The 115,343-nt window shown below is 40.8% G+C and carries 113 protein-coding genes and 2 tRNA genes (1 of these 115 running past the window's edge); 67 read left to right on the top strand and 48 right to left on the bottom strand.

The features are described from left to right. The 3 genes in view from BC659_RS15420 to BC659_RS15410 are tightly spaced (at most 23 nt apart) and all read right to left on the bottom strand, a layout consistent with a single transcriptional unit that may run on beyond the window. On the bottom strand, window positions 1-1,022 hold the start of the coding sequence (locus BC659_RS15420) for an efflux RND transporter permease subunit (protein ID WP_133475707.1). Its footprint begins 2,176 nt before the window's first position; only the first 1,022 of its 3,198 coding nucleotides appear in the window; the start codon lies at window positions 1,020-1,022; the stop codon falls past the left edge of the window. Window positions 1,023-1,045: 23 nt separating this feature from the next. Continuing rightward, window positions 1,046-2,158 carry an efflux RND transporter periplasmic adaptor subunit gene (locus BC659_RS15415; protein ID WP_133475706.1) on the bottom strand — a complete coding sequence of 371 codons (1,113 nt, stop codon included), beginning with the start codon at window positions 2,156-2,158 and terminating at the stop codon, window positions 1,046-1,048. Window positions 2,159-2,181: 23 nt separating this feature from the next. After that, entirely contained in the window at window positions 2,182-3,519 is a 1,338-nt protein-coding gene (locus BC659_RS15410; protein ID WP_133475705.1) for a TolC family protein, read from the bottom strand. 238 nt (window positions 3,520-3,757) lie between these two features. Between BC659_RS15410 and ltaE the strand changes: the two genes are divergently transcribed. The 3 genes from ltaE to BC659_RS15395 are packed head-to-tail and all read left to right on the top strand — an operon-like array spanning window position 3,758 to window position 6,973. After that, window positions 3,758-4,771: a low-specificity L-threonine aldolase gene (gene ltaE, locus BC659_RS15405; RefSeq protein WP_133475704.1), complete on the top strand. Its 1,014-nt coding sequence runs from the start codon at window positions 3,758-3,760 to the stop codon at window positions 4,769-4,771. A gap of 52 nt (window positions 4,772-4,823) precedes the next feature. Next, window positions 4,824-6,482: a glucose-6-phosphate isomerase gene (gene pgi, locus BC659_RS15400; protein WP_133475703.1), complete on the top strand. Its 1,659-nt coding sequence runs from the start codon at window positions 4,824-4,826 to the stop codon at window positions 6,480-6,482. A 2-nt stretch (window positions 6,483-6,484) separates the two neighbouring features. Further along, the gene (locus BC659_RS15395) at window positions 6,485-6,973 is read left to right on the top strand and encodes a GNAT family N-acetyltransferase (protein WP_133475702.1); all 489 of its coding nucleotides are present in this window, start codon (window positions 6,485-6,487) and stop codon (window positions 6,971-6,973) included. Between the two features lie 139 nt (window positions 6,974-7,112). On the opposite strand, the gene BC659_RS15390 is transcribed toward BC659_RS15395, so the two are convergent. Beyond that, window positions 7,113-7,562: a DUF3276 family protein gene (locus tag BC659_RS15390; RefSeq protein ID WP_133475701.1), complete on the bottom strand. Its 450-nt coding sequence runs from the start codon at window positions 7,560-7,562 to the stop codon at window positions 7,113-7,115. 148 nt (window positions 7,563-7,710) lie between these two features. Then, window positions 7,711-9,555: an ABC transporter ATP-binding protein gene (locus tag BC659_RS15385; RefSeq protein WP_133475700.1), complete on the bottom strand. Its 1,845-nt coding sequence runs from the start codon at window positions 9,553-9,555 to the stop codon at window positions 7,711-7,713. Between the two features lie 170 nt (window positions 9,556-9,725). Between BC659_RS15385 and BC659_RS15380 the strand changes: the two genes are divergently transcribed. The 3 genes from BC659_RS15380 (at window position 9,726) to secDF (ending at window position 13,919) form a co-directional block, all read left to right on the top strand. After that, window positions 9,726-10,052 (top strand): hypothetical protein, encoded by a 327-nt coding sequence (locus tag BC659_RS15380; protein ID WP_133475699.1) that lies wholly within the window; start codon window positions 9,726-9,728, stop codon window positions 10,050-10,052. 131 nt (window positions 10,053-10,183) lie between these two features. Further along, window positions 10,184-10,657: an FKBP-type peptidyl-prolyl cis-trans isomerase gene (locus BC659_RS15375; protein ID WP_133475698.1), complete on the top strand. Its 474-nt coding sequence runs from the start codon at window positions 10,184-10,186 to the stop codon at window positions 10,655-10,657. 187 nt (window positions 10,658-10,844) lie between these two features. After that, window positions 10,845-13,919, top strand: a complete 3,075-nt coding sequence (gene secDF / locus BC659_RS15370) for a protein translocase subunit SecDF (protein WP_133475697.1) — start codon at window positions 10,845-10,847, stop codon at window positions 13,917-13,919. 141 nt (window positions 13,920-14,060) lie between these two features. Here secDF and BC659_RS15365 read toward each other — a convergent pair whose 3' ends face one another. Next, on the bottom strand, window positions 14,061-14,405 hold the full coding sequence (locus tag BC659_RS15365) for a HesB/IscA family protein (RefSeq protein WP_133475696.1): 345 nt from the start codon (window positions 14,403-14,405) through the stop codon (window positions 14,061-14,063). Between the two features lie 147 nt (window positions 14,406-14,552). Between BC659_RS15365 and BC659_RS15360 the strand changes: the two genes are divergently transcribed. From BC659_RS15360 to BC659_RS15350, 3 genes are all read left to right on the top strand, one after another. Further along, window positions 14,553-15,056: a DUF7935 family protein gene (locus BC659_RS15360; protein WP_133475695.1), complete on the top strand. Its 504-nt coding sequence runs from the start codon at window positions 14,553-14,555 to the stop codon at window positions 15,054-15,056. An 86-nt stretch (window positions 15,057-15,142) separates the two neighbouring features. Next, window positions 15,143-16,696, top strand: a complete 1,554-nt coding sequence (locus BC659_RS15355) for an acyl-CoA mutase large subunit family protein (RefSeq protein WP_133475694.1) — start codon at window positions 15,143-15,145, stop codon at window positions 16,694-16,696. Between the two features lie 8 nt (window positions 16,697-16,704). After that, window positions 16,705-17,268 carry a GNAT family N-acetyltransferase gene (locus BC659_RS15350; RefSeq protein ID WP_133475693.1) on the top strand — a complete coding sequence of 188 codons (564 nt, stop codon included), beginning with the start codon at window positions 16,705-16,707 and terminating at the stop codon, window positions 17,266-17,268. 87 nt (window positions 17,269-17,355) lie between these two features. Here BC659_RS15350 and BC659_RS16970 read toward each other — a convergent pair whose 3' ends face one another. Beyond that, window positions 17,356-17,772, bottom strand: coding sequence for a YqaE/Pmp3 family membrane protein (locus tag BC659_RS16970; protein ID WP_211340802.1), 417 nt, complete (start codon window positions 17,770-17,772; stop codon window positions 17,356-17,358). 113 nt (window positions 17,773-17,885) lie between these two features. On the opposite strand from BC659_RS16970, the gene BC659_RS15340 reads away from it, so the two are divergent. Continuing rightward, window positions 17,886-19,178, top strand: a complete 1,293-nt coding sequence (locus tag BC659_RS15340; protein ID WP_133475692.1) for an amidohydrolase — start codon at window positions 17,886-17,888, stop codon at window positions 19,176-19,178. A gap of 71 nt (window positions 19,179-19,249) precedes the next feature. Here BC659_RS15340 and BC659_RS15335 read toward each other — a convergent pair whose 3' ends face one another. From BC659_RS15335 to hutI, 3 genes are all read right to left on the bottom strand, one after another. Continuing rightward, the gene (locus BC659_RS15335; RefSeq protein WP_133475691.1) at window positions 19,250-19,909 is read right to left on the bottom strand and encodes a YggS family pyridoxal phosphate-dependent enzyme; all 660 of its coding nucleotides are present in this window, start codon (window positions 19,907-19,909) and stop codon (window positions 19,250-19,252) included. A 241-nt stretch (window positions 19,910-20,150) separates the two neighbouring features. Then, the gene (locus tag BC659_RS15330) at window positions 20,151-21,212 is read right to left on the bottom strand and encodes a formimidoylglutamase (RefSeq protein WP_246027161.1); all 1,062 of its coding nucleotides are present in this window, start codon (window positions 21,210-21,212) and stop codon (window positions 20,151-20,153) included. An 87-nt stretch (window positions 21,213-21,299) separates the two neighbouring features. Then, the gene (gene hutI, locus BC659_RS15325; protein ID WP_133475690.1) at window positions 21,300-22,538 is read right to left on the bottom strand and encodes an imidazolonepropionase; all 1,239 of its coding nucleotides are present in this window, start codon (window positions 22,536-22,538) and stop codon (window positions 21,300-21,302) included. A gap of 133 nt (window positions 22,539-22,671) precedes the next feature. Between hutI and BC659_RS15320 the strand changes: the two genes are divergently transcribed. The 4 genes from BC659_RS15320 (at window position 22,672) to BC659_RS15305 (ending at window position 26,759) form a co-directional block, all read left to right on the top strand. Next, entirely contained in the window at window positions 22,672-23,364 is a 693-nt protein-coding gene (locus tag BC659_RS15320) for a DUF3291 domain-containing protein (RefSeq protein ID WP_133475689.1), read from the top strand. A gap of 154 nt (window positions 23,365-23,518) precedes the next feature. Next, window positions 23,519-24,949 (top strand): arginine deiminase family protein, encoded by a 1,431-nt coding sequence (locus BC659_RS15315; RefSeq protein WP_133475688.1) that lies wholly within the window; start codon window positions 23,519-23,521, stop codon window positions 24,947-24,949. Window positions 24,950-25,119: 170 nt separating this feature from the next. Next, entirely contained in the window at window positions 25,120-26,040 is a 921-nt protein-coding gene (gene ctlX / locus BC659_RS15310) for a citrulline utilization hydrolase CtlX (protein WP_246027160.1), read from the top strand. A 2-nt stretch (window positions 26,041-26,042) separates the two neighbouring features. Next, the gene (locus BC659_RS15305) at window positions 26,043-26,759 is read left to right on the top strand and encodes a hypothetical protein (RefSeq protein ID WP_133475687.1); all 717 of its coding nucleotides are present in this window, start codon (window positions 26,043-26,045) and stop codon (window positions 26,757-26,759) included. Window positions 26,760-26,819: 60 nt separating this feature from the next. Here the strand turns inward: BC659_RS15305 and BC659_RS15300 are convergent, their stop codons facing one another. From BC659_RS15300 to BC659_RS15285, 4 genes are all read right to left on the bottom strand, one after another. Further along, window positions 26,820-29,276 (bottom strand): TonB-dependent receptor, encoded by a 2,457-nt coding sequence (locus tag BC659_RS15300; protein ID WP_133475686.1) that lies wholly within the window; start codon window positions 29,274-29,276, stop codon window positions 26,820-26,822. Between the two features lie 173 nt (window positions 29,277-29,449). Beyond that, a complete protein-coding gene (locus tag BC659_RS15295) occupies window positions 29,450-29,779 on the bottom strand; it encodes a DUF6122 family protein (protein ID WP_133475685.1) in 330 nt (109 codons plus the stop codon). A 55-nt stretch (window positions 29,780-29,834) separates the two neighbouring features. Continuing rightward, on the bottom strand, window positions 29,835-31,127 hold the full coding sequence (locus tag BC659_RS15290; RefSeq protein WP_133475684.1) for a type II toxin-antitoxin system HipA family toxin: 1,293 nt from the start codon (window positions 31,125-31,127) through the stop codon (window positions 29,835-29,837). Further along, a complete protein-coding gene (locus tag BC659_RS15285; RefSeq protein WP_211340801.1) occupies window positions 31,127-31,447 on the bottom strand; it encodes a helix-turn-helix domain-containing protein in 321 nt (106 codons plus the stop codon). Before BC659_RS15285 ends, BC659_RS15290 begins: the two co-directional genes overlap by 1 nt. A gap of 358 nt (window positions 31,448-31,805) precedes the next feature. Here BC659_RS15285 and BC659_RS15280 point away from each other — a divergent pair. The 16 genes from BC659_RS15280 to BC659_RS15205 all read left to right on the top strand — a co-directional run bounded on the left by BC659_RS15280 (window position 31,806) and on the right by BC659_RS15205 (window position 41,695). Then, window positions 31,806-31,890 (top strand) — tRNA-Ser (locus BC659_RS15280). Window positions 31,891-31,950: 60 nt separating this feature from the next. Then, the gene (locus tag BC659_RS15275) at window positions 31,951-32,217 is read left to right on the top strand and encodes a hypothetical protein (protein WP_133475682.1); all 267 of its coding nucleotides are present in this window, start codon (window positions 31,951-31,953) and stop codon (window positions 32,215-32,217) included. A 149-nt stretch (window positions 32,218-32,366) separates the two neighbouring features. Continuing rightward, complete coding sequence (locus tag BC659_RS17160; protein ID WP_133475681.1) at window positions 32,367-32,603, top strand: GIY-YIG nuclease family protein; 237 nt, start codon at window positions 32,367-32,369, stop codon at window positions 32,601-32,603. A 175-nt stretch (window positions 32,604-32,778) separates the two neighbouring features. Continuing rightward, the gene (locus BC659_RS15265; RefSeq protein ID WP_133475680.1) at window positions 32,779-33,381 is read left to right on the top strand and encodes a TetR/AcrR family transcriptional regulator; all 603 of its coding nucleotides are present in this window, start codon (window positions 32,779-32,781) and stop codon (window positions 33,379-33,381) included. A gap of 41 nt (window positions 33,382-33,422) precedes the next feature. After that, on the top strand, window positions 33,423-33,920 hold the full coding sequence (locus tag BC659_RS15260) for a DinB family protein (protein WP_133475679.1): 498 nt from the start codon (window positions 33,423-33,425) through the stop codon (window positions 33,918-33,920). Between the two features lie 52 nt (window positions 33,921-33,972). Beyond that, complete coding sequence (locus BC659_RS15255; RefSeq protein ID WP_133475678.1) at window positions 33,973-34,458, top strand: acyl-CoA thioesterase; 486 nt, start codon at window positions 33,973-33,975, stop codon at window positions 34,456-34,458. Then, window positions 34,455-35,000 carry a YbhB/YbcL family Raf kinase inhibitor-like protein gene (locus BC659_RS15250; protein WP_133475677.1) on the top strand — a complete coding sequence of 182 codons (546 nt, stop codon included), beginning with the start codon at window positions 34,455-34,457 and terminating at the stop codon, window positions 34,998-35,000. Before BC659_RS15255 ends, BC659_RS15250 begins: the two co-directional genes overlap by 4 nt. Before the next feature lie 19 nt (window positions 35,001-35,019). Further along, window positions 35,020-35,772, top strand: a complete 753-nt coding sequence (locus BC659_RS15245) for an MBL fold metallo-hydrolase (protein ID WP_133475676.1) — start codon at window positions 35,020-35,022, stop codon at window positions 35,770-35,772. Between the two features lie 43 nt (window positions 35,773-35,815). Next, complete coding sequence (locus BC659_RS15240; protein WP_133475675.1) at window positions 35,816-36,514, top strand: aspartate/glutamate racemase family protein; 699 nt, start codon at window positions 35,816-35,818, stop codon at window positions 36,512-36,514. Between the two features lie 11 nt (window positions 36,515-36,525). Continuing rightward, window positions 36,526-37,995, top strand: a complete 1,470-nt coding sequence (locus BC659_RS15235) for an APC family permease (protein WP_211340800.1) — start codon at window positions 36,526-36,528, stop codon at window positions 37,993-37,995. Between the two features lie 10 nt (window positions 37,996-38,005). After that, window positions 38,006-38,527, top strand: coding sequence for an N-acetyltransferase (locus BC659_RS15230; protein WP_133475674.1), 522 nt, complete (start codon window positions 38,006-38,008; stop codon window positions 38,525-38,527). A 1-nt stretch (window position 38,528) separates the two neighbouring features. Beyond that, the gene (locus BC659_RS15225) at window positions 38,529-38,984 is read left to right on the top strand and encodes a DinB family protein (RefSeq protein ID WP_133475673.1); all 456 of its coding nucleotides are present in this window, start codon (window positions 38,529-38,531) and stop codon (window positions 38,982-38,984) included. A 1-nt stretch (window position 38,985) separates the two neighbouring features. After that, a complete protein-coding gene (locus tag BC659_RS15220) occupies window positions 38,986-39,570 on the top strand; it encodes a GNAT family N-acetyltransferase (RefSeq protein WP_133475672.1) in 585 nt (194 codons plus the stop codon). 4 nt (window positions 39,571-39,574) lie between these two features. After that, on the top strand, window positions 39,575-40,003 hold the full coding sequence (locus tag BC659_RS15215) for a hypothetical protein (protein ID WP_133475671.1): 429 nt from the start codon (window positions 39,575-39,577) through the stop codon (window positions 40,001-40,003). A 10-nt stretch (window positions 40,004-40,013) separates the two neighbouring features. After that, window positions 40,014-40,943 carry a ketopantoate reductase family protein gene (locus BC659_RS15210; RefSeq protein WP_133475670.1) on the top strand — a complete coding sequence of 310 codons (930 nt, stop codon included), beginning with the start codon at window positions 40,014-40,016 and terminating at the stop codon, window positions 40,941-40,943. A gap of 257 nt (window positions 40,944-41,200) precedes the next feature. Then, a complete protein-coding gene (locus BC659_RS15205; protein WP_133475669.1) occupies window positions 41,201-41,695 on the top strand; it encodes a hypothetical protein in 495 nt (164 codons plus the stop codon). A gap of 62 nt (window positions 41,696-41,757) precedes the next feature. Here the strand turns inward: BC659_RS15205 and BC659_RS15200 are convergent, their stop codons facing one another. Then, on the bottom strand, window positions 41,758-43,869 hold the full coding sequence (locus BC659_RS15200; RefSeq protein ID WP_133475668.1) for an endonuclease MutS2: 2,112 nt from the start codon (window positions 43,867-43,869) through the stop codon (window positions 41,758-41,760). Between the two features lie 187 nt (window positions 43,870-44,056). On the opposite strand from BC659_RS15200, the gene msrA reads away from it, so the two are divergent. Further along, on the top strand, window positions 44,057-44,710 hold the full coding sequence (gene msrA / locus BC659_RS15195; RefSeq protein WP_133475667.1) for a peptide-methionine (S)-S-oxide reductase MsrA: 654 nt from the start codon (window positions 44,057-44,059) through the stop codon (window positions 44,708-44,710). A 99-nt stretch (window positions 44,711-44,809) separates the two neighbouring features. On the opposite strand, the gene BC659_RS15190 is transcribed toward msrA, so the two are convergent. Next, complete coding sequence (locus tag BC659_RS15190) at window positions 44,810-46,474, bottom strand: ABC transporter substrate-binding protein (RefSeq protein WP_133475666.1); 1,665 nt, start codon at window positions 46,472-46,474, stop codon at window positions 44,810-44,812. Window positions 46,475-46,576: 102 nt separating this feature from the next. Between BC659_RS15190 and BC659_RS15185 the strand changes: the two genes are divergently transcribed. Beyond that, a complete protein-coding gene (locus BC659_RS15185; protein ID WP_133475665.1) occupies window positions 46,577-48,076 on the top strand; it encodes an oligosaccharide flippase family protein in 1,500 nt (499 codons plus the stop codon). Window positions 48,077-48,172: 96 nt separating this feature from the next. Here the strand turns inward: BC659_RS15185 and BC659_RS15180 are convergent, their stop codons facing one another. Beyond that, the gene (locus BC659_RS15180; protein WP_133475664.1) at window positions 48,173-48,925 is read right to left on the bottom strand and encodes a L,D-transpeptidase family protein; all 753 of its coding nucleotides are present in this window, start codon (window positions 48,923-48,925) and stop codon (window positions 48,173-48,175) included. A 394-nt stretch (window positions 48,926-49,319) separates the two neighbouring features. After that, window positions 49,320-50,450 carry a 4-hydroxyphenylpyruvate dioxygenase gene (gene hppD, locus BC659_RS15175; RefSeq protein WP_211340799.1) on the bottom strand — a complete coding sequence of 377 codons (1,131 nt, stop codon included), beginning with the start codon at window positions 50,448-50,450 and terminating at the stop codon, window positions 49,320-49,322. Window positions 50,451-50,703: 253 nt separating this feature from the next. Between hppD and BC659_RS15170 the strand changes: the two genes are divergently transcribed. Genes BC659_RS15170 through BC659_RS15160 form a run of 3 tightly spaced genes read left to right on the top strand, consistent with a single transcriptional unit; the run spans window position 50,704 to window position 53,362 of the window. Then, the gene (locus BC659_RS15170) at window positions 50,704-51,771 is read left to right on the top strand and encodes an eCIS core domain-containing protein (RefSeq protein WP_133475663.1); all 1,068 of its coding nucleotides are present in this window, start codon (window positions 50,704-50,706) and stop codon (window positions 51,769-51,771) included. A 27-nt stretch (window positions 51,772-51,798) separates the two neighbouring features. Then, a complete protein-coding gene (locus tag BC659_RS15165) occupies window positions 51,799-52,185 on the top strand; it encodes a hypothetical protein (RefSeq protein WP_133475662.1) in 387 nt (128 codons plus the stop codon). Between the two features lie 58 nt (window positions 52,186-52,243). Beyond that, complete coding sequence (locus BC659_RS15160; protein ID WP_133475661.1) at window positions 52,244-53,362, top strand: 5-(carboxyamino)imidazole ribonucleotide synthase; 1,119 nt, start codon at window positions 52,244-52,246, stop codon at window positions 53,360-53,362. Window positions 53,363-53,453: 91 nt separating this feature from the next. Here the strand turns inward: BC659_RS15160 and BC659_RS15155 are convergent, their stop codons facing one another. Continuing rightward, window positions 53,454-54,401, bottom strand: coding sequence for a DUF3078 domain-containing protein (locus BC659_RS15155; protein WP_133475660.1), 948 nt, complete (start codon window positions 54,399-54,401; stop codon window positions 53,454-53,456). Window positions 54,402-54,525: 124 nt separating this feature from the next. On the opposite strand from BC659_RS15155, the gene miaB reads away from it, so the two are divergent. From miaB to BC659_RS15110, 9 genes are all read left to right on the top strand, one after another. Beyond that, window positions 54,526-55,953, top strand: a complete 1,428-nt coding sequence (gene miaB / locus BC659_RS15150; protein ID WP_133475659.1) for a tRNA (N6-isopentenyl adenosine(37)-C2)-methylthiotransferase MiaB — start codon at window positions 54,526-54,528, stop codon at window positions 55,951-55,953. 132 nt (window positions 55,954-56,085) lie between these two features. Next, the gene (locus BC659_RS15145; protein WP_133475658.1) at window positions 56,086-57,357 is read left to right on the top strand and encodes a sigma-54 interaction domain-containing protein; all 1,272 of its coding nucleotides are present in this window, start codon (window positions 56,086-56,088) and stop codon (window positions 57,355-57,357) included. Between the two features lie 7 nt (window positions 57,358-57,364). Beyond that, the gene (locus BC659_RS15140; protein ID WP_246027159.1) at window positions 57,365-57,892 is read left to right on the top strand and encodes an LptE family protein; all 528 of its coding nucleotides are present in this window, start codon (window positions 57,365-57,367) and stop codon (window positions 57,890-57,892) included. Between the two features lie 43 nt (window positions 57,893-57,935). Further along, window positions 57,936-58,817: a hypothetical protein gene (locus BC659_RS15135; RefSeq protein ID WP_133475657.1), complete on the top strand. Its 882-nt coding sequence runs from the start codon at window positions 57,936-57,938 to the stop codon at window positions 58,815-58,817. A gap of 1 nt (window position 58,818) precedes the next feature. Further along, window positions 58,819-59,166: a preprotein translocase subunit SecG gene (secG, locus tag BC659_RS15130; protein ID WP_133475656.1), complete on the top strand. Its 348-nt coding sequence runs from the start codon at window positions 58,819-58,821 to the stop codon at window positions 59,164-59,166. A gap of 67 nt (window positions 59,167-59,233) precedes the next feature. Next, window positions 59,234-60,259, top strand: a complete 1,026-nt coding sequence (gene mltG / locus BC659_RS15125) for an endolytic transglycosylase MltG (RefSeq protein WP_133475655.1) — start codon at window positions 59,234-59,236, stop codon at window positions 60,257-60,259. 9 nt (window positions 60,260-60,268) lie between these two features. After that, window positions 60,269-61,240, top strand: a complete 972-nt coding sequence (locus BC659_RS15120) for a YihY/virulence factor BrkB family protein (protein WP_162847451.1) — start codon at window positions 60,269-60,271, stop codon at window positions 61,238-61,240. Between the two features lie 83 nt (window positions 61,241-61,323). After that, entirely contained in the window at window positions 61,324-61,917 is a 594-nt protein-coding gene (locus BC659_RS15115) for a thioredoxin family protein (RefSeq protein WP_133475653.1), read from the top strand. A 102-nt stretch (window positions 61,918-62,019) separates the two neighbouring features. After that, entirely contained in the window at window positions 62,020-62,205 is a 186-nt protein-coding gene (locus BC659_RS15110) for a hypothetical protein (protein WP_133475652.1), read from the top strand. Between the two features lies 1 nt (window position 62,206). On the opposite strand, the gene BC659_RS15105 is transcribed toward BC659_RS15110, so the two are convergent. From BC659_RS15105 to BC659_RS15065, 10 genes are all read right to left on the bottom strand, one after another. Continuing rightward, on the bottom strand, window positions 62,207-62,695 hold the full coding sequence (locus tag BC659_RS15105) for a TlpA disulfide reductase family protein (protein WP_133475651.1): 489 nt from the start codon (window positions 62,693-62,695) through the stop codon (window positions 62,207-62,209). A gap of 67 nt (window positions 62,696-62,762) precedes the next feature. Next, window positions 62,763-63,353 carry a TrmH family RNA methyltransferase gene (locus BC659_RS15100; protein WP_133475650.1) on the bottom strand — a complete coding sequence of 197 codons (591 nt, stop codon included), beginning with the start codon at window positions 63,351-63,353 and terminating at the stop codon, window positions 62,763-62,765. Between the two features lie 116 nt (window positions 63,354-63,469). Continuing rightward, on the bottom strand, window positions 63,470-63,919 hold the full coding sequence (locus tag BC659_RS15095; RefSeq protein ID WP_133475649.1) for a hypothetical protein: 450 nt from the start codon (window positions 63,917-63,919) through the stop codon (window positions 63,470-63,472). Between the two features lie 189 nt (window positions 63,920-64,108). Then, a complete protein-coding gene (locus tag BC659_RS15090; protein WP_133475648.1) occupies window positions 64,109-65,122 on the bottom strand; it encodes a dipeptide epimerase in 1,014 nt (337 codons plus the stop codon). 123 nt (window positions 65,123-65,245) lie between these two features. Then, the gene (locus BC659_RS15085; protein ID WP_246027158.1) at window positions 65,246-68,101 is read right to left on the bottom strand and encodes a 4-alpha-glucanotransferase; all 2,856 of its coding nucleotides are present in this window, start codon (window positions 68,099-68,101) and stop codon (window positions 65,246-65,248) included. A gap of 83 nt (window positions 68,102-68,184) precedes the next feature. Beyond that, window positions 68,185-69,789: a GMC family oxidoreductase gene (locus BC659_RS15080; RefSeq protein ID WP_133475647.1), complete on the bottom strand. Its 1,605-nt coding sequence runs from the start codon at window positions 69,787-69,789 to the stop codon at window positions 68,185-68,187. 110 nt (window positions 69,790-69,899) lie between these two features. Further along, window positions 69,900-70,562 carry an ATP-binding cassette domain-containing protein gene (locus tag BC659_RS15075; protein ID WP_133475646.1) on the bottom strand — a complete coding sequence of 221 codons (663 nt, stop codon included), beginning with the start codon at window positions 70,560-70,562 and terminating at the stop codon, window positions 69,900-69,902. Beyond that, window positions 70,559-70,798, bottom strand: a complete 240-nt coding sequence (locus BC659_RS16890) for a hypothetical protein (RefSeq protein ID WP_162847450.1) — start codon at window positions 70,796-70,798, stop codon at window positions 70,559-70,561. Before BC659_RS16890 ends, BC659_RS15075 begins: the two co-directional genes overlap by 4 nt. A 176-nt stretch (window positions 70,799-70,974) precedes the next feature. Then, window positions 70,975-72,105 carry a PepSY-associated TM helix domain-containing protein gene (locus tag BC659_RS15070; protein WP_133475645.1) on the bottom strand — a complete coding sequence of 377 codons (1,131 nt, stop codon included), beginning with the start codon at window positions 72,103-72,105 and terminating at the stop codon, window positions 70,975-70,977. Between the two features lie 4 nt (window positions 72,106-72,109). Next, on the bottom strand, window positions 72,110-74,497 hold the full coding sequence (locus tag BC659_RS15065) for a TonB-dependent receptor (protein ID WP_133475644.1): 2,388 nt from the start codon (window positions 74,495-74,497) through the stop codon (window positions 72,110-72,112). A gap of 303 nt (window positions 74,498-74,800) precedes the next feature. Between BC659_RS15065 and BC659_RS15060 the strand changes: the two genes are divergently transcribed. The 4 genes from BC659_RS15060 to BC659_RS15045 all read left to right on the top strand — a co-directional run bounded on the left by BC659_RS15060 (window position 74,801) and on the right by BC659_RS15045 (window position 78,597). After that, complete coding sequence (locus tag BC659_RS15060) at window positions 74,801-76,432, top strand: acyl-CoA carboxylase subunit beta (protein ID WP_133475643.1); 1,632 nt, start codon at window positions 74,801-74,803, stop codon at window positions 76,430-76,432. Between the two features lie 91 nt (window positions 76,433-76,523). After that, complete coding sequence (locus BC659_RS15055) at window positions 76,524-77,312, top strand: PhzF family phenazine biosynthesis protein (protein WP_133475642.1); 789 nt, start codon at window positions 76,524-76,526, stop codon at window positions 77,310-77,312. Next, entirely contained in the window at window positions 77,309-77,794 is a 486-nt protein-coding gene (rnhA, locus tag BC659_RS15050) for a ribonuclease HI (RefSeq protein ID WP_133475641.1), read from the top strand. Before BC659_RS15055 ends, rnhA begins: the two co-directional genes overlap by 4 nt. A gap of 155 nt (window positions 77,795-77,949) precedes the next feature. Continuing rightward, window positions 77,950-78,597: a Dph6-related ATP pyrophosphatase gene (locus BC659_RS15045; RefSeq protein ID WP_133475640.1), complete on the top strand. Its 648-nt coding sequence runs from the start codon at window positions 77,950-77,952 to the stop codon at window positions 78,595-78,597. A gap of 54 nt (window positions 78,598-78,651) precedes the next feature. On the opposite strand, the gene BC659_RS15040 is transcribed toward BC659_RS15045, so the two are convergent. Beyond that, window positions 78,652-79,218 carry a DUF6580 family putative transport protein gene (locus tag BC659_RS15040; RefSeq protein WP_133475639.1) on the bottom strand — a complete coding sequence of 189 codons (567 nt, stop codon included), beginning with the start codon at window positions 79,216-79,218 and terminating at the stop codon, window positions 78,652-78,654. A 50-nt stretch (window positions 79,219-79,268) separates the two neighbouring features. Beyond that, on the bottom strand, window positions 79,269-80,522 hold the full coding sequence (gene manA, locus BC659_RS15035; RefSeq protein ID WP_133475638.1) for a mannose-6-phosphate isomerase, class I: 1,254 nt from the start codon (window positions 80,520-80,522) through the stop codon (window positions 79,269-79,271). Between the two features lie 61 nt (window positions 80,523-80,583). On the opposite strand from manA, the gene BC659_RS15030 reads away from it, so the two are divergent. Both BC659_RS15030 and ygiD read left to right on the top strand, forming a co-directional pair. Next, window positions 80,584-80,943, top strand: coding sequence for a YraN family protein (locus BC659_RS15030; protein WP_133475637.1), 360 nt, complete (start codon window positions 80,584-80,586; stop codon window positions 80,941-80,943). Window positions 80,944-81,006: 63 nt separating this feature from the next. Next, on the top strand, window positions 81,007-81,825 hold the full coding sequence (gene ygiD / locus BC659_RS15025) for a 4,5-DOPA-extradiol-dioxygenase (RefSeq protein WP_246027157.1): 819 nt from the start codon (window positions 81,007-81,009) through the stop codon (window positions 81,823-81,825). A 4-nt stretch (window positions 81,826-81,829) separates the two neighbouring features. Here the strand turns inward: ygiD and BC659_RS15020 are convergent, their stop codons facing one another. Beyond that, the gene (locus BC659_RS15020) at window positions 81,830-82,330 is read right to left on the bottom strand and encodes a YkgJ family cysteine cluster protein (RefSeq protein ID WP_162847449.1); all 501 of its coding nucleotides are present in this window, start codon (window positions 82,328-82,330) and stop codon (window positions 81,830-81,832) included. Between the two features lie 393 nt (window positions 82,331-82,723). Between BC659_RS15020 and xerD the strand changes: the two genes are divergently transcribed. Beyond that, window positions 82,724-83,626, top strand: a complete 903-nt coding sequence (gene xerD / locus BC659_RS15015; protein ID WP_133475635.1) for a site-specific tyrosine recombinase XerD — start codon at window positions 82,724-82,726, stop codon at window positions 83,624-83,626. 39 nt (window positions 83,627-83,665) lie between these two features. Here the strand turns inward: xerD and BC659_RS15010 are convergent, their stop codons facing one another. Next, on the bottom strand, window positions 83,666-85,651 hold the full coding sequence (locus BC659_RS15010; protein ID WP_133475634.1) for a vWA domain-containing protein: 1,986 nt from the start codon (window positions 85,649-85,651) through the stop codon (window positions 83,666-83,668). A gap of 63 nt (window positions 85,652-85,714) precedes the next feature. Between BC659_RS15010 and BC659_RS15005 the strand changes: the two genes are divergently transcribed. The 3 genes from BC659_RS15005 (at window position 85,715) to BC659_RS14995 (ending at window position 88,528) form a co-directional block, all read left to right on the top strand. Next, the gene (locus BC659_RS15005) at window positions 85,715-86,299 is read left to right on the top strand and encodes an RNA polymerase sigma factor (RefSeq protein WP_246027156.1); all 585 of its coding nucleotides are present in this window, start codon (window positions 85,715-85,717) and stop codon (window positions 86,297-86,299) included. Next, entirely contained in the window at window positions 86,292-87,605 is a 1,314-nt protein-coding gene (locus tag BC659_RS15000) for a hypothetical protein (protein WP_133475633.1), read from the top strand. Before BC659_RS15005 ends, BC659_RS15000 begins: the two co-directional genes overlap by 8 nt. 74 nt (window positions 87,606-87,679) lie before the next feature. Further along, a complete protein-coding gene (locus BC659_RS14995; RefSeq protein ID WP_162847448.1) occupies window positions 87,680-88,528 on the top strand; it encodes a DUF2911 domain-containing protein in 849 nt (282 codons plus the stop codon). A gap of 121 nt (window positions 88,529-88,649) precedes the next feature. On the opposite strand, the gene BC659_RS14990 is transcribed toward BC659_RS14995, so the two are convergent. Further along, a complete protein-coding gene (locus BC659_RS14990; protein ID WP_133475631.1) occupies window positions 88,650-89,909 on the bottom strand; it encodes an aminotransferase class I/II-fold pyridoxal phosphate-dependent enzyme in 1,260 nt (419 codons plus the stop codon). A gap of 134 nt (window positions 89,910-90,043) precedes the next feature. Here BC659_RS14990 and pafA point away from each other — a divergent pair, with 134 nt between their 5' ends. Further along, window positions 90,044-91,690 (top strand): alkaline phosphatase PafA, encoded by a 1,647-nt coding sequence (pafA, locus tag BC659_RS14985; RefSeq protein ID WP_133475630.1) that lies wholly within the window; start codon window positions 90,044-90,046, stop codon window positions 91,688-91,690. Window positions 91,691-91,869: 179 nt separating this feature from the next. Here pafA and BC659_RS14980 read toward each other — a convergent pair whose 3' ends face one another. From BC659_RS14980 to BC659_RS14940, 9 genes are all read right to left on the bottom strand, one after another. Beyond that, window positions 91,870-93,114, bottom strand: coding sequence for a GAF domain-containing sensor histidine kinase (locus BC659_RS14980; RefSeq protein ID WP_133475629.1), 1,245 nt, complete (start codon window positions 93,112-93,114; stop codon window positions 91,870-91,872). A 21-nt stretch (window positions 93,115-93,135) separates the two neighbouring features. Continuing rightward, window positions 93,136-93,462, bottom strand: coding sequence for an antibiotic biosynthesis monooxygenase family protein (locus tag BC659_RS14975; RefSeq protein ID WP_133475628.1), 327 nt, complete (start codon window positions 93,460-93,462; stop codon window positions 93,136-93,138). After that, the gene (locus BC659_RS14970; protein ID WP_133475627.1) at window positions 93,459-93,818 is read right to left on the bottom strand and encodes a cupin domain-containing protein; all 360 of its coding nucleotides are present in this window, start codon (window positions 93,816-93,818) and stop codon (window positions 93,459-93,461) included. The genes BC659_RS14975 and BC659_RS14970 overlap by 4 nt, the downstream gene beginning before the upstream one ends. Next, a complete protein-coding gene (coaE, locus tag BC659_RS14965) occupies window positions 93,811-94,413 on the bottom strand; it encodes a dephospho-CoA kinase (RefSeq protein WP_133475626.1) in 603 nt (200 codons plus the stop codon). Before coaE ends, BC659_RS14970 begins: the two co-directional genes overlap by 8 nt. Before the next feature lie 70 nt (window positions 94,414-94,483). Beyond that, a complete protein-coding gene (gene yajC, locus BC659_RS14960; RefSeq protein ID WP_133475625.1) occupies window positions 94,484-94,819 on the bottom strand; it encodes a preprotein translocase subunit YajC in 336 nt (111 codons plus the stop codon). Between the two features lie 25 nt (window positions 94,820-94,844). Further along, entirely contained in the window at window positions 94,845-95,285 is a 441-nt protein-coding gene (locus tag BC659_RS14955; protein ID WP_133475624.1) for a DUF1573 domain-containing protein, read from the bottom strand. Between the two features lie 29 nt (window positions 95,286-95,314). Next, the gene (nusB, locus tag BC659_RS14950; protein WP_133475623.1) at window positions 95,315-96,238 is read right to left on the bottom strand and encodes a transcription antitermination factor NusB; all 924 of its coding nucleotides are present in this window, start codon (window positions 96,236-96,238) and stop codon (window positions 95,315-95,317) included. A 123-nt stretch (window positions 96,239-96,361) separates the two neighbouring features. Next, window positions 96,362-96,829 (bottom strand): group I truncated hemoglobin, encoded by a 468-nt coding sequence (locus BC659_RS14945; protein WP_133475622.1) that lies wholly within the window; start codon window positions 96,827-96,829, stop codon window positions 96,362-96,364. A gap of 36 nt (window positions 96,830-96,865) precedes the next feature. Further along, window positions 96,866-97,285, bottom strand: a complete 420-nt coding sequence (locus BC659_RS14940; RefSeq protein ID WP_133475621.1) for a hypothetical protein — start codon at window positions 97,283-97,285, stop codon at window positions 96,866-96,868. 268 nt (window positions 97,286-97,553) lie between these two features. On the opposite strand from BC659_RS14940, the gene BC659_RS14935 reads away from it, so the two are divergent. Next, window positions 97,554-97,835, top strand: a complete 282-nt coding sequence (locus BC659_RS14935) for a co-chaperone GroES (protein WP_133475620.1) — start codon at window positions 97,554-97,556, stop codon at window positions 97,833-97,835. Between the two features lie 123 nt (window positions 97,836-97,958). After that, window positions 97,959-99,593 carry a chaperonin GroEL gene (gene groL, locus BC659_RS14930; protein ID WP_133475619.1) on the top strand — a complete coding sequence of 545 codons (1,635 nt, stop codon included), beginning with the start codon at window positions 97,959-97,961 and terminating at the stop codon, window positions 99,591-99,593. Between the two features lie 142 nt (window positions 99,594-99,735). On the opposite strand, the gene BC659_RS14925 is transcribed toward groL, so the two are convergent. The 3 genes from BC659_RS14925 to BC659_RS14915 are packed head-to-tail and all read right to left on the bottom strand — an operon-like array spanning window position 99,736 to window position 102,046. Next, window positions 99,736-100,422, bottom strand: a complete 687-nt coding sequence (locus BC659_RS14925; RefSeq protein WP_133475618.1) for a lysoplasmalogenase family protein — start codon at window positions 100,420-100,422, stop codon at window positions 99,736-99,738. Window positions 100,423-100,476: 54 nt separating this feature from the next. Continuing rightward, window positions 100,477-101,154: a lysoplasmalogenase gene (locus BC659_RS14920; protein WP_133475617.1), complete on the bottom strand. Its 678-nt coding sequence runs from the start codon at window positions 101,152-101,154 to the stop codon at window positions 100,477-100,479. Then, on the bottom strand, window positions 101,147-102,046 hold the full coding sequence (locus BC659_RS14915) for an SDR family oxidoreductase (protein ID WP_133475616.1): 900 nt from the start codon (window positions 102,044-102,046) through the stop codon (window positions 101,147-101,149). Before BC659_RS14915 ends, BC659_RS14920 begins: the two co-directional genes overlap by 8 nt. Window positions 102,047-102,156: 110 nt before the next feature. Here BC659_RS14915 and pfkA point away from each other — a divergent pair, with 110 nt between their 5' ends. From pfkA to BC659_RS14890, 5 genes are all read left to right on the top strand, one after another. Next, window positions 102,157-103,173, top strand: a complete 1,017-nt coding sequence (gene pfkA / locus BC659_RS14910; protein WP_246027155.1) for a 6-phosphofructokinase — start codon at window positions 102,157-102,159, stop codon at window positions 103,171-103,173. 58 nt (window positions 103,174-103,231) lie between these two features. Next, complete coding sequence (pyk, locus tag BC659_RS14905) at window positions 103,232-104,722, top strand: pyruvate kinase (protein WP_133475615.1); 1,491 nt, start codon at window positions 103,232-103,234, stop codon at window positions 104,720-104,722. Window positions 104,723-104,810: 88 nt separating this feature from the next. Further along, a complete protein-coding gene (locus tag BC659_RS14900; RefSeq protein WP_133475614.1) occupies window positions 104,811-106,661 on the top strand; it encodes a CocE/NonD family hydrolase in 1,851 nt (616 codons plus the stop codon). A gap of 151 nt (window positions 106,662-106,812) precedes the next feature. After that, window positions 106,813-108,720 (top strand): glucosamine-6-phosphate deaminase, encoded by a 1,908-nt coding sequence (nagB, locus tag BC659_RS14895; protein ID WP_133475613.1) that lies wholly within the window; start codon window positions 106,813-106,815, stop codon window positions 108,718-108,720. 63 nt (window positions 108,721-108,783) lie between these two features. Next, on the top strand, window positions 108,784-109,431 hold the full coding sequence (locus tag BC659_RS14890) for a phosphatase PAP2-related protein (protein WP_133475612.1): 648 nt from the start codon (window positions 108,784-108,786) through the stop codon (window positions 109,429-109,431). On the opposite strand, the gene BC659_RS14885 is transcribed toward BC659_RS14890, so the two are convergent. After that, a complete protein-coding gene (locus BC659_RS14885; protein WP_211340798.1) occupies window positions 109,428-110,570 on the bottom strand; it encodes a BamA/TamA family outer membrane protein in 1,143 nt (380 codons plus the stop codon). The two genes, BC659_RS14890 and BC659_RS14885, sit on opposite strands and share 4 nt — an antisense overlap. A gap of 98 nt (window positions 110,571-110,668) precedes the next feature. Between BC659_RS14885 and BC659_RS14880 the strand changes: the two genes are divergently transcribed. From BC659_RS14880 to BC659_RS14860, 5 genes are all read left to right on the top strand, one after another. Next, window positions 110,669-111,481 carry a phytanoyl-CoA dioxygenase family protein gene (locus tag BC659_RS14880; protein ID WP_133475611.1) on the top strand — a complete coding sequence of 271 codons (813 nt, stop codon included), beginning with the start codon at window positions 110,669-110,671 and terminating at the stop codon, window positions 111,479-111,481. A 66-nt stretch (window positions 111,482-111,547) separates the two neighbouring features. Then, window positions 111,548-112,327 carry an SDR family NAD(P)-dependent oxidoreductase gene (locus BC659_RS14875; RefSeq protein WP_133475610.1) on the top strand — a complete coding sequence of 260 codons (780 nt, stop codon included), beginning with the start codon at window positions 111,548-111,550 and terminating at the stop codon, window positions 112,325-112,327. 71 nt (window positions 112,328-112,398) lie between these two features. After that, window positions 112,399-112,472: transfer RNA gene (locus BC659_RS14870), tRNA-Arg, on the top strand. A 126-nt stretch (window positions 112,473-112,598) separates the two neighbouring features. Next, window positions 112,599-112,847, top strand: coding sequence for a GIY-YIG nuclease family protein (locus BC659_RS14865; RefSeq protein ID WP_133475609.1), 249 nt, complete (start codon window positions 112,599-112,601; stop codon window positions 112,845-112,847). Between the two features lie 205 nt (window positions 112,848-113,052). Continuing rightward, window positions 113,053-113,301 (top strand): GIY-YIG nuclease family protein, encoded by a 249-nt coding sequence (locus tag BC659_RS14860; RefSeq protein WP_133475609.1) that lies wholly within the window; start codon window positions 113,053-113,055, stop codon window positions 113,299-113,301. Window positions 113,302-113,521: 220 nt separating this feature from the next. Here BC659_RS14860 and BC659_RS14855 read toward each other — a convergent pair whose 3' ends face one another. Beyond that, window positions 113,522-115,237: a M28 family peptidase gene (locus BC659_RS14855; protein WP_162847447.1), complete on the bottom strand. Its 1,716-nt coding sequence runs from the start codon at window positions 115,235-115,237 to the stop codon at window positions 113,522-113,524. Window positions 115,238-115,343: the final 106 nt, after the last annotated feature.

Raw genomic sequence — 115,343 nt, 5'->3', positions numbered from 1 at the left:
TCACTGATAGATACTTTTACTACTGAAGCTGTTTCAAGCGGCATCAGATAATCAATATCTTTAGGAAAGGTTTTGCGCAAATTCTCGAGGGCGCCCACAACACCATTATAGGTATCTAGCGCATTGGCGCCCGGTGCCTGATAAATAAGAATAAACGCACAGGGTTTACCATTTACAAATGCATTGGTTCCGTAATCAAATTTCCCAAGCTCCACACGTGCCACATCTTTCAGGTAAACAATGCTTCCTGTGGCTGTTTGTGTTTTAACGATGATTTTTTCAAACTGTTCTTTGGTATTGATCCTGCTATTGGTGAGTACATTGTATTCAAATACCTGTGAACCCGGTTGAGGATTACCACCAATGGTACCAGCTGCAATCTGGAGATTCTGTTCGGTAAGCGCTGCATTGATATCGGCAGTGGTAAGCGAAAGCGCAGCCAGTTTCTGCGGATCCAACCAGATGCGCATACCAAAATCATCTGCCCTCGCCACAATGTCTCCCACTCCTTTTACTCGCAGTAAAGCATCTTTCAGGTAGAGGTTGGCATAGTTTCCCAGAAACAAAGCATCATGGGTACCATTGGGTGAGTACAATGCCAGCGCAATCATAATGCTGGGATTTCTTTTTCTGGTAGTGAGCCCCAATCTTTTTACCGCATCAGGCAAAGTAGGTTCTGCCACTGCCACACGGTTTTGTACATCCAGTGTAGCGAGATCTATATTGGTACCTACTTCAAACGTTACAGTTATACTACTCTGGCCGCTACCGGTACTGTTACTGTTGATAAAAGTCATACCAGGCGTTCCATTCACCTGCGATTCTATGGCTGTGGTGGTAGTTTGTTCAACCGTTTGTGCATCTGCTCCAAAATAGTTTCCACTGATAGCTACCGTTGGCGGGGTAATATCCGGATACTGTGCAACAGGCAGGTTACTGAGAGAAATCAGTCCAACCAGTACAATCACAATCGACACGACTATAGCAGTAACCGGTCTTTTTATAAATATATCTGCGATCATTTTTTTGTTTTTATAAACGTACTTTATTGTTTACCGGCTACTGAAATCTTAGCACCCTCTCTCAGGTTCTGCACACCTTCTACTGCAATCCTCTCTCCTGCTGATAAACCTTCCTTCACAATAATATTTTGTCCGATCTGTCTGCTCAATTTCAGTTTTCGCTGGTTTACCGTATTGCTATCTGTAACCACATATGCAAAAAATTCACCCAGTTGTTCGGTAACCGCCTTGTAAGGAATCATGACAGCAGCTGAATTCGGCTTATTCAATACCCTTACCAGGGTCGTCATGCCGGGTTTCAATACATCTTTCTGGTTGGTAAAACTGAGTCTTGTTTTAATGGTTCCGGTTTGAGGATTCACAGCCCTGTCGATCAGACTTATTTTTCCAGGATAAGGGTAGATATCTGTTCCAAATGCAAGTGTGAATACAGAATCTTTTTCTTCTTGCTGTTGTAATTGTGTAAAGCGATAAAGATCCTGCTGGTTTACTTCAAAGTCAACGGCAATCGGATCACTGGTCGAGATCGTATTCAGGATGGTTTGTCCGGCCACCACTGCTGTACCTTCTTTTACCTGTGAAATACCAATGGTTCCTGAAAAGGGTGCATAAATAGTAGCAAAATTCACATTGCTCTTTACCACATTCAGGGCAGCTTTGGCAGCTTCTACCTGTTTCCTGGCTGCCGCAAGGGCCGCATCTGCATAATCAACCTGTTGTTTGGCTATGGCATCATTTTTATCCAGTTCATGATATCGGTCTGCATCTTTTTGTGCCTTTACAAGATTTGTTTCCTGTAACTGCAGATTGGCCTGCGCCTGCTGATAATTTGCGTTATATACCTGCGCATCTATGGTATATAATTTTTGTCCTTTCTGTACAGACTGCCCATCTCTGAAAAAAATACCGGTAATATAACCACTCACCTGCGCCCTGAGATCTGTCTGGTTTAAGGCTACTACTGTACCCGGATATTCATCATGGTACACTGCTTTGGTCTGATCTACCGTATCTATCGTTACAGTTACAGCAGCTGGCGCGGCTGGAGCCGCAGCCGTTTGTGGTTGATCTTTACAGGCAGCTAATAAGGCTATAGCTGTAATGAACCCTAAGGAAACTTGTTTATTGGAAAACATACTATGGATTTGAATAAAATGAATTAATAGTTGATCTGACCCAATGCTCTTTTTACATCCACTTTACTGGCCAATAAAAGATACAATGCATTGTAATAATTAATCTGGGAGGTTCGTAAATCGGTTTCAGCAGTAATAACTTCGAGATAGGTTTTTACACCTGCCTTATACTGAAGATCAATGACACCGTATACTTCTTTCGCAAGTGCCAGATTTTCTTTTAGTGCGATATAGTTGTTGTAATAACTTTTATAGGCCGATAACGCCTGCACATATTGGGTATTTACGGTTTGTTTGAGTTGAAGAATATCGAGTGCATTTCTTTTGATCTGCCAGTTTACCTGATCAATATTGGCTTTTCGTTTACCGCCCTGGGTAATAGGAAATGAAAGTGTTAGTGCCGCAAAAGAACTGGGGAAATTATTGCTGTATAATTTTCCGAATTGGTTATTCAGGTAATTAAAATTATAAGCACCATTCACACTTACCTGTGGCAGGAAAGCCCATTTTTCATATTGAAGGCTTGCATTGAGTAATTTTTGCTGTGTCTGTAAAAAACTAAATTCTGGTCTTTTGCTGGCATCGGGTTGTTGAAGCGTATCCAATTCAGTTTCTTTTTCCAGCAGCAGACTATCAAAGCTGATATGCAAAGCCATACTGTCAGGATAACCCATGATATTTTTAAGATAACTCATTTTGGCATCCAGTACCGATTGATTGGAGGCTCTTGCAGCTTTGGTATTATTCAGTAATATGGTAGCTCTTTTATAATCTGTTTTATCTGCAATACCTGCCTGATATTGATTCGTAGCTACTTTCAGACTGTTCTGTATGCGTATGATATTTTCATCGGCAACCTTTATCTGCTGTATAGTGGCGAGTACATCATAAAACGCCTTTGAAACATTCGCCACTACTTCAACCTTATTAATACCTGTATTTTGTTTTGCCTGGGTTCTTACATCTTCTTTGGTTCTGTTGGCAAGTAACACATCGCGGTTAAAGATATTCTGAGAAACAGCAAACTGCGCATTGGAAGTATTATTAACACCCAGTCTGATAGGATTACCTCCAATGATATTGGTAGGTACCTGAAAATTATGCTGCAGGCTATAATTAAAATTCAGTTGTGGGTACCACGCAGATAATTTATTGCGGAGGGTAGTTTCTACGATCTGTTCATCAATCACCGACTGTTTCAAAGAGGGCTGGTGTTGTAACGCATATTGAATCACCTGATCGAGTGATGCATTATGCAAAACAATATTTCCCTGATCGGTTTGCGACAGACCGGAAATACTTGTGATGAGGCTTACAAAAAACAAACATCCCCTGATGACGGGGCGAATTAATAGTGTCATAGTCTTCTCTTTTCTCTTTTTCGCTTTTAAGAAATGGCGATATGGCAAACAGCAGTAATTATTAGGAGCAGGGAGTACAGTTCCTTATACAAAAGATATGAATTTTGTATAATGGGGCGGTAAAGTTAAAGAGGAAAAAATCATAGTTGCAACATTATTTTGTCATTTCTGTTGTATTTTGATGAGCGGAACAATGATTTTTATCTGACTCTTACTAAGACCTTATCTTTGAACCCCTATGATTGATTTCCGGAGCGACACAGTTACCAGACCAACACCTGGTATGTTACAAGCCATGTTTGCGGCCCCTGTTGGTGATGATGTTTTTGGAGAAGATCCAACAGTGAACCATCTAGAACAATTATCCGCTTCTCTTTTTGGTAAAGAAGCTGCTTTGTTTTGTCCGAGCGGTACCATGACCAATCAGATCGCTATCAAATGCCATACACAACCTGGTGATGAAGTGATCTGTGATCATTTATCGCATATATACCAATATGAAGGTGGTGGCATTGCTTTTAATTCGGGTTGTTCCGTGAGATTGTTACAGGGTGACCGTGGCAGGATAACAGCAGCACAGGTAGCAGCTGCCATTAACCCCGATGATGTGCACAAACCGGCAACTACATTAGTATCGCTTGAAAATACCGCTAACAGAGGAGGAGGAAGTTGCTACCATTTTGCTGATATAGAAGCAATTAAACAGGTATGCCTCAAAAATAATTTAAAACTACACCTGGATGGTGCCCGTTTATTTAATGCACTCGTTGCCAAAAACGAAACCTGCCGACAGTATGGAGATGTCTTTGACACAATTTCCATTTGTCTGAGCAAAGGCTTGGGGGCCCCTGTGGGAAGCGTACTGGTGGGTCCGGCTGATTTTATTAAAAAAGCAAAACGTTATCGTAAAGTATTTGGCGGTGGCATGCGACAGGCTGGTTATATAGCAGCTGCGGGTTTATATGCACTCGAGCACCAGATAGCAAGACTACAGGAAGACCATAATCATGCACAAATATTGGTTACCGCATTGCAGGAAAAAGATTTTGTAGGTGAAATCCTGCCTGTTGAAACCAATATCATTATTTTTGAGGTGAAGGGACGCTTTACCGCCCCCGATCTGGTGACCCATCTCCAACGATCCAATATCCTTGCCATAGCCATATCTCCCACCCAGATCAGGCTCGTGGTGCATTTGGATATTACGCCTGCTAAAATTCAGGATACACTAAATGTTTTGAAAGCCCTTTAGAACGGTTGCAGATAAGTCAGGATTAAAAGAAATAAAAAGAGCAAGCAAGCCAATGTTACCTAAGATCAACCCTACGAATACCCAGGCATGGTTCCTGTTACAGAAGCATTACGAAGAGGAAATGAACCGCAGACATATGCGTGATCTGTTTGCAGCAGACGCAGACAGGTTCAAAAAATTCTCTCTTCGTATCGGTGATATTCTTTTCGACTATTCTAAAAATATCATCAACCAGAAGACTTTACAGCTTTTGCTGCAATTAGCGGAAGACTGTAAACTAAAAGATGCTATTCATGAGATGTTTGCCGGTATTAAAATCAATGAAACCGAGCAGCGTTCTGTTTTACATACAGCCCTTCGTAATTTTTCCGATACACCGATACTGGTAGACGGAAAAGATATCATGCCACATGTACAAAGGGTGCAGGCACATATGAAAGATTTCTGCGAAGAAGTTCACAGCGGTAAACACAAGGGCTATACCGGAAAGAAAATAAGATTTATCGTGAACATTGGCATCGGCGGCAGCGACCTTGGGCCGGTAATGGTTACCGAATCTTTAAAACCCTTCTGGAAAAAAGGAATCGAAACATTTTTTATCAGTAACATCGATGGTACCCATATCAGTGAGGTACTGAAACTGGTTCGTCCGGAAGAGACCTTGTTCCTGATTGCCTCGAAAACATTCACCACCCAGGAAACCATGACCAATGCGCATACAGCACGTCAATGGTTCCTTGAAAAAGCAATCGACGAGAAGCATATTGCTAAACATTTTGTGGCTTTGAGCACCAATGAAAAGGAAGTGACAGGTTTTGGTATTGATAAGAAGAATATGTTTGAGTTCTGGGATTGGGTTGGTGGTCGTTATTCTTTGTGGAGTGCCATCGGATTATCAATTGCGTTAACCATTGGCTACGACAATTTTGAGCAATTGCTCAAAGGCGCTTCCGTGGCAGATGAACATTTCAGAAAAGAAAAATTTGATAAAAATATTCCGGTTCTCATGGCTTTACTGGGTATCTGGTACACCAATTTCTTTGGGGCTCAGAGCGAAGCCATTCTCCCCTATGATCAATACCTGCATCGTTTTGCAGCTTATTTTCAACAGGGTAATATGGAAAGCAATGGAAAGAGTATTGACAGAAGCGGTAATCCTGTTAATTACAGCACCGGGCCCATTATCTGGGGTGAACCAGGAACCAATGGTCAACACGCTTTTTACCAATTACTCCATCAGGGAACACCATTGGTACCCAGCGATTTTATAGCACCTGCCATCAGCCACAATCCGATCGGCGACCATCACCAGAAACTGCTGTCTAACTTCTTTGCTCAGACTGAAGCCCTCATGAACGGTAAATCTGAAAATGAAGTAAAGATTGAACTGATGAAAGAGAACAAAAGTCAGGATGAAATCAAAAAGCTCACACCTTTTAAAATTTTCGACGGTAATAAACCTACCAATTCCATCCTGCTAAAAGAAATTAATCCGTTTAACCTGGGCACCCTGATTGCTTTATATGAACATAAAATTTTTGTGCAGGGGGTGATCTGGAATATTTTCAGTTTTGATCAGTGGGGTGTTGAACTGGGCAAACAATTGGCGAATCGTGTACTACCTGAATTAGCAGATGATACAGAAATCGTTTCGCACGACAGTTCCACCAATGGTCTTATCAATTCCTACAAACAATTCAGAAAGGGATAAATATGGAAGATATTCTTGTGCGGCATATTCAGTCACAAGACAATGCAGCGATGGCATTGATTATCCGGAAAGCACTGGAAGAATTTGGTGCGAATAAACCGGGTACTGTGTATTATGATGAGAGCACTGACCATTTGTATGAATTGTTTCAACAGGAACCTTTGAGTGAATATTTTGTAGCAGAACGAAATGGTATTTTATTGGGTGGTGCCGGCATCTATCCAACAGATGCGCTACCTGAAGGAACCTGTGAATTGGTAAAAATGTATTTATCCCCTTCTGCACGGGGTATGGGTTTAGGCCGTTCGATGATTGCAAGATGTATGGAAGCTGCAAAGGCAAAAGGTTTTAAGCAGATCTATCTCGAAACTATGCCCGAACTGAAAAAAGCAGTAACCGTCTACGAAAAATTTGGCTTCTCTTATCTAACCGGCCCCATGGGTAATAGCGGACACAATGGATGTGATATCTGGATGCTGAGAACACTTTGAAATAAGAAATAAGGAATAAGGAACATGAAATGTGAAAGTGTTATAGATATATTCACTTTCACATTTCTTATTTTATGTTCCTTATTCCTTATTAAAAAAGCCGGTCAGAGACCGGCTTTTACAGTTGGTTTTGGTTGTTTTACCATTTGTCTACTTCTTCTGAAGCAGTGGTTGATGCAGCGGCAGCATCGGCAATCGGTGTGGGCGCTACTGCTACAGGAGCAGCTACTGCTTCTTCCGCTTCAGTTTCGGCAGCAATATAGCTGTCGTTCTGGCCTTCTCCACCTTCCGCATCATCGTATTCATGGTTGAATGCGTCGAAATCAAAATCAGGCATCAGGTCAGTTTTCACATAATCTACTGCTTCACCCAATGCTTTGATAAACTTGTTAAAATCTTCTTTGTAAAGGAAGATTTTGTGTCTGTCATAACCATTGTTATCAAAACGCTTACGGCTCTCTGTAATAGTAAGGTAATAGTCATTACCACGAGTAGCCCTTACATCAAAAAAATAGGTTCTTCTCTTACCAGCTCTGATACGCTTGCTGTAAACACTTTCCATTTTTTTGTCGTTGTTCTCGTACGCCACAGTTGTTGTTTTTTGGTTTTCTGATTTTTTGTGCCTGACAAATATAGGGATGTTTCGGAATTACCAAAATTTTCTAAAAACTAAATAAAATAGTGAAGATGCAAGCTACAAGCGGCAAGCCACAAGGTTTTAAGAGTAAGGGTTTCTATTATGCTTCCTCTTTATGGCCGGCTTCTTTCATATCTGTTAACTGGAGCCTGTATAATTCTGTATAATAACCATTACGCGCCATTAACTCTTCATGTGTACCCGATTCAATCAAACTACCATTTTCAAGCACAATGATCTTGTCGAACTTAAAACTGGAAAATATCCGATGGGTAATAATGATGGCTGTTTTGTCGTGTAAAAAGCGATACAGGTTACTTATGATTTCAAATTCCGTTTTGGCATCTACTGCACTCAGGCAATCATCAAATACGATAATTTCCGGGTTTTTGATCAGGGCACGGGCAATCGATATTCGTTGTTTCTGTCCACCACTCAAGGTTACGCCCCTTTCTCCGATCATGGTATCATACCCTTTACTAAAGCCCTGTATTTCTCTGTGAACACTTGCAAAAACAGCTGCTTCCTCTACCATTTCCAGCGCAGCTGGCTCCTGTAAACCAAAACTGATATTGTCTTTCACACTGTCACTAAACAAAAATACATCCTGCTGTACATAGCTGATTTGTTCTCTTAACGATCGTAATGGCAGTTCTTTTAGTGGCTTGTTACCGATGGTTATTTCTCCAGCAACAGGATCATAAAAGCGGAGCAATAACTGAGCAAGGGTGGATTTTCCACTTCCTGTTTTACCGATCACCAGTACTTTTTGTCCCTTTCGTATCGTAAGACTAAAATCCTGTATCGCCTGGATGCCGGTATGTGGGTAGGTAAATGAAACATTATCAAAGTGTATATCTCCACTTACTTTTTCCTCATCTACGGCAATAACTTCATTTTTAATTTGTGGTTCTGTATCGAGGAACTCATTCAGCCTTTTCTGTGAAGCAGCGGCCCGCTGAATCATACTGGCTGTCCACCCGATCGCACTCACAGGAAAAGTGAGCATATTGATATAAATAACAAATTCAACCACCAGCCCCACTTTTGTAGGATCTTCCAATGCCTGCATACCTCCCATAAAAATGGTCACGAGGGTACTGATCCCAATCATTAATGCCATGCTGGGAAAGTAAATGGCTTCAACTTTTGCCAAACCAATAGCATTTTTCTTATAGGATTCACTATTTTTCTGAAAAAAACCCATCATAGCCTTCTCCTGAACAAAAGATTTGATAACCCTGATACCGGAATAAGATTCCTGCGCATTTGTAGTAAGGCTGGCCAATAAAGCCTGAATTTTTTCACTTTTCCGGTTAATGATACTGTTCACCCAATAAATGGTGATGGCCAGGATGGGAAGTGGCGCCAGCACATATAAAGTTAACATGGCATCTTTGCGAAGCATACTAACCACACAAAAGCCAATCAGACTGATCAGGTTAATCAGGTACATCACAGCCGGGCCGGTGTACATTCTTACCCGGCTCACATCTTCTGTCATACGGCTCATGAGGTCGCCGGTACTATGAGTTTTGTAAAATGAAGTATCAAGTAGCTGATAATGACGGAATATTTCATTTTTCTGGTCATACTCAATATGTCTGCTCATGACGATGATCGTCTGACGCATGAAAAACATTAATACACCCCTCAGTACCGCCAGTAACAGAATGGTGATGCTACAGATGGCTACAAGCCCTGTAAAACTGAAGTTCGCTCCATTTACCCAATGAATAAATGTATTCACCAACCCGTCATTTACAGGTCTGGCGGTTGGGGTTTTTGCACCAGGTAACTGTTGTTGAACAGCATTTACTACATACCCCGTAATCTGGGGTGCGAGAACGGCAAAGTAGTTGGACAATAAAACAAAGAAGATTCCGAGGAAGAAGCGGTACCTGTATTTCCAGAAATATTTATTAACTGCGGAGAGATGCTTCACTAAAAATCCAATTTAAGATCAAAAGTAAAGCCCTCTTTCCATGTATCCGTGGTTTTATTATAAATGGCTGTTAGGAGAATCCTAAAGTCTTTATCGTGTACAATTTGTCAACCAATGAATTATAGCCCATCTGTTGAAGAAAAATTACGTTACTCGCTTACCTTTGCGGCATGTTAACCGACGATGAAAAGGCATTTATAACTTACTGGGAGAAGAACAGCCTCAGACAAAAATATAGTACAAGACCTTTTATGGTAGGCATGTCGGCCGGCTTTGTACTAGGTATCAGTCTGATTGCAGTCGTTTTTTCAGGCTGGTATGAGCGTGCCAATATGGTGGCCAATTCTAGACTGAGTGCAGGTGTTTTTTTATTGGCGATATTGGGAATATCCTTCTTTATGGCTTTTATGTACCGGAAGTTTCGTTGGGAAACCAAAGAACAGCAGTACCGGGAATTATTGGCAAAGAAAAAATCACAAGGAAAAAATAAAGATTAAGCAGCCCTGCGGGCTAAAATATGGTCTAATAGAAAAATCAATGAATCTAATCATGAAATAAGCATTAAATAATCCTTTTGGGGGATATTTATCATCTTATTCCATGCGGCTAAAATCAATGAAATAAACCTATGAAAAGAACCTTGTTGTTATTGGGTGTTGTACTTTCTTCTCTTTTTCTCTCCTGCGGTAAACAGGAAACTGGTTGTCAGCCTAAGACACCTGCTTCCGAAAAAGCAGACATGGTGGCCTATTGTACAGCCAATGGTATTACATATACAGAACATCCAAGTGGTATTTTATATCAAATAATATTACCGGGAAACGATCCTGCACCAACAAGTACATCAACGATATCTGCTGTTTATACAGGTAAATTATTAAATGGAACCCAATTCGATGCTACTGCTACACCTCGTGATTTCAGCCTATCTGGAGGATTAATTGAAGGGTGGAAAATTGCCATCCCTTTAATTAAGAAAAGTGGTCGGATAAAAGTGGTTATCCCTTCAGCTTTGGCTTATACATGCGTTGGGAGTTCGAATGGTGTTATTCCGCCCAATTCTCCTATCTTTTTTGATATTACCCTTACGGATGTAAAATAAACAACCGATTTTTATAACATTTGTATAAGGTAGGAAATTATACAGTTATCGGGCTCAAATAAACGGTTGTTTAACAGGCTTTATCTGTTTTTCTACCCCTCAGCAGCCAAACTTGGCGGAACTGGTAATTTTCATTACCATTCCCCTATCTTTGCCGCTCTAAAATTTTTTGTAAACCCTTACTAATATGCAACTGAAAGGTTTAGTGCGATTTTTTGCGATTGCCCTGATTTTAATCTGCCTCTACCAGTTATCCTTTACCTGGTTTGTTCGCAGCCATGAGAAAGCTATGGATGAAAAGGCCCAGGCCTGGATCAAGCGCTTTCCTACACCGGAACAGAAATACCCCGGTAACAAAGAGCTTCAGGCCATCTATGCCGATAGTCTGGCTGAAATAAAGAAAGACCGCTTACAGCGTTTATTGGACAGTACCAAAGACACTAAACTTGCTTTTGGTTTAACGACGTACAGAAGTGCAAAAGAAAAAGAACTGATGCTCGGTCTCGATCTTCAGGGTGGTATGAGCGTTACCATGGAAGTGGGACTCGACGGGCTGATCAAGTCATTGGCCAATTATACAAAAGATCCGGTGTTTAATAAAGCATTGAATGCTGCTGTGGCCCGTAAAGCCAATAGTGGTGCAGACCTGATCACTTTGTTCCGTGAAGAATACAAAAAACTCAATCCTTCAGGTGGTCTGGCTTCTTTCTTTGCAGCCCGCAGTGCCGGTAAGGTGAAATTTGATGCTTCAGATGATGCAGTAGGCAACTACCTGAAAGAACAGGCTACTGCAGCTTTCAATAATACTTTCCGTATTCTCCGTACACGTATCGACCGTTTTGGTGTGGCTTCTCCTACCATCAATCCTGATCCTGCAAAAGGCATCATCAATATTGAACTGGCAGGTGTAAACGACAAAGAACGTGTAAGGTCTTATTTACAGTCTACCGCCAATCTTCAGTTCTTCGAAGTATATACTTTTGAGAGTCGCGATTTACAGGAAGGTCTGGTGGCCGCCGATAAAGCGGTTCAGGATTATCTGAATGGCACACAGGTGGCTGATACTACTAAAAAGGAAGAAGTAACTGCAGCCGTTAAAGAAACGGGGGATACTACCAAAACAGCTACCTTATCGGGTATCAATAAAACGACTACTGCCGGAGCTAAAACCAATGTTCCGAAAGATAGCCTTAACCAGAATCCGATTGCACGTCTGATTCAGTTCTCTCAACCTTATGCTGACCAGTCTTCAGGAAGAACCATCTTCCCTGCTGCATTGGGTTATATCCAGTCAAAAGACACAGGTACCCTCAATGATTACCTGAAACTGGATTTTGTGAAAGCTAAATTCCCTTCCAATCTGGCTTTCATGTATGGTAAAACAGAATCTTCTGACGCCAGCATGAAAGATATCCTGGCTTTCTATGCCATCAAAACCTTAGACAATGGCCAAGCAGAACTGGAAGGCGATCATATTTCGAGTGCGGCTCAGGATTTTGATGAGCGTGGACGTATTGCTATCAAAATGAATATGGATAAAATCGGTAGCAATATCTGGGCTAAAATGACTACCCGTAATGTAGGCAAACCTATTGCGATCGTTCTCGATAACTTTGTTTATTCTGCTCCTAACGTAAACGATCCTATTACTACAGGTAATTCTCAGATCAGTGGTAATTATACCCTGAAAGAGGCACAGGATCTTTCTGAAATACTCGAAAGCGGTAAATTACCCGCTCCTGCCAAAATTGTTCAGGAACAACAGGTAGGTCCAACCCTGGGTAGCGAATCTGTAAAAGGTGGTGCTTTATCTTTTGGTATTTCTTTCCTTGTCATCTTTATACTGATGCTGGTTTACTTTAATACCGGTGGCTGGGTTGCCAATATTGCCCTTATCCTGAACCTCCTGTTTACAGTAGGTATATTGAGTGCATTGGGCTTTACCTTAACAGCTCCGGGTATTGCAGGTCTGGTATTAACCATCGGTATGGCGGTAGATACCAACGTTATCATCTTTGAGCGTATTAAAGAAGAGCTTACCAAAGGAAAAAGTTATCAGGCAGCTGTTAACGATGGTTATAAGCGTTCACTGGCACCTGTACTGGATGGCCACATCACTACCTTATTAACTGCCATTATCCTCGCCTATTTTGGTCTGGGTCCGGTATTAGGTTTTGCCACCACACAGATTATAGGTATTCTGCTGTCATTGTTCTGCGGTATCCTGGTATCAAGGTTGATCACTGACTGGTACACAAACAAAAACCGTCACTTTGAATATTTTACCAAGATCTCCAGAAGCATCTTCCAGAAAGCAGCCTTCAAGTTCATTGAATACAGAAAGATCGCTTATGTAATTTCTGCCATAATCTTCCTGTTAGGTATTTCTACTTTTTTCAATGGATTTGATGAAGGTGTTGAATTTGCGGGTGGACGTAGCTATACTGTTAAATTCGATAAACCGGTGAACGTAGAAGCCGTTCGTGACGATCTGAAAGCCGCATTCGGTGAATCTCCGATCATTAAAACGGTGAACAGTAATAATCAATTGAACATTACGACTTCTTTCAAAATTGAAGAAACAGGTAATAATATCGATTCACTGGTTGAACGTACTTTGTATACCGGCCTGCAGAAACACCTGCCTGCTGGATTGAACTTTACAGATTTTGAAACCAAATACAAGCAAAGCTCTCAGACGGTATTACCCACGATTTCTGATGACCTGAAAGCGGGTGCCACAAAAGCAACCATTTTCGCTGTCATTGCAATCTGTCTGTATATCTTCCTGCGTTTCCGCGACTGGAGATATTCACTGGGTACTATTTTCTCATTGATGCACGACGTATTTGTTACCCTGATTGTATTCAGCTACGCACGTACCATTGTACCGTTCCCATTAGAAATTGACCAGCACTTTATTGCTGCGATTCTGACGGTAATTGGTTTCTCTATGAACGATACCGTAATTGTGTATGACCGTATCCGTGAAGACAGTGGTATGCTGAAAGGAATGAATAACGGAGCCATCATCAATAAAGCGATCAATGAAACATTGAGTCGTACCATCATGACCTCACTCACCGTGTTCCTCACCATTCTGATCCTGTTTATCTTCGGTGGTGAAGTAACCAAAGGTTTCTCATTTGCCATGATGATTGGTGTATTCACAGGTACCTACTCTTCTATCTTCGTTGCGGCACCGATCCTGGTTGACTTTGCAAAAGACAAACCACTGGGTAAACCTAATAAAGAGAAATAGGACTCTGTTAAAATAATAAAAAAGCGGCTGTTCAAAATGAACAGCCGCTTTTTTATTAGGTATTAGGATTTAGATAAGATAAGTAGGGAAGTTTATCTTTTCATTCAACCCCTAACACCTAGTTCATAATACCTAATAAAATTATACAGCGAAAGAGGTTCCGCAACCACAGGTTTTACTGGCATTGGGATTGCTAAAAGTAAAACCACGGCTATTCAGTCCGCCCTGCCAGTCTATTTCCATTCCGTACAGATATAGCTGGTGGCTTTTATTCATAATACAGGGTATGCCTTCAATGGAGAAATGTTCATCTTCAGCTGTAGCTTGATCAAAGCCCAATACATAGGTCATACCACTGCATCCCCCACCTTTCACACCTACACGTAAAACCTGAGATGGGTCAAAACCTTCCTCTCCCATCAGTCTGCGTATTTCGAGAATAGCGCCTGCTGTTAAGGTTACCGGTGTGCTTGTGATTGTACTCATAAAATGTATTTACGATACAAATTTACGAATGATTTGAATATTGACTGATAATGGCAGTTTCGATAGGCGGAAAAGGAATGGCATTAGTTTTTCCATTGGTAAAGCTGAATTCATCCTTAGAGCTTACTTTTGTCAAAATTCGACGCAATGCTCGATACTACGATGTTGTTAACAGTGGTAATAGCCCTGATGATTGCTGGTTTTGCCGGCTATCTCTTTTACCTGCAAAGAAAGAACCAACGGGAAGAAACAAATGACAAAAAAGGTTCTTTACAGCTCCGTTTACAGGCTTATGAAAGGCTAACCCTGCTCACCGACCGGATCGCCTTAGCCAATCTGATCAGCCGTCTGGGTAATCCGGATGTTTCTGCAAGTGAAATGCAGTTCTTACTGGGCAAACACATCAAAGACGAATTTGATTACAATATCTCCCAGCAGATCTATGTATCAGCAGAAGTATGGAATGCCATCCGCAACCTTAAAGAAAATAATTTGTTAATCATCAATCAGGTTGGTGCAAGGATTCCCAGTATAGCACCTGCTGCCGATCTGAATCGTGCCATTTTGGAATACCTGATGAGAGATCCCAAATCGAATCTGCATGAAATTGTCAGCGAAGCGCTGAGTTATGAAGCGAAAACATTAATGTGAATGGTCAATGATGAATGGTGAATACGCTTTATAGATTAAATTGACAATTGACCATTCACCATTCACGCCCCTCTAAATTTCCTACCATGAAAAAAATCACTACCGACAGCGGCATTGAAATAAAGCAAGTATACCAACCTGGAGACAATCCGGTAACGGATCCTGAACAGCCCGGAGAATTTCCCTATACAAGGGGTGTACAGCCGGATATGTATCGCGGAAAATTATGGACAATGCGACAGTATGCAGGCTTTTCTACTGCTGAAGAAAGCAATAAGCGATACCATTATCTCTTATCACAGGGTGTGATGGGATTAAGTGTGGCTTTTGACCTCCCAACGCAGATTGGATACGACAGTGATCATGCGCTTGCTGAAGGTGAGGTTGGTAAGGTAGGTGTAGCGATTGATAGCCTGGAAGATATGGAAACACTGTTTAAGGGTATACAACTGGAACAGGTAAGTACATCTATGACCATTAATGCAACCGGTTTTATATTGCTTGCTTTTTATGTGGCACTCGCGAAAAAGCAGGGTGCCGATCTGAAGAAAATCAGTGGAACCATTCAGAATGATATCCTGAAAGAATATGCCGCCCGTGGAACTTATATATATCCACCAAAGCCATCCATGCGTATCATCACCGATATTTTTGAATGGTGCAGTAAAGAGTTACCAAAATGGAACACGATTTCCATTTCGGGTTACCACATCCGCGAAGCAGGTAGTACCGCCGTACAGGAAATTGCTTTTACCCTCAGTAATGGTAAAGCCTATGTGCAGGCAGCATTGGCAAAAGGATTGGACATTAACGTATTTGGAAAAAGACTTTCTTTCTTTTTTAATGCACATAACAATCTCTTTGAAGAAGTGGCGAAGTTCCGGGCAGCCAGAAGAATGTGGGCACAGATGATGAAAGAACTGGGAGCAACAGACGAAAAAGCCATGATGCTGCGTTTTCATACGCAAACAGGTGGGGCTACCTTAACAGCACAACAGCCACTCAACAATATTTGCAGGGTAACCATACAAACACTGGCAGCGGTATTAGGTGGTACACAAAGCCTGCATACCAATGGTTACGATGAAGCATTGAGCCTGCCTACTGAAGAAGCTGCCAGAATTGCTTTGCGTACACAACAGATCGTTGCCTTCGAAAGTGGTGCACCGGATACCGTAGACCCATTAGCCGGTAGCTATTTTATTGAAAACCTAACTACCGAGGTTGAACAGAAAGCATGGGAACTGGTACATAAAATTGATGCGATGGGTGGCAGTGTAAGTGCGATTGAAGAAGGCTTTATGCAAGACGAAATAGCCAGAAGTGCCTATGAATACCAGCGCAATATTGAAAGCGGCGAAAAAATAATTGTCGGAGTCAATAAATTTCAGGTAGATGAAATCAATACAACTCCTGTATTTAAAATTGATGACAGCATCAGACAGGTTCAGTCAGACAAGCTTAAAGTACTCAGGAATACAAGGAACAAAGAACAGGTTGATGCCTCACTTTCTGCGATCAGTAATGCCGCCATTTCGGGCGAAAACTTGATGCCAATGGTGATTCATGCTGTAGAACAATATGCCACACTGGGAGAGATTTCAGATACTTTAAGAAAAGTTTTCGGAGAATATCAATAAACAACGCTATGTATCAGGCACAGCTCGTTACCAATGCCAGACAAATTCAACAGATAGCAGCATTGTCTGCTGCCAACCTGAAATCGGCGATTGACGACCTTACTAAAAAAGACCAGGGTTTTCTTACCTGGGAATACAGTGTTGATTTATTAACGGCTATGCATGAGATAGCACCCAGTATCATTGTTACTTATCATGACGAAGTGGTAGGTTATGCATTAACAGCCACACACGAAATGGCAGAAGTGCATACAGAAATGAAAATAATGCTCAACAATCTATCTCCCCTTACCTATCGTGGGAAATCAATTAACGATTACCGGTATTATATGATGGGGCAAATCTGTATTGCCAAAGAGCATCGTGGTAAAGGTTTATTCGAACAATTGTACGAGCACCATAAAACGGTTTATGGTAACCAATACGATTTCCTGTTAACAGAAGTCTCCACCTCCAACCACCGTTCCCTTCATGCCCATAAAAAAGTAGGTTTTGAAACCATACATACGTATCATGATCATGTTGATGAATGGGATGTTATAATTTGGAAATTTGGAAATTTGGAAATTTGAAAATGAAAATATACCTAATTGGAAAATTATCAAATAATACAAACCTGATCATTTCCAAATTTCCAAATTCTCAAATTTTCAAATTGTTTAACCAAACACCACAATCAACGCATAAATCACTCCCGGCAGCCAGAATAACAAAGTAAGCAACAGGCTGAGCCAGAATTTTCCGTTGATTTCGCCCTGGTGTAAGCCTACGGCCAGCGGTGGGAGTAACACACACAGAATGCCAAGCAGTACCTGATTGGTACTCACTTCCCCTCCTGCTTTTTTGGTAGCTTTATATTCACGCAGCATTTTCCTAACTTCTTTCATGCGTGCTTTTTTTTCCGTACGGCTGAGACTTTTGAACTCACGAAGTGCGTCTTCTGCAACTACATCATTGAGAACAGGAGTAGTAACAACTGTAGTGGAAGTGGAACCTGTAGAAATATCGGTAACAACACTGGCCTGAACAGAAAAAACAAGTGAACTGGCTAAACAGATGGTGATAATTTTTCTCATAGTGATATAGATTTGTATAAATATAATCCTTTTTTTAATTATCAAAAGGTCAGATACTCTGTGTATATTGCTGTAATAAATCATTGCAATACATTTTAACCACTGCTTATTACATGAGAACTCTTCTATTCGGTACAGTGTTTGCCATCAGCAGTTTTGCTAATGCGCAGGACATGCCAGCTTCCTATCCACAACTGGTGAAAGATATTACACCGAAACTGGTTGAATGGCGCAGACATTTTCACCAGAATCCTGAATTATCGAATCGCGAGTTTAAAACGGGTGCATATATAGCTGACTATCTAAGATCTATCGGATATGAAGTAAAAGCCAATGTTGCCAAAACCGGTGTGGTTGCGGTATTAAAAGGCGGCAAACCAGGTCCGGTAGTTGCATTGCGTGCAGATATTGATGCTTTACCCGTAACAGAACGTGTAAACATTCCCTTTGCCTCCAAAGTTACCACCGAGTTTAACGGACAAAATGTAGGTGTAATGCATGCCTGCGGACATGATTCCCATACTTCCATATTAATGGGAACTGCTACTGTATTAAAGAAAATGCAACAGGAAGTACCTGGTACGGTAGTATTTCTATTTCAACCAGCTGAAGAAGGTGCTCCTGACAATGAAGAAGGTGGGGCTTCTCTGATGGTGAAAGAAGGTGTACTTAACAATCCAAAAGTAGAAGCTGTATTTGGTATGCATATTAAGTCAGAAGTACCTGCCGGACAGTTACAATACAAATCAGGTTCGTTTATGGCTTCTTCAGACTGGTTCCGGATCAAAGTAAAAGGCAAAGGTGCCCATGGCTCCAAACCCTGGACTGGTGTAGACCCCATTGCCGCAGCCGCCAATATTATTGAAGGGTTACAGCAGATTGTAAGTCGTCAGATGGAACTTACCAAAGCACCGGTTGTAATTAGCGTAGGATCCATTCATTCAGGTGTTCGAAACAATATCATTCCTGAAGAATGTGAAATGCTGGGAACCATCCGTACACTCGACAGTAAAATGCAGAAAGAAGTACATGAAAGAATCAGAAATACAGTGAAACATATCGCAGCCAGTTCTGGCGCTGAAGCAGATGTATTTATTGATACCAAAACACTGGTAACCTATAATGACCCTGCATTGGTTAAACTAACCCTGCCCTTCCTCGAAAAAGCAGCAGGTAAAGGAAATGTAGTTGAACGCGATTGGGATACCGGAGCTGAAGATTTTTCTTTCTACGGTGTAAACATACCCAGCTTCTTCTTTTACCTGGGCGGTATGCCAAAAGGAATGGATCCCGCAAAAGCATCTTTACACCATACACCTGATTTCTATATTGATGAAAGTGGTTTTGATTTAGGTGTGAAAGCTTTTTGTCAATTGGTATTTGATTATGCTAAAAGTAAAAAGTAGAGATTGATTGCTCCGAAAGCACAGAAATACAAAGTATTGTTGATTGTATCTCTCTGCTTTCAGGAGCATTTTTACGGATAGACCCTTGCACCAAACAACAAACTACCGATTCGTACCATATTACTGCCCTCCTCTATAGCCATTTTATAATCACCACTCATACCCATACTGAGGATCGCTGATGCAGGATCGCTGAAGGCGGATTTGAGAAATAACTGATGTAAGACTTTGAATTCATTCCGCACTTTGGTTTCATCATCACTGAAAGAAGCCATACCCATCAACCCACATACTTTTACATTGGAAAATAAATGAAGTTGGGCCAAAGCTTCAGCCAGTTCATGCTCATCCATACCGAACTTGGTTTCTTCACTGGCAATATGAACCTGTAAAAGGCATTGAATAGTACGGTTATTTTTGGCGGCTTGCTTATCAATTTCTTTCAATAGTTTCAAGCTGTCTACACCATGGATCAGGTATACAAATGGTGCTATATATTTCACCTTATTCGACTGTAAATGTCCAATAAAATGCCAGCGTATATCTCCCGGTAAAGATGTCTGCTTATCTACGAGCTCCTGCACATAGTTTTCTCCAAAATCTCTTTGACCCAAAGCATACAAAGCCTCAATATCAGCAACCGGCTTGGTTTTACTCACCGCTACCAATGTTACTTTCTTTGCGGCAAGCTCGTTACTAATTGCTGCATACTGCTCAACATTCACAGACATGGCTTGATTTTTTGCAAAAATAGTGAATAGAAATGGTCAATGGTCAATGGTCAATGGTCAATGGTCAATGGTCAATGGTCAATGGTCAATGGTCAATAAACGAAACTCGCCCCTGACGATCAATATTGTGTAAACACAATATTTTTTTCATTCACCATTCACCATTCACACCCTCCCACTCACTACTAACTACTCACCTTCTTCATTCACAATTCACAATTCACAATTGACCATTCACCATTCACCTACTCGTAAACATCGCTTTTACAAAATCAGTTACCAGATAACTAATCATTTTCCCGGTGGTATGTCCGCTCCTGCCGTCTGTTAATTGCACAGCTCCTTCACAGATATGGAGATAGGCTACTTTACTATCTGTAGCCGTGAAATTGATAAACTGCCGGGCATGGGCCAATGAAATTCCTGCCGGACTTGATGCACTGCTGATGCTGTTTTCAATAACGTCGAGATCCAATTCGATGCCACAGTAAGTATCTTCTGTAAAACCTGTTGCATGCGCCACGGCCTGCAGAAAAGTTCTTTTTTCATGCAGGAAAATATCCTCATAACTGATGCAATCAATAAAAGGATTGTTTACCATATCCATCCATACATTCTGTGGCAGGTAACTCTCATGGAAAGCCAGCACACAATATTTTTCCAGGTATCCATCGGCTTCTGCATACGAAAACCCGTTACCACTATGCCTGCCTTCCATGGGTCTGAAATCGGCATGTGCATCCAGATTAATGGCATTGATCTGGGCAATGGGAATTTGTCCGGATTTGTATAACCCTTTGGCCGCTCCCTTAATACATGGATAAGCATTATTATGTCCACCTCCGATTACAATTGGAATTTTCTGGTTCTGGGTAATCACATGTATTAATTGTTCCACTTCATCATCAATCATATTCACTGCATGACGATAAGCCGCCAGTTTTTCATCATAACTCTGCGCATTGTTTTCGATCAGTTGCTTGGCATCATTAAAATCAAAATGACCTATCAGCAGAATACTGCTTCCTTCAAAAAAATCATTGCTCTGGGTATTCAAAAAAGCCTGTAAAAAAGCAATCCAGGCAGAATCGCAGCCCCCTACCCCCTGATTAGCCAATACACCAATATCTTCCGGCACACCGATCATGACAAAGGGAGCACTCGACTGACGTATGGCCAATTCAAGATCGCTGCTTTGTTGCAGAACCTGAATACGTTCCCCAATTTTTGTTTCAAAGCGACGGATACGTGTCACAGACAGGATATCCTGCTTATTGTAGATTTTCAGATGTGGCAGTTGCAAAGCGGTAGATTTTGTTGTCTGAATATACGAAAAAGTGAGTAGTGAGTAGTCAGTAGTGAGTAAATACCCTCAAATACACTCTACTGATTACTCACTGGTCACTTCCCTACCGTTCACCAGCACTTTATCAATCAGATTAGACCCGAATGCATAAGGAATATAAGCAATCGATGGAATGGGTCGGGTAATGATGAGATTTGCCCTTTTGCCAACGGTAATACTACCCAATTCTTTTTCAAGTCCCATGGCAAACGCACCATTCAAGGTAGCTGCATTAATGGCTTCTTCAGGCAACATTTTCATTTGTATACAACTCATGGATACCACTGTGTTCATATTGCCACTCGGACTTGAACCCGGATTACAATCTGAAGCCAATGCAATGGCCGCTCCTGCATCAATCAATGCCCTTGCCGGCTGAAAGGGCATGCGAAGAAAATAAGCAGCGGTTGGTAATAATGTACCGATGGTATCAGATGATGCCAGTAAGCTGATAGTTTCCTCATTCATGGTTTCGAGGTGATCAACTGAAACTGCATTCACTGAAATCCCTGCCTGAACACCTCCGGAAAGGTGCAATTGATTCGCATGAATTTTAGCTTTCAATCCATACTGTTTACCTGCCTCACAAATTCTGACAGTTTCTTCAGGGGTGAAAAAACCTTCTTCACAAAACACATCTATATAGTCTGCCAGTTGTTCCTGATCAATTGCAGGTAACAGATCATTAATAATCAGATCTATATAACTTTCATGATCTTCTTTGAACAACGCAGGATAAGTGTGTGCTCCCAGGAATGTAGCTTTTACGGGTATTGGCAGGCTTTCCTTCAATCGCCTGATGACCCTTAACATTTTAAGTTCTGCATCAAAAGACAAACCATACCCACTTTTAATTTCAATCGCACCGGTTCCCAAAGCCATCCATTCAAAAATCCTTTTTTTTGCCTGTTCATACAATACCTCTTCAGTGGTAAGTGCCAGTTTACTGGCAGAATTTAGTATACCACCTCCTTTTGCAGCAATTTCCGCATAGCTCAGTCCTTTCAATTTATCTACAAACTCATCTTCCCTGCTCGCAGCAAATACAACATGCGTATGGCTATCGCACCAGCATGGTAATACACTGGCCCCCTTCAGGTCATATACTTCAGTAGCGTCCGGACAAATATCCATGGTACCATAATCTGCAATACGGCCGTTGATAATTTGTACCCATGCATTGTTGAGTACAGGCAACTCTTTCAAGGCCTGTCCTCTTAATAATACAGGATGCTTGCGAACATTAATGAGCTGATGAATGTTGGTTAATAGCAGATTCGACATAATAGCAAATTAAGGAAAACACATTGTATTAAATTCAAAATATCATTCTCTGCTCCGGACTTAAGTCCGGAGCAGAGAATGATAAAACATACGTAATGAATAATGTTATCTTCACGCAAAGAAATGATCGTCAATGATAGCCAGGTTAACCATTGTCAGATATCCGGTATGGATGGGATGGGTAGGATTTCTATCCATGGCTATTTTTCGTTTTCCGTTATGGCTACAAAATAAATCCAGCTTCTGGAAACTCATGGGCTGTGGCCGCAATGGCAGTTTCGATAAAACACCCGACTGGCGACAATGGGCCGTGCTCGAAATATGGAGAGATACCGAACAAAAAAAAGAACATCCCAGATTTCTTTTACAATGGTGGCAATTCTTTGGATGCGAGCAATGGAGCCTTTTACTCAAACCTCTCGAAGGACATGGCCTATGGGATAACAAGGAGGTTTTCGGCAAACTCCCGAAGAATACAGATTATAATGGTACCATTGCCATTCTTACCAGGGCAACAATCCGGCTGAGCAGGCTATCGAATTTCTGGAAACAGGTAGATAGTGTAGCGAGGAGAATGAGCCAAAGTGAAGGTTTTATTACTTCAGTGGGTATTGGCGAAGTACCCTGGATCAAACAGGCCACTTTTAGTATATGGGAATCTAAAGAAGCCATGAAAAATTTTGCTTACCGACTGCATGAACATGCAGAAGTAGTGAGAAAAACACGACAAGAGAACTGGTACAGTGAAGAGATGTTTGTTCGCTTCCAAATCATTGAAAATGAGGGTAGTCTGAGGGCACAAAACCCATTACAAAGAAAATCGTAACTTTACAGATCGAATGTATCACTGCTCCACCATATCATTTCTTACTGCCCATTTTGCATGGATGTACCGTGGATTGAATTCCATGCCCGATCATTGAGTGCACCTACTCCTTTTTGACGCTTTCTCTCTTTTCATTTTTTAATACAAAATCTGTATGGAACATACATTGCTTGTTACCTCTGAAATAGGTACTTTAAAACGATTATTGGTACATAGTCCGGATAGTGGTCTTGGAAAAGTTGTACCCTCCAAAGCACAAGACTGGTTATTTGAAGACATTGTTCACCTCGATACCATCAGAAAAGATGAGTATGACTATTACACCAAGCTCCTGCTCTACTTTCTGGATCCGCAAAAAATCAAGGGTAAGCTGGCAGAGATTGATACAAACGATCGTAATTTTTATAAACCGGATGCCACAGAATTTTTCAGGTCTGATAAAGTAGTGGAACTACAATGGCTGCTGGCAGAAATACTGGAGAATAAAGACATACGATCTCAATTGATCGCGTCAGTGGCTGCCATTGAAGGATGTACTTTTGAAATACAGCAGCAGCTGTTTGATTATTCAGCCAATGAATTGTCGAAAACTTTTATATCCGGAACTTCCAAAGAAAAGCAATTACTCTTCGCCCCTATTCCGAATTTTATTTTTACACGTGACATCGGCATTACTATTAAGGATCATGTATTGCTCAATAAACCGGCGAAGAAAGCAAGAACCCGGGAAGCGCTCTTATCAAAGTATATCTTCTTCCATCACCCCATGTTCAGTGCCTGGCAAAAGAATATTATTGAACTGACTGATTCCAACCAGAGTTTTCTGATGCCGGAAGAGGAAGAAGACGACAGAAAAACGACTTTGGAAGGTGGTGACATTATGGTGGTAAGTCCCAACCATCTGCTCGTGGGTGTAAGCGAAAGAACTTCAGCAGAAGCCGCAGCCATGATTACCAATGTAATGTTTGAAAAAGGGTTGATGGATAAAGTAACCATCATCAGGATCCCCAAGAAACGTGATTACATGCATATCGATACCGTATTTACACAGGTGAAAAGAGATGTATGGGTGATGCTGGGTAATTTTTCCAGAAAAGCAGTAAAACATGAAGATGATAATGCCATAGAACGCATTTTACAGGTAAAGAAGGAAGAGAAAATTAAAATCACGCAGTTTCATAAAAAATGTCCGGATAACCCTGTTTTATTCGATAGCCTGGAAGATTTATTAGTAGACATCAGTGTAAATGATCTTCATTGTGAAAATGAAGTACGCTTTATTTTCTCAGGTAACAATGAGTTTCCCTATAATGCACGCGAACAATGGACAGATTCATGCAACCTGCTTGCTTTAAAAGAAGGTGTTGTATTAGGGTACGATAGAAATGATAAAACAACAGAAGCATTCCGCAAAGCAGGCTTCCGTATTATGCATGTAAAAGATTTATTACCGGAACTGGAAGCCGGCACCATAGAACCCGCTACTATGACCGACACATTGATACTGATGCCCTCTGCAGAACTATCGCGCGCCCGCGGAGGTTTTCATTGTATGAGTATGCCTTTGTGGAGGGAGGAAATGTGAGTAGTGAGTAGTGAGTAGTGAGTAGTGAGTAGTGAGTAGTGAGTAGACGGAACTCGACCGCAACGATCATTATTGTGAAAGCGCAATATCATTTTTCATTCACCATTCACTCACTACTGACTACTCACTACTCACTTTTCTCATTCACCATTCACGCAAAAAAAAACAACATGCAAGCACAAACCACTTCTCACCTGTTAATGATAAAACCGGTACGTTTTAGTTTTAATGCTGAAACGGCTGTGAATAATAGCTTTCAACAAGCTTTCGGCGGCGATACTGTTGCTGAGAAAGCGGCGCTGGAATTTGAAAAATTTGTTAATGTGCTAACAACAGCTGGCATAGACGTAACAGTTGTGCCTGACACACCCGATCCTCATACACCTGATTCTGTATTTCCCAATAACTGGATCTCCTTTCATAGCGATGGAAGTATCATTCTCTATCCGATGTTTGCAACGAACAGACGCATGGAACGGAAACCACATGTCATCAAAGCTATCCATGAAAAATTTACGGTAAAAGATACCATCGACCTGAGCGGATATGAAAGTCAGGATTTATTTCTTGAAGGAACTGGTAGTATGGTACTGGACAGAACAAATGCCATAGCCTATGCCTGTTTATCGCCCAGAACGAATAAGGAAGTATTGAACGATTGGGCCGAAAAAGCAGGATATCGTATTGTTTCATTCATTTCGGTCGATAGTAATGGATCACCCATTTATCATACTAATGTAATGATGTGTGTGGCCGATCAATATGCGGTGATCTGTTTTGATTCCATTCCCGATCCAAATGAAAGAAGCCTTGTAGAAGCCAGTCTGACCGCATCCGGAAAAGAAATCATCACAATCAGCTTTGACCAAATGAACCACTTTGCGGGAAATATGTTGCAGGTGCAGAATCAAAAAGGACAATTATTCCTGGTAATGTCAAGTCAGGCATTCCTTAGCTTAACAAAAGATCAAGTAGAGAGACTAGAAACCTATAACCCTATATTGCATTCAGATATCAGCACCATTGAAACCAATGGAGGCGGTAGTGCGAGATGTATGATGGCTGAGATTTTTCTTTCAAAAAATAGATAAAGATGAATAACAGCTCCCTGAATGAAATACTTTTTGAACAACTTGAAAAACAATGGCTGGACTGCAGGGATCACATCTTTATACCACTTTTCAAAAGGTATGCCGACTATCTCCAGCTATATAGAAACGGAGAATTTGCAATACTTGATGGAGAAGATATAGAAGAGGAACTAGCGGAGAAAGCAGCTGATATCAGCAGTAAAAATCCTTATGCAGATTTTATCGAAAACCATCCTTTACATGAACAAAACTGTATTCAATATTTAAAAAATGAAATACAGAACTGTTTAAATGATCCCGAAGTAAAGGCACAATTACTTCAGTCCGGTGCCATAGAGATCGGATATGACTGGTATTTTCATTACGATTCAGGTATCAATTTTTTCAAAAAAGGATTAACCTTTCCCATTATTGCCGAACCGCGGTATCTTTATAAAGAATTACCTCCCGGACATTATGCTGGTTTTGCCAAAGGCCCAAATTTCTCGGGTGTATGGCCCGATTGTGCGAAACTGATTGATGAAGCTGATGAAAAACATACACTATTAGGTCTCGGCTATGAATTAATGAACTATTATCAACTCCAGTCAAGATTATTCCTTCATAAAGTTTTTAGAGAAATGGATAACGAAGGACAATTTTCACAGCTGGAACAACACCCGTTTCCAGTCTATATTGCCGAGCATGATTGTGAAGAAATGACCCTATATGTAATTTGACCTGACTTCACCAGAAGATAAAAAGCCTGCTGATTCTTTGTATTTCAGCAGGCTTTTTTGCTACCCCCCAACCCTTCCTCGTTCCGCATCTGAAGATCCGGTATTACGCTGCGACAGACTCTTCCCTTTATTGAAACGATAAGAAAAGGAAAGTGTAAATACCCTTGAATCAAGGTAACTCTTCCAGTTGGCAGTAGAATTTTGTATCCCCTTAATGTTTCCACCAGGTTGATTCGTATAGAGAAAATCATTCACGCTGAAACGAAGGGTTCCTTTTTGCTTGAGTATTTTCTTTGCCACAGCCGCCCTTACTGAACCTACAGGTATGGTTACAAACTGTCCCACATACACACTTGATTGGTAATTACCACCTAACTCAGCCGACCACATTGGATTGATTTGAAAAATATTTACGGGCCCAACAAAAAAATACGTACCCTCATTCAATAAATTTTGTTGGTAGAGTGTAGCCGTAAACTTGTTTTTGGTTACCTCCGTATACAGTTGCAGCTTCCACCATTTGGTAACCGGTATCATACCGCTCAATGAGGCACTCAGAGATACCTGCTTGCCGAAATTACCGGGCCGGCTGTAAAATATACCATTTCGCTGTTCAATGGTTTCCATAATCAGATCATTGATATAACTGTATTGCAGCGAAAGCGTATAATTTCGTTTATAAGTATAACTCAGTTCGGTATTATAAGAGAACGTTGGTTTTAAAAATGGATTTCCTCCATATAAAGTATACCTGTCTAACGGATAGGTGAACGGATTCATATCCTGATAATTCGGCCTGTTGATTCTTCTGCCAAAATTTATATTTACTAAATGATTTTCTGCCGTATCAAGTTTATAAGAAAAATATAAAGTAGGAAACAGATTATTAAATGTGCGTGTAAAAGAAGAATCAGGTTTACCGGGTGTGCCATATTGCAATCCTTTGATTTCAGTATTTTCAAATCGTAAACCGAGTTTGGCACTGAATTTTTTCCTGTCTAGTGTATATGTAAGATAGGTAGCATTGATGTTCTCGCGGTATTTAAAATTATTCGAGAATTCAGTATTGAGCGTAAAACTACCATTCGGCTGCTCATCGTAAAACATTGCATTATTATTGGTTCTCACGATGCTTGTTTTTGCACCTGCCTCCAGTGTTCCTTTAAACAAGGGTTGCGAATAATCTGCCTGCGCTGTAGTGATTTCAATAGACGCCGGCAAATCAGATACCAGATTGGTTCTGCCTGCAATTGTTTGATCCGGATTATACACAATATTCAACAGACTGTTATCCTGATCGGCACTATACTTCAGGTAATCAGCATTCACAGTTAGTAATTTCGATTTACCATCTAATTTATAAGACATATTGAGGTTGGTTCCGATATTATTAAAAGATCGGTTCCTTGGCGCATGTGCAGACACCGTATTCACAAGTACGCCATTACCGTTTCGGATAACGGCATCGTTATGAATATCTTCTTTGTTTTTATTAGCAACACCGGTAATCACAACACCCAATGTGAGGTTTTTACTGGCATAATAATCCACGCCGGCTTTATAGTTAAAGCCACGTGGCATTCTTTTAATGAATGAGCGTTGGGTAAAAGATGACTGAAGTGCACCTGATGTAGAAAAATACTGACGATTAAGTGTAAGATCCTGATAGGTGTTATTAATGGCACTACTGAGATTGGTAAAGAAATTAAGTTTATTGATACGATAGTTCAGCGTAAAACTGTTATTACTGCGGGCATAGGTACCCTGCCCATACCCCAGGTTGATGGCTCCATTCAGCCCACTTACTTTGGTTTTCTTTAACCGTATATTAATAACCCCGCTGTTTCCCGCAGCATCATAACGGGCTGGCGGATTGGTCATAATCTCAATACTTTCAATATCACCCGAAGGTAAAGATCGCAGGTAAGCTGTGAGGTCTTGCTGCGACATATAAGTAGGCTTATCATCAATAAATACCAATACACCGGGACGGCCACGCAGGCTGATATTACCATCTGCGTCTACCTGAACAGCGGGCGCTTTCTCCAATACTTCCAATGCAGTGGTACCGGCATTGCTGATTAAAGCATCCGGATTCACCACTACCCTGTCTGCCTTACGCTCCACAAAATTTTTACGGCTGCTTACAACTACTTCTTTCAACTGGTTGGTAACAGGTGTTGCCATCGTTATCAACTCCATCCGGAATTCTTCTTTTGAACCGTCAATACGTACTGGATTGATAATGCTTTCTTCGTAACCGGTATATTTTACCAGCAGGTAATAATTGCCGGGACTGATATTTGTAAGTATATAGATGCCATTTGCATCGGTAATACCCGTTTTCACCAATACTGAGTCTTTGGTACGATACAGAAACACATTGGCTCCATCCGCTTTAGTACCACCGGTAATGATAATTTCACCTGTTATGATTTTTTTGTTTTCCTGGGCGAAACATATAAAAACTGAAACCAGTAAACATACAATAAGGCTAATAGTGCTTTTTCCGATCATACTGTTATTTATAAACCTGCAAATACGTTGAAATAACAATGCTACTTTAAAAGTTTTATAACAATGGTATGGTTCCCTTTAAATTAACACTTTACCCTTCCGAAAGCCTTATTCAGCAACGATATGTACAAATCCGATAGATAAAAGCTTACATGAAGCATTCATATGTACTTCTAAAGACAGGTATATTGATTGATAAAACAGTCAAGCTGATCAGTGGCCATATGCAGCAGTAAACCAATCGCAATGATACGGCACCTGGGAATAAATAACAGCAATACATAGCATGCAATTGCCGGATAACTATGTAGAGGATGAAAATTGATGCTGCACCTGCAGGCGTTGAACAAAGGTGCAGCCAGCAGATGATCAAGATCTACCAGCATAGTTAACCATAAAAGAAGTGTTGTTTTTTTCCATTGATCCCGAAAAAAAAACCATGCTATAAAAACCGGCAAACCAAAGTGGAGGAAGTAATGAAGTATGGGTTGAATTATTCGCATGGTTGATTGAGGAATGGGGTTCTTTTATTGTATGGTAAAGAGATAATCCTCTCTTTTATAATAACAATATGGTTTTGCCGATTGCATCACGCAGGTCGCTATTTACGGCTGTAATCGCAGCAAAATCATGCCACCTGCCAACAACCTCTTTCACCTGATCAATTATGGACGGTGCTTTTTTAATATTCATATTTTTAGCCACTGCCAGTAAATCATCCCGGCTGATATCCTTTCTTTTACCATTGATGCTGAGTGAGTGCTGACTTACCCATGAACTGTCAGGCCGGTATGCATGACAAAGATCAAAAGCAGGTGCCAGTTTCCAGGCACCATTTTGATCCATCATAAATGAAAAATTCTTGGTATGGTCATCACAGTTTTTCGCCATTACATTGAACACCATTCTTCTGAACAATTGTTCAGCGTCTGTATATGGTAGTAATAGACTGCGCATGGTTTCAAATAACTGCTCGTAACTGAACGATGTAATCTCATTAAAATCGTAATGCGCCAGTGCACAAAAACTCTGTATGTGTAATTTCTTGTTATCGGGCATGCGGTCGAAACGTTTGGTCATGAAATGCGCCCTTCCATTCTCTTCTAGTAAGCGGCATTCCATCATTTCAATACCAGCTTCCTTTGCCATGAGGTGATAGGCCATTTCTACCCTTCCGTATCCGGAAGAAGAACCCAGTTGCTGATCAGTAACCCCATCAAATTTCAGTAACCAATGCGTAAAGCCATCCGGCACATCTGCCTGTCCGGATCTGATTTCTCCTGTAAGCTGATTAAATGCGACCACGGCTTTGGCCCTTGCCCCACCTGCAGATGAACCGATCTTTAGTATATCGGTAAGTGCTTTTGCTTCATCGGCACTAAGCCGTGTATTAAAATCCTGTCTGCCCGATAAAATTTCCTGCGCCATATTCACCAGGCCATCCAATTCAATTTTTGTAGCTGTTTTATTTGAACTGTATAATCCGGGTTCAAATTCCAACGCCCCCATGCCCCTCTTACCAATAAAACAAAGCAGTTCCACCGGGTTCATACTATTCGCAGGTCTGCCGTTTCTGGAGAGCCAGGCATTGATAAGGCTGTTACCATATTTATCGGGTAATACATCTGCCAGTAAACCCGGTAGTCCTTTGAATGTAAGACTGTCTCTCAATTCAGGAAAAGAGAAAATCCGTCCTGCAGCATTTAATATCGGCATTTTCAGAGGGGATAGATTCCACTGCTGACGAAGAAAAGCAGGTTCATATTCGAAAGATGCAGTGCCCGTTCTTTCATCCCAGGCAATCGCACCTACACGCTTGTTCCATATATGTATAAAAGCAGTAGTAATCATTACCAGTCGGTTTTGGGTTGATGATCTGCTGTCTTATTTTTTCTACTGGCTCTTTTTCTTTTCTGCTGATCCATTTTAGCCAGTTGCAAGGGACTGATTTTGGGTTGGGTCTCAAAAAAACGGAACAGGTGTAATTGCTGAAGGGCACGCATAACCTGAATAAAAGACAATAAAGTTCCGCCGCCGCCGCCCTCTATCTGTACCAGGGTAGAACGATGTATTCCTGCTGCAGAAGCAATTTCCTGCTGTGTTTTATTTTGCTCCAGCCTTGTATGCTGCAGAAACTGCCCCAGCATGGCCAATATAGCCGGGTCACTCATCGCAAACCAATTTTTGTTGCTATTTTCCATCATTATTTAAATTAATGTATATTAATGTCGAATTATAACGACAATACGAATATACGAAAATGTTGCTATTTTACATCATTATACTTTATTTTATCATTTAATGTTGACATTATTAGACATAAATATAGGATTAATATAAAAATAAAATTTATTGATATCAGTCCTGAAATAGAGCAGCATGATGATCGGGTTACTAACTGCCACTCAAAAGATCATAACAGATGCAAACACCTCGTTCCCAATTACTCTAACAGCTTGTTTATGAATGCATTTGCGTATTATTTCGAATATTTTTTGGTAGAAATATTTCAACCCTTACTTTTGCCGCGGAGAGATGGCAGAGCGGTCGAATGCGGCGGTCTTGAAAACCGTTGACTGTCAAAGGTCCGGGGGTTCGAATCCCTCTCTCTCCGCTTACGCCCACCAAAGCTTCAGCGACGGTGGGCTTTTCATTTCCGGAACATCACTAAATTTTGGTGGGCTTCAGCGGACAGGTCCATTTTTCATCTTTTACATATTTATTACTGGATTCACCAACCGAAGCCTTGGCGCAGGTGATTTCTGATTTTCAACAAATATATTTAGGCGCACTTGCCCACCATAGCTTCAGCGACGGTGGGCTTTTCATTTCCGGAACATCACTAAATTTTGGTGGGCTTCAGCGGACAGGTCCATTTTTCATCTTTTACATATTTATTACTGGATTCACCAACCGAAGCCTTGGCGCAGGTGATTTCTGATTTTCAACAAATATATTTAGGCGCACTTGCCCACCATAGCTTCAGCGACGGTGGGCTACAAAAGCTCCAACACCCGAAATCCCCTGCCTCAAAATCAGGTATAAATACCTATTGCCAGCATAGGGGTTAATATAAATCTTTGCAGGAAAATGCAATACGTCTATATCCTCCTCTGCAACAACGGAAATACATATGTTGGATGCACAAGCGACTTAAAAGAAAGATTTAACAGGCACAATAAAGGATATGTACCTTCTACAAAATCGAATTTGCCTGTAAAACTTCTTTTTTACTGCGCCTTTCATGATAAAATAAAGGCATTTCATTTTGAAAAATATCTAAAGTCAGGATCAGGGAGAGCCTTTATGAATAAGCGTCTTTATTAGCACTATAACCCTGACTAACTGTAATCTTTCATCGTGCTTAAAAGCGCGATTAGTCTTTACCGGCGCAGTTTTGGGTACATTAAAAAATGCCTTGAATAATCATCGAAAAGCATTTACCAGAAATTTTTAAAAAATATACCAATCGGTATTATTTATTTACTATTTTTACATCGTCATGAGTATTGAATTATCAAAAGCAGAAAGAACCAGACAATATATTATTGAGAAAACAGCTCCTGTTTTCAATGAGAAAGGCTATGCAGGAACGTCCATTCATGACCTTACCGAGGCAACCGGCTTAACAAAAGGAAGTATATACGGAAATTTTGAAAACAAAGACGAAGTTGCCCTTGCTGCATTCGATTACAATTTCAATACCGTTACCAATTATATCAAGGCACAAATATTAGCAACCGAAAACTCAATTGAGCGCCTGCTTGTTTACCCTAAAGTCTATCGGAAATTTTTGATACTCCCCTTCCTGCAACCAGGATGTCCTATACTAAATACATCTACAGAAGCAGATGATACACATCCTAAACTCAGAGAAAAAGCTGCGAAAGCACTGGCATTCTGGAAAACTTCTATTGAAAACCAAATCAAACGTGGTATGGTAAGGGGAGAAATTAAAAAAAATACAAACCCCACATTGATTGCCATCATTTTAGTATCCATTATTGAAGGAAGCATCATGCAGGCCAAAGTGGTACAAAACGCAAAGGATTTAAAGGTAGCCATGGACTATTTAGAAAAAATAATACTGGATCTAAAGGCTTAAAAAATTTACACTAAAATATACCGATCGGTATTTTATTAAATATGGAAATTATAACCATTAACAGATTTCTGGAGTATTATGAAGACACTCGCAGTATCACAAATAAAGTATTAGCCGCAATACCTCATGATAAACTGGACTGGACTTACCGGGAAGGCAAATTTACCATTGGCGACCTGATAAGACACATTGCAGCAATAGAAAGATTTGTTTTCGCAGAAATGGCAATCGGTCATAAACCTTGTTATAAGGGTTGCAAAAGTGACATCACCATCGGCTACAACAGTATTTTTGATTATTTCGAAGCCATGCATGTGCAAACCATAAAAATATTAGAAACTGTAAGTGATGTTTCACTATCAAATAATATATCCCTAATCAAAGGAAGAGAAATACCATTAAAAAATCTGCTTAGAAATATGATTATACACGAAGTACATCACAGAGGCGCATTGTGTATTTATTTAAACCTTTTAGGAGTGTCAACACCTCCTGTTCTGGGTTTAATGGAAGAACAGTTAATTGAATTGAGTAAATAAAAACTGAGATTAGTTAGAAGATTTTATTTGAAATGATGATTAAACCAATGACATGGCTACTTTAAAAAAAATATTAGAGAGTACTGCAAGGATACAGTACCAGGATTGTGACCCCTTCAATCATCTGAATAATTCAAAATACATAGATTATATAGTAGCAGCCAGAACAGAACAACTACTCGAAAATTATTCTTTCCACACGGCTGATATAGCCAAAAAAGATGGATTGAGTTGGGTTGCCGCGCAAACACAAATTTCATACCTCTATCCTGCGGCATGGCTTGAAAAAGTAGTAATCGAAACAAAATTAATTTCATTTTCAGCTTCAAGTTTATTGGTGGAAGCTTTTATGTGGAATGAAAACAAAACACATATAAAAGCAATTATGTGGTCGAAACTGGTTCACTTCCATATTAAACTTCAAAAGAGCCACAAACATTCAACAGAGCTGATGCGGTTCTTTGAACAAATACACCATCCACTGGAAAACGATTTCACATTTGAAAACAGGGTTAACGCAATAAGAAAAGAAATATGAAAAAACACTTATTCATCATTGTAACATTCGTTCTGAACGTTTTGCTTTCAAACGCACAAACATTTACTTTAAAATCAAAAGAATTGGGTGGTCAGGCTACCAGTCAACAGGTATTCAATGGGTTTGGCTGTACCGGTGAAAACAAATCGCCCCAGCTATTTTGGGAATACGCTCCCGCAGGCACCAAGAGTTTCGCAGTTACCATTCATGATGAAAATGCACCAACAGGCAGCGGATGGTGGCACTGGCTGATTTTTGATATTGATAAAACTATACTACAATTAGTATCAAACGCAGGAAATACAAAAAATGGATCTGCTCCACCTAAATCCATTCAAAGTAAAACAGACTTTGGCACTACAGGATATAGTGGCCCCTGCCCAACACCAGGTAGTGGATTTCATAAATATACCATAACAGTATACGCATTGAATACAGAAAAGTTAGGACTCGATGCAAACGCAAATCCCGCCCTAGTTGGATTCTATCTATCACAGCATCTGATTGAAAAAGCCTCACTGGTATTTTATTATAAATTATAATACCTGAAACGATACTATTATGAAAATCCAGAAGTTAAATTGGGCAGGAATTAAAATTGAATGTAACAAAAAGACCCTATTAGTTGATGCTGTTGAAGATTTTACAGCTTATTCCGGAATACTAGGTTACCCAAGAACACCTCTTATTCATTTTTCCTTAACTACGAAGGCAGATTATATTGTATTTACACACCTGCACTTAGATCATTTTGATATTTCTATTATTGAAAAATGTTTGAAACCAGACGGAAAAATAATCGCTTATAAAAAACTGGAAAAATACATCCCCGCTCTTACAAGACATGTTATTTATCTTGACTACGATGAAATATTTACTGAAGAAGGAATCAGCATAAAATCAGTATTCTCACTTGATGGTATCGGACACGATCAAACAGCGTGGATTATTGAATGTAACGGATTTAAGATATTCCATGGTGGTGATACCATATGGCATAATAAGTTTTGGCAACTCGGTAAAGAAAACCAAAATATTGATTTCGCTTTTTTACCGATAAATGGCGCAATTGTAAATTTTCAGGCATTGGGGCTTGCTTACAGTACCATACCTGCATCCATGACTCTGGAACAGGCTTTTAACGCGGCAAAATTACTACAGGCCAGAGAACTCATCCCTATACATTACAACAAATTCTCGACTCCCTACTATCAGCCAGAAGAATTAAATGAAGAAGATTTTGAAAAATTATCAAAAAAAATCAGTCAACCTTATCGCCTGGTAGAAGATGGATATTTTATTAGTGGTGAATAATATAATGGTAATTAAAATAAAAACCCTACTTAAATAAAATGCAATGAAAAAAATCGGATTAGTTGGAGGAACAAGCTGGACTTCAACCATTGACTATTACAGATTTTTCAATGAAGAAACCAATAAAATTTTGGGTGGTTTACACTTTCCTGAGTGCATTATTTACTCTGTAAATTTTAAACTGTTTAGTTCTTATAATGCTGCATATAACTGGGATGCAACTTTTGAATTATTGGCCGATGCTGCAGACAAGCTGAAAGCTGCCGGAGCAGATATGATTATGCTTGGTGCAAATACGGCACATATTGTAGCAGAAAGAATAGCAGACAAAATTGACCTACCGCTTATTGATATCAGGGAAGCGACAGCCCGTGCCATTCAAAAAAAGCAATTGAAAAAAGTTGGACTGCTTGGTACCGTATATACCATGGAACTTGACTTTTATAAACAAAAACTTTACCAAAAAGGGCTGGAAGTACTGATCCCACAAACAAAGTCTGAGATAGACTATATAGAGGAAACCCTTGTGAATGAACTTGGAAAAGGAATCATAGTTCCGGAAACCAAACAGGCTTACCTCGCAATCATTAATAAAATGATTGCAGAAGGGGCCGAAGGAATTATTCTGGGTTGCACGGAAATACCCTTACTCATTAGTCAGCAGGATATAGCTATACCTGTTTTCAATACCACACAAATTCATGCACAGGCTGCTGTTGAATTTGCATTATCATCCAACTAAACCAGATATCAATGAATCTGACAAAACTATTGCGAAAGAAACCACTGGAAGCTTACCATGACGACATTAAAACAAGTCAACTGAAACGAACCTTAGGCAAATGGGAACTTACGGCCATCGGCGTTGGCGCTGTTATAGGCGGAGGTATTTTTGTTTTAACAGGTGTAGCTGCCAATCAATATGCAGGTCCGGCATTGGCATTATCATTTATATTGGCAGGCATAGGTTGCTTGCTTGCTGCCTTCTGTTACGCGGAATTTGCAGGTATATTACCTGTTTCAGGATCTGCCTATGCCTATTCGTATGGAACGATTGGAGAATTTTTCGCGTGGTTTATTGGATGGAATCTGATACTGGAGTATATGATGGGTGCAACAACGGTGGCAGTAAGCTGGTCTAAATACTTTGTAAAATTATTACAGCTGGCAGGGATCACAAATCTCCCTTTTTGGTTAACCAACGATCCGGTAACGGCAAAAGAGGAGGCGCTAAAATTGGGCATAAGCCCTCCCTCCTTTTCTATTAATCTTCCTGCAGCATTGATTGTATGGGTAGTTACGTATATACTGGTTCGTGGTATTAAAGAATCAGCAAAAGCAAACAATATCATTGTTGCCATAAAAGTAGCAGCCGTATTATTTGTTATTGTTGCAGGCATCGCCTACATCAATCCTGCAAACTGGCAACCCTTTATCCCAGAAAAAACAATCGATGCAACAGGTGTAAGTCATTTCGGCATTTCCGGTGTGTTAACAGCCGCAGGAATCGTATTCTTTGCTTTTATCGGTTTTGATGCCGTTTCAACACAATCTCAGGAAGCCGTAAACCCAACCAGAGATATTCCATTTGCCATTGTCACTTCACTGATTATCTGCACGACGCTATATATACTAGTTTCTTTAACCCTAACTGGCATGACAAAATACTCCGAAATAGACCTAGGGGCACCTGTAGCTTCTGCATTCGGTTCAGTAGGACTTAGATGGGCATCACTCTTAATTACTATAGCGGCTGTTATTGGTTTAATTTCTGTAATGCTGGTGATGCTGCTATCACAAACAAGAATTTTTCTCAATATGGCTAAAGATGGATTATTGCCACAAAAACCTTTTGGAGTAATTCATAGCCGATTTAAAACTCCATGGAAGAGCACAATACTTTTGGGGTTTATTTCTTCCATAGTAGCCGCATTAACCCCCATTGAAAAAGCAACAAAAATGACCAGCATTGGTACCCTATTCGCATTTGCCATGATTTGTATAGCCGTTTTAGTCTTAAGATTTAAACAACCTAATCTGCATAGACCTTTTAAAGTAAAAAATCTGCCAATCATCGCCGGCCTTGGATTTGCATTCAATCTTTTCCTGATGTTCAGTCTCGATCAAGCAACCTGGTTACGTCTGCTGATATGGAGTTTGATTGGCATCAGTATCTACTTTCTGTATAGTGCAAAAAACAGCAAACTGAATAAAGTTGAGTAAAACCAATTATATGAGTTATATCATAACTAATGCAACAACGGAAGATTTACCAATCATTTATCATTTATTTGAAGAAGCAATTCATTTTCAAAAGATCAATAATTACATCGGATGGAACAACTATGACAAAGAATTTATTCAGGCAGATGTTCAGAATAATCTTTTATGCAAGATTGTTGCCAAAGATGAAATAGCCTGTATTTTCAGTATATGCTTTACGGATAAATTGATATGGCGCGAAAAAGAAAGCGGCGATGCCATTTACCTTCACCGCATTGTATTAAACAGAAAATTTAAAGGAGAGAAACTCTTCGCCAAAGTACTTGACTGGACATTACAGTTCGCCCTGTCAAAAAATCTGAGCTATATACGAATGGACACCTGGGCCGAAAACGAAAAAATTATTACTTACTATAAGGGTTACGGATTCTCATTTATTGAAAACTACAGAACACCTGACACGGATGATTTACCGATACAACACAGAAATCTTCATATAGCATTGTTAGAAAAGAAAATAATACACTCATAAAATGATAATAGAAATCATAAAAACAATATTCGCAAGAGACCTTGACAGGTTATACAATGAAATATCATTGTATCAAAAAGAAGCTAATATCTGGAAAACCGAAAACCAGATTGCCAACTCAGCTGGCAATCTTTGCCTGCATCTCATTGGGAATCTGAATACCTATATAGGAAAAGAAATCGGAGGGTACCATTATATACGAAACAGAGAGGCTGAATTCTCCTTGAAAAACGTATCAAAAAGAGAACTTCTGGAAGAGGTAAAAAAAACTTCACAAACAGTAATCGCTTCACTAAACAATCTTCAGCAAAGCGATTTAGAAAAACAATACCCGATACTGGTATTCGATAAAAAAACGTCCACAGGCTATTTACTGATACACCTGACCACACATCTGACATATCATCTTGGACAAATCAATTATCACAGAAGACTCATTGACACACAATACACGTAAAATGAATTTCACATTCTCAACCCATATTATTCTCGAAAGCAGGAGCTTACGTTTAGAACCTTTACAACTCAAAGACATTGATAATCTGCTAAATATCGCAACAGAAGATCCTACTTTGTTACAATTTTCACCAAAACAGATTTACACAAAAGATTTACTGAGCGAGTATATACATACAGCAATTGAATTACGAAATATACAAACCAGGTATTCGTTCAGCATTTTTTCAAAAAACAATAATTGCTATGTGGGGAGTACTGCTTTTTTAAATGTGTCCAACGCCGATGATCGATTGGAAATAGGTGCTACATGGATTGGAAAGGCTTTTCAGGGAAGCGGATTGAATGGCGAATGCAAAAACCTGTTACTACAGTACGCTTTCGATTCACTGAATGCTCACAGGGTCGAATTTAAAACAGACGAAAGAAATATACAATCAAGAAAAGCCATTGAAAAAATCGGGGGAAAATTTGAAGGCATACTTCGCGGGCACACTTTGATGTCAGACGGATTTAGAAGAAACACATTTTGTTATAGTATTTTAAAATCAGAATGGAACCAACTGAGAAAACCCATAAACGAATAAAATCATGGATTCCAGCAATCAACTACTGATTCATCTTATAAAAACAATACAATATCGCTTTGTTAAAGCCACCCAGGGCTCAAAAGCAGATTTCGGTGTAGTTAAACTAAATAAACATACCCGGTCACCTAATGAAATCATACAACACATGTATGATCTTGCTGTTAAAACAACATGCCTTATTAAAGGCGAATCTTTTCCTGTTTCCAGCTACCAATCACTCGACTTTACCGGTGAAACAAATCGATTCTTAGATGAGATGAAAGAATTATCATTAACGATTGAAGAAGTTACCATAGATATCGTGTTATGTAAAAAATTACTTCAGGGGCCCATTTCTGATATCATAACGCATATCGGGCAAATTGCCATGCTGAGTGGCTTACACGGAAATAAAATTCCATCGGAAAGTTTTTATCAAGCCGATATATAATAACTACTTTATGCATACTACAAACCCTACGATATATATAATTGGCGCCGGTGCCATTGGTAAGGCATTGGCTGTATTTTTATCTTATACCGGAAAAAAAGTGATCCTGCTTCATGGACGTGATCATGACAAAAAGGAATACACAGAAACCATTCAGGTAGCCGTAAATAAAGGCGAAATAGTAAAAAGTAATATCCATATAAGTACAGTAAACAATTATGCTGTTCTGGATGGAATTATCATTTTAACAACCAAATCATTCAGTAACCATCAAATGGCAGACAACCTGAAGGATCGTGTTGGTGATTCTCCAATTGTTGTACTGCAAAATGGCTTACATGTTGAAAATCCATTCATCAGCTATGGATTTACTGAAATTTACCGATGCGTACTTTTTGCTTCGTCTCAGCATATTGAGACCCATCAATTGAAATTCAAACCGGCATCCAATTCACCGATTGGTGTCATAAAAGGTAATATCCCGAACCTGACAGCCATTGTCAAAAGTCTCAACAACCCCTATTTAGTATTTACCCCGGAAGAAGATATACAACCGGTTATCTGGTCAAAAGCCATTCTGAACTGTGTATTTAATTCCCTATGCCCGTTATTGGAAATTGATAATGGTATTTTTAAACGAAACGAAAAAGCTTTACAACTAGCGAAACAAGTCATTGATGAATGTATTGTTATAGCGGCAGCAGAGGGTATCCATTTAAAAGCGGAAACACTATTGGAAAAGCTTTTACTAATCAGTAGTACTTCTGAAGGACAGTTGATTTCAACTTATCAGGATATTCTCCATAAACGAAAGACTGAAATAGAAACATTCAATATTGAAATCGGCCGGATTGCTGGGCAGTATCAAAAAAATGAGCAGTCGAAAATAACCAAATTCTTAGGCGAGTTAATAGAGATCAAATCGGCGATAAACCAATAAGTATGCAACCACAAAAGATAAAATCCTATTGGTAAAAGCATTGCAGAAATTGAAACTCGATACTGTCTTACTGTAAAAATGCTTTAGTCAGACAATTGGTTCTACAGATATTAAGTCAGACAATTATCATTTCTTATAAAATATACTGCTCAGATCTGCTGGCAGCAATTCTCTTCATTGTTCACCCACTCATAGAAAACAGTATGTAAGGTAAAACCAATTACCTTATTTCCTTATATTTATCAAAATTAACAACTATGACCCGTAAACTTTTTCTATTTGCAACGGCTTTTATGAGCCTTACGATCCTGTTCTCTTTTTCGTATAAAGCTGCTAATTTCTCAGGTACCTGGAATCTGGATGAAAGCGCCAGTGAACTCGGACAATTCGGGGCCAGAGGTGCTTACAGCAAAATTGTAATTGACCAGTCTGAATCGGCTATTAAAATGACATTAAGCGGTGCAGGATTTGATGGTAGTAATTACGAAATTACTGAAACACATACTGTCGGCAAAGAATCACAGAACACCGGCATCATGAACAGTAAAAAAACATCAACACTTAACTGGGATGGTGACCAACGCTTTAAAGTGGATATTAAATTGACACTTGAATTTCAGGGACAAAGTATTGACCTGACAGGTATTGAAAAGTGGGAAATAAGTGGCGATGGTAAAACATTAACGCTTTTATCTACGATCAACACCCCTCAGGGAGAAATGAGTACAAAGGCAGTGTATAAGAAAGGATAATGAGTCATGAATGGTCAATGGTGAATTTTACTGTACCTATTCACCATTGACCATTCACCCTACTACTTAGCGGCTGTATCAGTCAATTTTTCCACCACCACCAGATCGGCCATATCTACATGTATGGGGAGCATGCCTACCTGAACAATGGCTTTTTTACCCCTGATCTCTTTCACCTCACCCACCTGATAATTTTTTTTGAGTTTAACAAGTGCCCCAACAGCGATATGCTGATTGAGTTCTTTGTATTTGAGGTCTACTTTTTTAGCGAGTTTATTGACTACAATGGTTTCTTTCTGCTTGAACAGGAGATTTTGCAGGTTTTTAATCACATCCTGTTTGTTCTCGGATTTCTTCCAGTCAAGCACAATCTGTTTCAGCTTACGCTCCATATCTTTTAAGTAAACCAGTCTCTCTTCAGTAATCCTGTTCTGGTTTTTGAGTAACTCTACCTGCTGACGGTGCCTTTCTTTATCCATCACCGTTTCCATTTCCTTTTTGAGTCTGTCGTTCTCACGCAGGAGCTTATGCAATTGTTTTTTCTCCTGTTCCAGTTGCTGCAGATCCTGTTCTGTTCTGTTCAGTAATCGATCCAGTTTAAAATGGTCTTCATCAACCAGTTTTCTGGCGCGGTTAATCAGGTGTTTCGGCAAACCAATTCTTTCTGCAATGGCAAATGTGTATGAACTGCCTGGCTTACCTACAATCAGTTTGTACATGGGTTGAAGATTCACCTCATCAAACTGCATGGCTCCATTAATAATACCCTGTGTTCTGTTGGCCATTACTTTCAGGTTAAGGTAATGCGTGGTTACCACACCGAAAGAATGTCTGCGGGCCAGTTCTTCCATAATTACTTCCGCAAAAGCCCCACCCAGATTCGGATCGCTGCCGCTACCCAGTTCATCAATAAAGAACATGGTTTTCCCATTGGCCGACTCAATAAAATATTTCATGTGCAGCAGGTGACTGCTGTAGGTACTCAATTCAAATTCCAGGTTTTGCGTATCGCCGATATGAATAAATAACTGTTTGAAAATTCCCATCTGCGAATCCGGACTCACCGGTACCAGCAACCCACTTTGCAATAGCAATTGGTTAAGTCCAATGGTTTTCATGGTAACGGTTTTACCACCTGCGTTGGGGCCGCTGATCACCAGTATCCTGTTTTTATCATCCAGTGTAAGGGTTACAGGAATGGTGGGTTTACCGGTTGACTTATTATACAGGAACAATAAAGGATGGTACGCATTGATGAGATGAATATGCGCTTTGTCTGATAATTCCGGCAATTGTCCATTCATATCAATGGCCAGTTTGGCTTTGGCCCTGATGAAATCAAATTCTCCGGCAATTAACAGGTATTGTTCCAGTAAAGGTGCATAAACAGCTATGCGTGCCGTAAGTTGTCTTAATATTCTTTGTACTTCTTTGGCCTCTTCATTTTCCAGTGTAAATACCTGGTTATTGAGATCAATGGTTTCTTCCGGTTCAATAAAGGCCGTTTTGCGACTGTCGCTTTCGCCATGTAAAATACCCTTTACCTGTCTTTTATGTTCTGAGAAAACGGCCACTACCCTTCTCCCATTACTGAAGCTTTCATCTATATCTGCCGTGTAACCTGCTTTGGCCAGTTTGCTCACGACTTTCTCGAACATGCGCCGTAGTTCATTCCTTTTTCGGAACAAATTCATTCTGATCTTGTGTAAATCATCAGAAGCATTATCCTTTACATTACCTTGCTCATCTATGACTTCATCAATTAGTTCAATAATTACTTTTTCATAATAGCTTCCATCAAGTACATGGGCCATGGCTGGAAAAGCCTGTCTGCGCTCCAGATCAAACCAACGGAAAATATTGGATGTATTCTCTGCCAGTTTACGAATCTGCAGCCACTGCTCACCGGGAATCAATGCGCCCTGAATACCGAGTAGTTTAATTTCTTTTTGAAGGGGCAGACTAAAATCATTCGGAAAATACTGGGCCTGCTGTAAAATAGATTTAAACTCAAAACTTTGTTTCAGTTCCAGTTCAATATATTCTTTCCGGGTATGAATACGCAATTGCTGTGCCTTTTCCTTAGCGTATACAGTTTTACAATACCCCTCTAACAGAGTGCGCACTTTATCAAACTCGAGCTGTGTAAGGGCGGTTTCCGGGTATAATCGCATATAGCTAATTCAGGCGCAAAGGTAAGGGAGGAGCTTTTAATCTCAGATGTCAGATCGCAGATGTAAGATGTAAAATCTGATATCTGCGATCTGACATCTGAAATTTTATCCTTTTTGTAAGTACAGAACATCTGCGGCGTCTAAACTGTTATACTATCAATTACGTAATTTTATCAAAAGAGGAACTATGCGAGTGATTATGAGTTTGCTGGTACTGGGGATGAGCCTGGTATCATGCGCACAGCCATCTGCAACTACAAAAACAAAGAAAATGGATATAAAAAAGAACTATGACGGTATACAGACAGATACTGCTACTTTCGGAGAGGGCTGTTTCTGGTGTACAGAAGCTTTTTTTCAGCGATTGGATGGTGTATTGGAAGTGATCAGTGGTTATGGTGGAGGTTTTGTAGAAAACCCTACTTATGAACAGGTATGTGATAAAAATACCGGGCATGTGGAACTGGCAAGGATCGTGTTTGACCCTAAAAAAATCAGTTACGATGAATTACTGGAAGTATTCTGGAAAACCCATGACCCAACCACCCCCGATCAACAGGGAAATGATATAGGCCCACAATACCGCAGCGTAGTCTACTATCATAATGCATTACAAAAAGAAAAAGCGGAAAAATACAAAGCGCTGTTAGATAAAAGTGGTGCATGGGATGCTCCGATCGTAACCACTATTGAACCCTTTAAAAATTTCTACCCGGCCGAAAATTATCACCAGAACTATTACAATGATAACCCCAACCAGGGCTATTGCCGCTTCGTTATCAGACCTAAACTGGAGAAGTTTGAGAAGGTGTTTAAGGATAAGTTGAAGAAGAAAGGGTGATTTTGTGAATGGTCAATGGTCAATGGTCAATGGTGAGTAGTGAGTAGTCAGTAGTGAGTAAATAATATATCCTAATACTCAATACCTAAAAGCTTAAGGCTAATAGCTAACAGCTCCCACCAACTTCACCCTTCGAAGTTCAAGCAGGTTTAGTGCGTTTGTTCTGAATCCCTGTACATTGTTTTGTACAAAGTGAATGGCCATATCGTACCAGATGGGAATAACAGGTGCATCATTGATTACCAGTTGATCCATGGTACGGTAAAGCGCGTAACGTGCAGAATCATTGGTTTCCAGCAAAGCCTGTTCATACAACTGGTCGAAAACCGGATTTTTATAGCGGGTATAATTGGGCGGTGCCGGGTTCTTACTGTAAAACATAGCCATATAATTTTCTGCATCCGGATAATCGGCAATCCAGCTACCCCTGAAAAACAAGGCCTGCGATTTGGCCGTCTGTTCCAGTAAGAGACTTTTCTGAATTACCTCTACCTGTACCGGAAGTCCTATTTCTTCCATCTGCTTAGCCACAAAACTGGCAATATCTGCATAGATGGGAATGGTAAGCAATGTTATTGCAGGAATTGTTCTGGTATCAGTAAACCCTGCCTGTTTCAGCAATTGCCTTGCTTTACCCGGATCATAAGTATACCCTTTTACCAATTCCACATTTCTGGAAGGGAGTCCGCCAGGTACAAAACCAGCTTCTGCCGGAATGCCAATCGAATTGCGCATATACATCATCAGCTGTGGCCGGTTAATGGCATAATTCATGGCCTGTCGAACCAGCTTCAGCCGGACAGGTGATTTTTTCACCAGCGGATTTTGTTCATCTACCAGTATGCCAAAATATTCCGTGTTCAGATAAGCCGTTTTATTCAAATGCAACCTGCCCTGCCATTCTTTTCTCAGTTCCCCTTTTTTGGTAAGCAATTCATCTTTAAAAGAAGGATCAATATCATTGATGAAACTGAGCTTACCCTGCCTGAACTGTAAAAATTCAGTGGCTTTATTATCAAAGAAACTTACCTGTATTGCATCCAGATAAGGTAAGCGTTCCCCCTCCTTATCTTTTTCCCAGTATTGCTCATTCCTATGCAGCACCAATGCCTCACCTTCATCCCAGGAAATAAACCTGAAAGGCCCTGTACCACATGGATTGCGTCTGAAGTCCTTGCCATAAGTCAACACCGCTTCCTTCGGAATAATACTGCAATACTGCATACTCAGGATACCCAGAATGGGATGAAAGGGACGTAACAGTTTTACCTGAAAAGTAGAATCATTGATGGTTGTAAAGGGATGAACCGTATCAACACGTTTGTTAAAAATCCAGGCGCCGCTGCTGGCGGTATTTTTATCGATAATACGGTTAAGGCTAAACACAACATCATCAGCTACCATCTTACGCCCCTTGCCACCGGGAAAAACAGGGCTATCATGAAAATATACATCGTTTCGGAGGTGAAAAGTATAGGTGGTTCTGCCGGCATCAATCTCCCAGCTTTTTGCCAGTGAGGGAACAATATTCAGGTTGCTGTCAATTTCTACCAATGTGTTATAAACCTGATGAATGGCCCACATGATCGACTGGTTCTTGGCAAATGCCGGGTCAAGGGTAGCAATACCGGTCGTTTCATTGTAATAGAAAACCATCTTCCCGGATTCTTTTTTACCCGTGCAGGCAGTCTGGTACAGAAAACAGCATCCGATCAAAAGCGTAAAAAGAGTTGATCTGAATTTTATGATTTTCAATTCTTTCATCCTGCCCCGAATATCCTATTTTTAGCCGATGAATACAAAGCTGTCTGAAAAACGGTTTCAGACAGCTTTGATAAACACCGAAACAATCAATTTTTACCGGGCATGGGAAGTATCAGGAAGCAAACCATTATTTCAAGTGTGTTGATCTATATTGGCTTTCTGATAGGCTTTGTGAACCATTATTTATCTACACTGAATGGCTCTCTCACAGTTGAGCAGTTTGGCCTTACTCGTATTTTCTTTGACTTCGCCCAAAACATGATGGCTTTTGGTGCCTTGGGAATGATTCCCGTAATCTATAAATTCTATCCCTACTATAAAGACAATCTTGCGCAGGATAAAATTGACTTGATGAGTTGGGCCATGATTGCTTCATTAATCGGTTTTATCATAGTACTTGTCAGCGGCCTAGTATTTCAACCCTATTTTGTAAAAAAATTCATCGACCGATCCCCACTAATTGTACAATATTATTATTGGATGTTTCCTTTTGCCATGGGTATGTTATTCTTTTCTGTGCTTGAAGGATTCAGCTGGGCCTTACAATTATCTGTTGTATCCAATTTTTTAAAAGAAACTGTTTTCAGGTCTCTTATCTGTATTCTGATTTTGTTGTTTTACTTAAAGCTAATCAGCTTTGAGGTTTTCATTTATCTGTTTGCATTTCAATACCTCATAATTTTTCTAGTCCTTCTTATTTACCTGATTAAAACTGGCAAACTGCGTTTCAATTTTAGGCTAAGCAGGGTTACACGAAAATTCTGGAAAAAAATGCTATCCATGCAAGCCTTGTTGTATGGAGGTACACTGATTGCTTCCGTGGCTGCGACGATCGACAGTTTTATCATCGCAAGTATCCTTGGACTTAAAGCTGTGGGGATTTTTGTTTTTGCACAATATGTGGCCAATGTATTGCAGGTGCCTCAAAGAAGTATTACAGCAGTATCTTCCAGTTTTTTATCAAGGGCTTGGAAAGATAAAAACTATACAGAAATCAATCGCATCTACTCCCGCTCCTGTATCAATTTACTCATCTTAACCTTGTTTCTATTTGGCAATATCTGGTTGAGTGTCAAGGAAGGGATTACTGTCTTAGATATACAGAAAGATTATTTGGATGGCATGAAGGTAATTTTTGTATTAAGCATGGTACGTATTGTTGACGCTGGGACAGGCTTAAATGCCATGGTCATCAATACTTCTACTTTCTGGCGTTTTGATTTTATCAGTGGCGTGGTACTCATTGGGCTTCGCTTTCCCCTTACGTATTACCTTATCAAACATTACGGTATCCTCGGCTCAGCCATTGCCGAATTGATTGCCTATGGTATCTATAATTTTATCCGCTACGAATTTCTGCGTCGCAAGTTTCATATGCAGCCATTTAATATGAAAACCGTTTATGCCATCTTATTAAGTGTAGCGGCCTATGGCATATGCTATTTTTCTTTCCATCACCTAACCGGCTGGACTTCCATCATCCTGAATGGTATTGTATTCTCCTCCATCATGATTGGTGGTGTATACTATCTCAAACTCACACCTGATGCAATGCAGTTGATAGAGGTAATGAAAAATAAATGGCGGAGGAATAATGGATGATGTAGGATCGCTGATGTCTGATTTAATTTTACAGTTCGATACCTATATCAATCAATGCCAATCCCATATCCGACATCAGCGATCAGCCATCATACATTATAAAATTACGTACTCCCCTTTCTTATTTACCGAAATGAGGGGTAGCTTTTTATGTTCTTCAAAGAAGTCGTACACTTCTTTTAAACGGGTGGAGAATTTCTGGTAATCGCTGTCTTCTTTACTGTTACGGGAAAGGTATTCCTGGCTTCGGTTATTACTGAAACGAACGGGGTAAATATGAACCGGAATAAAATCCTGTCCCTGGTTACGCGCATGGGAGGCCAATACATATAGTTCCTCAATCTGGTCGTTCTGAATAGGTATGCAGCCTACTGTTACACAACTTCCGTGGATATAAATATCACTCCCGGGCTTGATAGAATCACTAAGCAAAAGGTCAGAGGCATTGGGGTAATTCAGTCCCAACGACAAATGATACATGCTTTTAGGATTGAATTCATTGATATAGTAAAAACCTTCCGGCACCTGATAATCTCCTTCCATGCGCTTTGGGCCAAGAGTACCGGAAAGAGCGCATATCTTGTAGGTTTTGAATAACTTATAAGGTTCTGCTGAAGTATTTCTTACCCATACTTCCAACTGACTATCGTACTTAAAGCTCCTCACATACATATCTTTCGCTGGCCAGTTTAACCTGGCTGCTGCAAATTGTTTTTTTAAAGTATCTTCTTTTGATCGGATAGCACCAGCAACACGTGGAAAAACACGCTGGTTCTCAATAAAGCCATTCTGTGCCTGTAACCCGGTAGACAGAAAGCCAAGAACACAAAAGATAGAGAGGTACTTCATGTTTGCAAAATAACAAAACCAACAATAACAGGCATTCAATAGCCTGTTAAAGAAACGAATACGGGGTGAAAATATTGCGCATTGTTGGGGGCGCCATTAGCTTTTAGCTATTAGCGGTTAGCCAATTAACTTTTTATGATAATTGGCTAACTACTAGTTAAAAATCATTACCATCGAAAAAATTAGGCTATGAGCTTTGCGCCTCGAGCTATGAGCCTTAACGGGTGGCTACTTTAAATTTTCTGCTATTATTGAAATAAATGGCAGGCTCGCTCATTCGATTTGGGATTATACTGGTTAAACAGAAATACTTACACTCCCAAATAGACTGAATATCCTTCAAATGCAACTTATCAAAACTCACAGCTCGTAGCTCAAAGCTCACAGCAAAAAACTACAGATTCCCCCTGCTCTCCTGTTCACGCTCAATGGCTTCAAAAAGGGCCTTGAAATTACCCTTACCAAAACTTTTGGCTCCTTTACGTTGAATGATCTCAAAGAAAAGGGTGGGTCTGTCTTCAACCGGTTTGGTGAAAATCTGAAGCAGGTATCCCTCATCATCCCTATCTACCAGAATACCCAACTCACGCAACGGATTCAGGTCTTCATCGATATGTCCTACCCTATCTAATAAATCATCATAATAGGTTGTAGGCACTTTTAGAAATTCAACTCCTCTGTTTTGCAAATCGGTTACTGTTTTCACAATATCGTTGGTAGCCAGTGCCACATGCTGACATCCTTCTCCATTATAAAAATCAAGGTATTCTTCTACCTGCGATTTTTTCTTTCCTTCAGCGGGCTCATTGATCGGGAACTTAACAAAACCATTACCATTACTCATTACCTTACTCATCAATGCTGAGTATTCTGTAGAAATATCATTATCATCGAAACTGAGTATATTTTTAAAACCCATTACTTCTTCATAAAATTTAACCCAGGGGTTCATCTGGTTCCAGCCAACATTACCCACGCAATGGTCTACATATAAAAGTCCTGTTTCTGATGGATTGTAATGGCTATTCCATTTTCGATATCCCGGTAAAAAAGCGCCTGTATAATTTTTTCTTTCAATAAACAGATGCACGGTATCTCCATAAGTGTGTATACCACTCATTACCACCGCTCCATATTCATCTGTAAACTGCTGCGGCTCAAGATAGCTTTTTCCCCCACGCGCTGTTGTTTGTTTCCAGGCATCAGCTGCATCTTCCACTCTTAATGCCAGCACTTTTACACCATCTCCGTGTTTGTATACATGATCAGCAATGGGATTATCTGTACGAAGTGCGGTAGTAAATACAAATGTGAGTTTGTTCTGACGAACAGCATAACTGGCCCGGTCTTTTACACCTGTTTCCGGTCCGGCATATGCCAGACTTTGAAAACCGAAAGCCGTTTTATAAAAATGTGCTGCCTGCTTGGCATTACCTACATAAAATTCTACATAATCTGTGCCTTGCAAAGGGAGAAAATCAGTTATGGGGTTTGATGGTACCATAGTACTGGTAATTGTTTCCATACAATATGTTTAATAAGATGAATAATAGTAAGAAAATCCGGAAAGACTGTTATGCGGCATCCATGGCCAATGCTTCCATCAGCAGGCAATAGCAGAAACGCTTGTCGCTGAACAGTTTATGAGGGTAATCAGGAATCATTGGTACAAAATTAAGCAAATAATTTCCGGTATGGAAGATAAAACAGAATAGTATGCTATTATTCAGAAAACATTAGTAATTTGTAAACATAGCATCAGCTCACGCTGAAGAACTATGAAAAATCAGGTCAACCAAACAACAGAAAGCCAATCCAAATCTTCCGCCCATTATGTGGCGGAACAAAAAATGGCAGGAGAAGAATCTGATTCGCTCCCAGCAATCGTAGGTGCTTATCAACTCCAGCAAATTGCCAATAGCAGTCCTCAGGTAGCACAATTACAGGCATTCATGTCTATGGCGAATCACAATAAATCACTTCTTTCCTTACCGGCTGTTTCTGTTATTCAGAAAAAAGAAAATAAGACAGGTTTACCGGATCAATTAAAATCGGGGATAGAACAATTATCGGGTGTTGGCATGGATGATGTGAAAGTGCATACCAATTCATCCAAACCCGCCCAACTCAATGCCTATGCTTATGCACAGGGTACAGATATTCATGTGGCGCCTGGTCAGGAAAAACATTTGCCGCATGAAGCCTGGCATGTAGTACAACAAAAACAAGGCAAAGTACAGGCAACCACGCAACTAAAAGGTATTGCAGTGAATGATGATGCAGTGCTGGAGAATGAAGCTGATGTTATGGGTGCCAAAGCTTTAACAACTGATACCCATACACAGGCAACTCCTGTTCAGCGTTTTTCCATTTCAACGCCTGTTCTGCAGGGTGCATTTACTGCCGGTGACCCCACAACCTATGATGCAGATGGCGGACATGGCTATGGTGATCATGGATGGCAAACTACAGAACTGCAACACAAAGTACGACTTGAAACAGGAACTGCCCCCTCAGGAAGGGTTGCTGATATTCCTGATGCTTCCAGCAAATTTGCTTCTTCAGCTATCATGACGAATGCCGTAGCTTTGGCAATGGTTGATGCAGCAAAACCCGGCGTTTCAGATAAAACCGGTAAGAAAGGCGGAAAAAAAGCCCGCTTAACACTTGCTTACAATACAGCCAAAGCAGGCATTTCCTATTCACTCGATAAAACCAAAGTGCCTCCCGCTGTAGTAAGCAGCACCGTAGACTGGGTGGTAATCGTATTAAAAAATCCGCCGGCATATGATGAAATAGTAACCATGTTCCCCAGTGCCGCCAAACCTGGTGCTACTGACAACTAAAAAAATTCCACAGCATTAAACTACATTATGTCTGAGCCTCTCTTATTATATACGCTGAAACAACTTGTACTGGCCATCACCGGAAAAAATGCAACTGCAGAAATGATCGTTGATCTGGAAGACATACTGGAAGGTAACGGTCTTGATGATGAAAATTATGTGCCAATATGGGTACCACAAATATTTCAGGCGCTTACAGAAAAAAAAAACATTCCGGCTACTCAACAAACACCTGCCATTAAAGAAGGTGCATCTTATTACAATTTTTTTGATGAATTATCGCAAATCATACCTATGAAATGGGTAGAGTATGGCGAATATTTTCTGATGCAGTTTCCTCCACTTGATCTGGAAGCGAAAATTTCACTGGAAGACAATTCCTATGAAGTAAGGGCCATCACAAAAACAGTATAAACACCTCCGTTTCAGTCTTCAAACGGATCAACTATATTTGCTGCCCATTCAATCATTTATGAAAGCAGGCATTTTAGGTGGTGGACAGTTAGGCAGAATGTTATTACAGGCTGCAGCCAATTATACAGTAGAAACATACGTTCTCGAAAACGACCCCAATTGCCCGGCGGCTCATTTATGCCATCATTTTGTAAAAGGCAATATCAACGATTTTGATACGGTGTATCAGTTTGGAAAAGGACTGGATGTACTTACCATTGAAATTGAAGCAGTGAATGTGGATGCACTTGAAAAACTCGAAGCAGAGGGTGTAAGAGTGATCCCCAAACCATCTGCTATCAGAACCATCAAGAATAAAATACTGCAGAAACAGTTTTATCAGGATCATGATATTCCTACCTCCGACTTTATCATCACCGAAACATTGGCAGAATTGACCCAGCACCATGGTTTTCTTCCTGCCGTACATAAAGTCGGGCAAGGTGGTTATGATGGCAAAGGGGTTCAGGTAATAAAAGATGAGCAGGATATCAGTAAAGGCTTTGATGCCCCAGCTGTTCTGGAGAAAATGGTGCCGATAGAGAAAGAAATTGCCATGATTGTGGCGATGAATGAAAAAGGAGAAACGACCCTCTATCCGCCTGCTGAAATGGTATTTGATCCGTTGTTGAATCTGTTAGATTACCAGATCAGTCCTGCACATTTACCGGAAAAAGTATTGTGGAAAGCGGAAGCCATCGCTTTACGGGTTGTAAAAGCACTACAAAGTCCGGGGCTTTTTGCGGTTGAACTTTTTGTCGATAAAAATGAAGAAGTGCTGGTTAATGAAACGGCTCCAAGGGTTCATAACAGCGGCCATCATACCATTGAAGCCAATTATTCAAGCCAGTATGATATGTTATGGCGCATCATGCTCGGCTACCCACTGGGCAACCCTGATGCCATTCTTCCATCCGCAATTGTAAACCTGCTGGGTGCCGAAGGATATTCAGGTAATGCAAGCTATGAAAACCTGGAAGAGGTATTGAAGATGGATAATGTGTTTGTGCACCTATACGGCAAACTACAAACCAAGCCCGGCCGAAAAATGGGCCATGTAACCATTATGCACAAAGACTACCAGGACCTCACTCACAAAGCAAACAAAATAAAGCATCTGTTGAAGGTAAAAGCATAATTTCTGAACGCTGATGTCTGATTTCTGATTGAATAAGTCATCTGCAATACAATACAAATCAGACATCAGCGATCCTCCATCAGGCATTTGATCATCCTTTCCTCACATTCAAAGGTTTCAGAAAACCAATACCGATCAGGCTTTTGGTTTGCAGGCCAGGGGATGTTTTATTTGGGCCGAACAGACGAACATCATCATCATAAATGAGATCGAGACTATAAGTAGCTGAGAAGAATTTATTGATCTTGAAAGAAAACAGGTTGGTCATAAAGAAGTCTATGTTCTGCGCCCTGTTGTTATAATTAGAAAATATATCAAGCCTTGCTTTATAGGTAACATTTTTGGCGATCGTATTATTGTAGTTAACGGTTGCAAAAGTACCTATCTCATTCACAGAGTTTTTACCGGCAGGCACCCCGTATTTACCCTGCGCAGATAATTTATTATTGGCAACAACGGTCAGCCTGGATGTTAACGGCGAAACAAAGACAGAAAGCTTATCGTTGGGTTTGTAATCAAAACCTACTGATAGAATAATATAAGCAGGCGATAAAAACGAAGAAGCAAAAGAAGGTACGCCACCCGAAAAAGTATAACCATCAAACCACTGTGAACGGAAATTGAACAGGCTGGAAAGAAAAATCTTACCGGTACTATCCATCTTATAACCATACTTACTCAGAAAATCAAAACGGTCATCATTCTTACGTCCACCCAAACTGGTCGTTTGTACATACCCCAGGTTCATATCGAAATTATTGTCCCAGTTATGCTTTCCCTTTTTAAAAAAATAGAAAAAATTGAAATAGGAACTAACCGCCAGTGAAAAATTATCACCCCCGGCTGCCCAGTTACTCAAAGACCCCTGTGAAAGGTTGGCACTGAGTAATCCCCCCCTTTTCCAGGTCCAACGGCTGGTATCCGCCTCCTTTTTAATCGTTCTCGATGTTTCACTACGAAGTTTGTTGACAACTATATCCTGAGAAAAAGCTGCTGAACCGGTTACAAGGAACAGCATCCAAAAGAACCATTTCTTCATGTGTACGGGGCATTTTCGATGCAAAACTAATTGATTAACACAATTTTCAAGCCTTAAAACCTGTCAAACTGACACAAAAACGAGACAATTTTGTTAATTTTGCTACTTATAAATTTTATTATTCATGGATGTATTGGCTATCGGAGACAAAGTACATGATGAAGCCCGCCAGGGAGAAGCGTTTAGTCCATTTGCGAATGACCCCAATCGTTATTCGAAACATTTCTACATAGAGAGTTATGGCTGTGCCATGAATTTTGCAGACAGCGAAGTCATTGCATCTATTCTGAACAATGCCGGTTTTGGCGCTACCAGAAATGTGGAAGAGGCCAACCTCATTCTGCTTAACACTTGCTCTATCCGCGAAAAAGCAGAACAGACGGTTCGTAAAAGACTCACGGAGTTTCGGAAACTAAAAGAAAGAACACCGGGTTTATTAATCGGGATGCTGGGCTGTATGGCTGAGCGACTGAAAGCGCAGTTACTGGAAGAAGAAAAACTGGTAGACATTGTTGTGGGTCCTGATGCTTACAGAAGCTTGCCCGGATTGATTGAAGAAGCAGAAACCGGACAGAAAGCCGTGAATGTATTATTGAGCCGTGAGGAAACCTATAGCGATATTGCCCCTGTTCGTATAGACAGCAACGGCATCAGCGCATTTGTTTCAATTATGCGAGGCTGTAATAACATGTGCAGCTTCTGTGTGGTACCTTTTACACGTGGTCGTGAAAGAAGCCGTGATGCCTATTCTATATTGCATGAAGTAACCGATCTTGTTGAGAAAGGATATAAAGAAGTAACCCTGCTCGGTCAGAATGTAGACAGTTATTACTGGATCGACGAGCAGAAAGATGAGACCGTAACTTTTGCTGTACTACTCGAAAAAGTAGCATTGGTAAGTCCGGAATTACGTGTACGTTTCAGTACCTCCCATCCAAAAGATATTACAGATGAAGTACTGCATACCATGGCCCGTCATGAAAATATCTGTAAATACATTCACCTGCCTGTACAAAGCGGCAGTACCAGAATACTTCAGCTGATGAACAGAACCTATACGCGTGAATGGTATATGGCCAAGGTAGACCGTATCAGAGAACTATTACCCGAATGTGGTATCAGTGCCGATATTATTGCTGGCTTCTGTACGGAGACGGAAGAAGACCATCAGGATACACTCAGCATTATGCGGTATAGTGGTTATGATATGAGTTATATGTTCTTTTACAGTGAACGCCCCGGTACACTTGCAGCCAGAAGATATACAGACGATATTCCTGAAGACGTGAAAAAAAGAAGGCTGCAGGAAATTGTAGACCTTCAGGGTCAACTTTCCAGGGCAAGCAATGAAAAAGACCTGGGCAAAACATTCAAGGTACTGGTAGAAGGCAATAGCCGGAAAAGTGATGCCGATTGGATGGGCAGAACCAGTCAGAATAAGGTACTGGTATTCCCTAAAAAAAGCATGGATGAACAACTGAAAGGAACCTATGTCATGGTAAAAGTTACAGACTGCACCAAGACCACGTTGAGAGGAGAAAGAAGTAAATAAGTCCTGCCCTGAGCGTAGTCGAAGGGAATAAGAAATGAGGAAGTGATGGCAGATGTCAGATTACAGATATAAAATCTGACATCTGCGATCTAGCATCCGACATCCGCGATCAGCGATCAACAAATCTAAATTATGGATCTACAAAGTATAAAAAACAGATTCGGTATCATCGGTAATTCACCGGCACTGAACCATGCGTTAAATACGGCGGTTCAGGTAGCGGCTACCGATCTTACTGTTTTGATAGTGGGCGAAAGTGGTGTGGGTAAGGAAGTATTTTCGCAGATTATTCATGCATTGTCTGCACGCAAACACAATCCATTTATCGCAGTAAACTGTGGCGCCATTCCGGAAGGCACAATTGATTCAGAACTCTTCGGTCATGAGAAAGGCGCATTTACCGGTGCGGTAGACAGCCGCAAAGGTTATTTTGAAACCGTGAGTGGTGGTACCATCTTTCTGGATGAAATCGGAGAAATGCCATTGGGTACACAGGCCCGCCTGTTACGTGTATTGGAAACCGGAGAATTTATACGTGTGGGTTCATCCAAAGTACAGAAAACAGATGTACGTGTAATTGCTGCCACCAACCGCGAATTACTGGAGTTTACACAGAAAGGACGTTTCAGGGAAGACTTATATTACCGTTTGAGTACGGTTCCGATACGTGTACCTTCTTTACGCGACCGAAAAGAAGATGTACTCCTCCTCTTCCGGAAATTTGTGGTGGATTTTGCAGAACGCTATAAAACTTCGCCGGTTCAGCTGGATGATGATGCCAAATCAATGTTAATTAACCATCCCTGGCAGGGCAACGTACGTGAATTAAAGAATATTGCAGAACAGATTTCGGTGTTGAGTCCAACCAACCAGATATCAGGGGCCACATTGGCTCAGTTTCTGCCCGACCAGAACAAATACTCACGTATGCCCGTACTGGCAGCTCAGGCAGGAAATTATACGGGTGAGTTTGCCAACGAGAGAGAAATTTTATACAAGTTGTTTTTCGACATGAAGAAGGATGTAACGGAGCTGAAAAAAATGTTTCTGGAAATTTTACAGAACCCTTCTCTGGCTGGTTCGGCAGCCAATTTCACCCGTGATTCTTTGTTGCAGGAATTTCAGGTAAATGGCGGAGATATGCAACAGGTTATGAATAGTGCTGTTAGTTCACCACATCAGATACTACCGGTTACCAACGGACAGCCGGTATTGCTTCATGAAGAAGATATTCATCACCACGAAGAAGTAGAGGAATCACTGAATATTATGGATAAGGAAAAAGAACTGATACTGAAAGCGCTGAAAAAACATAAGGGTAAACGTCGGGATGCTTCCATCGATCTGGGTATCAGTGAAAGAACTTTATACCGAAAACTGAAGGAATACGATATTGAAGAATAACAGGACTATGAAAAAAATAACAGGATCATATCATTTCAACTACCTTTTCATTTGTTTGAGCATAGTGATGCTCCTTTCGGCCTGTAAAGTGAAGTATGCATTCAACGATGCGGTGATTGATCCGAAAGTAAAAACGATCAAGTTGGAATTTATTGATAATAAGGCCAGCTATATCAACCCGCAGTTGAGTCCAAAACTGAATGATAAACTGCAGCAAAAAATTACCAATCAGACAAAACTTACCCGTGTTACCAGCGACGATGCTCATTATGTGGTTAGCGGTAGTATTGTTACTTATAATGGTACCCAGACTGTGGGTATCAGTAACCGGCAGGCAAGTACCAACCGTTTAACTGTTACCATTAAAATAAAGCTTAAAAAGAACCTGGAGAATACCCAGGATGATTTCGAAGTAAGCAGGAGCTTTGATTACAGCGCCAATCTTTCTTTCAATACAGCTGAGGCCCAGTTGCTGGATGAAGTGGTTAGAAATATGGTGGATGAGATTTTCAACCGACTTTTTTCTAACTGGTAATCAATTAGTACATTTATCGTTACGAAATAAGCCATCAACCAATATGAGTTCCATCCGGGAGAAAGTATTCATGCATATAACGGGTCAGTCATCCGCAGAACTGGTTCCGGTTGATCAGTTAGAAGCATTGGTAACCTCTTACCCCTATTTCTCCCCTGCCAGGATTCTCTATAGTAGTAAATTAAAGCAGGAAGGCAATACAAATGCTTATACAGCATCCCTGGGAACCTCCCTTTTACATGTAAGCAATCCGCTTTGGATGCAGTACCTGTTGGAAACGGATACTATTTCAGAAACGGTGGGTATGCCGGAAACACCAGTAGTTGATAAACCTGCCGGTAAACCCATTACCATTCCTTCGATTGATGATGTAAGGGATATTATTCGTTCGATTGATCCCCGAAAGGCTCCAGACAATCCGCCTGATGTGGATGATACAGAAGAAATGATTGATGAAACGGAGGATCTGCCCTTACCTGATACCAAATTATCCGGTCTTTTATCTGAGCAGTTGGCCGATTTTAAGAAACCGGTGGAAGCCAGCGATAAGCTGGAGATTGAAACGGAGCGCCTTCATACCATCGATTATTTTGCCTCTCAGGGTATCCGTGTAGACCTGAATAAGATGCCACAGGATAAGCTCACTTCGCAGTTAAGGAAATTTACTGACTGGCTGAAGGAAATGAAGCACCACCAGCAGCAGCCAAACGACCTTGGTACCGGCACCGATCTTGAGCAGGCTGTGGCCCTGATAGCTGAAAATTCGAATGAATCGAGGGAAGTGGTGACCGAAACCATGGCCGAAGTACTCGAAAAACAGGGGCAAACGGAGAAAGCCATCCAGCTGTACATTAAATTAAGTTTCATAAATCCTGAAAAATCCGCTTATTTTGCGGCCAAGATTCAACATTTAAAAGGTATATAAAATGATCATTCTGTTTCTTGTTCTGATTGTGTTAGCCTGTGTGGCACTGGGTTTTGTTGTTTTGATTCAGAACCCCAAAGGCGGCGGTCTCTCTGCCAATGTGGGTGGCTTAACCAACAATTTCATGGGCGTAAAGCAAACCACCGATGTTTTGGAAAAAGGTACCTGGATCTTTGCCAGCATCATTGCAGTTCTGGCACTGGTTTCAAGCCTGTTTCTCAAAGGCGGTTCCAGCGTTGATAATTCTGTTTTACAAAAAGTAAACACAACCACCAGCCAGCCCGCTCCCAAACCCGCTGTTCCGGTGAATACTACAACAGCAGCTACGCCCGATACCGGCAAGAAATAAGTATAAAAAAAGTATTCCCAAAACCCTGCCTGTACTACAGACAGGGTTTTTTATTTAATTTGATGATATGAAACGCATCATTGGCTGGATATTCCTCTTTTTTGTAGTAGTTATTACGCTTGCTGCCTGGCTACTGTTTGGCAGTACCACTGCTTTTGATGAGAAAAGCCGCTATTTTATCATCAGAGAAGGACAAACACATAAAGAGGCTGTTTTAAAGATTCTGCTGGAAGAAAAAATAGTATCCCGTACAACCGGTTTACAAATAATCGGTTCATTTACTACTGTATGGCCCAAACTGAAAATGGGAAAATATGAGGTAAAGAAAGGACAGTCGGCTTTTTCCATTGCCCGTATGCTGCGCAATGGCAGACAGGCCGAACTGAAACTGGTGATTAATAAACTGCGAACAAAAGCCGACCTCGCTAAACTGATTGGTAAACAGTTTGCCACCGACTCAGCTACTGTCATGGCTTTTCTTTCTTCCAATGATTCTTTACAGCAACTCGAAACCGATACCACACGCCTGTTTACCCGAATTATTCCTGATACCTATATTTTTTACTGGAACACCCCACTGGTTAAAATGATGCGTAAACTGAAAGATAACAGTGAGCAGTTCTGGCAAAAAAATAACCGGCTGGCAAAGGCCAAGGCAAAAGGACTTTCACAGACCGATGCTTATATCCTGGCTTCCATTGTTGAGGAAGAAACCAATTTCGACAGCGATAAGTATAAAATTGCCAGCGTTTACCTAAACAGGCTGAAGAAAGAAATGCCCTTGCAGGCCTGTCCTACTATTAAATACGCCATGCAGGATTTTACCATCACACGTATTTATGAGAAGTATCTCAGCAACCCCTCCCCCTATAATACGTACCGTAGAAAAGGACTCCCCCCTGGCCCAATCTGTACACCCTCACCAAAAACACTGGATATTATACTGGAAGCACCTGTAACCGACTATCTTTTCTTTGTAGCCAAAAGCGATTTCAGCGGTTACCATCATTTCAGTGCCACTTATGAAGAACATGATAAGTATGCAAAAGAATACCAGAAACAATTAGATATTTATATGGCCCATAAAAAATAACCATTCATTTTGATCAAACTGCAACGGCTTATTATTTCATGGAAACCCATTGCTTTTGTAATACGCAAAAGCAAGACCCTACATGTTCCGGGGTTCCAGGGCTTACCGTTGTTTGATGTGGTAGTTTTCTTTTTTAAGCAGATCAATAAAGTGGGATTAAATGAAAGAGCGGCAGCCATTTCATTTAACCTGATCATGGCCTTACCTGCGGCACTGTTATTTCTATTCTCACTCATTCCTTATTTTCCGGAAGCAATGCATGTCGACAAACAAATACTCAGTTTGTTTAAAGACATTACGCCTGATACAAAAACTTATCGGTTCCTAAGCAATATTGTACAGGGGCTGATGGAAAAACATGTTGGTATTTTCTCATTCGGTTTTCTACTCCTGATATTTTATGCATCAAATGCGATGATTGGCATCATCCGTACATTCGACAGATCTATACAGCAGCAAAAAGGATTTATCTTTCACCAACGTTGGAGAGCCATACAGATGACCGCTATTTTAATTTTACTGGTCATCGGTTCATCACTGATACTCATCGGACAGCAACAATTATCTGCTTTGATGAACAGTCTTTTCAAAATAGGCGATGCAACACGCGATAAGCTCTTGCCATTATGGAATGCGCTACGATGGCTGGTTATTATCGGGTTGGTTTTTTATGGTATTGCGCTTACTTACCGCTATGGCCCATCGGTTACAAAGCGCTGGAAGCTTGTTTCACCTGGATCACTGCTGGCTACATTTCTCACACTGGCCACCACATTGGTATTTTCATATTGGGTAAGCTTATTTGCCAGCTCAAGTTATAATCGCATTTATGGATCTATTGGAACCGTGCTGATTCTGATGCTGCTTATGTACATTAATTCGTTAATTTTATTGATAGGATTTGAATTAAACGTAAGTATTACTTACCTTACGAAAGAGGCTGAATTACGCCAGCAAAAAGAAGCTGCTCAACCTGCCTGATCCTGTATACTGCACCTGCTGAAGAACCATACTAGCTCAACCAGATAGGATTTTATCTGTTATCATTAATAAAACATACACTTATGAAAAAAATGCTTTTTTCGGCACTGTTGCTGGGCATGATGGTAGTTACCCATGCGCAATCCATTGCCGTTGGTGCCAACCTGCCAATGGGTGATGTTAAACTGAAGGATGTATCAGGAAAAGAATTATCCATTAAGGATGCCATGCAAAAAAATGGCGTACTCGTGATGTTTTCCTGCAACACCTGTCCATATGTAGTGAAGAACCAGCAAAGAACCCTGGATATCGCAGCCTATGCCAAACAAAATAATATTGGCATCATACTGCTTAACTCGAATGAAGGCTCCAGAGATGATGCTGATTCGTATGCAGCCATGAAAGAATATGCTAAAAACCAGCAATACAACTTTCCATACGTGGTTGATGAGGATTCTAAACTGGCCAATGCTTTTGGTGCTACACGCACACCTGAGCTTTTCTTATTTGACGCAAATGGCAAGTTACAATATAAAGGTGCTATCGATGATAACCCATCAGATGCAGGTAGTGTAAAAAGAGTGCATGCCAGAGAAGCCATCACAGAACTGGTAAATGGCAAGTCAGTTTCCCTGAAAGAAAGCCGTTCGGTTGGCTGTTCAATTAAACGAAGTTAATCCCCCCATACATAAAAAAGCGTGGTAGTTTTTAAAATTACCACGCTTTTTTTATGGAAATGACCGACACCAGCATCTTTTTTATAACCAAACCTCTGTTTTATGAGACCTCTATTCATTATCATCATGCTGGTATTGATTGCTTATGCTATTGCACAAGGCATCAATTATGGAAGTATAAAAGGTATTGTATTAGGCACCTGCAGCCTGATTGCATTGGTTTATGCTATCTACTTAACCCATAAGCTGGACAAGCAGGCAAAAGAAAGTGAAAATGAGTACCAGTAGCTTACTGCGCGGTTAAGGCTTTTAATTCCATCAGTAAACGCTGTTCGGGTAATTGCTGGGCATAAAATTTCCGGTAGCCCTTCTTTTTGTTTACCATCAAGGTAACCGGAATAGCACCATCCCATTGTTTGTCAATTTTCGGACAGAAGTCATCCGCATTGGTTTCATCCAGCCATACAATGGAAGAGGTATAATTATTCTTTTTTGCGAAGGCTGCAATCCCTTTTGGATAGTCATCTGCAAAATCGAGACTTACCAATAATAATTTCACCTTCTGGTCACTGAAGGCGGCTACTGATTTCTCAAACCAGGGAATTTCCTTGATACAAGGCGCGCACCAGCTGGCCCAGAAATTTACCACCAATGGCACCGATGTGGTATCAATGATCTTTATGAGTTCATTGATCTTTACTTTTCTGATCTGAGGAACCTGTGCCTGCGTTTGATAGAAAACGAACAGTAAAAGTGCCAATGCTATTATCTTCTTCATATTTTCAAATTAGTGGTGACACTTTTCTAACCTTTCTCCGGACTGAAGCCCGGAGAAAGGTTAGAAATTAATCTAATTCTTTAAAGCCCCATTCCGTCAATAGTTGATCCTGTCTTTCGGCCGGCATTGAAATGCGATCATAATGCCCTGCCAGTTTCTTCTGACGGCTTGCTTCGTAAATACTTACAGCACAGGCCACAGAAATGTTCAGACTCTGGATAATCCCCATTTGCGGGATGATAAAATTACCATCAGACAAAACCCTGATTTCATCACTAACACCCGCATGTTCGTTACCAAATACCAGCGCGATACTCTCTGTAAAATCGATATCGTATAAACTAACCGCGTCAGATGAAAGATGGGTCGTTAAAATTTTACTGTAATGCTTTCTCAGGTCTGCAAAACACAGCTGCGCATCTTCATACTGATGCACCGTTAACCATTTGGCAGCGCTACTACTACTCTTGGCCCCGAATTTCTGGTGCCGCGGGATCTTTGTGTTGAGAATATAGATGTCCTGTATACCCACCGCATCACAGGTACGCATAACGGCCGATATATTGTGTGGATCCTGTACATTTTCCATAACAACAGCTAAATCCGCCTGTCTGTTATGTAAAACGCGTAATAGCTTCTCTCTTCTTTCCGGTGTCATACCCCGAAAATCGGTACTAAACGAGACATAAACAAATGAAACAGAGGAACAGAGAAATAGAAGAATAACCAACTTCGAAATTCTATATTGGATATTTCTCTGTTCCTCTGTTTCTATCACCACCTTCTGCGATCATGGCCTCGTCTTTCCCAACGGTCATCATCTCGGTCATGGCCTCTTCTTTTGTCAACAATTACTACCGGGGGTCTGTATGCCATATACTGACGGCCGTATCTTTCACGGTAATAATTCGGACGGATAAAAGGATTTGGATCATTGATCACTATTTTCTGACCTCGATAGAGATCAAAACCTCTGTAAGCACGGGGCAAATCATTCACATAAATCCAGTTACCTCTATCGAGGTACACAAACCTGCGTTGGGGGATATTGTAATACACATCAATTTCAGGAAAATAATAGAAATCACCTGCATAGTTACCGGGAAGTCCCCAGGCTGGTCGCTGACCGATATTCACATTGAGGTTTACCCTTACCTGTGCATCGGGTGTGTTGATAATGAATATAGAAAGCAGGATTGTAATGGGTAAAATTTTCTTTTTCATGATGAATGGTTTTATACTTTGTATAAGCCAAACGCAATGCCAGAAAAAGAAAGAACTGTTATAAAAAAGTGAATTCCCATAACCACCTTCCATTCTCCCTGCGAGAAACATTTTGAATTAGTAGTTTACGAAAATGCGTAACGGTTTTTTGCAGGGAGAAAGGGAGAAGGAAAGATTTAATACTATGAATCAGGAGAGTCGAATACCTAATCCAGGATTTCCCGATAAGGTAATATGTCCATCGTTATATTGAAGTCCCGTAGCAATATCTTCGGCCAGTAACAAAGGGCCATCCATATCAACATAATCCAGTTGCGGCAGAAATTGTGCAATGGCTGCAGAACCGATGGTAGATTCATTCATACTACCCATCATAACTTTTAAACCCAGCGTTCGTGCTTCCTGAATCATTCGCAACGCAGGTGTCATACCACTGCATTTAGTTAATTTAATATTGATACCATGAAAATGACCGGCACATTTTTTAACATCATGCTCTGATACACATGACTCATCCGCATACAGGGGCAATGCAGACTTTTCATAGAGTATTTTCATCCCCTCCCAGTTATCTTTTGCTAAGGGCTGTTCAATAAACTCTACACCCAGTGTAGCCAATTGCGGAATTTTACTCAATGCTTCCTCAATAGTCCAACCGGCATTGGCATCAATTCTGAAAGTAGCATCTGTGTACTGTCGTAAGGCTTCTATAATCGCAATATCCTGTGGTGTACCCAGCTTAATTTTATATACCGGCCACGGATGAGCTTTCATTTTATTGATCATAATATCGATGGTATCGATGCCAATCGTGTAATCAGTTACAGGTGTATTTTCCCATTGGGTTTCCCATAACTGATAAACCGGTTTCCCTTTCATTTTTCCGAATAGATCCCAGCAGGCCATATCCAGTGCGCAAACCAAAAATGGATTATTGGGAATCAGGTGATGCAGGTAATGCCAGTAACGTTCCGGCTCTGTAAGGGCAAACTTTTCAATCATCTTACGGTACTTCTCCAGATCAGCCATCATCTCTTCCACCGTAATATTGTAATAGGTAATAGCGGGTGCTTCCCCAAACCCCATAAAAGGTCCTAATTCAAGCGCCACTATTAAAGATGGCTGGTGTGTTTTGGTTCTACCGTTTGATATTGTAAAAGGATATTGAAAAGGCAGATTAACAGCCCGGTAACTCAGCTTCAAGGGAATTGTTTTTGGAAGCGTAAAGATAGAGGAAGAATGTCAGATGGCAGATGTCAGATATCAGATTTTACATCTGCTATCTGACATCACTTAGTTATTTCCTGTTCCTTATTTCTAATTTTCTCAGCTTCTTCCGCTTGCTTCAATATATCCTTTTAACTCATTGGTAAAAGACACTTCTTTCATTAGTTCTTCCATACTCAGGTGCATACGGTAGCGCCAGTAGTGTTTGGGATTGGCAGGTATATTGATTCTTTCCTGATTGGGATCTTCTCTACGCAAAGCAGCATTCATACCTAATAAATCCTGTAACTGAAACACAGCCCACATAGCCGGTGAATACAAATGTTGCAATACAATAGCCTGATTGATCCAGGCTTCACAATACGCAGGTGCTTCACCCCATTGACCGAGTTCATGGTTATAAAACTGTTGAATCCGTTCACGGTCTTCTTCCCACCAGCCACGTATAGTACTCATATCATGTGTGGAAGGTGTTACCACACTCAGGTAAGGTGCATCATTGGGATGAAAGAAATCTTTTTTCGGATCTTTCGGCATCCTTTGTATTTCGAGACTTAACAAACCCAGTTGTTTCATTACATCGGGCACACAATCGGGTACCATACCCAGGTCTTCTCCACAGATCAGCATATTGGTTACCCGCTTTAATGCAGGTAATTTTTGTAAGGCTTCCTGTTTCCAGAATTCATCCTGACGACGATAGAAATAATCAACATACAAATCTTTCAGCAAACCCTGCACATGTGTGTCTAAGTAGCGATAAGAAGAAGTATTCTCTATACCGATACGGAAATGAAAATGCTCATGATCGTTTTCTGCGGCAGGAAACAGTATCACATTACTGATCAGGTTATACAGTCCCTTCTTTACTTTTTCATGTTGTTCGTCTTGTTCCAGTGTATGAAAATGAGTTTCTACCTTTCTTTGCGTGGCAAACGAAGGCTTTAGGGTATAATGACCAAAACCATCATAATCCAGAAACTCTTTTTTCACCAATTCATTATCGTATCCGAACAGTTCCCATAAAATATTGTCATTGATAAAGGGTTTGGTAAACCGGTGATGATCGAAAGAAATACCTCTCTGCTGAAATTCATTGATATGAACCGGAATGGCCGGCACAAAACGACCGAGTATACCTTCTACCGCATCCATGGGAATACTCCATATGCGGAAGAATCCAAGGATATGATCAATACGGAATGCATCGAAATAGTAACCCATCTGCTCAAAACGCTGTTTCCACCATGCAAAGCCATCGGCCTGCATCTGTTGCCAGTTATAGGTAGGAAAGCCCCAGTTCTGACCCGCTACTGCAAAATCATCCGGTGGAGCACCTGCCTGTGCATCCATATGATACAATTCAGGATGCTGCCATGCATCAGCTCCATGGCGGTAAACTCCGATGGCAATATCTCCTTTCACTATAATACCATGATCGTGTGCATAGGCAGTGGCTTCTTTTAATTGTACATGGAGTTGGTATTGTACATAATAATGAAGCGCTATCTCCGTATGGGCAGCCGATTCTCTGGCTGTTAAAAAGTCTATTTCCTGCTGGTTAAAATGTCTGTATGCCGGCCATTGGTTAAAATCAACCGTACCATACTGATCTCGGAGGTAACAGAAAGCAGCGTATGATTGTAACCAGTGTTTATTCTGCTCAAAGTATTCCTGAAATCCGGCTGATGAAAGTGTATCCTGTCCTTTTGCTGTATATATTTTCTGTATCAGCTTCGTTTTAAAACCAATCACAGCTTCATAATCAATTTCGGGCAGTGCGTTTAATTTTGCTTTTTCTACATTGATTTGTTTCTGCAATTTCACATCATCTTTTACCAATGCATCCAGGTTCAGGTAAAGCGGGTGTAATGCAAAAGCTGAAATAGCAGCATAGGGATAAGAATCTGTCCAGCTATGTGTGGCTGTAGTGTCGTTGACAGGCAATAACTGAATCATCTTCAACCCGGCTTTAACAGCCCAGTCTACCATTTTTTTGAGATCCGTAAACTCGCCAACGCCTAAACCATGTTCGGTTCTGATACTGAATACAGGAATCGCAACACCTGCTCCTTTCCATACATTATTGGGTAATACCGCAAAACCGTCATTTACCATCATGAGCTTATCTTTTACAGATGCTTCATGCAGGATACGGTTATTGCCATCTTCATACCTAACCAATCGTTGTGCGATAGTATCGTAGACTCCATATTTATAGGCTATCGGAAAATTTTCTTTACTCAGGTTCAATTCAATCCGATAAAAATCACTGCCATCATCTTTACTCATCAGCAATGGGTCGCTACTATCCCAGTATCCAAATGTATTACCGCTACCTAACACACAAACTGTTTGTCCTTTCTGTAACAAAGGGGTTTTTACACTGAGTATATGTGAAACAGATGTTACCTTCTTTGTTTTTACATGTATTGCGTTAGAGCGAAGCAATACTTTCGTAAACGGCTCCGTATAAAAAGCATTTTCAAAATACCCTGCATAGTTCCATGTATCGATAATATGCAGTTCAGTTACTTTCAGCGATTTCGGATCAAATGATTTATCATTACCCCAATCGTGCTGTATACTTCCATCGGCATTTCTTAACAAATAATGGTAGGTAACCGGCCCTGTGCAATCTGCCGTTTCAAATGGAACAGTTAATACCCAATATTCTTCATTAAAGTACTGCATGGGTACGGCCTGTTCAGGTTGGCCATTACCCAGTAAAGGGTGATCGCCAAGAATCAGCAGGTCCTGTCCGAAACTGGTATGAAAGCGTAATTGAAAAGTGATATGTTTAACACCTGTGACCGCCTTCACTGCCGACTTTTTAGCAGCGGGCGGGGTCTTCACCTTTTTTTTTGCAGCGGTATTCTTTTTCTTTGTTACCACTTCAGGTACAGACACAGGTTGGCCTTTTTTGGGAGCAATCGTTTTCTTGGTCGTAGCCACTTGAGCAGTTTTAGAAGTCACAAAGTAATTATTTAATGTGTAAATACAACACAATAGTTTCCAAACAGGGAGGCAAAACTAAGTTAGTTGGCTGATTTTATGAGATCGGAAGCTTTTTCGGCAATCATAATGGTAGCCGCATTGGTATTTCCTGCCACAATAATGGGCATAACAGAAGCGTCAACCACCCTCAAGGCTTTGATACCATGTACCCTGAGTTGGCTATCGGTTACGGCCAATGAATCTTCCCCCATTTTACAGGTGCCTACCGGGTGGTACAAGGTTTCTAAACTTCTGTTGATATGTGCATGCAGCGAAGATTCATTATCTGGTTCTGCGGGTAACACCATTCCGTTTTCAAAATAAGCATCCAGGGCATGACTACGCATCAGACCGATCGCTTTTTGAAGTCCGGCCAGTAACATAGAACGATCAGCTGGTTCTGCCAACACATTGGGATTGATGAGCGGATAATCTTTCGGATTAGCCGATTTTAATCCGATAGCCCCCCTGCTTTGTGGTTTTAACAATATGGCCATGACCCCTACCCCGTTTTTTCGGGGAAAAGTTTTCAGGTCATAAATATCCGTGCTGTAATCATCCGCAATACCGACCGGTGCAAAATGGAACTGAATATCGGGACGTGATGATTGGTTATCGAGCGACACAAATGCATTAGCCTCAATCGGACTATTCGACAGCGGCCCTTTTTTCATGAGCAATTGCTGCAGGAGGGCCATCCCCATATTCCAGGGAGCTAATAAATGATTGGCTGTAGGGATGATGGTATGGGCACCTGTACCTACCCATACATGATCCTGAAGGTTTTTACCAACACCAGTCAATGGATGAATCACATTAATACCAGCTCTGCCCAATTCAACAGGATCACCAATACCAGATAGCATCAGTATTTGTGGCGATTGTATAGTACCTGCCGATACAATTACTTCTTTGTTACAATTAATACGTTCGGATCCATGATTACCTATCATAACTTCAACACCTACCGCCCTGCCATTTTCAATCAGTATGGATTTTACCTGACTTCCCGTTCTTATAGTAAGATTGGAACGTTTCATCACCGGCTTGAGAAAAGCAGTGGCGGCACTATGCCTTCTGTTGTTTTTAATGGTAAACTGAAGCAGTGATGCCCCAAGTTGTTCCGCCCCGTTATAATCATCGTTTCTGGGAATACCTGATTCCATACAGGCTTGTATAAACACTTCTGAAAGCGGATGTGGTTGTTTAGATTGGGTAATATTCAATTCCCCGTTCCAACCATGATAATCACCGCCAAACTGTTCGTTGTGTTCTGATTTTTTGAAATAAGGTAAGACTTCCTCAAACGACCATCCTTTATTTCCCAGTGCGGCCCACTCATCATAGTCGGCCCTGTTACCACGAACGTAAGCCATAGCATTGGTAGCACTGCTACCTCCTAAAGTTTTACCACGGGGTATAAACAGTTTCCGGTTATCAATGGCTTTCTGTGGCGTGCTCCAGAAGGCCCAGTCAACTTCCGACCGGTGCAGCTTACCATAACCACCGGGAATATGTATTTCCATTTTTTTATCGGGCCCACCCGCTTCTAACAAAAGTACTTTACACTGATTGTCTTCCGATAAACGGTTAGCCAGTACACAGCCGGCAGAACCTGCACCAATTATAATGTAGTCGAACGACATACTAAATACTTTACAGTTAGTTCCCAGGATCAACTCCCGAAATACGATGAACTAAATATAAGAGAATTTATTAAGTGACGAAATCTCTGATAGATTAGTTATTGAATCCTTTATACCAATCCGTTTATATAACCAAATCTTTCAAGGTCAGCCGTGCTTTTAGCCAGATGAGCTACGCCGTCTTTCAAAACATAAAGACGATCAGAGATATCGGTTACCTGATGATACAGGTGATCTGTTATGAAAAATCCTTTTGTCAGTTTTTCCTTTTGTATCAACACTTTCAAAACCTCCACCTGCATGGGTGTTACATGAGAAAACGGTTCATCGAGCATTGAAAATATTGATTGTGCTTTTATGATAAGGTATACTTCTAGCAGCCGGCGCTCTCCGCCAGATAGTTTTCCAATACGGGAATGATAAACAGATTGAAACGCAGGAAACAGGGCTTCAAAATCATCGTAATTCAATCTGAAATCAGAAAACACTTGTTTTACAGATAAAAATGAGGGTATGAAATTGAACTGTGGTAAATAAGTTAAAAGATCCGGACGTTTAAAAGCCTGCAGAATAGAGGTTCCATTAATGCGTACTGATTTATTCAATGCAGGTAAATTTCCATATATGACATTCATCAGTGAACTTTTACCAGTTCCGTTTCTTCCCAGAATAGCAGTTATGCTCCCAGTTTCACATCGTATATAAATGTCCGACAATATTTTCCTTGACCCGAACGACAACAGAATACCATCGGCTTCCAGTTTTTGGCTCATTTCATTTTATGAATTACGATGAGGGAAATAATGAAAATCAAAAAATCAAAGCCCAGAGATACCGTCCAAAGTTTCTGTTTGGAAATGCCCAGATTCTGGTAGTAATAAAATTCTTTTGCTTTGTAGGTATTGACAAAGTAATACAGCAAACATGTAGCAGCTATTTTAAACCAGAAAATAGCCATAAAACTTTCGATACCATTTTTCCAGAACACAGTGATGCAAATTGCTGTCATTAGAAGTGATGCAAACAAAAAACTACGATAAAAAGTAAATATGAGCCGCATACCGGGATAGAACGGATAATGAGATACACTAAGATAAAAAGTAGTATCTTTATAGATAGTTAATTTTAGCCATTAGCCATTAGCCATTAGCCATTAGCCATTTCTTATTTCTTATTCCTTATTCCTTATTCCTTATTTCTTATTTTCCTCTTCCTTCTTCCCCACCAGATTAAAAAACCGGTAACAGGAAGACTGGCGCATATCAGGCTGGCAGAGAAAGCAAGTATTTTTCCGGGCATACCACCAATGGCTCCTACATGGATATCATAGTTGGCAGCATAGATACGCTCTCCGAAATTTTTATCTTTTACAGTTGTTGTTATTTCGGTGGTCGTAAAACGGTCAAAATACCGGAACTGTCTTTTGTAATAGGTTTTTCTTTCCGGATTATAGGTAACCATAATGGCATCTGCATTTTTTTGAGGCAGGCTTATTTGCAGCATCCCTTGTATAGGGGTATAATCTCTTATCACTTTTACCCATACCTGATCTTCCGGTGCTTTCAGTGAATCCGTAAGAAGAACAGTGGTATCTGACAAGGGGCGTTGATTAGGTTCAAAATTTTTGCCACCACTTACTACATAAAAATATCCTTTCTTAAACCATTCAAAACCATAAACCATACCCGTAACCGCTATCACAAAAGCAACCACCAATACATAAAAACCCAGTACATTATGCAGATCATAATTCACTCTTTTAAAACTTGCTTTTCGGTTGATGGTAAAACTTTTTTTTCTATTAGCCTTGTTCCATCTTTTCGGCCACCACATGATAATACCACTAATCAGCAGGAATACAAAAATGAGTACAATGATATTGACTACAGGTTTTCCGATAGCTGGTGGTAGCCATAAATAGAAATGACCTTTTAATACCTGTCGAAAAAAATCACGTTCAAGTATTTTTTCTTTCAATACCTCTCCCGTGTATGGATTGAGATATAAATAAGTAAACCCCTGTGGCTTTTTGGTATAGGTAACGGCAGCAGCTTCACCGGGCACACCGTACTGCACGCCGGCAGCAGGCACACCCGATTGCTTTTCTGCGATGCCCCTTAGTTGCGAAGGCAATAAGTAAGGTTGTTTTTTGATAGCAACAAACCGATAGGGTTCTGTGTAGTCACGGATATCTCTTTCAAAAACATAGATACAACCGGTGATGCTGATGATGACTATAAAAAATCCCACCACAATACCCAACCATAAATGTAACCAGTCATTGATTTTCAGGAACAGGGTTTTACCGTTTGCCATTTGTTTACCATTTAAATGAAACGTTCAGAGAAAATCTTCTTGGCATCTGTGGTTCAACCGTTGTCCAGCCACTCCAGAATTGCTGATTGGCAAGATTATCAAGTTTCAATCCAATTCTGAAAGCCGGCTGTTCATAAAAGAGAGTAGCATTCATCACTGTATAGGATGGCAGTGTAAAAGCACCGGTTACCTGGGTATTGGTGATCACATTTTCTGATGCATAATTACCACCAAAGCCAGCACCCAGACCATTCCATTTTCCTTTTCCTGTCCGGTAACTTAACCAGAGATTTGCGAGGTGTTTGGGGCCTGCCGTTACGGGTCGCAGGTTCAGTATATTTTTATCGGTCTGCTCATTAATGGCGTCATTGTAACTGTAACCGGCTACCAGGTTACAACCTTCGAAAAGATTGGCAACTATATCTGCCTCAAATCCCTTGCTACGGATATTACCATCCTGTACACTGAAACCCACCAATACAGGGTGTGGTCTTGTTACATTGTTTACGAGAATATTATAATAGGTAAGCGTACCGGTAATTTTACCTCCCAGCACTTCTGTTTTAATACCTCCCTCCCACTGATTGGCCTGCTGGGGTTTGAATATGCTGACATTGCCATCTGGTTGTGTAAGGGGTGCTACATTGGAGAAGCCATTCATGTAATTTACAAATACACTCATATGCTGAGGTATCAGTTCATAGGTAGCACCGAGTTTTGGGGAAAAAGCGGTTTGTGCAAAATTGCCTGTGGTTGTATTGGTACGCTGATTGTAAGTACCACGATTATCAAAACGATCTAATCTTAAAGATGCCATTACATGGAAAAGTGGTGTGATATCCAGCATATCTGAAATATAGGCACTGTATGTATTTACCAGTGTCTGGTTTTTAGTGGTGACACCTCCGGCTAATTTTTGATCAACGGCAGCTCTGTTCAGATTTGCATAGCGGGCATCGTTACGTTTATAGTTTACCGTATCAAATGTGATATAAGGCATATTGGCATTGTTACCGAGATTGCTCAAAAAATCGATGCCGATCACTACACGGTTACGAAGCTTGCCGATATTGAAATCACCTATAAAATTCTGTTGGATATCAGTAAGGGTATTATATGCATTTTGATTGGTGATAAGTCTTGCCAGAGAAGTATCGCCAGGTAGTATACTCAGGTAAGAATAATAGCCAACCGACTGTCTGTTACTTCTCGATAACAATGTTTGTGATACCCAACCTTTACCCAGTTTATATCGAATGGCGGCATCGATATTTACCAGCGGATTTTTTATGGTAAGGTCATTACTGGTATACGATCGTGAATAATCGATACCCATATCCTGCGGACGGAATACTTTTAAGGCAGTGGTACGTGTGAGAAATAACATTTCTGCATTGGTTTGTTCGCTGGACATAACACCCACATTAAGGTCAAAACTCAGTTTATCATTCACGTTATAGGTAAGAGATGGGGCTATAAAAAAGCTTTTTCGAAAGCCTGCATCCTGCCAGCTGTTTTCATAATGATACGCTGCATTGGTGCGTAATAACAATTTGCCCTCTTTATCCAATGGTGTATTGATATCAGCGGTAAGTCTTGTTAACCCATAGGAACCGCCGGTGTAACTGATTTCCCCTCTGGTTCCTGCCTGTGCTTTTTTAGTAACCACATTAATCAATCCACCAAAAGAAACCAGGCTACTGCCAAATAAAGTACCCGATGGTCCTTTAATCACTTCAATACGCTCAATATTAGCGGGGTCGGGTGAGCCATTGGTAGCCCCGGCTACCCCATTTACCACGCGTGCCTGAACAGAAAATCCACGAAGGCTGTAATAACCACCCCCATCACTTGCCCGGCCGGTGGAAGTCCATAATTTATTGACTCCAGGTGCATTTTTCAATGCATCATCAAAATGAACTATGACCTGTTCTTTCATCAATGCAGCGCCCACTACACTATATACTTGTGGATTCTCCAGGTTCTTTAATGGCATTCTTGCCACCATCTCAGTTTGCCTGTTACCAAAGCGTATTCCTGATTTTACGAGTACTTCTTCCAGTTGTTGGGCACTTGCTTCCAGTTGAGCAGAAAGTGTGGTTTCTTTATCTGCTATAACTGTTATCTTTTTTACCTGGTTTTCATAACCCAGCAATGAAATCTCAATACTATATTCACCCGGTAAAAGATTCATAAAAACAAACACACCATTTTCATCGGTAATCGCTGTTTTATGAACTGTATTTATTTTTGCTATAACACCTGCTGCTCCACTACCTTCTTTGGTTGTTATGGTACCGCGTACAGATCCTTTTCCATATTCATTTTCATTTGCCCATGTTGCCTGCACAAGTAAAAGCAGGAACCCTAACATACATCCGATTCTTTTCATACTGATTGTTTGATTTGCGGGCAAAATTGTGTGTGCAGATTTTAGTAATGCTTCTCTATCGGGAAATCTGTTTACGAGAAAAGAAAACTGACTTTGTAGTGACAATACAGATAAGAAACAAAAATCCTGCTTCATATTTCTTATTCCCTTCGACTACCCTTCGATTACGCTCAGGGCAGGCCATGTTTCCTATTTCTTATCCTCACTACCCTGAATATTTTTTACATTCAGTATTCTAAACTCTTTATTCATGATTCATTCATCCTTTTCCTCTTATCTTTACAAAAACTAACAATTGTTCGTATGACTGATATGGCATTTAACCGCAATGAAGACTGGATGAAACTTTCACTTGGCCAGGTACAGCAGCATTTTGATAAGATTAAGCTGGGCGGCGGGAAAAAGTCGATTGAAAAACAGAAAGAAAGAAAAAAACTCACCGCCCGTGAGCGGATTGCTTATTTGTGTGATAAAGACCAACCATTTATTGAAATTGGCGCCTTCGCGGGTTTTGAAATGTATGAAGCTGAAGGAGGTTGTCCGGCAGGTGGTACTGTAGCGGGCATTGGTTATATCAGTGGAAGACAAGCCGTTATTGTTGCGAATGACCAGACGGTAAAAGCGGGTGCATGGTTTCCCATCACCGGAAAGAAAAACCTGCGGATGCAGGAGATTGCCATGGAGAATAAATTACCCGTCATTTATCTGGTAGACAGTGCGGGTGTTTTTCTGCCTATGCAGGATGAAATATTTCCTGATAAAGAACATTTTGGCCGCATCTTCCGCAACAATGCCAGGATGAGCGCCATGGGTATTACACAGATTGCAGCCGTTATGGGGGCCTGTGTGGCAGGTGGTGCTTATTTACCCATTATGAGCGATGAAACACTGATGGTGGAAGGCAATGGCAGTATCTTTCTGGCAGGTGCTTATCTGGTGAAAGCAGCCATCGGTGAAGACATAGATAACGAAACCCTGGGTGGTGCTGTTACCCATACAGAAATCAGTGGCATTGCCGATTATAAATTTAAAACAGAAGAAGACTGTCTGGATCATATCAAAAAACTGATGTCGAAATTAGGTGCACAACCCAAAGCCGGGTTTGACAGGATAGCACCACTTGACCCGAAGAAAAATCCGGATGAATTATACGGCATTATTCCTGAAGGCAACCTGAAGCCGTATGATATGCTGGATATTATCGAACGGATTGTTGATAACAGTGAGTTTGAGCAATTCAAACAGGATTATGGCAAAACCATTCTTTGTGGATATGCACGCATTGATGGTTGGGCCGTTGGTATTGTTGCCAATCAGCGACTGATCTGCAAAAACAAAAAGGGTGAAATGCAGATTGGCGGTGTTATCTATAATGACAGTGCCGATAAAGCAGCCCGCTTTATCATGAACTGTAACCAGAAAAAAATTCCACTGGTTTTTCTGCAAGATGTGACAGGCTTTATGGTTGGTAGCAGAAGTGAACACAGTGGCATTATTAAAGATGGAGCCAAGCTTGTGAATGCAGTAGCCAATTCTGTAGTACCCAAGATTACCATCATTGTAGGCAATAGTTATGGTGCGGGTAATTATGCCATGTGTGGCAAAGCTTATGATCCACGTTTTATTTATGCATGGCCCTCTGCCAAAATTGCCGTAATGGGTGGTGAGCAGGCTGCTAAAACACTTGCCCAGATTCAGGTAGCAGGTATGAAAGCGCAGGGAAAAGAAGTAGACAAAGTGCTGGAACAACAACTGCTTACTGAAATCAAGGGCAGATACGAAAAACAAACAACCCCTTATTATGCTGCAGCAAGGCTATGGGTTGACGGAATCATTGATCCGATAGAAACCAGAAGAGTCATTGCAGAAAGTATTCATGCAGCCAATCACCAGCCTGAAATGAACAGTTTCAGCACTGGTGTTTTTCAGGTATAGCAGTCTTCTGCTTGGTAGGTAGATGAATTATGAACAACGGTATCATTTGTTTGTCTGAATCCGTTTACTTTGTCGTTTAATCATTTTTCACATGAACCCCTATCCTATTTATACTGTTGATGCTTTTACAGATCATGTTTTTGGCGGTAATCCCGCAGCGGTTTGTCCGCTCGAAACCTGGTTATCTACCGAAACCATGCAACAATTGGCGAATGAAAACAATTTATCGGAGACTGCTTTTTTTGTGAAACGTTCCGATGGCGATTATGATATCCGCTGGTTTACACCTGAACTGGAAATAGACCTGGCTGGTCACCCAACTTTGGCAACAGCTTATGTTTTGTTTCATGAACTGGCTTATCCAACAGATGAAATACGTTTTCATAGCAAGAGTGGTTTACTCACGGTGACCAGAAAAGGCGAACTTATGGAAATGAATTTTCCTGCACGTATGCCTGTAGCCTGTGATATACCGGCTCATTTACTGGAAGGATTCAGCATCAAACCCCGCGAGGTATTGCGCTCACGTGATTATTTCCTGGTTTACGAATCGGAAGAAGAGGTTTTGAATGCAGTACCGGATTTTGTAGAACTGAATCAGGTGGAAACGCTGGGCATTATTATCACCGCCAAAGGAAAGGAAGCTGATTTTGTATCCCGTTTTTTTGTTCCCAATTCAGTTATCGGCGAAGATCCTGTTACCGGATCCGCACACGCTACACTGATTCCATACTGGGCCAACGCACTTCAAAAAGATAATCTGAAAGCCCTGCAGCTTTCCAAACGCAGGGGCGATTTATGGTGTGGCATGCAGGGCGACCGCGTAACGATTGCGGGCAAAGCTGTATTATACATGAAAGGATCATATTATATTCAATGAGCGAACAACAGGGGCATCAACTGATCATTTATACTGATGGTTCTGCCAGAGGCAACCCAGGTCCGGGCGGTTATGGCATTGTATTATTATGGGGCAATAAGAAAAAAGAACTATCAGCCGGCTATCGGTTTACCACCAATAACCGAATGGAACTCATGGGTGTAATTATTGCGCTGGAATCGCTAACCAAAAAAAATATAGCCGTTACTATCTACACAGACAGCCAGTATATTGTAAACTCGGTTGAAAAAAAATGGCTGGATAACTGGATCAGAACAGATTTTAAAGGTGGTAAAAAAAACAAAGATCTCTGGTTAAGATATAAAGCCATTGCCATTCATTTCAAAATCAGATTTATCTGGGTAAAAGGCCATGCCGACAATCCATGGAATAACCGTTGCGATGAACTGGCTACTGCGGCAGCAGATGGACGGGATTTATTAATTGATGAGGCGTTTGAGAGAGAGCATTTGTCCGCCTAACACGGATGAAAATTTGTCCGCCTTAGGCGGATGAAAATGAGTTTAATTTATACGCTGCTAACAAATAGTTTTATAGTTCATCATAAAGTGATTTTAACTGTCTTTCCCTCTGGGAAAGCAGTCCTACATTTACAAATTTCCAAATTTTCAAATTAATGAATTCGCTTTCTTCCTGGAGTGGTGGCAAAGACAGTTGCTTTGCTTTGATGAAGGCAAAAGAAGCCGGTATGCAGCCGGCTGTGTTATTGAATGTAATGAATGAGTCGGGTAAGATTTCACGTAGTCATGGCATACCGGAGTCTATTTTGCAGGCACAGGCCAAAGCTGCGGGAATACCCATTCATCTGATCAGCAGTAGCTGGCAGGCGTATGAAAAAAATTTTATTGATGCACTCAGTTCTTTAAAAGAACAGTATCAGTTAACAGATGCTGTATTTGGCGATATTGATCTACAGGCCCATAGAGACTGGGAGGAAAAAGTGTGCACGAGTGTAGGGCTTCGGGCATATTTACCTTTATGGCTGGAGGATAGAAGAAAGCTGGTTTTTGAAATGCTGGATGCCGGCATAAAAACCATGATCGTTAGTTGCAACGCTGTAATGGGCCCCTCTTTTCTCGGCAAAACCATTACACCTGAACTGGTAGACGAGTTGGAATCATTGGGTATCGATGCCTGTGGTGAGAATGGTGAATTTCATACATTGGTATACGATTGCCCATTATTTATACATCCCTTACAAATAGCTGTAACACGTGAACTTGAACATGATAACTACTGGTTCTCGGAACTGGTACTGGTATAAAAGAAAAAGGTTTGTCTATCCGACAAACCTTTTTCTTTATGTGTTGAACGGGTATTATTTTACCAGCTCTTTTTTGGTATTGTTTTGTTGTAAGAGGTAATAGCCACCAAACAATATTGCTGAGAACACAACGGTTGCGATCAGGCTATTTCCATAAAAAGGAATGGCATCTGCATAACACTGTAATAAGCCATCAAAAGTTTTAGGACGATTTAATCCACCGCCGCCTGACCAAACCATAAAATTGGAAACCAGGAAGAAAGTGGTTGGTGATGCCATAGAGGCTGCCAGTACCTGAACAGGCTTTCCACTTTTCAGGAAGAATCCGAAAAATGTTAATGAGGTAAACAGCAGGTAATTCTTCCACTGACCTGTATAAAAACCCTGTATTTCAGTAAGCCCATTGATATAGAGTGCCTGGTACAATAAGTCTGAGAGAAACATGGAAATCAGGGGTATAGCAAAGGCCCATTTCTTATCTTTTACAAATAAAGCCCCGGCGAAGAGTGCAATGGCAAACTGTGGGGCAAAACCCCAGGGTCTGTTAGGCATAGCACGGTATACAGCACTAAGAAAAACGGTCAATACAAGCGAAATAACAAGCGAACGATTCAATTTCATTGTGGAAGATTTCAGGGACAAAAATAAGTCTTCTGGAGAAAGTTACCGTTTCAATTTTCCTCATATTGTGAATAAGCACTATTCACAGGAACAAATGCCTTACACAGCTGTGTCTTACCAGAAGTTCTGAATTGATAAGCATTGTCGGGGAATACAATAAATGCCTCCCCTTTCTTTCTCACTATTTCATTATTTATGATGACCCCTCCTTCCAGTACCATCCATATTTCAGGCCCGATGGCTTTGTCTTCAAATAAAGCTCCTTCCTTCAGGTGAAGGGAAGCCAATGCGAAATCAGGTACAGGAAAATGAAAAATGGTTTCGCCATCCTTTAAAGGCGTTCCTTTTACAATCTGAGGGGTAACAGGTTCAAAACGCATATTGGCCAATAATTCAGGCACATCGATATACTTGGGTGTTAGTCCACCACGCAGCACATTATCACTATTCGACATCAACTCAATGTTTTGTCCTTCCAGATACGCATGCGGGATACCTGCTTTTTGAAATATGGCTTCCCCGGGTTGCAACTGAGCTATATTGAATAAATAAATAGAGAATACGCCTCTGTCGATGTCGCCAATTGGATTTTCGTTATGATAATATTTGGCCACCCACCATCCGGGGTCATTTTTGGTGAGCAATCCTTCTTTTTTTCTTCTGACTTCTCTTTTAACAAGCGGCATTAAAAGATTGGTAACCGACAGTTGATCCATTTCCATGATAAAGCTGTACAAAGATGCCAGCCCTTCTCTTTTAAACAGAGGCAATAGAACCTGGAATTCGCTTGTTTCAGCCAATATGGATTCGATTTGCACCTCTTGTTTAAATCCATGTAAAAGCCAAAACTCACTGATTGCCAGCATTACTTCTGGCTTATGATTTTTGTCTTTATAATTACGGTTAAAAGCATTCCTTGCAATACCCAATTGATCTTCCCGTGCATAACCCGCTTCGGCAACTGCTTTTTCCGGGTGTACCTGTATAGATAACATCTGGTTTACATCCATGATTTTTAGGAGGTAAGGGAGTTCTCCGAACTGTTTGTAGACGGAAGAAGACAATGCTTTTTCGGGATATTGCCCCATAAAAGTATCCAGCAAAACAGGTTCATTGCCATTCAAAACAGTGGCCACCCCAAGCGGATGCACCCCGAGCCAATATTCAGCAAAAGGGCGCTTTTCTTCATTATTTATCCCCAGAAGTGACGGCAAATAGCTAAAGCCGCCCCATTCGTAGTGTTGAACTTTACCTTGTAGCGGATAAATAGTATAGGATGGGGTCATTTCAATTACCTGGTTCATTTTTTAAATAACGTTGAAATCTGTCAAAATCATATTCCCCTAACCAATTTTTAACGAAACTATGCAACCAACCAACCAGCAAACAGGCCAGCAGGGCGAAGAAATGGCAGCCAGCTTTCTCGTTGCCAAAGGATATACCATTACTGAAAGAAACTGGCGCTTCCGGCACTGGGAAGTGGATATTATTGCTTTCAAAGACCGAAAACTTCATTTCATTGAAGTGAAAACGCGGACTTCTCATCGTTTTGGCAAACCCGAAGAAAGTATATCACGTGAAAAAATGAAACATATGAGAAATGCCGCTGAAGAGTACCAATACCTTCATCCGGAATGGAAATACATTCAGTTCGATGTGATTGCCGTAACAATAGCAGATCATGAGGCCAAAGAAATTTTCCTCATTGAAGACGTATATTTCTGATCGCATCTTTTAACTTCTCGATACAACTATATTTTTATAACTTTAATGTCTAAACATTAAATATTGAATACTTCTGCCTTTTCTTCACTGATTTCCCGTACTAAACAAACCGTAAGAATGCCGGCTTTATTTGTTGGTCACGGCAGTCCTATGAATGCCATCGAATACAATGAATTTGCCAGAGGCTGGAAAAACATAACGGAAAAGATCCCAACTCCATCCGCCATTTTATGCATTTCTGCGCACTGGGAAACTCGAGGCACTTATGTAACAGCGATGGAAAAACCAAGGACAATTCATGATTTTTATGGCTTCCCAAAAGCTTTGTTTGATGTTGAATATCCTGCACCGGGAAGCCCCTCACTTGCCCAAAGCACCATTGAAGCCATACAGTCTGAAAAGGTTCAGCCCGACCGGCAATGGGGTCTGGATCATGGCTGCTGGAGCATTTTACATCATATGTACCCCGATGCTTCGGCACCTGTGGTGCAACTCAGCATGAACCAGTTACAAAAACCTGAATGGCATTATGCGTTAGCAAAAGAATTATCTGTTTTACGGAACAAAGGTGTATTGATTGTTGGCAGCGGTAATATGGTACATAACCTGGGCGTTATGAACTGGCGAAGTCCTGAACAAGGTTACGATTGGGCCATTGAAGCCAATGAACACTTTAAGCATCTGATCGTAGAGGGTAATCACCACCAACTTACAGCTTACCAGCAATTGGGCGCAGCAGTTCAACAGTCTGTACCCACACCGGAACATTTTCTTCCCCTACTTTATTTACTGGGATTACAAGAAGAAAATGACCAGCTTCAGTTTTTTAATGATAAAACCATCTTTGGTTCGATTTCCATGACTTCTGTTATGATAGGCTAAGAGCTCAGGATAGCTGTTGCATCATCTTTTCTACCATCTTAAAAGTGGCAGGGCAATAGGATACGTTTTGCTGGTGAACGTGAATATAATCAGTCATTTTTTTCTTCTTCAAGTGCGGGAAACCAGCACAGTCTGCAGGGCGCACTTCATAGATCGCACACATATTCGTGGTAAGATTCAAAAACTGACAGGGTTGTTTGGTATTCATCCAATCTCCATCCTCTTCATCGAAATAGAGCCATTTTTCCTTAAACTCCTTCGGTGTCATACTGAAATGTGTCGCTATGCGTTTAATATCACTATTGGTAAACGTAGGGCTCATGGTTTTACAGCAGTTTGCACAGGATAGACAATCGACTTCCTTCCACACTTCTGCATCAATGGTTTCTGCTATTTTATCTAAATGCCTTGGGGGATTTTTTTCAATCTTGCCTAAGAATTTTTTAAATGCTTTCTGATGATGTCTTACTTTCTGTTTGAACGAACGAAGGTTTACTGGCTCCATGTACAACGATAATGATGATTTCTGTTTGCAATATCGGTGAGCAACTGCGTTATGCCAAATCATTTTATGCAAACTGCCAGGTTTCTTTATTTATCCCGATTATTGTCAGGGAATATAAGCTATGAACTATGTGCTGCGGGCCTTGATGAAAGTTCATTTTCAGGCTATCTGCTACTTTATAGTAAATCCCGGTGCTTCCGGATTATTTTATGTGCTATACAGATTAAAAGAAATACTTTACATGGATAGGTAGGTTTTAACGGGCCATAGTGATTTATGCATGCTTTATGTGTAATGCCCCTACTAATCTCTATTTTTACGTAACGAAAGCCAGCTATATGTTCATTAGTTCCACATTTTCAAATTTCCAAATTTTTAAATGCTAAGATTCTCATGTGGGACGCTTATAAAAAAGGATTCAAAGCTTTTCTTCGTCTTGAGAAATCATTAAGTGATTTGTCGGTAGAAGCTTATTTGCGGGATGTTGATAAACTTACACAGTTTCTCGGAAAAGAGGAAGGCTCGCGCCCACCAGCTGACATCACTTTAAAAGACCTGCAGGGTTTTGTAAAATGGATTGGGGAACTGGGCATGACTGCTACTTCGCAGGCCAGGATTATTTCGGGTATCAGGAGTTTTTATAAATACCTTCTGACAGAGCAGATGGTTACCGTAGATCCGACTGCTTTACTGGAGACCCCAAAAACAAAAAGAGCTTTACCAGATGTATTGAGTTTCGAAGAAATTGAAAACATCATTGGTCAGATCGACCAGAGTAAACCCGAAGGTGGCCGCAACAAAGCCATTCTTGAAACCATGTACAGCTGTGGACTGAGGGTTAGTGAAGTGATTGGTTTAAAAATTTCCTGCCTTTACCTCGATGTTGGTTTTATACGGGTGATTGGTAAGGGTGACAAAGAAAGACTGGTACCCATTGGCTCTGATGCTGTGAAGTTTATTAAGTTATACAAAGACAATATCAGGGTTCACCAGCCGATGGTAAATGGCTTTGAGGATATTCTTTTTCTGAATGCCAGGGGTAAAGGATTGTCAAGGGTGATGATTTTTTATATCATCCGGGACCTCGCCAAAAAAGCTGGTATTGCTAAAAATATTTCTCCGCATACTTTCCGCCATTCTTTTGCTACGCATCTGGTAGAAGGCGGTGCTGATTTACGTGCTGTTCAGGAAATGCTGGGGCATGAAAGTATTACCACGACAGAGATCTACACCCACCTGGATCGTGATTTTCTGCGGAACACTTTACAACAATTTCATCCTGCATTTAAAAAATAAGTCTGACCTGTTTTACCAGACCAGACTCCCTCATTTTACTTATTCGAAAACACCATTATTTGTCTGTGTTTTTTGCAACGCTATTTGCTGTGCTTTTTCGACCAACTGAATAAACTCCCTTCTATAACCTTCTTTATCTGTACCCAAAGCAGATTTTGCCAGGGCCAGCGTTTGATCAAAGTCTGCACTACCCTTATAGGCAGATCCGCGCAGGGTTAATCCGAAAGAAGCCACCGCAGCTGCAAACCGAAGATTGTTGGAAGCCTGAGCGAATTTTACAGGTGCATTTTTTACCACTTCTGTTATTAATTTACTTTGTTCGCCATCGGGCTCCTTGTACCTGAGCTTTATGGTAACGCGTTCATCAGTATTTGCGTAATTTTTTTCAGGCTGTTTTTGTGAATCTTTGTGCTGGTATTTAAGAGGATCTACAGATACATGTGCAGGAATTTCAGCATCCGGAGGTACCAACTCATAGATCGCTGTTACGGTATGTCCGCTTCCCATATCACCCGCATCCTTCTGGTCATTATTAAAATCTTCTTTAGCCAGCATACGGTTTTCATAACCAATAAGCCGGTAGCCTTTGACATGCCTTGGATTAAACTCTATCTGTAGTTTTACATCTTTTGCTATGGTATAGAGTGTTCCTCCAAATTCACTGATCAATACTTTTTTGGCTTCAGCAATACCATCAATATAAGCATGGTTGCCATTACCCTTATCTGCCAGCTTTTGCATTTTAGCATCCTGGTAATTACCCATACCATAACCCAGTACCGTTAAAAAAATGCCGGATCTTCTTTCCTGCTCAATCATGGTTTCCAAAGCCGCATCACTTGTTTGTCCTACATTAAAATCGCCATCGGTACAAAGTATCACCCGGTTATTTCCTTTCTCTTTGTATTGTTCCCTGGCTACTTTATAGGCCAGCTGAATACCCGCCCCCCCCGCTGTAGCCCCCCCCGCTTCCAACCTGTCGATCACTTCTTTTATTTTGGTGCGATATTCCCCACTCGTGGCAGGCAATACCAGTCCAACACTACCTGCATAGGTAACAATGGATACTTTGTCTTTAGGTCTTAACTGATCAGCCAATAGTTTCAGTGAAGCTTTAACCAATGGTAATTTGTTTTCTGCATACATACTACCACTCACATCTATCAGAAAAACAAGATTAGATGCCGGCAAATCGGTTAGATCAATCTGCTTACCCTGTAAACCCACCAGCATCAGCTGGTGCTTTTTGTTCCATGGGCAATCTGTAATTTCTGTATTGACACTGAAGGGCTGGTTTTCTTTGGGTTGCGGATATTGATAAGAAAAGTAGTTGATCATTTCTTCGATTCGTACTGCTCCAGCAGGTGGCAACTGATTATTTTGAATAAATCGCCTGAGATTACTGTAAGATGCAGCATCCACATCAATGGAGAAGGTAGATAAAGGCTGTTCTGTAACGGATTGAAATGTATTTTCGGTTATGGCATCATAGCCTTCCCGGTTAAAATTCTTTTCATGATCATGCATTCTTCTTTTTGGGTCGTGCCATTCATCTTTGAATGGCTTACCGTTCCCCTTTACTACCGTTACCCCAGCAACTGTACCCTGTAATTGCTGAGAAATATTTGAAGCGCTATACTGATGAACAGATGAGGGTATAACAACAGATCCGGTCATATCCATTTTCCTTTGTTTGGCATATGCTGTAACCACTACTTCTGTTAATGCTTTCGAATCGGCCTTGAGTACCACCAAAATAATTTGCGATTGAGTAACTTTCAGTTTCTGTTCCTTAAATCCGATAGCCATTACCGTAATTTCGGTTTTTTCTTTATTGACTTTTAACCTGAATTTTCCCTCGGCGTTGGTTTCCGAGACATTCTTTGTATTGGTTTCTATAACACTGGCAGCTACTACCGGCATTCCCTTTTCATCTTTCACTATACCCTGAATAAATATTTCAGCAGGTGTAAAACCCATCACTGCCACTGACAGCAACAGGAAAGCAATCATCAGGTATTTCATAACATTTTTTTTATAGGATGCTTATGTAATTCTGATTACACACGCATCTTAAAAAAAATTATCTTGTCGATCAGAATGTTACCGGCCGCGCACATAGAAAAAATTTCACCTGCTACTGATGAGCAATTAATCCTTGCGTATCAGCAAACGGGTAATCAGGAACACCTGGCCGTTCTTTTTTTACGTTACAGCGACCTTGTATATGGAACAGCACTTAAATATGTAAGAGATGCGGATCAGGCCAAGGATGCTGTAATGAATATTTACCAGGAGCTGGTACAGAAACTACGGAGCCATGAAGTAGCTCATTTCAAAAGCTGGCTCTATGTGGTTACAAAAAACCATTGCCTGATGTGGCTTCGGAAAAACAAAAAAAATATTACCATAGCATTCCAACCTGAATTTATGCAATCGGGGGAAGATGGGCATCTGGATGATTTACTGGCAAAAGAGCAACAATTTAAAAAACTGGATAACTGTGTAAAATCCCTGCAGGATGAACAACAGCATACCATTCGCTTGTTCTATCTGGAAGGGAAGTGTTATAAAGAGATTACAGCATTGACGGGTTTTGAATGGGACAAGGTTCGCAGCCTGATACAAAACGGCAGAAGAAATCTAAAAAAATGTATGGAGAAAAATGCCTAAGGATCATACATATCGTTACGATTTTTCAGTGATTGAAAAATACCTGAGGAGTGAGCTTTCTCCTGCAGAAATGCATGGACTGGAGAGAGCTGCGTTAAGCGACCCCTTTCTTGCAGATGCCCTGGAAGGATACCAGGATGCTGATTTGGATCAGGGCCGGCAGCACCTGATGGATATACGTCAGTTGGTTGCAGGTGAAAAAGAAAGCGGCAAAATGGTTCCTTTGCGAAAACCAGGTGCCCCATGGTTGCAAATGGCAGCCATCTGTATACTATTGGCAGGTGTAGGCACGATAGTATGGAAATTCAACCAGCCAGTTCCTTCCCCGAAGCTTGCCAGTGCAACTGTTTCCAACAAAGACAGTATGCAGGATGTATTTACGCCATCACCACAGGTTTCCGATAAAGACACACAAAGAAGTTTATCAGAAGCTGCCGGAAAAAATACACTCATTGCGCAGACGGCTCCTCCTTCTGTTAAGGAAAAGGAACAGCCAACTACCGTGCTGAAAGATGTTTATACCCATAAACTGCAGGAAGCAGCAACCATATCTGAGAATATACAAAAAAAGGCATTAACCGATAGCATGATGCAAGACCAATTAATGCGAAGCAGCGCTGCTACCTTAAGTAATAGAACAGTAATAAGTCAGGCATTGAGCGGTAAAGTTGCCGGGGTACAAGTACTCCCTGCTTCACCATCTTATGTTTTGAAAGGTAAGGTAGTAGGCTTTATGCAAAAGCCTTTATCCTATGCTACTGTTCAATTTACGACTGCAGGTGTACAAAAAGCCATTACAACCTATTCAGACGGATCATTCCAGATCAATAGCAAGGATAGTGTGATGAATGCTACTGTAAGCGCACTGGGTCACCAACCTGTAACCCTCAACCTGTCAGCTGCTGCCAATAATTTTGTGGCATTGAGGCAAGGATCTGAGACATTGAATGAAGTGGTGGTAGTTGGATACGGAAGAGAAAGAAAGACTTCTTTTACAGGTTCGGTAAGTAAAGAAAATGCGGTGAAGGATACTACCAGCATTCGTCCGCCGGGTGGCATTGACGCATTCATACTTTTGATCAGGCAGCAATGGCAAAGACAACAATGGGACAGTTCGGAACTCAAGGGTAATATTGAATGCATACTTTCGTTCAACAGTAACGGTTACATAACTAAAGTTAGCTTTACAAAAAAACATAGCCGACTGTTCAAGAAAAGATTTACAAAACTTCTAAAAACCGGGCCTTCCTGGGAGAAAACGGAAACTTTATCTGCAACAGACCATAAAGTTGTTTTATCATTTTGATTCTGCCATTCCTGTATTATATCGTTTTTGTTATATAAAAAAATTAGGTTTGCAATTCTAAAACGATGATTAGTATGAAAAAACTTTTATTGCTTGCTGCCACATTTTGCAGCATCCATGCATTTGCGCAAATAAGTATGCCTCAGCCCAGTACCACGCAGCGTATTACTCAGGCATTTGGTATGGGTTCTATAGAGCTCACTTATTCGCGTCCGAATATCAATGGCAGAAGCCTGCTGAAAGAAGGCAGCGATCTGGCCCCTTTAAACAAATTATGGCGCACAGGTGCCAATGCAGCTACCCGTTTACGATTTACAGACAATGTAACCATCGGTGGTAAAAAACTGGATACCGGTTCATATGTACTGTATACCATTCCGGGTAAAGACAACTGGGATGTGATTCTGAATAAAGGCCTTGGCAACTGGGGTACAGATGGATATAAAGAAGCGGAAGATGTGGTTCGCTTTAAAGTAAAAGCTGATAAAGCAGCCGGTAATACCGAAACTTTTACCATGCAATTCTCCAATATTGCTCCTGAAACCTGCGATCTGAATATTGTATGGGGAACTACCGCCGTAAGAATACCCATCAGCACCAATATCAAGGATCGTTTGCGTGCACAGGTTGAGAAAGCCCTCAGTGCAGAAAAAGTAAATCCAAACGCTTATTTTCCTGCTGCCAATTTCTATTATGAAATGGATAAGGACTTGAATAAGGCCCTGAGTGCAGCAACCAAAGCAACGGAAGCCAACCCGAACGGTTACTGGATTTTCCTGCTCAAAGCCAAGATTCAGCGCGATCTGGGTGATAAAGTAAGTGCCAAAGCCAGCGCAGAAAAATGTATTGAACTGGCCAAAGCCGCACCTTCACCCAATGAAGAATACGTAAAATTGGGAACCGAACTGATCAAGAAATTGTAGGGCTTTACCCTTACGCCTTTTCATAAAATAAAAAGCCGCACCATTATTCATGTGCGGCTTTTTTTATGAATTCTTCTACACTTTCTTCATTCCTTATTCCTCTGTTTCGTATTCCGCTGTTTTACTTCGTTTCCGCCATATCAGGAATAGCTTCCGCCTTATAGGCACCTGCGTCCAGTTTTGCCTTGGTTTCACTGAATGCCTTCAGTGTTTCTTCAATATCCTGATCGGTGTGCGCTGCGGTAGGAATTAAGCGATAAATGATATGTCCTTTCGGAATAACAGGATATACCACAATCGAGCAGAATATATGGTAGTTCTCACGCAGATCCATTACCATCGCAGTAGCTTCTTCTACCCCACCCTTCATGTAAACAGGTGTAACAGGTGTATCTGTTTTACCGATATCAAAACCTCTTTCTTTCAGACCATTCTGCAGTTTCATCGCATTGCTCCAGAGTTTTTCTTTCAGCTCCGGCATGGTTCTCAGCATATCCAGTCTTTTGAGATTACCCACTACAATCGGCATGGGTAAGCTTTTAGCAAAGATCTGAGATCTGATATTGTAGCGAATGTAATCAATGATGATTTTTGGACCGGCCATAAAAGCACCGATAGATGCCATGGATTTCGCAAAAGTTGAAAAATAAAGATCAATGGCATCCTGACAACCTTGTGCTTCACCAGCGCCGGCACCTGTTTTACCAAGTGTACCAAATCCATGTGCATCATCCACCAGTAACCGGAACTCATATTTATTTTTCAGTTCAGCAATTTCTTTCAGTTTACCCTGGTCACCGGCCATACCAAACACACCTTCTGTAATAACCAGGATACCGCCTGTTTTTTGCTTCTCAATTAAAGCCGTTGCTCTTTGCAATTGTTTTTCACAGTCTTCTATATCATTATGCTTGAACACATAACGGTGGCCGGGATGCAGGCGCAGACCATCAATGATACATGCATGGCTTTCCGCATCGTAAACGATCACGTCATGACGACCACAGATGGCGTCAATAGCACTCATGATACCCTGATATCCGAAGTTCATGAGGATCGCATCTTCTTTTGATTCAAATTCAGCCAGTTCTTTTTCGAGTTGTTCATGGTAATTACTGTTACCACTCATCATACGGGCTCCCATAGGAAGTGCCAGACCAAATTGCTGAGAAGCTTCTGCATCTGTTTTACGTACTTCCGGATGATTGGCCAGTCCGAGATAGTTATTGAGGCTCCATACAATCATTTCTTTTCCACGAAAATTCATGCGGCCTCCTATTTCACCTTCCAGTTTAGGGAAAGCAAAGTAACCATGCGCACGTTCGCGGTGCTGACCAATCGGACCATAGTTCTTAACCAGTTTCTCAAAAATGTCTGCCATATTATTAAATTATTACTTTGTTTCTAAATTGCCGCAAAAATAACCTTTTCATAGCGAAGGGGCAAGGGCATTTATTCACGCTGCCTTATCTTCACACCCGATTATTCAGCTTCAACTCAGCAAAATTGCGTCACATGAAAAAAATATTCCTGATATCTGCCCTTATCCTGCTCATCAATAAAGGTTTTAGCCAGAACAGCACAAATCCTGCTTCTTCAGGTATTTCGCGCCCTAAACTGGTAGTTGGGTTAATGATAGACCAGATGCGCTGGGATTATCTGTACCGTTACCAGAACCGCTATGGGAAAGGGGGATTCAACCGTTTGCTGAACCAGGGCTTTAGCTGTGAGAATACTTTTATTCCTTACACTCCTACTGCTACGGGCTGCGGACATGCCTGTGTTTATACCGGAACCGTTCCTGCCATCAATGGAATTACCGGAAATAACTGGTGGGACAGCAAGCTTCAAAAAAGCATGTATTGCGTAGAAGACAAATCAGTGAAAACAGTAGGCTCAGACAGTCATGACGGAGAGATGAGTCCATTTAACCTCGTGAGTAATACGGTAACGGATGAACTGCGCCTGGCCACTAATTTCAGAAGTAAAGTGATTGGCATTTCAATCAAAGACCGTGGTGCTATTCTTCCTGCCGGACATTCAGCCAATGCTGCTTATTGGTATGACGAATCGAAAGGGGTATTTATCAGCAGCACCTATTATATGACTGACCTACCACAGTGGGTAAAAGATTTCAATGCCAGAAAATTACCGGATGCTTATTATAAAGAGGGATGGAAAACACTTTATCCGATAGATACTTACACGCAGAGTTCGGCGGATGCAAAGGATTACGAACGCATGGAGCTTGGCCCTAAAAATACATTTCCGTACGACTTAACATCTTTTATCGGCAAGGACTATTACAAATTCCCTCACCTGCCTCAGGCTGCCACTTATACCTTTGAAATGGCAAAAGCTGCGGCTATAAATGAAAAAATGGGAAAGAGTCAGGAGACAGATTTTCTGGCTGTAAGTATATCTTCTCCTGATTATGCTGGTCATACTTTTGGCCCTAATGCCATTGAACTGGAAGACACTTACCTGAGACTGGATAAAGATATTGAGCAGTTCCTGAATTTTCTGGATACACAGGTTGGCAAGGGTAACTATCTTTTGTTTCTTACAGCAGACCATGGGGCAGCACATGTTCCGGGATTTCTTAAAGAACATAACCTGCCAGGGGGCTCTATTCCATTGGGTACTATAGTAAGAAAGGTGAATGCAGAATTACAGTCAAAATATAAACTGAAGAACGGCATTATTAATTCAACCTATTATAATCTTGCCCTCAACCACAAAGAAATCGATTCATTAAAACTGGATACCGAAGAAATCAAATCAGTGATTATTTCAATGATGGAAAAAGAAGAAGGTATTTACCGTGTAGTGGATAAAGAAGAGCTTGGGGAATCGAACCTGCAGCAAACCATACGTGAACGCCTGATCAATGGTTATTTCCCTTACAGAAGTGCTGATTTACAGGTAATACCCCGACCTAACTGGTTTAAGGATAACAGCAAAGGAACCGATCATAGTGTCTGGAATCCATACGATGCACATATTCCATTGGTATGGTATGGATGGAAAGTGAAACCCGGCAAAAGCTATAAAGAAAGATACATGACCGATATTGCCGTAACGGTAGCTGCCATGCTCAGTATACAAATGCCCAATGGTGCTGTGGGTAAAGTGATTGAGGAAGTTGCGGGCGGGAAATAGCGAATGGTCAATGGTCAATGGTCAATGGTCAATGGTCAATGGTCAATGGTCAATGGTCAATGGTCAATGGTCAATGGTCAATGGTCAATGGTCAATGGTCAATAAACGAAACTTGACCCCGACAATCAATATTGTGTAAACACAATATTTTTTTTTATTCACCATTGACCATTCACCATTCACGATTCACTACTCACTGCTACAGGTATGAATATACTTACCGTTGTTCCCTCGCCCTCTTTGCTTTGTACTTCAACATGCCCATTCATGGCTTCTGCGAATTCTTTGGTAAGAATAAGTCCAAGTCCACTCCCCTTTTCTTTATGGGTTCCTTCACGACTTTGACGTTTTGTGGGATTGAACAAGTGTTTTTGAACAGATTCGGGCATTCCACATCCTGAATCTGTTATGGAAATTTTCACCATCCCATTATCCATTTTCTCTGATGCGATTGATATAATGCCCTTACTGGTAAATTTATTGGCATTACCGATGATATTGCGAAGCATGAACCTGAGTGTATTTTCATCAGCCCATACTTTACAATCCTTGCTCACCCTGTTAATAAGCTTATTTTCCTTAATACTGGTAAAAGGTTGCAGGTCATTTAGAAGTCTTTCTGTGAGAACCCCTAAAGTGACCCTTTCCAGGCTCAGGCTTTCTTTTTTCAACAGAATACTTCCCCATTCAACCAGGTTGGTAAGCATACCCAGCGTTCCATCCAGTTGTTTATCCAGCAAATCCATCAGTTCCGTTATTTCAGCCTCTGTCAGTTTTTTTTCTTTGGTGAGTTCAATCATGGCTTTTACAGAAGCAACAGGTCCTCTTACATCGTGGGCAATAATGGAAATAATTTTATGCTGAATCGCTTTCGATTCTTCCAGTTTCTTTTTCTGTTCCTCAATCAGCTGGTTCCTGACAAGCTCTTCTTTATTTTTTAAACGCAGCTCAAATAATTTCATCACCTGATTACCAAGTGTACGCAAGGTGAATTTCTGTTCATCTGTAAGGCTTCTGGGAACATTATCTATCACACAAAGTGTTCCCAATGTATAACCTGCCGGACTCACCAGCGGGTATCCTGCATAAAATCTGATTTTGGGATCATCGAGTACAAGCGGATTATCATGAAAACGTTCATCTGTAAGTGCATCACTTACTTCCATGATATCAGATTGCAATATGGCATGCCCGCAAAAAGAAGTGTCTCGGGCGCCATCTGTATTATCAATACCAATTTTTGCTTTAAACCATTGCTTGTGTATGTCTAGTAGTGTAATGGTCGATATCGGTGTTTGACAAATGGATGATGCTAATTTCACAATCTGATCAAAGTCTTCCTCATACTGGGTGTGGAGTACTTCGTAACGCATGAGTTCCAATAAACGTTCCTGTTCATTGGGGGCTTGGGGGGCAAGGATCATATATTCAGAAGGGGATTATATTTACTCAACGTTTCTTTCGAAGCCATAATCTCTTTCTACTTTGCAAATTCTTGTTTTAAAGTATTTATACCAAATTTCTCTACCTAAATGCTGCGCTTCCAGATGCTCGGTATTGGCTTTCCAGTTTTTGATGGATTCAAGGCTATCCCAATAAGAAATAGTGATACCTAAACCATTTCTAACCGATTCAAAACCAAGACAACCAGGCTCCTGTAATGCCATTTCGCACATTTTTTCAGCCATGGCCTCATATCCATCTGTATATACGGTTAATTCGTTGGTAAAGATTACCGCGTAATAGGGTGGCTTTGGTGTTGCTGCAATCATAATCTGTCTAATCTATGTTTTGTGAATTCATTTTCTGTATTGCCTGTATTCAGGGTAGTTGCAGGCTCAAATAACATGACCCATACTTCTTCGTCCGCATTGGGTCTGTGTTCCACGCCTTTGGGAACCACCAGAAAATCACCTTCATGCAGGGTAATATTCTGATCTCTCATTTCCATCACAAAAGACCCCTTAACTACATAAAACAATTCATCTTCGTTGTCGTGATGATGCCAGGTAAAGGGCCCTTTGAATTTTACCAGTTTCACTTCCTGTCCGTTCAAAGCTCCAGCTACCGTGGGATTCCAGTATCCATTTACTTTTTCAAAAGCCTCTCTTACATTTACTTTATTCATAAAGGGGTTCTTTAGCTTCCTCTAAAAACCTTTCATGCAACTGTAAAACCTGTGGTATTACCAGGTGTTGATCATCATTTAACACCACATAATCACACAAACGCATTTTTATTTCCTCTTGGATCTGTCTTTGCATTCTATGCAAAACATCTTCTCTTGACACCTGATCTCTTTTCATCACACGATGTAAACGCACATGCTGAGGTGCATAAACACCTATGATATAATCCATACCATCGGCTGACCCTGCTTCAAAGAAAAGCGCAGCTTCTTTGATAATATAAGGTGCGTTCTGACGGATGGCCCATTCTTCTGCGGCCCTGATGGTAGCCGGATGTACGATGGCATTGAGTTTTTCGAGTTGGAAAGGATCCTGAAAAACAATATCAGCTATCAGTTTGCGGTTAAGCTTCCCTGCCTCGTAAGCCGATGAACCAAACAATGTCACTACCTCTTTTTGTAATTGTGCATCTGATTCCATCAGTTGCCTTGCATTGGCATCGGCATCAAACACAGGAATACCCAGTACCTGAAAGATACCCGCCACAGTAGATTTTCCACTGCCAATACCGCCGGTGAGACCAATTTTTAACACAAGCTAAAGATAAAACAAGAAGGTTCGGAAAGAGACTTCCCGAACCTTTATTTTCTTTTGATGAAGATGATTATTTCTTGTCTGAAGACTTATTAATCGCAGCACTCCATTCCATACTTACAGAAGATTTTTCAATCTTCAGGTAGCTGCCGGGACTTACTTCCAATTGAATGGTATTGTCTTCATTGATCTTATTGATCACACCGTGGATACCTGCAATGGTTACAATTTTATCGCCTTTTTGCATGTTATCCACGAATTTTTTCTGCTCTTTGGCTTTTTTCGCCTGTGGGCGGATCATAAATAACCAAAACACGAGAATGATGGCACCCATCATTACCAACTGTACCATTCCACCACCTTGTTGTCCGCCAGCTGCAAGTAATACTGAATTGAGATAAAACATTGTTATTTGTTTAAATGATAAATGACTAATTAACTTTTGCTTCTTTTACATGGCCTGTAAAGATAAGGTTGTGTTCGCTTCCATTACGGGTATTTGTATGCACCACCACTGTTTTTCTGGTATCTCCAGCCAGCGAGCGATTGGTATCGAATGCAGCCATCACCTCTCCTTCTGCACCTGGCGCCACTGCTTCTTTTGTATAACTCGGAACCGTACAGCCACATCCTGCTCTCACATTGGTAATAAAAAGGGGCTTATTACCCGTATTCTTAAACCTGAACTTCAGCTGTATTTTCTCACCCTGTGTAATGGTACCAAAATCCACCAGTGAATCCAGCCATTGTATGGTGGTGTAATTGGCAGTGTCTGCCAGATGAGAATCTGCCGCCGGTGCAGTTTTATCGGGCCCGGTACAGGCCATCATCCAGCTACTGACTATAAACACAATAACAACTATTCTTTTCATAAAAAAACTTGTTACTTGTTCCTCGTTACTTATTTCTTATATCCGATTTTTTGGATCTTGCCTGCTTCTGTCAGTTCTTTATGGATATTATCGAGAATACCATTCACAAACTGCCCACTTTGTTGTGTGCTATACTCTTTTGCAAGATCAATGTATTCATTGATGGTTACTTTTGTCGGAATGGTTTCAAAGTACAGCAATTCACAAACGCCCATTCTCATCAGTACCATATCTAACTGTGCTATTCTTTCAGCATCCCAGTTTTTTAATTTGGGTTTGATCAGTTCAGTAGCCTGCTCTTTTTTCTCAATACTTGTAATAAGTAATGATTTGGCAAACTGCCATTTTTCCTGACTCACCATTTCCTGCAGGTTATAACTGGCTGGCTTCTGAATATAATTCAGCATGAGCTGTTCCATCATCTCTGCATCGTCATCCCAGTTATTATAATGCTCTTCAATATGACTTGTGAATGACTCATTGGGAAGCATGAGATGGGTAAAAATGAGTTTAATAATTTCTCTTTCCTTATTCTTATCCCTACCCTCAACAGATATATATTCCTGATATTGAGTCGTTTCTGTAAGTTCATTGTAAACTTTCTGTACAAGATCCTTATCCAGTATTTTCTCAGGCAGATAGATTTCTATCGCTTTCTGGAAAGTGGCACTTTCCAGAATGATCCACAGGAGTTCATTACCTGCTATTTTAGTGTTTACGTTCAGGTCGGCATTGGTTGGCAGGTTACGTGAAGCACGTTTTACCGCATTGGTTTCCGCATAGCGGGCTACCTGTGTAATAAAATAAAGCAGGTAAACAAACAGGGATGTTGTTTGATCGAATTGCTTTTTTAATTCAACTTCCGGTTTCTGACGGGTCACACTTGTATCGGCAGCCTCTATCATATAGAGCAGCTGCATCACTTTCACACGAATATTTCTTCTACTGATCATCTGGTAAGAACTTGTTTGGAAGCGGCAAAGGTATTGTTTTCAGGCACCCGGTCAAAATGAAAAAACCCGTCCGGGAACGGACAGGTTTAACCTTGATACAACCTATAAATAATCCATTCCGGATTAAGGCTCAACAATGTCTGCTCTCATAGGCAGTAATACCCCGCCAATGGTATTCACATCTGCGTCACTTACATTGTTCTTTTTCAATGCCGCAACCAGGTCGTTTACCAATGCATTGAAATGCACATCTTTAATACCCAGCCCCACATGCGCCGCCTTCATAGACAAACCTGTATACTTTTCCGGTCCACCAACAGCCTGACCAATCTGGTTTACGAGGTTCATTTTAAGATCATCTACCCGCTCCTGGGATTTTGCGGTATTTGCAAAAAAACCGTTGATCACATTATCGGCTACTACAATGCCTATAAAGTCGTCCACTACTTTCTTTATACCGGCATTACTACCCAGCCTTTTGTACAATTCGCTCCCAGCGTTTGCAGGCGGTGCATCATCTTTTTTACATGCTGTAAACAGCATAGCAGCAGAAAGTGCTACAGCTGACATACGTAACAGACTTTTTTTCATTTTTTATTGATTTATTGGTTAGTGATGAAATGATATTTACTTACGAACATTCAGGGCATAGGTAATTTTCCTGAAAGCATGCAGATTTACCGGACATTCAGCTCTGGAATTCAGTGGTGCACGTTCAACAATAGATGTATTGTATGCTTTGGCGGCATCCAGTATAGCTGAACGATTGGTTACTCTTGGATCAATGGTTACGCATAATGTCTGGCTATTGAGGCTGACAATATTTGAATACACCCCTTTTTGTGTCATGAAGTAGTGGTCGATAGCAGCAGAATCTTTCCCCGTAAATCCCTCTGGAAAACGCATAACCACGATTTGCGTAGGATTCTCCATATAAACCCTTTCTCCCAAACTGGGCTCGCTCCAGTTGGCGTATATGAAAAGACTGGCAAACAGTACCAGAAACAGGATCAGGATTCCTTTTGTAATGCGTTTGATCAGTTTCATTTTATGACGTTTTAATGACATATACGGCAGATGGAATGGTTTGGATTGACCACCGACAATATTTTTCAGAAATCTCCTAAAATGAAAAATTGACACCAGAAACGGGAAACTTCCTGCATCTTTGCCGCCCGTTCTGACAGTGTTATAGAGGGATCAGGGTAAAAAATGGCATCAAAACTGAAATTTTGACCTATTGACCCCTAATGGCATAATTCTCGATGAAATAGAATCAGATTTTAAACCTTATTAAATTAAAAACCAATAACGTATGGCTAAGAAACTCAACGTTACTCCTCTGCATGACAGAGTAATTGTTAAGCCGGCCGCTGCTGAAGAAAAAACTGCCGGCGGAATTATCATCCCTGACACTGCAAAAGAAAAACCCCAACGTGGAACCATCGTAGCTGCCGGAACCGGTAAAAAAGATGAGCCCATGACCGTAAAAGTGGGCGATACGGTATTGTATGGCAAATATGCCGGTACAGAAATCCAGATCGAAGGTCAGGATCTACTGATTATGCGTGAAAGCGATCTGTTGGCAATCGTGTAATAATTTGAAAGTGTAGTAATTTGAAAATTTGAAAATGAATATACTTCAGCTTCAGATTTTCATAGTGACCTACACCACATATTTTCAAATTTCCAAATTTTCAAATTTTCAAATTGAATAAAAATGGCAAAACAAATATTCTTCGATATCGAAGCAAGAAATAAAATGAAAAAGGGTGTTGATACCCTGGCGAATGCTGTGAAAGTTACACTCGGCCCTAAAGGACGTAATGTAGTGATCGAGAAAAAATTCGGTGCCCCTTCTGTAACCAAAGATGGTGTTACTGTAGCAAAAGAAATTGAACTGGAAGATGCGATTGAGAATATGGGTGCACAAATGGTAAAAGAAGTAGCTTCTAAAACTGCTGATATTGCAGGTGATGGTACTACTACAGCAACCGTTCTGGCTCAGGCTATCATCGGCGAAGGACTGAAAAACGTGGCTGCAGGTGCCAATCCTATGGACCTGAAACGTGGTATCGACAAAGCTGTTGCCAAAGTGGTTGAGAACCTGAAAGCACAGTCGCAGGCTGTAGGTAACGATTCTAAGAAAATTGAACAGGTAGCTACCATCTCTGCCAACAGCGATAGCGAGATTGGCAAACTGATTGCTACTGCGATGGGTAAAGTAGGTAAAGAAGGTGTTATTACTGTTGAAGAAGCAAAAGGTACTGATACAACTGTAGATGTAGTAGAAGGTATGCAGTTCGATCGTGGTTACATTTCTCCTTACTTCGTTACCAACAGTGAGAAAATGGAAGCTGAATTACAGAATCCATATATCCTGATCTACGATAAGAAAATCAGCGCTATGAAAGACATTCTCCATATTCTGGAGAAAGTTGCACAGAGCGGCCGCCCATTGTTGATCATTGCAGAAGACTTAGAAGGTGAAGCACTCGCAACACTGGTGGTGAATAAATTACGTGGTACGCTGAAAGTGGCTGCTGTTAAAGCACCTGGTTTCGGTGACCGCAGAAAAGAAATGCTTACAGATATTGCCATCCTCACTGCAGGTACTGTAGTAAGTGAAGAGCAGGGCTTTAAATTAGAGAATGCTGATCTTTCTTATTTAGGTCAGGCTGCCTCTGTAACCATCGATAAAGATAACACAACTGTGGTAGGTGGTAAAGGTAAAAAAGCCGATATCGTTGCCCGTGTTAACCAGATCAAAGCACAGATTGAAAATACAACTTCCGATTACGATCGTGAGAAACTCCAGGAACGTCTGGCAAAATTGAGTGGTGGTGTTGCCGTATTGTATGTAGGTGCTGCTACTGAAGTGGAAATGAAAGAGAAGAAAGACCGTGTTGATGATGCGTTGCATGCGACACGTGCTGCTGTTGAAGAAGGTATTGTACCAGGCGGTGGTGTTGCCTATATCCGTGCAGTAGAATCACTGGAGAAACTGAAAGGCGCCAATGAAGATGAAGCAACCGGTATTCAGATCGTAAAAAGAGCGATCGAAGAGCCACTGCGTCAGATTGTAGCCAACAGCGGTATCGAAGGTTCAATCGTTGTACAGAAAATCAAAGAAGGCAAAGGCGATTTTGGTTTCAATGCCCGTACAGAAGTATTCGAAAACCTGTTGAAAGCAGGTGTTATTGATCCTACCAAGGTAAGCCGTGTGGCACTTGAGAATGCTGCTTCTATTGCTGCTATGCTCCTCACTACTGAGTGTGTAATTGCAGACAAACCAAAACCAGAAGCACCACACAGCCATGCAGGTGCTCCTGATATGGGTGGTATGGGTTACTAAGAACATATCTTATCAGCCGCTGGCTGATACACATAAGATCCCCGTTTCATTTGAATGAACGGGGATTTTTTTTACTCATTTCTATTAAAATCCGATGCCTCTTTTATCTGTAACAGATATCTTGTTTCCAAAAAAAGCAGGATTATGTTTTAATATGCTTACTCACTTCAGCCACTCCCCTGGCAAATAAATATTGTGCAATACCATAGGTAAGCATTACAGCTATATAAAGATTATGCCATAAAAGGTAAAACCTGTTCATCACCAGAATGGTATTGGATATAACAAATACAATGGCACCCGCAAAAAACAGCCAGCCGGTTTTCTTTAATTGAGAATGATAAGTTGTATTAATCGACAGAGCAGTTGTAATAGTTACAAAAAACATATAACACAAAACGGGCACCTGAAACTGTCGCAGCTTATCGCCCAGAAAAGAAAAAACAAGATAGCCGGCAATTGACAGTAATGCAATCACTAATAATGGCCGGATTATTTTCCGGAAAGAGAACCGTTGCAATTGCCAGAAAAAAACACTCATTAAGATTAGATTGATCATATAGGCAATCATTCCGGGCAGGAATAAAAGATCATCTATAATAACCAGCAACATGTCGCCAATAAAACCAAATAACATAGCGATCAGGTAAAAAATATTGATCCCGGCTAGAGCATCCTCTGTTTTCCTGGTAAAAAGATAGATGATCAAAGATGGAATAAGCAGTAGTTTACTGATGGCAACAAATGGTAGATGAAAAAAATGAAAGGTGCAATGAAGCAATAACAACACCCAGAATACGTGTAGTATATATTTTCGGATAAAATCCATGAATGTCAATGACAGTTTAGAAGCAATATGGGAAGCTAAAACATAATCTGCAAACTAAACTGAAAGTTCTGATGTTTTTTGAATTCCGCGAACAATAAAAAACTGAGCAAGGCCATAAGTAAGCATAACCAGTACTTCCAGTACAGGATGGTGCATGCGGAACATATTGATGGCCAGCAATGCATCACTGATAACAAATAAAAGTGCTCCGGGAATAAAAGTGTATGATACAATCGCTTTAACCTGCTGATTAGCATATGTATGCAATGCCAGTGCGGCCATACCACTAATGAACATCATATATACAAAAACAGGTATCAGGTACGAGCCGAGATCATTTCTCAGAAAGAAGAAAACCAGGCTGCTTACGATCAGTAAAGCCATGAATGGATACAGAAAATATCCCCGGTCTTTTGTAGTAACCGGATGAATTTTGAGGAACCCGAGGCTATAAGAAACATGTGTCATAACAAAAGCTGTCATGCCTGATAGAAAGAAAGCCGTACCCTCACCCAGCAATAGTATATCGCCCAGCCATGAAAAAAACAGCGCAATCAATGGCAGATAGCCGGCAGATGTAAATGAGCGGTTAACAATAAGATGCAATATGAGTAAGGGAACCAGCATTACTTTGGTAATGGTTCTGATCTGGTTCATTTCAACCTGAATACTAAAGCAATGCATCAACAACAGTAATAGAAATATAACAAGCAATATCTTTCTCTTACTCATCGGCTATTTTTTTTTGCAGACTTACTTGCACTGCTTCTTCAAAACTATGCGGTGCATAGCCAAGTTCCTGTATGGCTTTTTGAATTTGCAAGCCTGATTTTTTTGCCCGTATAACCGGTTCCGGAAATGTTGCCGATGTAACGGGAACAATCAGTTGTCGGTTCAAATCTAATACTTTCGCAACGGTTATAGCCATTTCATATGGAGACAAAATGTCTTTTCCTGCAAGGTGGTACACCCCTTGTTTTCTAAACATTAGTATTTGTAGTATTCCGTCGCATAAATCATTTACATAAGTAGGTGTACGTTGTTGGTCGGTAACTACCTGTATGGTTTCACCTGCTTCCAGTTTCTGCTGTACCCATTGAATAAAACTTGGCCGCATACCCTCCCTAATCCTGCCATATATAAATACAGGTCTGACGATAGTAGCGATAAGACCACTTTCCTGAACCAGTTTTTCTGCCATCAGTTTGGTTTCTCCATAAAAATTCAAAGGGCCTGGCTCATCATTTTCGGCATGAGGTCCATTTTCCCCGAAAATAAAATCGGTCGATAAATGAATAAAGTGTATTGGGAAGTGGCGGCTGGCTTCTAACAGGTAACGGGTAGCATCTACATTATTTTTTATGGCTGCATCGCGGTTTTTGTCACATTCATCAGGTTTGCTCATGGCAGCTGTATGAATAACAACATCCGGATTTACCTTTTCAAATACACGCAAAACTGAACGAACACTTGTTAGTTCTACATTGTGATAAATAAGGCGTTTATGAACAGCAATCCTTTGCGGTCCTCGCCCTAATGCATATACCTCAAACCCTTTATGCACAAGTGTTATACATAAGTGTTGCCCTGTAAAGCCGTTAGCACCTGTTACCAAGATTTTCATACAGCAAGTTTACTGAAATGTAATCAGATGTAACTATTGGCAATTGAACCCAAATGCTTATTTTTGAAACTCCGTGTAGTTGATACACATCGAGTTAGATTTAATACCAATTGCAAAAGAAAGAAGAACTGCCAAAAGAAATGTCTGATAAAAAAGTAACAAAAATAGGGGTACTCACATCAGGGGGAGATTCACCGGGAATGAACGCTGCGGTCAGAGCTGTTGTGAGAACAGGTAATTATCATGGTCTGGAAGTATATGGAATCATGAGGGGGTATAGCGGCATGATTGAAGATGATATTTTCCAGATGGATTCACGCTCAGTAGCCAATATCATACAGCGGGGCGGGACCATACTGAAAACAGCCAGAAGTAAGGATTTTTTTGAACCGGAAGGACGTGCCAAAGCTTACGAGAACCTCAAGAAAAGAGGCATTAACGGTTTGGTCATTATCGGAGGGGATGGCAGTTTCAGGGGAGCCCAGAAATTCAGTAACGAGTTTGATATTCCCTGCATAGGTTTACCAGGTACGATTGATAAAGATATTGCCGGAAGTGATTTTACCATTGGTTTTGATACGGCTGTAAATACAGCGGTAGAAGCCATTGATAAAATCAGGGATACCGCAGATGCCCACGATCGTTTATTCATTGTGGAAGTGATGGGTAGAGATGCCGGATATATTGCCTTACACAGTGGTATTGCCACAGGTGCCGAAAATATTCTGATCCCTGAAACCAAAACAGATATTGAAGAGCTAATCAGTTCACTTACAGAAAAAGAAAAAAGAAAAAAACTTGTCAACCTTATTGTGGTAGCCGAAGGAGACGAATATGGTGGGGCCAATGAAGTGGCTGAAATTATTAAAAAAAGACTACCCAATGCCGACACCAGGGTTTGTATACTTGGACATATTCAGAGAGGTGGCTCACCTACCTGTTTAGACAGGCTGATTGCAAGCCGGATGGGTTATCATGCAGTAGAATGCCTGCTTAACGGTCGCTTTAATGTTATGGTAGGTATACTCAACAATAAGATGAATTACATACCACTTGATAATGCCATTAAGGCAAAACAGAAAATTTCAGAAGACTGGCTGAAAATTGTTAAAATATTAGCAAGCTGATTGGTTAAACAAGCAATACCAATCACTGGATCGTAAACCAATAAACATCCCCTCTACAATGTCAAAAAACCTAGACAAGTACCTGCACAGGAACATGGATAAACAAGCAGGGCTGGAACACGTAAACCACAAAACCAAAATTGTTGCTACAGTTGGACCGGCCTGCGATAGCTATGAACAATTATTGGCATTGGTGAAAGCTGGCGTAAATGTGTTCAGATTAAACTTTTCACATGGCAGCCATGAAGATAAGCAGCGAATCATAGAACATATCCGCAACATCAACAAAACACAACCATATAATATTTCAATTCTGGGCGATTTACAGGGTCCGAAATTGCGGGTAGGTGAAATAGAAAACAATGCATTAGATGTTAAAGTAGGCGACATTCTCACTTTTACAAATGAAAAATGTATCGGTAATCTTGAAAAGATATATGTTTCCTATCCTAACCTGGCAGGTGATGTAGTGGTAGGAAACATCATCATGATTGATGATGGGAAAATTGAAGTAAAGGTTGTCAGCATTGAGAAAAACGGCGATGTCAAAGTAGTGGTAACACTGGGTGGCATTTTATCATCCAAAAAAGGTATTAACCTGCCCGATACTAAAATTTCCTTACCTGCACTAACAGAAAAGGATCTGATTGACCTTGATTTCATTATCGAACAGCAACTGGACTGGGTAGCATTAAGCTTTGTACGCAGTGTAAAAGATATTGTAATCCTCAGAAGTAAACTCACTGAGAAAAAAAGTAAAACAAAAATCATTGCAAAAATTGAAAAGCCGGAAGCACTGGTAAACATCCGTGACATCATCATAGAAAGTGATGGCATCATGGTAGCGCGTGGCGATCTGGGTGTTGAGTTACCGGTTGAACAGATTCCGCTTATTCAAAAAGAACTGATCCGCAAATGTATTCACCGAGCTAAACCTGTTATTGTGGCAACACAAATGATGGAAAGCATGATAGACAGGGTAAAACCCAACAGAAGTGAAATTACGGATGTAGCCAATGCTGTACTGGAAGGAGCTGATGCAGTGATGCTGAGTGGTGAAACTGCTGCTGGTAATCATCCGGCATTAGTGGTTGAAACCATGCGTAAGATTATTCTGGAAGTGGAAAAGAAAGAATATCGTTATAACCGTTCCGAAGACCTGAAGCCGCAACCACATTCTCCATCCTTCCATAGTGATGCCATCTGTTATAATGCCTGTAAAATATCGGAAGATGTTTCAGCACAGGCACTTGTTGGTATGACGCAGAGTGGTTATACAGCTTTTATGCTTAGCAGCTATAGGCCCTCTTCACCCCTGTATATCTTTACTAAGGAAAAATCACTTGTAAATCAATTGAGCCTTAGTTGGGGCGTTCGTGCATTTTATTATGCTGAAGAAGACAGTCTTGATGATATTATTTTCGATCAGATCAATATTCTGAAAGAAAGAGGATTCCTTAAAACTGGGGATGTGGTGGTAAATACGGGATCTACACCGGTTGACCAACACCTACCCACCAATATTATCAAGCTTACCAAAGTAGTGTAAGGAACATCCCTGATATATTTTGAACGTAAAAGATTCCCCATGGGAATCTTTTTTTATATTGTTTTCCCAATACTTAATATACGGCCATATGAAAAAAGTCTTTTTCATTTCTTTTCTTGTATTGATCATAAAAACCTATGCACAAACATCCGATTCTGCCTGGTTTGTAAACAACTATACAAAGAAAGAAGTGTACATTCCAATGCGCGATGGGGTAAAACTTTTTACAACCATCTATGCTCCCAAAAACGCAACGCAAAAGAATCCCATTCTCATGACGCGCACACCTTACTCCTGCGCCCCTTATGGTGAGAAAAATTATTCCGCTTTCTGGAACTCACCGAGAATGTATTTCATGAAAGAGAACTATATATATGTACAACAGGACGTAAGGGGTAGATGGATGAGTGAAGGTGTTTTTGAGGATATCAGACCCTATCAGCCCAATAAAAAAGAAAAAGAAACAGATGAGGCAAGTGATACTTATGATACCATTGACTGGTTGGTAAAAAACATTCAGGATAACAATGGGAATGTAGGAGTATTTGGTATTTCCTATCCCGGATTCTATTCAACCATGGCTGCACTAAGCAACCATCCGGCACTGAAAGCTGTGAGTCCACAGGCCCCTGTTACAGAATGGTTTTTAGGTGATGACTTTCACCATAATGGCGCGTTTATGCTGATGGATGGCTTTGCCTTTTACTCGGGATTCGGTAAACCCAGGCCCTTCCCTACAACGGTTGGTCCAAAGGGATTCGATTTTCCAACAAAAGACAACTATGAATTCTATTTACGCACCGGAGCGCTTCCCAATTTTACCAGATTAATGGGTGATACTATTCGTTTCTGGAAAGATTTGATGAACCACCCTACTTATGATAGCTGGTGGAAAGCACGGGATGCACGTGCCAACGTACAATCTATTTCACCTTCTATTGCAACACTGATAGTGGGGGGCCTCTATGATGCAGAAGACTGTTTCGGGGCTTGGAACCTTTATAAATCGATAGAGCAGAAAACAAAAAATAATAACAAAATTGTGATGGGGCCATGGTACCATGGTCAATGGGCCAGAAGTGATGGTAAAACCCTGGGGAATATTCAATGGGGCAGTAATACGAGCGAATGGTATGGAAAAAATATAGAGCTACCCTTCTTTAATTATTACCTGAAACAGAAAGGAAGTATTGATCATATTCAGGAAGCTACTATTTTCTTTTCAGGCTCAAACGAATGGAAGCATTTACCCAAATGGCCTGCAGACAATATTTCGTATGAAAGCTATGCTTTACGCAAAGGCGGATATTTATCAAAAGCCGTACCATTGATGGCTCCGCTGAGCAGTTGGAGCGAATATACCAGCGATCCTGCCAAACCTGTTCCGTATACCGAAGATGTGCATTTCGGAAGAACAAGAGAATATATGACAGATGACCAGCGTTTTGCAGCCAGAAGGCCAGATGTGTTGGTATTTCAGACAGAGGTACTGGAAAACGACCTCACGCTTGCAGGTCCTGTTGTTGCTGATCTGATGGTGGCATTGTCGGGTACAGATGCCGATTTCGTAGTAAAACTGATTGATGTATTTCCTGATAATTTTACATACGAAAAAGAAAACGGATATATCATGAATGGATACCAGATGCTTGTGCGGGGTGAAGTTATGCGTGGAAAATTCAGAAACAGTTTTGAAAAGCCTGAACCATTTGTACCCAATAAGCCTACCCGGGTAAAGTACAGTTTACCGGATGTGGCGCATACTTTCAAAAAAGGACATAAACTCATGATACAGGTTCAGAGCACTTGGTTTCCGTTGGTAGACCGTAACCCGCAACAGTTTATGGATATTTATCAGGCAAAGGACAGTGATTTTAAAAAAGCCTCCATCAGGATTTACCATAACGATTCAAGAATTGTTTTACCTGTTTTAAAATAGCCGCAGAAACTTGATCCGTCACCTAAAATACACGCATATTATTGCAAGAACATAAGAGAAAAATAGCAAAATTGGTACGTTAACGATTAATTATTGCGTTTTTTTGCGGTTTTTGTAAAGGATTCGGTGTATTTTCGTTAAATCAAAATCTATGTCAAACATGGTTGATTCCTTTGAGAAGATTCCGGTTAAAATTTATTCCTCGTCAAAAGACGGATCGAAATACGTGGCTGGAGAAATTGCAGCACTGATCCGCGAAAAACAGCAGAAAGGTGAAAAATGTGTATTGGGGCTGGCTACAGGCTCTACTCCTATCAGTATGTATGCCGAACTCGTTCGTATGCACAGGGAGGAAGGATTGAGTTTTGCCAACGTGATCAGTTTTAACCTGGATGAATATTACCCGATTGAAAAGGATGCATTCCAGAGTTACTGGAGTTTTATGCACAGACATCTTTTTGATCATGTTGATATAGATCCGAAAAATATTCATATACCCAGCGGACAATGGCCGAAAGATGAAATCAAAAAATATTGTGCCGAATATGATCAGATGATTGAAGAAGTGGGTGGTATTGATCTGCAGATACTGGGGATTGGTAAAAACGGACATATTGGTTTTAACGAACCTGGTTCAAGCATTCATTCAAAAACAAGACTGGTGAATCTGGATAACACTACCCGGATGGCCAATGCATATGAGTTTCAGAATATCTCTAAAGTACCAAGACTTGCTGTTACTATGGGCATCAGTGTTATCATGAAGGCCCGACGTATACTATTAATGGGCTGGGGAATGAAAGGAAAAATCATAGCCCTTTCAGTAGAAGCAGATGTAACAGAACAGGTACCTGCCAGTATTCTCCAGCAGCACGACAACTGTACTTTTGTAATTGATGAGGCAGCATCATCAGAACTCACACGTATTAAATCGCCCTGGCTTACTGGTGATTGTGAGTGGACACCTAAAATGATTAAGAGAGCTGTAATCAATCTGGCACTAAAACTGAATAAATCTGTATTAAGCCTCACAGAAATTGACTATAATGAAAATGGCCTGTCGGACCTGATTGTTGAAAAAGGTGAAGCCTATGAAATCAATCTGCAGGTATTTTATATGTTGAGAGACAGTCTCACAGGATGGCCAGGTGGGAAAGCCAATGCTGTTATACCGGCGCATCCGGAAAGAAGCAGCCCCTATCCTAAAAAGTGCCTGATCTTCTCACCTCACCCTGATGATGATATCATCAGCATGGGTGGTACCTTTATGCGTCTGCACGATCAGGGGCATGAAGTACATGTAGCTTACCAGACCAGCGGCAATATTGCAGTAGCAGATGAATTCGTAACAAGATTTATTGATTTTGCAGTTGGGTTTGAAGAAATGTTTGGTATCGATAACAAAAAAAGTCAGGATATTTTGCAATCGGCCAGGAGTTTTATTTCAGGCAAAAAGAAAAATCAGCGCGACACAAATGAAATCAGGGCTATTAAGGGATTGATTCGCCGATGCGAAGCCAAAGCTACTTGCAGGTATGTAGGCTTGACTGATGATCGTTGTCACTTTATGAACCTGCCTTTTTATGAAACAGGCACGGTAGAGAAAAACCCAATGGGTGAAGCGGATATTGAAATTACAATGGCCTTACTCCGAAAACTCCAGCCACAGCAGATTTATTGTGCCGGTGACCTGGCTGATCCGCATGGTACACACAAGGTTTGCCTGGACATTATTTTCGAAAGTCTTCGCCGTATAAAAGCTGCGGGTGATGAATGGATCAAAGATTGCTGGGTATGGTTATACAAAGGCGCATGGCAGGAATGGGATATTGCAGAAATTGAAATGGCTATTCCGATGAGTCCGGATCAGGTAATGAAAAAGCGTTTCGGCATATTTATCCATCAGTCACAAAAAGATATGGTGCCTTTTCAGGGAAGCGATAGCCGAGAATTCTGGCAACGTGCTGAAGACCGGAACGCAAATACAGCAAATCTTTATGCAGCTTTGGGCATGACAAAATATGCTGCTATGGAAGCTTTTGTAAGATGGCATTATTAATTCCTGTTAACCGTTGTTATAAAACCTCCGTTTTGAATAAAGCGGAGGTTTTATATTTGCCGGATGCAGGAATATACCCATAAGCAAATAAGCTATAAATCGCACTGGCAGGAAGCCTGGGGCAATCCTGTATTCAGAAGAAAATTTTCTATTGCTTCACTTGTATTGATTGTGATTGTTTTTTCTCTCCCGACTTTCTTTCATTATATTGAAAAACGGGAAGGCGCCACACTGCATGATCTGGTTTTACATGCCATCCCCCCTGCTGATGTTTCCGTACCGACTTTTCTGATTATATGGACAATCAGTGGTCTTGTTATTGTGCGAATGATACAACAACCATCGTTTGCCCTGCTGATGCTATCGGCTTTTACTTTATTGTGCATCGCACGTATGGTAAGTATAGCCATGGTTCCACTTGATCCACCGGCGGGTCTAATAAAACTGAACGACCCGATCACCAGCCTGATATATGGAGGAAAAGATAAATTTATGACCAAAGACCTCTTCTTTTCAGGTCATACCTCTAACATGTTTATCATGTGTCTTTGTTTGCCGAAAAAAACAGATAAGTATATCGCATTTGTAGCAACACTCGCAGTAGCTATACTGGTATTGGTGCAGCACGTACATTATACCATTGATGTATTGGCTGCATTTGTATTCACTTATATAGTCTACATGGTAAGTAAACTTGGCAGCTCCTATTAAAAAGCCTCGGCAAGCTGGAAATAAAACCCGCTGTTATTGCCCTTGCCAATTCCATAATCGATACGGAGGTTGAGTTTTTCAGAAGCATTTAATGCATACCTCATTCCACCGCCAAAAGAATATTTCAGGTTACTGAAATTAAGTTCCCCGATCTCATGCGCTACGTTTCCCATACCTGCAAATGCTACGATACCAAAGCGCTTATATATATGGCGGCGGTACTCCCCTTGTATTACAAATTGTTGTAAATCACGAAAACGTCCCTGATAGTAGCCACGCATGGTATTATCGCCACCAAAAGCTGCCTGACTACGTAGTGGCACCGATTTACCAATATTGCCAAATAGCCATGCCTGTGCTGCAAAAACAGCATCCTTACCCGCAGGCACATACTTTCGAATATCCACTACCAGATTGGTGTAGGGATACTGTGAACCTGTGAGGGGACTAAAATGGTTAAAATAAGTCTGTGCAAAAAAACCTTTATCAGGAGAAAATGCATGATTGCGGCTATCGTAGGTAAGACTCAAGCCAAGTCCGGAAACATGATAGTTTTGCCTGCCAGGCACCTGCTGCTGATCGAATAGTCCACCAGGCTTGTAACTGATGTTCCATACACGCTGGTATTCATATAATAGCCCAGCAAATAAACGTGGGGCTATTTTCTTCATCAAATGCAGGTAAATGTACATCTGTTTGAAAGAATAGTCTTCGACGCTGTTATCAGCCGTATTTTTACCCATCCCCCAGAATTTATCCGGGAAGGAACTGAAGGAAATCTGTTCGTTAAATATCCAGTTTTCATTACGCAGGTACTGGGTACCTCTGATAGAAGAAACCAACTGTTTTCTGAGGGAATACAATACCCCCATCTGAATGCTGGAAGTACGTGATAAGGTATCTTTAGCAGAGACCCTGAAAGTATAGGAGGCAGCACCTCCAAAAGCCCAACTGGTCTCTATAGAACGTGTCATAGCAGGAAAAATGACGAGTTTGGACTGACTGCGGGTAGAATCCTGGGCGATGACTGTGGAAAAAACAGGCAAAAGCAATGAATAAAGGCATAAACGCCTGATGCAACGTGTCATATAAATGCAAAATAAGCCGTTGGTACCATTATAAGTGCGAAATCTGGCCATAATTTACTTACTTTTGCTTGTTTCACAGACCCTGACACTTTACAATTTTGTAATAAATAATTAACATTACAGTTATATACTAAACGAACCGGATCAGAATGAAAAAATGGGACAGTCATTTTAAGCTTGGCGATACGGTAAGCCCCGAGCAACTGGATTTTTTTGACAAGCATGGTGTAATCGTGTTTCGCAACTTCCTTGATCAGGAAAAAGTAGCCACATATATCAGCGAATTAAAGCGACTGGAGAAACAGTGGCTGGATGAAAAGAAAGACAAGATCAACGGTATTCCGCTGAAATTCGGAAAAGATGATCAGGGTAATACTACCATTCAGCGTCTTTGCTTCAGCTCATTGTATAGTAATCCATTGCATGATCTTTTAGGTGATGAGCGTCTGAAAGCATTAACTGCATTTCTGCAGCCATATGAAGGACGTATTGCTGAGAATGAAAAAGATGGGTTGGTTATCAATAACTACATCAATACACCCAACAGTACTTTTACACAGATGGGTTGGCATACAGATAGCCCCCGGGATTTATTCATGGGACAAAAAATTATGCCCATGCTGAATGTGGGTATTCACCTCGATACCTGTTTATTCGAAAACGGTGGTTTACGGGTATTACCAGGTACACACAAACAGGGTATGTTTAAACTGCTCTTTGGCAAGAAGTATTTTATTGATAATAATGACGATCCGAGAGAAGTTGGATTTGATATTTACTCTGGTGATTTATCTGTTCACGACGGTCGTTTATGGCATCGTGTAAAGCAATCTCCGAAGTTTGGCGAAGAAAGCCGCAGAAGGGTTATGTATGTACCTATTGTAACCGGTAAATACAAACCCAAAGATGAAAACAGTAAAACACCTTTCTATCACAGGTTTACTGGAAAAGTGCACCACTAAGAACCATCAAAATCTTGATACCAAAAGGTCAACTACTGTTGACCTTTTTCATGCAAACCCTTTTTCATGACATACGCATTGATAACCGGGGCCAGTAAAGGGATCGGAAAAGCCATTGCAGAAGAACTGGCTTCCAGACGGGTAAATCTTTTATTGGTAGCCAGGGATACAGCATTACTGGAGGAACTGACCTCACAACTGAAACAGCAATACGCTATTCAGGCCGATTTCTTATCGCTTGATCTGGCAGTACCCAATGCTGCTGAAACCCTGAAAACATGGATTGAAAATCATCAGTATCAGATCAATATACTGGTAAACAATGCAGGCTATGGACTTAGTGGGGCTTTTACAGATTATACAATTGAAGAGCATAAAGCTATGATGCAGGTGAATATGACAGTGCCTGTTGAATTAACCGCCATGCTTTTACCACAATTGAAAAGAAACCAGCCATCTTACATACTAAATATTGCCAGCTCCGCTGCCTACCAGTCTGTACCCGGATTAACCACCTATGCAGCGAGTAAATCCTTTATACTGAGTTTTAGCCGGGGGTTAAGGTATGAACTCCGCAATAAAGGGGTATCAGTAACAGCAGTAAGTCCGGGTTCTACCGACACCGGATTTGCCAGCAGAGCCAAAGTGGGTGCCAAAGGCCTTCGTGCGGCCGAAAAAGTAAACATGACCCCCAAAGCGGTGGCAGGCATTGCAGTAAAAGCCATGTATGCAAAAAAGGCAGAAGTGATTACAGGGTTTATCAATCAGCTGGGTGCTTTTCTGGTATGGCTATTCCCCAAGAAACTGGCAGAAAAAACAGCTGCCGGCATTTACGAACTGGATTGATCAGGAAAAAACACCTTATAGTTTGTTAGTTATTGGTTGCAACCTTATATTTGCACCCCGATTGAGGGATTGGCCTCGTAGCTCAACTGAATAGAGCATCTGACTACGGATCAGAAGGTTTCAGGTTTGAATCCTGACGAGGTCACTAAAAAAGAGTTAACTACTATTGTTAACTCTTTTTTTATGTCGGCTACAATCGATTAACCTAAAATGAAAGAGCTAACAGCATTGCTATTATTTATCCATTTTCACAAATGCCAATTCTTTCATTATGTTTTATGCCTATGTTTTGTTCTCCCTCAACAAAGGAATTTACTACAAAGGTTCAACTGAAAATCTTGTGGTGAGAGTTCAGCAACATAATGATGGGTTGGTTGCATTTACCAGCAAATACAGACCCTGGAAAATTGTCTACTATGAAGTCTTTTCAACAAGAGCCGAAGCCTTGAAAAGAGAAAAATTCTTCAAATCTGGAAAAGGAAGAGAATGGCTAAAAAATACCCTTAATAATATCTCGTAGCTCAATCCGCCTGAGGCGGAAGCATCTGACTACGGATCAGAAGGTTTCAGGTTTTCCGCCGCGGCGGATGACGAGGTCACAAAAAAAGAGTTAACTACTATCGTTAACTCTTTTTTTATGTCGGCTACAATCGATCAACCTAAAATGAAAGAGCTAACAGCATTGCTATTATTCATCCATTTTCACAAATGCCAATTCTTTCATTATGTTTTATGCCTATGTTTTGTTCTCCCTCAACAAAGGAATTTACTACAAAGGTTCAACTGAAAATCTTGTGGTGAGAGTTCAGCAACATAATGATGGGTTGGTTGCATTTACCAGCAAATACAGACCCTGGAAAATTGTCTACTATGAAGTCTTTTCAACAAGAGCCGAAGCCTTGAAAAGAGAAAAATTCTTCAAATCTGGAAAAGGAAGAGAATGGCTAAAAAATACCCTTAATAATATCTCGTAGCTCAATCCGCCTGAGGCGGAAGCATCTGACTACGGATCAGAAGGTTTCAGGTTTTCCGCCGCGGCGGATGACGAGGTCACTAAAAAGAGTTAACTACTATCGTTAACTCTTTTTTTATGTCTGAAATTAATCTGTTTGGTTTTTGTGTTAAATAAATAGTTGCATCTATCAGAACGCAGATTTTTTTCACCAATACCTCCTGCTATAAAAGACCTACCTTCTATTTAAACAGGCTTATTATTTCTTTACGTTTATCATCAACTACTTTTTGAGCATCCGAAATCAGAGTTAGCGTTTCCATTTGGGTACAGGGAATTTCTGCCATTTTCCCCAACGCATCCATATAAAACTTGGCCCATACTTCAAGTATATGTATTTCCGTTTCTTTATTACCTCCTTTTTCTATTGCCGTTTTACTTAATGCTGCTTCTATGGCTAATCTCTTCAGTGCCGACTGTTTATATTCTTCAATTAAATAGTGAACGAGTTTTTCATTATTGGCAGTAAGCGTAAACGCTGCGGCCAATGCAGATACGCCTACATTTTTCATTTCCCAGGCAGACACTTTATCAATCCGGTCAGCGTCTGTATGATAAAAAACATCGGTAAAATGCCATAGCAGTAATCCCGGTATTTTCGCATTCAGGAAGGGGGTATGATCTGAACCTCCTTCAAATGGATTTGTTTTCACCACCCAGCCATTGGTAGCAGCCTGATCCAAACAGCGGCTCAGCATAAAATCATTAAAATAATGCGGCACAATAGCAGATTCCGGCAAGGGTCTTCCACCCCATTCCGTATGTTTCTCATCACCTCTTGTCCATACAGCCGATGGATCAGGCATTTTTTCGATAAGAAAAGTACCACCCGTTTTTTGTGTATCTTCTCCTACCATATCAAGACTCATGCCCCATTTTATTCCTTTAGCTCTTATGGAATCTTCAACGATATACCTTCGGGTTGAACTGATTTCATCGCCCCATAAGAAACTAATACTACGCTGCGGCAGAACAGTTTTGCTTTTATAAAGCTGAGCCGCTACACTGGCCATTTCAACCAGGGTGCCCACACCGGAAGCATTATCATTGGCTCCTGGTTCCTGCACATGTGCAGAAAATACAAAACGCTCCTCTGCTTTTTCGCTGCCTTTGATATCGGCTACAAGCGTGAGTTCTTCAGCCTGATATGATTTTGCCTCAATCTTCACACGCAGTCGTACCGGCCCTTTGGAAACTAATTCCTTTAAACGATTTCTGGCACTGGTTGATAATACAATGCCAAACCCCTGCTTTTTGCTACTGTCTACCTGAGCAATAGAAGAGAATTGAATGGAGTTGGGATGTTTATCAGGCTGGGTATAAGCAGGAACCGAATAACCCATTACCCCTGCAACATTTTTTCCGGCCATAGCCCTGTCAACCTGTGAAACAGGCTGCTCTGAAAAAATAATCTTACCCTCCAGTTGTTGTGTAGCAAGTGCATCTGCAGAAGTTTTGGGTAAATACAACAATTCAGCTTCAATACCGTCTGATGGCGTAGAGGCAGAATTAATAGCCAGCATATTTCTATTGGTACGAAATGAAAGAAGCGGTTCTTTTTCCCCTACAATTTCAACAACGGCATCTACAGGTTCCCATGTTTTCCGCCTCATAGGCCTTTTCTCAATCCGGTAAGTCAGCCTATCACCTGATTTAGCTGCGGCTTCATTGATGTATCCAGCTTTTTTCAGCAGATTTTCGACATAGTAAATACTTTCATCAAAGCCTTTATTACCCGGCAAGCGCCAGCGCTGTTCTACATATGATACCGTTTTAAAAGCTTCCTGTTCCTTAAACAGCAACCGAACCTGTTCATAATATTTCCTGAGTGTAGGATCTGCCTGTGCTGATACACCAGCAACTGAAAAAATGAAAAAAAATATGAATAGTATACGCATAGTCATGGGGTCAATGGTCAATGGTCAATGGTCAATGGTCAATGGTCAATGGTCAATGGTCAATGGTCAATGGTCAATGGTCAATGGTCAATGGTCAATGGTCAAT

It is taken from the genome of Sediminibacterium goheungense, assembly GCF_004361915.1.
Taxonomy (GTDB): Bacteria; Bacteroidota; Bacteroidia; order Chitinophagales; family Chitinophagaceae; genus Sediminibacterium; species Sediminibacterium goheungense.
The sequence above is the reverse complement of the archived record's forward strand: the minus strand, read 5'-3'. Positions and strand labels throughout refer to the sequence as shown.

Excerpts from the sequence above, each read along its gene's own strand:
- BC659_RS15245 (WP_133475676.1), top strand. The coding sequence starts at position 35,020 with ATGAAAATCCAGAAGTTAAATTGGGCAGGAATTAAAATTGAATGTAAC.
- BC659_RS15110 (WP_133475652.1), top strand. The coding sequence starts at position 62,020 with ATGAGACCTCTATTCATTATCATCATGCTGGTATTGATTGCTTATGCT.
- BC659_RS15100 (WP_133475650.1), bottom strand. The coding sequence starts at position 63,353 with ATGACACCGGAAAGAAGAGAGAAGCTATTACGCGTTTTACATAACAGA.
- yajC (WP_133475625.1), bottom strand. The coding sequence starts at position 94,819 with ATGTTTTATCTCAATTCAGTATTACTTGCAGCTGGCGGACAACAAGGT.
- secDF (WP_133475697.1), top strand. The coding sequence starts at position 10,845 with ATGCAACTGAAAGGTTTAGTGCGATTTTTTGCGATTGCCCTGATTTTA.
- BC659_RS14980 (WP_133475629.1), bottom strand. The coding sequence starts at position 93,114 with ATGATCCTTGCCCCCCAAGCCCCCAATGAACAGGAACGTTTATTGGAA.
- BC659_RS14990 (WP_133475631.1), bottom strand. The coding sequence starts at position 89,909 with ATGGCAGACATTTTTGAGAAACTGGTTAAGAACTATGGTCCGATTGGT.
- BC659_RS15265 (WP_133475680.1), top strand. The coding sequence starts at position 32,779 with ATGAGTATTGAATTATCAAAAGCAGAAAGAACCAGACAATATATTATT.
- BC659_RS14855 (WP_162847447.1), bottom strand. The coding sequence starts at position 115,237 with ATGCGTATACTATTCATATTTTTTTTCATTTTTTCAGTTGCTGGTGTA.
- BC659_RS14925 (WP_133475618.1), bottom strand. The coding sequence starts at position 100,422 with ATGGATTTTATCCGAAAATATATACTACACGTATTCTGGGTGTTGTTA.
- BC659_RS15200 (WP_133475668.1), bottom strand. The coding sequence starts at position 43,869 with ATGCGATTATACCCGGAAACCGCCCTTACACAGCTCGAGTTTGATAAA.
- BC659_RS15380 (WP_133475699.1), top strand. The coding sequence starts at position 9,726 with ATGTTAACCGACGATGAAAAGGCATTTATAACTTACTGGGAGAAGAAC.
- BC659_RS14875 (WP_133475610.1), top strand. The coding sequence starts at position 111,548 with ATGACATACGCATTGATAACCGGGGCCAGTAAAGGGATCGGAAAAGCC.
- rnhA (WP_133475641.1), top strand. The coding sequence starts at position 77,309 with ATGAGCGAACAACAGGGGCATCAACTGATCATTTATACTGATGGTTCT.
- secG (WP_133475656.1), top strand. The coding sequence starts at position 58,819 with ATGATCATTCTGTTTCTTGTTCTGATTGTGTTAGCCTGTGTGGCACTG.
- BC659_RS15115 (WP_133475653.1), top strand. The coding sequence starts at position 61,324 with ATGAAAAAAATGCTTTTTTCGGCACTGTTGCTGGGCATGATGGTAGTT.
- BC659_RS15220 (WP_133475672.1), top strand. The coding sequence starts at position 38,986 with ATGAATTTCACATTCTCAACCCATATTATTCTCGAAAGCAGGAGCTTA.
- BC659_RS14880 (WP_133475611.1), top strand. The coding sequence starts at position 110,669 with ATGAAAAAATGGGACAGTCATTTTAAGCTTGGCGATACGGTAAGCCCC.
- BC659_RS14975 (WP_133475628.1), bottom strand. The coding sequence starts at position 93,462 with ATGATTGCAGCAACACCAAAGCCACCCTATTACGCGGTAATCTTTACC.
- BC659_RS14945 (WP_133475622.1), bottom strand. The coding sequence starts at position 96,829 with ATGAAAAAAAGTCTGTTACGTATGTCAGCTGTAGCACTTTCTGCTGCT.
- BC659_RS15030 (WP_133475637.1), top strand. The coding sequence starts at position 80,584 with ATGCAACCAACCAACCAGCAAACAGGCCAGCAGGGCGAAGAAATGGCA.
- hutI (WP_133475690.1), bottom strand. The coding sequence starts at position 22,538 with ATGTCGAATCTGCTATTAACCAACATTCATCAGCTCATTAATGTTCGC.
- BC659_RS14885 (WP_211340798.1), bottom strand. The coding sequence starts at position 110,570 with ATGGCCAGATTTCGCACTTATAATGGTACCAACGGCTTATTTTGCATT.
- BC659_RS15180 (WP_133475664.1), bottom strand. The coding sequence starts at position 48,925 with ATGAAGTACCTCTCTATCTTTTGTGTTCTTGGCTTTCTGTCTACCGGG.
- BC659_RS15395 (WP_133475702.1), top strand. The coding sequence starts at position 6,485 with ATGGAAGATATTCTTGTGCGGCATATTCAGTCACAAGACAATGCAGCG.
- BC659_RS15255 (WP_133475678.1), top strand. The coding sequence starts at position 33,973 with ATGGCTACTTTAAAAAAAATATTAGAGAGTACTGCAAGGATACAGTAC.
- BC659_RS15170 (WP_133475663.1), top strand. The coding sequence starts at position 50,704 with ATGAAAAATCAGGTCAACCAAACAACAGAAAGCCAATCCAAATCTTCC.
- BC659_RS15040 (WP_133475639.1), bottom strand. The coding sequence starts at position 79,218 with ATGAAATTGAATCGTTCGCTTGTTATTTCGCTTGTATTGACCGTTTTT.
- BC659_RS15000 (WP_133475633.1), top strand. The coding sequence starts at position 86,292 with ATGCCTAAGGATCATACATATCGTTACGATTTTTCAGTGATTGAAAAA.
- BC659_RS14995 (WP_162847448.1), top strand. The coding sequence starts at position 87,680 with ATGAAAAAACTTTTATTGCTTGCTGCCACATTTTGCAGCATCCATGCA.
- BC659_RS15165 (WP_133475662.1), top strand. The coding sequence starts at position 51,799 with ATGTCTGAGCCTCTCTTATTATATACGCTGAAACAACTTGTACTGGCC.
- mltG (WP_133475655.1), top strand. The coding sequence starts at position 59,234 with ATGAAACGCATCATTGGCTGGATATTCCTCTTTTTTGTAGTAGTTATT.
- BC659_RS15375 (WP_133475698.1), top strand. The coding sequence starts at position 10,184 with ATGAAAAGAACCTTGTTGTTATTGGGTGTTGTACTTTCTTCTCTTTTT.
- BC659_RS16970 (WP_211340802.1), bottom strand. The coding sequence starts at position 17,772 with ATGAGAAAAATTATCACCATCTGTTTAGCCAGTTCACTTGTTTTTTCT.
- BC659_RS14920 (WP_133475617.1), bottom strand. The coding sequence starts at position 101,154 with ATGAGTAAGAGAAAGATATTGCTTGTTATATTTCTATTACTGTTGTTG.
- manA (WP_133475638.1), bottom strand. The coding sequence starts at position 80,522 with ATGAACCAGGTAATTGAAATGACCCCATCCTATACTATTTATCCGCTA.
- BC659_RS15410 (WP_133475705.1), bottom strand. The coding sequence starts at position 3,519 with ATGACACTATTAATTCGCCCCGTCATCAGGGGATGTTTGTTTTTTGTA.
- BC659_RS15065 (WP_133475644.1), bottom strand. The coding sequence starts at position 74,497 with ATGAAAAGAATCGGATGTATGTTAGGGTTCCTGCTTTTACTTGTGCAG.
- msrA (WP_133475667.1), top strand. The coding sequence starts at position 44,057 with ATGCGAGTGATTATGAGTTTGCTGGTACTGGGGATGAGCCTGGTATCA.
- BC659_RS14865 (WP_133475609.1), top strand. The coding sequence starts at position 112,599 with ATGTTTTATGCCTATGTTTTGTTCTCCCTCAACAAAGGAATTTACTAC.
- BC659_RS15320 (WP_133475689.1), top strand. The coding sequence starts at position 22,672 with ATGATAGCCAGGTTAACCATTGTCAGATATCCGGTATGGATGGGATGG.
- BC659_RS15225 (WP_133475673.1), top strand. The coding sequence starts at position 38,529 with ATGATAATAGAAATCATAAAAACAATATTCGCAAGAGACCTTGACAGG.
- BC659_RS15295 (WP_133475685.1), bottom strand. The coding sequence starts at position 29,779 with ATGCGAATAATTCAACCCATACTTCATTACTTCCTCCACTTTGGTTTG.
- BC659_RS15290 (WP_133475684.1), bottom strand. The coding sequence starts at position 31,127 with ATGATTACTACTGCTTTTATACATATATGGAACAAGCGTGTAGGTGCG.
- BC659_RS14860 (WP_133475609.1), top strand. The coding sequence starts at position 113,053 with ATGTTTTATGCCTATGTTTTGTTCTCCCTCAACAAAGGAATTTACTAC.
- BC659_RS15340 (WP_133475692.1), top strand. The coding sequence starts at position 17,886 with ATGAGAACTCTTCTATTCGGTACAGTGTTTGCCATCAGCAGTTTTGCT.
- hppD (WP_211340799.1), bottom strand. The coding sequence starts at position 50,450 with ATGGAAACAATTACCAGTACTATGGTACCATCAAACCCCATAACTGAT.
- ltaE (WP_133475704.1), top strand. The coding sequence starts at position 3,758 with ATGATTGATTTCCGGAGCGACACAGTTACCAGACCAACACCTGGTATG.
- BC659_RS15075 (WP_133475646.1), bottom strand. The coding sequence starts at position 70,562 with ATGAGCCAAAAACTGGAAGCCGATGGTATTCTGTTGTCGTTCGGGTCA.
- BC659_RS15190 (WP_133475666.1), bottom strand. The coding sequence starts at position 46,474 with ATGAAAGAATTGAAAATCATAAAATTCAGATCAACTCTTTTTACGCTT.
- BC659_RS15350 (WP_133475693.1), top strand. The coding sequence starts at position 16,705 with ATGTATCAGGCACAGCTCGTTACCAATGCCAGACAAATTCAACAGATA.
- BC659_RS15230 (WP_133475674.1), top strand. The coding sequence starts at position 38,006 with ATGAGTTATATCATAACTAATGCAACAACGGAAGATTTACCAATCATT.
- BC659_RS15160 (WP_133475661.1), top strand. The coding sequence starts at position 52,244 with ATGAAAGCAGGCATTTTAGGTGGTGGACAGTTAGGCAGAATGTTATTA.
- BC659_RS15210 (WP_133475670.1), top strand. The coding sequence starts at position 40,014 with ATGCATACTACAAACCCTACGATATATATAATTGGCGCCGGTGCCATT.
- BC659_RS15095 (WP_133475649.1), bottom strand. The coding sequence starts at position 63,919 with ATGAAAAAGAAAATTTTACCCATTACAATCCTGCTTTCTATATTCATT.
- BC659_RS15155 (WP_133475660.1), bottom strand. The coding sequence starts at position 54,401 with ATGAAGAAATGGTTCTTTTGGATGCTGTTCCTTGTAACCGGTTCAGCA.
- BC659_RS15070 (WP_133475645.1), bottom strand. The coding sequence starts at position 72,105 with ATGGCAAACGGTAAAACCCTGTTCCTGAAAATCAATGACTGGTTACAT.
- BC659_RS14935 (WP_133475620.1), top strand. The coding sequence starts at position 97,554 with ATGGCTAAGAAACTCAACGTTACTCCTCTGCATGACAGAGTAATTGTT.
- pgi (WP_133475703.1), top strand. The coding sequence starts at position 4,824 with ATGTTACCTAAGATCAACCCTACGAATACCCAGGCATGGTTCCTGTTA.
- BC659_RS15300 (WP_133475686.1), bottom strand. The coding sequence starts at position 29,276 with ATGATCGGAAAAAGCACTATTAGCCTTATTGTATGTTTACTGGTTTCA.
- BC659_RS15260 (WP_133475679.1), top strand. The coding sequence starts at position 33,423 with ATGGAAATTATAACCATTAACAGATTTCTGGAGTATTATGAAGACACT.
- BC659_RS15285 (WP_211340801.1), bottom strand. The coding sequence starts at position 31,447 with ATGAGTGACCCGGCTATATTGGCCATGCTGGGGCAGTTTCTGCAGCAT.
- xerD (WP_133475635.1), top strand. The coding sequence starts at position 82,724 with ATGTGGGACGCTTATAAAAAAGGATTCAAAGCTTTTCTTCGTCTTGAG.
- BC659_RS15010 (WP_133475634.1), bottom strand. The coding sequence starts at position 85,651 with ATGAAATACCTGATGATTGCTTTCCTGTTGCTGTCAGTGGCAGTGATG.
- BC659_RS15415 (WP_133475706.1), bottom strand. The coding sequence starts at position 2,158 with ATGTTTTCCAATAAACAAGTTTCCTTAGGGTTCATTACAGCTATAGCC.
- BC659_RS15045 (WP_133475640.1), top strand. The coding sequence starts at position 77,950 with ATGAATTCGCTTTCTTCCTGGAGTGGTGGCAAAGACAGTTGCTTTGCT.
- BC659_RS15235 (WP_211340800.1), top strand. The coding sequence starts at position 36,526 with ATGAATCTGACAAAACTATTGCGAAAGAAACCACTGGAAGCTTACCAT.
- BC659_RS15185 (WP_133475665.1), top strand. The coding sequence starts at position 46,577 with ATGGGAAGTATCAGGAAGCAAACCATTATTTCAAGTGTGTTGATCTAT.
- nusB (WP_133475623.1), bottom strand. The coding sequence starts at position 96,238 with ATGATCAGTAGAAGAAATATTCGTGTGAAAGTGATGCAGCTGCTCTAT.
- BC659_RS15140 (WP_246027159.1), top strand. The coding sequence starts at position 57,365 with ATGAAAAAAATAACAGGATCATATCATTTCAACTACCTTTTCATTTGT.
- BC659_RS15060 (WP_133475643.1), top strand. The coding sequence starts at position 74,801 with ATGACTGATATGGCATTTAACCGCAATGAAGACTGGATGAAACTTTCA.
- BC659_RS15135 (WP_133475657.1), top strand. The coding sequence starts at position 57,936 with ATGAGTTCCATCCGGGAGAAAGTATTCATGCATATAACGGGTCAGTCA.
- BC659_RS15215 (WP_133475671.1), top strand. The coding sequence starts at position 39,575 with ATGGATTCCAGCAATCAACTACTGATTCATCTTATAAAAACAATACAA.
- miaB (WP_133475659.1), top strand. The coding sequence starts at position 54,526 with ATGGATGTATTGGCTATCGGAGACAAAGTACATGATGAAGCCCGCCAG.
- BC659_RS15305 (WP_133475687.1), top strand. The coding sequence starts at position 26,043 with ATGAATAACAGCTCCCTGAATGAAATACTTTTTGAACAACTTGAAAAA.
- pafA (WP_133475630.1), top strand. The coding sequence starts at position 90,044 with ATGAAAAAAATATTCCTGATATCTGCCCTTATCCTGCTCATCAATAAA.
- BC659_RS15105 (WP_133475651.1), bottom strand. The coding sequence starts at position 62,695 with ATGAAGAAGATAATAGCATTGGCACTTTTACTGTTCGTTTTCTATCAA.
- BC659_RS15315 (WP_133475688.1), top strand. The coding sequence starts at position 23,519 with ATGGAACATACATTGCTTGTTACCTCTGAAATAGGTACTTTAAAACGA.
- BC659_RS15335 (WP_133475691.1), bottom strand. The coding sequence starts at position 19,909 with ATGTCTGTGAATGTTGAGCAGTATGCAGCAATTAGTAACGAGCTTGCC.
- BC659_RS15080 (WP_133475647.1), bottom strand. The coding sequence starts at position 69,789 with ATGTCGTTCGACTACATTATAATTGGTGCAGGTTCTGCCGGCTGTGTA.
- pyk (WP_133475615.1), top strand. The coding sequence starts at position 103,232 with ATGTCAAAAAACCTAGACAAGTACCTGCACAGGAACATGGATAAACAA.
- ctlX (WP_246027160.1), top strand. The coding sequence starts at position 25,120 with ATGCAAGCACAAACCACTTCTCACCTGTTAATGATAAAACCGGTACGT.
- BC659_RS17160 (WP_133475681.1), top strand. The coding sequence starts at position 32,367 with ATGCAATACGTCTATATCCTCCTCTGCAACAACGGAAATACATATGTT.
- BC659_RS14890 (WP_133475612.1), top strand. The coding sequence starts at position 108,784 with ATGCAGGAATATACCCATAAGCAAATAAGCTATAAATCGCACTGGCAG.
- BC659_RS15360 (WP_133475695.1), top strand. The coding sequence starts at position 14,553 with ATGCTCGATACTACGATGTTGTTAACAGTGGTAATAGCCCTGATGATT.
- BC659_RS14970 (WP_133475627.1), bottom strand. The coding sequence starts at position 93,818 with ATGAATAAAGTAAATGTAAGAGAGGCTTTTGAAAAAGTAAATGGATAC.
- BC659_RS15365 (WP_133475696.1), bottom strand. The coding sequence starts at position 14,405 with ATGAGTACAATCACAAGCACACCGGTAACCTTAACAGCAGGCGCTATT.
- BC659_RS14915 (WP_133475616.1), bottom strand. The coding sequence starts at position 102,046 with ATGAAAATCTTGGTAACAGGTGCTAACGGCTTTACAGGGCAACACTTA.
- BC659_RS15055 (WP_133475642.1), top strand. The coding sequence starts at position 76,524 with ATGAACCCCTATCCTATTTATACTGTTGATGCTTTTACAGATCATGTT.
- nagB (WP_133475613.1), top strand. The coding sequence starts at position 106,813 with ATGTCAAACATGGTTGATTCCTTTGAGAAGATTCCGGTTAAAATTTAT.
- groL (WP_133475619.1), top strand. The coding sequence starts at position 97,959 with ATGGCAAAACAAATATTCTTCGATATCGAAGCAAGAAATAAAATGAAA.
- BC659_RS14940 (WP_133475621.1), bottom strand. The coding sequence starts at position 97,285 with ATGAAACTGATCAAACGCATTACAAAAGGAATCCTGATCCTGTTTCTG.
- BC659_RS15250 (WP_133475677.1), top strand. The coding sequence starts at position 34,455 with ATGAAAAAACACTTATTCATCATTGTAACATTCGTTCTGAACGTTTTG.
- BC659_RS15145 (WP_133475658.1), top strand. The coding sequence starts at position 56,086 with ATGGATCTACAAAGTATAAAAAACAGATTCGGTATCATCGGTAATTCA.
- BC659_RS14955 (WP_133475624.1), bottom strand. The coding sequence starts at position 95,285 with ATGAAAAGAATAGTTGTTATTGTGTTTATAGTCAGTAGCTGGATGATG.
- BC659_RS16890 (WP_162847450.1), bottom strand. The coding sequence starts at position 70,798 with ATGACAGCAATTTGCATCACTGTGTTCTGGAAAAATGGTATCGAAAGT.
- BC659_RS15020 (WP_162847449.1), bottom strand. The coding sequence starts at position 82,330 with ATGGAGCCAGTAAACCTTCGTTCGTTCAAACAGAAAGTAAGACATCAT.
- BC659_RS15205 (WP_133475669.1), top strand. The coding sequence starts at position 41,201 with ATGACCCGTAAACTTTTTCTATTTGCAACGGCTTTTATGAGCCTTACG.
- BC659_RS15240 (WP_133475675.1), top strand. The coding sequence starts at position 35,816 with ATGAAAAAAATCGGATTAGTTGGAGGAACAAGCTGGACTTCAACCATT.
- BC659_RS15355 (WP_133475694.1), top strand. The coding sequence starts at position 15,143 with ATGAAAAAAATCACTACCGACAGCGGCATTGAAATAAAGCAAGTATAC.
- BC659_RS14900 (WP_133475614.1), top strand. The coding sequence starts at position 104,811 with ATGAAAAAAGTCTTTTTCATTTCTTTTCTTGTATTGATCATAAAAACC.